Below are 115,343 nucleotides of genomic sequence, written 5' to 3' on the forward strand. Positions count from 1 at the left end.
AGCTTCCGTTTTTATGTGAAGGGGGTCAGCATCCGCCAGAATGGCAAGCTGAAATTGATAGCCAGTAAAGGGGTCAGCTTAGTCCAGTCTATCCATCGTGAAGCGTGAGACGGTTTACATACCTCTAAATCTCCCTTCAAAGGGAGACTTTTTAATCCTTCTTGAATTCACCATCCTTATTATTCATAAACAAAATCTTTTTGGTTACAAATTAGTTGCGAAGCTTCTTGGTGGAAGAAACAGTTGCCTTGAAAGAAAGTTGAAGGAAGAAAAAGCGACCAAGCCCAATACAAAAGGGCGCGGAACTCAACTTAACGGATTGGGGTACTGGTATACCTTGGAACGATAAGAGAGCCCACGCCCGGGTCGTGAGCAATCTGCCTATCCTCTCGTTCCTAAAATTACCAGTTTTCAATCCGAGAATCAAAGCGAAAGCTTCTAATGTTTTGCTCTTAGAAGAGTCGCAAATTTAGTTTGCAATTAAAATCTAACAAAGATTTTTAGTTGCAAAATTCAAATATAAACAAAAGTAAACATATTTACACATAAATGTTCACTTTTTTACACAAATCATTTTAGAAATTTACATACATGAGCAAGAAAAGTGTACATAGAGGGGATATTTTAAAAAATGCTATTAAAAATAGTGGAATTGCCGTTAAAGTGGCAGCCAATAAAGCTGGTTATTCAAGATCTTCTTATTATAAGCATATTGAACAGGCAAATCTATCTCTTCATATACTAATTCAATATGGAAAAAATTTAGAAATTGATTTTTCGAAAGATATTCCTGGAATTAATAGTATTGATTATACCGAAGCAGGAAGACCCACCACCCTTAAAGAGGCTCTTAAACAAATTGATGTACTAAAAGAAAAATATTACTTATTACTAGAGAAATATAATAAACTTTTAGAAATAAAGAATTAAAGATTTAAGTTATAACCTGTTTCTGTCGGGGCTACGTTATACAAATCTTTATATAAAAAAGCTAACACCAATAATACAAAAACCCAGAGAAAGAAAACTATAATGCAACACCCCATTTAAATACCGAGGGATTGAATGAATTTATGGTAACTGTTTACTTGCAGAATGAATAAGCTGTTTAATTTAATTGCTTTTGATAAAAGGGCTGGGGATAAGAAGAAGTAATATATTTACTTATCCGTCCTTGTTAATTCGAATCTCTTAAAATCTGAATTTAGAAAATCAAATTTTTTCTCAAATAGGTTTGCTATTTTGTTACTGGCTGTGGCAAATATTATTTGTCGGGATTCATTAATTACTATACTTCTTAGGTAATCTAGAAATGACAGAATATTTAAATCGTCGGTATATGTAACGGGGTCATCAAAAATAATAACATTGGGTCCCTTAGCAAGCTTTTTGTTTAAAGCTAAAAATATTGAAAGTGCAAGTGCACTTCTTTGGCCTGTACTAATCTGAGATATTGGCACTTCTGTATCAGTACCTTTTTTATAAAGTACTATTTTATTTGAACCAAACGATAGCCTAGAGAATTCCTTTGGAGAGTGAATGCTTGTAAATATTTCGCTTATTTCATTCTCATTTTTCTTAAAGAAACTACCAAGAACTTTTTCTTCACTATCCTCAACAAGAATTTCATTCAGGATTTTTAAAGCTGATTTTGCCCTTTCCTTTTTAGGTAGCAAATTTTCAATTTTCACTTCAGCTTCTTTAATTAGTTTATTTGCAAGGTTTAACTGTTCAAACTTAACTTTTTGTTCTTTAAAGCTTTCAAAAGTTTTATTCAAGCGTTCTAAGCTATGTCTTATCTCAATAATAAAATCTTCAAAAGAAAAATCTATATAGGTCTTAAGTTTTGAAAAGTAGTCACAATAAGATTGATATTCTCTTATTTCAAAATCAATTTCTTCAATATATCTCTCACTATTATATTTATCATTCAATAATTCTTGGGTTTGACCTTCAAGCTTAGCTAATTGTTCTTTTTCTATTTCGATTTTCTTCCTATCATTATCAATATTTTTCTCTATTTCATTTTTTAAAGTTTCATAGCCTGACTTGTTTTCTGCTTTAAATATTAAGTCACTATACTTGGATGTTATACTATCTTTAAGCCTTAGAAAATCATCTAAATCATAACCTCCTAACTTTAGGTCTAAAGATAGGCTCTTTAGTTCATCCAATTTAGTTTTTGACTCATCAAGTTGAGATGATTCATTATTCAACAGGATTTTTATTTCTGATAATTTAGTCTCCAACTCATCTTCGATATAATAACTTTTGAGCAGTTCTTCGTAGTCTTTTAATTGATTTAGCTTGCGAGTTATTTTAGATATCTCATCTTCAAGTTGACTTATATTTTTATTGAATATTTCAATACTTTTTGCACTTTCTTTATCTTCGTATTTTGTTTGCACCTTAGCCTTGAGTTCTTCTTTAGTATGTGGTGTTTCACATAGAGGACAAGCATCTATTTCTTCTTTAGCTTCAACATATTCTCGTCCATAGTATTTAATATCTACCATTAGAGATTTTATTTTGTCTAAAGCATTCTTTAAAACCTTAAGTTGTTTTCGACTTCGCTCTAATTCTGCATTCTTTGAAATTAAAATTTCATTCTGACTTTTACGTAACTCTTTTATAGTAAAATAGCTAGAGTTAATATCAGTAATTTCAAGTGCTGCAATCTCAGCTAAAAATTTTTCTGTTTTGGTAAGTGTCCTTTCTAATGTTTTTATTTCTTCATCTATTGTCTCAATTCTAAAAGATTTGGCATCACTAAAATAGTGAAGAGCATTATTGATGAGTTTTAAATCACCTTCCTTGTCAATAATACTATTCTGGTGAACTTTTATTTTATCATTAAATCCTTTTTTTTTAATTGCTTGATTCTGCAATTCATATTTAAGAGTCTCAAGATTAGATAGTTTTTTTAAAGCATCAGATTCTTTGACTACCTTTGAGTGTACAATAGAGCTAAGAAGAGAATAAGCGGTACTGTAATCTTCCTCGAATTTCTTTGTTTCATCATCTAAAGTTTTAGGAAGAAATCCAGACCATTTTAAATCTTTGGCTTCGGTTAAATATTTTTGAAATATTGCATCTGGATCAGAAATTTTTTTAAGCCTTTCCTTTTGTTTATTCGCTTCATCCTTGAGTTCTTCCTCACGCAAAATATTGTTATTGAACTTATCTAGCTCTTTTGAAATTCTATCTCTAAAACCAATAATCCTATCTCTTATTGCTCCGAATTCTGTACCTAATGCAATGGCCGTAAGATATGAAGTTAGCTCATTACTACTAGCATTATTAGAAAGATGATAAGCGCTATCACTATTATAAAAATTGTATCTATTGAAACTGTGATGTAAGGTATTGAATCTTTGTTTAGTATAGGAAGTATTATACCAATAGTAATTTCTAGCCTTAAATTTTGGGATAGAATTGACATAGGAATCGGGCTGTTCATCTAAATTTACACCGTACTTCGCCTTTATAGCTCCTGGTGGAGGGAAATTATTCTCATTTCTAACGTTATTTCCGGTTATCACCAATTCAATTGCTTCCATTAAGGATGTCTTTCCGACACCATTAGGACCAGTAATCAAATTCACTTTGCCAAAATCAAAATTTCGTTTTTCAGGAAAATCTCGATAATCATCATTTAAACCTAATGATAATACTTCATCCAAAATAAAATCTTGCGTCTCGTCCGGTTTGGAATCTATTGGCTGTAGCTCTTCTACTTTCTTAGATTTATTATCCAGATAACGAGGTACAGCATCAGTATAATTTTCATTACTGAATACTTCCTGTAAATCAGCTTCTATTAATTGAGCTTTCCATTTTTCAACTACATTTTCTTCAGCAACAGAAGTTGCCTTTTCGTAATTTAGATAATCCTTTAATTCATTTAATGTAAATACAAATTTTCTAGCATAAGTTTCATCTTTTTCTATATCCCTTTTTATTTCAATAGGCAGCTTATCTCTAAGAAAAATTAGATAATAATTCCATTGAAGATTTCCTTCTGAATTAAAATAGTCTTTTGACAAATATTTCTCTTGAAAATCATTCAGATTAATATCTTGGTTTTCGTAATCAATATCAAAGACATATTTTGCAATCATATTATCTTTATATCTCTGACTTAGATATAACTGCATTCCATTTTCACTATTGCTTGTTATAGTGAAATCTGATGGAAGTATTTCTTGAATGTTTTCTGTTGTCATTCTTTAGTTATTGATGTAAGGTTGGTCTTTTCTGCTGATGTATATTTTGGAACATCAGTAGCTTCATTAGCATAGTTATTTGCAATCATATTTGGTTTATACCATACTACAATTCTCTTATTGCCTAAATCCTCTGCAGGAAACAATTTTGTGAGGTTATGCAAAATTTGTTGCGCATCAGCTTTTGATTTATGGCCTATAAATGCAACAGTTGCAATTTGATTATCATTACTAACCAAATTATATTTATAATTCATCCCATTTTTGTTTAAGAACATAACTTCTGTACAATTATTCTTAAAAGATGCTATGATGTCAGGAAATAAATCTGGCCTTTTCAATACATTAAGATTTAGATCTTCAACTTTTCCAATTTGTGAAGTACGATAATCTTTACCCTCTACGTCAAAAGTTACTGTATATCTTTTTATAGACTCGCTGTCCTCTAATAGAAAACTTTTGAGCCTATTCACTGTATGCCAATTTGAACCAGGTTTAAGCTTTGAAAGTTCACCAGTTGTTAGCGCAATTAAGCGTTCTTTATCTAAAATATTTACATCTTCACTTTTCAAATTGGAACTTTGTATTTGTATACTATCTATAAAATCCTGAAAACCATCACTGGTATTAGATGATGGCACAAAAGTTTCCAATTCTTGATCATAAGTGTAAATTTCCTCTAACTCTGGCCCTCTTCTTCGATTAGCTGGCAATGGTGTCAGTCCTACCGATGGTTTACGTAGTCTCAAATAAAAGAATTCAACCTCTGGAGTAAAATAAAAATTGTGCCTACTTGGTTTCGTATATACGTAATAAAGGCCTTTCTTATGATTATCATCAATTCGTTTTTCCTCTATATAACTATCATTAACAATATGCTCAGTGGTAATTGAAATATTTGATTTACAATATTGTGTGAAAAAATTTGGAAAGCCAGACGCACTACCTTCAGAGCTCCAGTTTAAAGAAATCACGTCTTTATTGGATCGCTCCAAAATGTTACGTCTAAAATTTCGGAATACACTGTGGCTTGGTTGCGGATTCATTTGTATACTAAGAATTATAAATGGTCTTGTATCCCAAAACCCTGCTGCATTCGGAAAAATTTCTGCACCATTAAAAACCATTGCATCTGAACAAATTACAGTTGCTAGATTTATAGAATCCTCAGAATTACGAAGTATATATAAATGTTCTCCTGGAATCATTTTTTGTTGTTCCAAATTATCATTCCAAACACCCATATGTTGAGTTTTAAACTGAATTAAAACTATCAATCTTTCTTGTCCATCTGAATTATTGGCTTTGAAAATATAAACGCAAGGGTCTAACAAGACACCACCTGGCGCATTATCAATATCGTCATTATATATTACCTCTATATTATTAATGCCATTATAGTTTTCCTGAAATCCAGCAACTTCTGCTGGTGTTATAGATTCACATCCTAGAACCCATAATTTATTTGTACTAGGAAGTCTATTGGCGTCATCTAAAATATGCCTAACACTAGCCCAAGGGCAGGAATATTCAGGGGTTATAACCAAAGAGGAATTATTAGCTTTTGCTATGGATAAAAAGCTATTGAATTTTACGCTTTCAACTTGACTATCTTGATTACCAAAAAAATTATCATCGAAATGAAATATGCCCTTATTCTGTAACATTGAAATACTATACAAATTAGTATCACGCCTTAATATTTCTAAATCAATAGAGTAGTGTTCAAGTATTTGGTCAATAAACGTGTAAATCATTAATTCTATAGCATTTCAAAATATATTAACTTTAGCAATACCATTCCTAATGTCTTTTCATTGAGAGAAGTCGGTCTAGTAAATAATAGGGAAACAAAACTGTATAAATAGGTATTTCAAATATAAAAAATTAACAAGTAAATCATTAATTTTTTATGAAATAACCCTTTCATTGGTTAAGAGTGCCAACATATCCATCGACTCTTCCTCTACCCAAGAGTCGTTTTTGATTATGTCATTAATAGTTATTTGTTGAGGTTCGGACAAATCATCTCTGTTAAGCCCAGAAAAATCTTTTTTACGCCACTACTATTTTGATGGGTCGAATCAACGGGTAAATCACCGTCTCCTGAAACACGCGTACACCGTGGTGATTTTGGCTTAGATTGGAGATGAAGCGATTTTCGGTTGACAATTGTAATTAGATAATTGGATTTTGCCTAAAGCTTATAGCTTATTTATGTTGCAAATTTTTTATATTTGGTATTCTCCCCTTTGCCCTCCGTAGCTTTATGTGTAGGAGGGATGAAAATGTACGCTGTTACGGTTTTCCGTAATAGAGATATTTATGCTTTATTTATATTTGAATTTATAATAATCTTGTTGCTCACTTGTGCTAATATGCCTACTAGGCATGTTGTTTATAGAGATGTTGGAACAAGCTGAATAAAAACAAATGACAGAACAACAAGAATCATTTTTAAGTAATACAACAGCAATTATTTCCTTAATAATTGGAGGATTGGGATTTATATCTGCGATTGGAACTTTAATATTTACAACAAGAAATAATAATCGGAATTACAAATTACAAGACGATAAAAATGAACGAGAAAAATCAAAAGCTTATAATCGAGTTTTAGGTAATTTTTTGAAAGTTTACCATTCTTATATCAAGCACAAACATTTGCTTAACGAAAATGGAATTGAAAATATTCCTGATTCCGCACTTGAACAGATTATTGAGAAAATTGATAACTTCGAACACGAAATAAAAAAATTCAGAATTGTAATAGATAATGAATCAGAAATAATCCCTGAATTGACAATTCAATTACACGAAATAATGGATTTGTTAGGTCGATTTGAGATAATGTCCGAACAGTTTAAAAATAATGCCCTCGATTTAAATTTACAAAAGAATAAGTTAGTTCTTAAAAGAGCTTTTGTTTTTTCAATTAAGGATTTATTAGACGATTATTTTGAGGACTTAATAAATGATCTCTCAAAAAAAGCCGAAATTTCCAACGAATTTAAAGACCATCTTGCGGAATTTAATTCCGACGAAACAATTGGAAGGAATATAAAATTACAACAAAAACTAACGGAGAGAATGTTAGTTTCTTTATCAAAACAATTAGGTAGAGAAGTAACAATTAAAGAACTATTTAACTGATAAAACCAGTGGCCAACAAAGATTTGAGTTGATAAACAATTCTTTTAAGTTCAATTTAAACACAAATTTCTAAAAATTGGGCCCACACAACTTTTGCAATAGCAATGCCAGAGACATTTAAAACTGTTTAATTCCTTATATTTAAAATCCTCCCCCATTATATCTCTCGACTCACGATTTTAAAAAGAATTTATTAAAAAATATTTTCCCAATAGTATAACCTAGCCACGCATGAACAGCATAATAATTAGGAAAATGTATTTTAATATGCAGAAAAAATTTCAATAACTAAGGAATCTTTAATTATAATACCAGTTATTGTATAAATATATATTATATAATATATATTTAGATTCATTTAAAAGCAATTAATTATGGCACTTATAACTTCAGCTATGCTTAGTACATTAGCAATGTCCTTGGCGAGTAAAGGTCTTGAAAACCTTGCAGAAAATACAGGAAAATCGATATCCCAAGGAGCAATAGACTGGGCAAAATCTTTATTTTACAAAGATGGAGAACCCAAAAAAGCTCTAAAGGAGCTTCAAGAAAATCCTTCAGATGAGAGGAAACTTGAAATAGTAAAATCTATTTTGGAAAATTCTATTGAAGCAAATTCTGCAAACTTAAATCATTTTAAAGAAATTATTTCAAGACTGCCCAAATCCGATATTAATATAGAGGGTAGTAAAAATGTAAATATGGGTAATGTTGATACTAATGGCGGTGATTTTAGAATAGGGGATAATTATGGGGGGTAATACCAATGCTGGTGCTGTAAATACTAATGGTGGCTCATTTCAAGTAGGGGACACTTACAATATTCAAATCCAAGGCCTTGAATTGTTGCTACAAGACTATAAAGCGCAATTCCAGGATATAAAATCGCTAATTGATGAGTTTAAGCCAGAGACTGCATTAAAACAATTGAGAAATCTCTTGTCAAGGATTCCAGATAAACTAAAGGATAATCCAGAAATAAAAAGTAAAATTCTTTTTTTAAGAGCGACTTGTAAAAGAGAATTGCAACAATTTGATATCCAAGAAACCGCAAAAGAATTTGTTCAAGCATATATATTAAATTCTTCCGACAATGAATTAAAAGAGAAAGCTGGAATAGAATATTTGAATCTGCAAGAAACACAAAAAGCGGATATAATAGCTCAAGAAATTCTTAAAGAAGATGAATTTAATATTGTGGCTTGGTTAGTAAGACTCCATAATGCTAATGATTTAAGAAAAGCTATAGACGAAACGCCACAAACTGTCAAGGATGAATATGTTTTTAAAATTAATGTCGCAAATTATATTTTGCGAAAACATGCGTTGGGGGTAGAAGTGGGAATCGATAATTTTCCCTTTAAAATTGAATACGATAAATATGATAAAGTAACGTTTTCAAATCGACAATTATGGGCGATTACAATGGATTTAATTATCAGTGAAATTTTTGGTGATTACCCAATTCGTTTTCTTGCCGGCAAGGAAAATCCAGTCATATCACATCCTTTAGTGAAAAAACTTATGCCATTACTTGAGAAGTATGTTAAAACTTTAGAAAACACCGAACTTTCAAAGGCAATTTGGCATCATCAATACTTTTATTATTATTTCGATTTTTTTCTAAAGAAAGACAGATCTCGATTACATAATTTGAAGAATTTATATACTTCAATTCCCAAAGAAAATTGGTTCTACACATTAACCTACGTACAAGCATTAGTTGTAAATTCTGAATTTGAAATTGCATTATCAAGTTTGATTGAATATGAAGATTCACAAGAAGTGGTCAGCGAGTTTCATCTTGTCAAAGCAGCGATTCTGTTTTTCTTGAGAAAGACCGATGAAATTCGAGGAGTGTTTAACGATTATCTTGTTAATATTGAAATTATTGATGAGAAAAATGGATTCAATATTTTGAATTCTTTTTTTAATGTTTTACATAAGTCAATAGATTTAGAATTTTTCTTAGAGGATATAGAAAAGGTAAAATCCAAATACTTTAAATCAGAAAATCTCAAAAGGATTTTTTTAATAAGCTGCGAAACAAGGTATTTGGAAGTTTCAGAGGAGCGAGAGAAAATAATAGTGAAGGAATTGAAAGAACTTGAACGTGCTGATGATTTAGACCAAAACTATAAAAGCTTAATAGCTGAATCATACCAGTCTATTGGTCATATAAATCAGGCAATAGAATATTTATCAGGATTTGTAGATAAAGACAAACCTTCACAAGAATTAGTGATGTACGCTTCTATCTTATACAGGAGTTTGTTGAGTAATGAGAAAGCGGGAGAAGGCAAGTATTCTGAATTGTTGGGTATACTTAAAAATTTAAGAACAAATCTTCAGTATGTTGATGAAGAATTGTTGCGTATAGAGCATACATTGTATTCATTTACAAATAATTGGGGCGAGGTTAAAAACATTGGGAAACTACTTAAAGAAATAGACCCTGCAAATGAAGAATACCTTATAGCCTATATCAATACGCTTGAAAATTTAGAATCCTATGATGAAATAAAAAATGAAGTTAGCTTATTTCCTAATAATTTTAATGATGAAACGATTGCATTGGCTCTTGCGGTAATTTTACTTCGAAACGATATTGAGATTGATTATGCTTTTACTATCCTGTACAACTTAGCATTAAGTAAATCCAATATTCAAGCAAGAAAGGAATATTTTGGTCTCTCTATAAAATATAGCGATAGGTTTTTTGAAAAATATGACAAGGTAGAAGTCGGCGTATGGGTGAGGTATAGGGTTAATAATGAGGATTTAGATGAGGTTTTTGTTGATTCCAATGAGGGTTTTAAAGGTAGGTTTATCGATAAAAAAGTAGGTGATAAATTTACTGATACAAATGCTTTGGACATGTCTATTCACTCAGTAGAGGTTGTAGAGATCTATAATGATGCACTCAAATTACTTAGGAATATACAGGAAGAAATTAAGAACCCACTTAATCAATTGGGTTTTAAAATGATGGAATTTCCATCGGATAAAGATGGTTTAAAAGACTTTCTTATTAAGAACTTCGGGGTCAGAGGTACAGAAGAACAAGAATACAAAGAAAAAGGACTTCAAGACTATTATAACTCCCGTATTGGTTTTTCTGAAGTTTCTAAAATGGTGTTTAATGGCAACCTTGTTAACGCTTATTTGTATCTAACAGGTCACAATACAGCAAAGTTTACAACTCTACCATTATTAGCAACTAATCCTATAAACACTGCCGCGAATGAAGTGTACGGGTTGGATGTGACTACAGTAATTTTATTTTATCAACTTGCCAAAAAATTAAATTTCCAATTTCAACGTAAATTCACTATCTCTCATTACACAAAAAAAATCTTCTCAATTGGATTAAAGGAAGCCGCAAGCTCACCAGAAGACGGTCTCACAGCTCAGATTACTTTAAAAGGAGTTAATGTCTTTCCAATGCCTGATAAATATTCTAAAATTAGTTTTTATAAAGAAATTTTAGAGTGGATCGATGAAAATTGTTCCATTGATAAAGTAGAAGAAAAACTTGACATTGCATTTAGGTTAAAACAAGAGGGTAAAGAAAGTGATACAATGTTTAGCTACCTTGTAGATAATATGTTTTTGGCCAGTAGAAAGGACTTTAGGCTAATTACAAGCGATTCGTCCTTATATCTTTTAAAAAAAGAAAACGCTACGCAAATCAATCAATGGTTACTTAGTCCAGAAAAATATTTAAACGTTTATCACAGGGATAATTGCAGTACTGAATTTTATAGTTTTTTATTGCAAAATAATTATTCTGGTATTGGTATAAGCTTAGATGTTTTAAAAAACGAATTTTTTCAATTGCTCGTAGGAAAAGACAATTATTATATAATGGCTTTACACAACTTGCAATACTCACTACATAATAATAAATTCTGCATTCCGATTTGTGCAAAATTTTTAAAGGTTATTTATCTTACATCTGCGATTACCACAGAAAACAAAAATAGATATGCTTTAGATGTTATTAGAAATTTTATGTTTGGTATGGGGGAAAATGAAATCAATTTGCTTGGAGGTATTCTATTTTCGGAATTTAAATTAATGGGAGTATATCTTACCGAAGTGATGAATCTTTACAAAACGGTTGTTGAGTTGTATCATAAGTAAATTTTGATCCTTAATTGCAATAATCATTCTCTTATTAAGATATAGGGGTGCAAAAAACGGGCATAGTATACCACCCACAGCGGATTAATGTGAGCATAGCGCGGCGGGTGAAAGTGAACCACCTGGAGCGGGTGAAAGTGAACCACTAAAAATCGATTCTATTTGTAACGCTTTAAATATCTTTTTAAAAAAAGATATTATGGCCAACAAGCAAATAGATATGCGAAAAATAAAACAGGTTTTCAAACTTTACAGTGAGGGCGTCAGTAAGCGTAAAATAAGCCTTCAGCTAGGATTATCACGCAATACCATCACTAAATATATCGATTTCTTTAATCGGTACCATCTGACAAGCTATGAAGTGTCCGCGATGACACTCGAGGAACTGAACAGGCTCCTTAAGACCGACCAAAAGGGCAAGAGCCAACAGCTCTTGACCCTAGAGAAGTACTTTCCCTCCTTTGACAAGGAACTGCGCAAAACGGGCGTGACCAAGGAACTGCTCTGGCAAGAATACTTTGCCAAGCACCCAGATGGCTACAGGCTTTCCCAGTTCAGGTATTGGTACAGGGAATGGGTAAAGGAAGTATCCCCGGTCATGCACTTCACACATAAGGCCGGCGATAAACTTTTCATTGATTTTACGGGCAAGAAGCTTTCCATTGTAGATCGCTATACGGGGGAGATACAGGAACTGGAGGTCTTTGTCTGCGTACTGGGCAGTAGCCAATACACGTATGTTGAGGCCTGTGAGAGCTAAAAGAAAGAGGACTTCATAGGCTGTGTGGAAAACGCTCTCTGGTTCTATGGCGGCGTACCACAGGCCCTGGTGCCCGATAACCTAAGGGCGGCGGTCACCAAGAGCAGCCGTTATGAGCCCAAGGTAAACGAGACCTTTGTAGATTTTGCCGAGCACTATGAAACGGCGGTACTTCCCACCAGGGCCTACAGGCCCAGGGACAAGGCCATCGTTGAGAACGCAGTGCGCATAATATACACCCGTGTCTTTGCGCCATTGCGTAACCAGACCTTCCATACCAAGGCCGCCCTGAACAAGGCCATACTGGAGCTTCTAAAAATCCATAACAGTACATCTTTTAGGGGACGTGAATATTCCCGCCATTCGTTATTCGAAGAGATTGAAAAGCACCAGCTCAGGCCCTTGCCCGCCCAGCGCTATGAGATCAAACGCTACGCCAATGCGACGGTCCATAAAAATAGCCATATTTATTTTAGCAAGGACAAGCACTATTATAGCCTGCCCTATCAGCATATAGGCAAGCGCGTAAAAGTGGTCTACTCAGATAGCGAAATAGAGATCTACTGCCAGCACGAACTGCTTACGGTCCATCCAAGGGCAAGACAGAAATATGGATACAGCACAATAAAGGAACATATGCCCTCCCACCACCGCTTTATCAGCGAGTGGAGCAGTGAAAAGTTCATTGCCTGGGCGTCGCAGATAGGTGTCCACTGCAAGTTGCTGATCATCCATATACTGGAAAAGAAACAACATCCCGAGCAATCCTATAAATCGTGCCTGGGCATATTGCACCTCACCAAAAAGGTAGGCAATACCCGGCTGGACAATGCCTGTAAGCGCGCCCTGGATTATGGCGCGTACAATTATAACATCATAGAGCGTATCCTTAAAAATGGATGGGACACCCTAGATGAGGGCACCGAGGAACAGACCAATATCCCGCACCATGATAACATCAGGGGGAGCCATTATTATAAATAAATTAAAACCAAAAAACTATGAACACACAGACATTGGAACACATGAAACAGTTAAGGCTATACGGTATGCACAGGGCCTTTGACAGCAGTCTTTCGCCACAGAGCATAACCTATACCGGAGATGAACTCGTAGCATATCTCATCCAAAGTGAATGGGATGACCGCCAAAACCGAAAAATAGAGCGGATGACAAAGGCCGCACGCTTTAGGTACAGTGCGGTAATGGAGGCCATAGATTTTGACGCCTCGAGAGCACTGGACAAAAACCAGATACAGCGCTTTGCGAGCTGTGATTTTATACGGCAAAAACAGAACATACTTATTACGGGAAGTACCGGTGCCGGAAAAAGCTATATGGCATCGGCCATTGGGCACCAGGCCTGTTCATTGGGATTTAAGGTTATGTACTACAATACCAACAAACTCTTTACCATGCTCAAGACATCAAAAGCAGATGGGTCTTATTTAAAGCAGATCAATAAACTGGAAAAACAGGATCTCCTCATTTTGGATGACTTTGGCCTTAATGCCCTGGATGCCCTGAACAGACATTCCTTTATGGAAATCATTGAGGACCGACATGGTGAGCACAGTATAATTATAGCCTCCCAATTACCAGTGGAAGCCTGGCATGAAATCATAGGGGAACAGACCATTGCAGATGCCATTTTGGACCGTCTTGTACATAATGCGCACAGAATAGATATCAAAGGGGAATCGATGCGCAAAAAAATGAAAAATAAATATTAAATTTAACCACAAATGAATCGATTTTGAGCACTTACTTTGCTATGCTCACTTTCATCCGCCGCAAGTGGCTCACTTTGTCCGCCCTATCCAATAGGGGTACAAAATAAAAGTAGTTTATTTTCTAAAACTAGCGCTTACCTTGCCAGATTGGAAGTTAAAGGGAAATAATGTAGCGGATATAAACAAGTTGGGCTTAATTTAAAAATCTTTTCGAATTAATGAAAAATACAAAAAGATATGACTTATCAGATAGGTTAATTCACTTTTTTAGAGAGGTTGATACTCATAGTAAAGATTATGTTATTTTTCCTGAAAACTGGGGATTCGATCATATAGCAGAAGACAATGTATATAATCCCTTCTTTTTATTAAGAGCTGCAATAAGACATAATAAAATTTTTGCAACTTGGTCAATAAGAAATAATAATCGGACTATTTATGGAAATAGGCCTGCAATTTGTTTTACTGAAATGCCATTGGCTGCTTTTCTGGAAACTTCATCTAAAAGAGAAAAGCAAGGACAAGCTATTAGTTCTTATGGTTTATCCTTTCTAAAATCAGAATTATATAAAATTGGGGCTAGACCTGTAATTTATGGGTTGAGCACTAACGAACTGAACATTTATAAAACAAAAAAAGGTGAAAGAATGATTGATCAATCTGTTTTACCAATGATTGAACAGTATAGATATGTAACATATAATCCATCATCATTCAAAAAAATCGATTGGACACACGAAAGAGAATGGAGATACCCATATAATAAAAGTTTAATAGATTTTGAGAAAGAGTTGGAGGAATATGGAATCGTCTCAGAAGTTGAAGATTTTCCAGGATTAGAAATATTAGAAGAAGGGATTTCAGATATTGGAGTTATAGTTAAAACGGAAATGGAAGCCAAATTAATTTTATGCGATATTTTAGTAATATTTGACAGAAATGGTCATTCGCCATTTAAATTCATTTTTTATACAGAACAAATTGAAAAAATCAAATCAATTTTAGAGCCTAGCCAAGAAAGAAAAGAGATAATTAAGAGTACAATTGATTTGTCTGTTTACATAAATCCAGATGAAGAAAGGGACAATAAAATTTACAAACTTTTTACTTTATTGGTAAAAGAAGTTGAAAACAATTACCAAGAAATTGAACGAGGCGAATTTGGGGGTTGTTGGTTATGGATTTACGATAGTCTTAGTGATTTATCAAGAGCGCTAATTAATAAGGAAAGAATTGAAATAAATAGGGAAGGAAAATACCTTTGTTTCCCCTATGAATTCTCAGATTCTCGTAGTCTATTTCAAAGAGAAGATATGACTAAAGAATTAGCCAAAAAAGTTAAAAATACATTTGGTGTTGATTGTGGATACTATTCAGTTTTGAATTCTGATGATTATAATGATGTGCCTTTTTATTGCAGTCAGGATTATGAAAAATATGAAGACAGGCTAATTAACAAACTAAAAAACTAAGCCCACAACACCCGTAACCCCTGCACACATCCTTAATTTTTAAAAACCGAACAAATATAACCCGCTTTGTGAGGCTTTGTTTTTTGGGTAACTTCTACAAATGAAATAGATAGCGGTTGTATTTATTAAAAAACTTTATATTTGGTATTCTCCCCAATTTAAAAACCCACTCTTATGGTTTTCCGTAATGGGTGGGTTTGTTTTTGTTTTATATTTGGAAACTACACAAAGAAAAAATTTTATAACTTATGATTGACCAGCTCGATTGGAGGTATAAACCTAATAAAGTTGGGAGTATAAATAAGTTGGCAAACATATTTAACTGACAGAAACGTTTCTTTAGGTATAACAAAATTAAATTATGAGCAACTCTTTTTTTATTATGACTGATGAGGAGGTTGATAAAATTATCAATAAAATAAAGTCACACATTCACGACGATAATAACGGATATTGTAGGGTTGGCTGGGCAATGAAGAAGGTGCTTGGTAAAGACATAGTTTATGGAGATAAAGAACAAGTTTTAAAGAAAGTAAGGATAACAGCATTAATCACCCAATCAGGTGAGTATAAAGCCGATCCTTCAATAAAGGAATATACTGATTGGGACATAAAGCCAAATGCTGATTTCATTAAATCTCAACTTGAGATAAAACTTGCGAAATCTAACTTGAAAGCAAACAAATTGAATTTTAAAAATTCTCGGCTTAACAATAGAGCAACAGTGATTAATGTAATTGTGGGATTGTTAAATTTTATTCTGCTTTTTTATCAATTATTTTTCAATGATTGACTTTAGCAGAATTAAATACGTTAGCCAACAAGGGTAACCGTTGCACAATCCCTAATTTAAAAAAAAAAGATCCGTATAAGCCGCTTTACGCAGCTTTCTTTTTTGGGTATCTTCTAAAAATGAGATAGATAGCGGTTCTATTAATCAAAAACCTTTATATTTGGTATTCTCCCCGGTTTTTTTCAATTATCAATGAACAATTAGCATGAACAATTATCAATGAACAATTGGAAATTGGATTGTTAGATTTTAGCTTAAGGTGTATTGCGTATTTAGTTGTAAAGATTATTCTATTTAGTATTCTCTCAAATTAAAAATACTATCTTTTATATTATCTGTAAAAACTCTTTTTCAATAGCTTTACTAACTCTTTTTGGTATATCCAAATTTGTGGTAATATCTTTCCAATCAACTATTATAGCTTGAACCTCATTGATAATGCCTTTGGGGTTTTTTATGGCATGTGTTTCAACAATGGTCATTATATCTGCCAAGGCAATGTTGTTTCGTTTATTGTTTATAGACAATGCTCTGGCAATATTTGTGTAATTGAGATTGATGTTTAAAGGATATGTTAGGTCATAAGCCGGAGCCAAATTCCAGGAATCTGTATTTTTATTATATATAAAACTGTGGTTTTTTAAGTGATCGTCAATATTCGCAAATACGATATTGAACACCATTCTTTTAAACAGTTCTTGAATGTCCTTATAGGGCACTTGAAGATCCAACGCCAGTTTGAAGATGTTTTCGTAACTAGCATTTTCAGGTTTTTTAAAATCCCATCCCGTTAGGCCGGAAGCCGTTAAAACGTGTTGTTTCTCTCCATATTGTCTATCATAACGCAGGGTTGCGAAATGCTTGTTTTCTATCAATTTTGAAGGCATCATTTGGATTCCAGCCTTTTGTGCCATCAAATAGTAGGCGTATTCTATTTTTTCTTTATTGTACTCTTTTTCGTCTTCCCCATTGAGACAGAGTTTTACCAAATAATGATTGTAATCATTGCTATATTCCATATCGCCAGGAATAATAGCTCCAGTTTTTTTATCTTCCGAAATTAGGATTTTAGGTCTGGCTCCCCCGGCAGAGGTACCAATTTTAAAAATGTTCAACAGGGCAAGATCACTCAATTCTTTTCCTGCAGTTTCATTTTTTAAATCCAACACTTTATTTAATATTTGAACTATTTCGGTTATATCTATGGTTGTTGATTTTGGTATTTCAGCCACCGGGCGATATTCTAAAGCTCCCATTCCTCTATTAGAAACATAGGTTAATTGTTCCAAGGGAGTGATTTTTTGAAACTCCTTATTCTTAGCTTCAAACCATTCCTTGAAAATAATATTACCAAACATATCAGGTAGGGAATCTGCAATCATAGGAGGGAGGCCTCGAAACGTTTCGCCTTCAAAATTTGTGAACAGCTGAACCGGTTTTATACGTTTGAAGATATATGGAAAAATATTTGTGTATTGATTGGACTCCAAGAAGTCTGGATTGTACTGAAAATAGGAAGTCCGTTTGTCTACATCATAGCCCATTTTGCCTATTTCCAGCCCGAACAAAATGACTTCTATGAGATTATTTTTAGCCATTCTTAATATAATGAGTTTATATCATTAGTGTTTTCCAAGTCTTTTAATGCTTGATATAATTTTTCTAACAAATTGAAATGATTGGCAATTTTAAGCACTGTATCTAGGGTTGCATTTTTACCATTTTCAAATTTCTGAATGGTATAGCGCGAGAGGCCTAGTTCTTGTGCAAGGTCTTCCTGGGATATTTTGTATCTCTGTCTTTGCTGTTTACAAAGCTCACCGAGCTGTACTTTTACTTCCCGAATTGTAACTGCGTCAATCATTATATGGTTTATTATAATACACAAATATAATAAAAAACTAATAAATGTTTATTATAATAAACACTTTACTTTATTGTTAATATATTAAGGTTTGGCAAAAAATGAAATATTTGCCAAATATTAATAGCATTGGGGTGCAAAAGTTGGCAGATACTATTTTATAAACAATTTTAACTTATCCTGTTTTATTTTTAGATAATTCTTGTTTTTGTAGTACACTCCTGAGATTACCGATATCATCACTAATTCTCTTTTCAAGAACCCTAGCATAAACCTGTGTAGTGGATAACTTAGAGTGGCCTAAAAGTTTTGAGACGGTTTCGATAGGCACGCCATTGCTTAGTGTAACCGTGGTGGCGAATGTATGCCGGGCACAATGAAAAGAAAGGCTTTTGTTTATTTTTAATTGTACCATAATCTCTTTTAAATAGGAATTAAGCTTTTGATTTGAAAATACTGGTAAGAGTCTATCTTGTGATTTCATTTCGTTTTTATATTTTTCGATAATCTGTTCTGCTATACTTAAGATTGGAATTTTTACTGTTTGGTCGGTTTTTTGGCGAGAGGTGTAGATCCAATCATTTCCGTCAATACCTTTCACGATATTGGCTTTCTTTAGGTTTTTTACATCTATGTAAGATAGGCCAGTGTAACAGGCAAAGATGAATATATCCCTGGTTTTGTTTAAATAACTCTTTTCTGAATGGAATTTTAAAATTTTCTCTATTTCAGGCTGAGTTAAGAAGTGGCGCTCCGTTTTGATGAATTTTAGGGAGAATTTTGCGAATGGGTCGCGCTCAATCCATTCTAATCTCAGCGCTAGATTAAGGAGTTTTTTTAGTCTTTCCAGATGCTTCATTACACCGTTATTGGTCAAGGGTCTTGATTGTAATTGAGCTACATTTTTTCTAAGGAAATTTTCAAAATCAATGATAAAGGCATAGTTGAGGTGTTCCAGATAAATGTCTTCGGTTTTACGTTCGATCTGGAGGAATCTCTTTATGTATGTTTCGGTAGTGAAATAGTTTTTTAAAGTCCCATGTTTTAATACGGATTTCATATTTAAGTTATGATACGCGCTCAACTGGAGTAAGGTTTTATTAATATCATCTTCGCCTAGATAACGAGCTTTAACCGATAGGGGTGTGATTAGTTTTTTTTCTTTTAGAAGCTCACGATAGGCTTCATTGATATCAACATAAACTTGGTCTAAGTACTTATTGATTTGGAAAGCTTCAATACTTGAGCCTTTTAATCTTGATTTTGTTTCATCCCACAGGGTAGTGGTAAATTTTCGTTTTAGGCTGAAGAGGGTTCTTTTGCCATTTGTAGTTATTCGAACGTACAAAGGTGATTTTCCTTTGGATTCTTTTTCGAATCTTGGTAAGAACATTACCGAAAAGGTAACCGAATTTCTCATGATATTTCCGTTTTCAAGTTGAACAAATGTTTGAAAACGAAGGTCAAATCAGGGCTTCCGCATTTTTAGGTTTTAAAAAAAGGGTAACCGATTAGGTATCATTTATAATGATTTTATATCAAAATTAAGCATTTTCTCTTATGGCCTAAAAAAGATAAAACCCTGTAAATCATAGGATTTACAGGGTTTTGGTGTCAATTGGTTTTGACTTGGTCGGGATGACAAGATTTGAACTTGCGACCCCACGCCCCCCAGACGTGTACGCTACCAGGCTGCGCTACATCCCGATTGATGTTTTTAATAGTGCTTTTCGATTAAGCACAACTGGTAATTTTATTTCGAGAACCTTCAAGTAGCGCAGTTTATACTGAGCCTGTCGAAGTGCTACATCCCGATTGATGTTTTTAATAGTGCTTTTCGATTAAGCACAACTGGTAATTCAAGATTAAATTTTGAAGGGCAAAAATAATCAATTAATCAGGTTTGGCAAATTCATTTTAATCAAATACTATTATATTTTCAAAAGCAATTTGCAGTTTTTAATCAGTATTAATAATACTTTAAGGGTCAAGCTTTTTGCGATTGTGTAATTTTGAATAAAGTCCAAGACATTATGAAAGCAAAATCAGCCTTCAGTAAAGAATACAATTTAATTTGTGTAGGAGGTGGCATAATGAGCGCCACTCTAGCGCTTATGCTTAAACTAATTGATTCTTCTCAAAAAATTTTAATTTTAGAGCGGCTAGAAGATGTTGCACTCGAAAGCTCAGCGGCCTGGAATAACGCTGGCACCGGTCACTCTGCATTTTGCGAACTCAACTATTCTCCCCAGCAAAAGAATGGAAATATAGATGTTTCAAAAGCAATTCAAATATGTACACAATTTGAACAATCAAAACAGTTTTGGGCATATCTGGTAGAAAATAATTTCATTGAAAACGCGAAAGAATTTATTCACCCTGTACCGCACCACAGTTTTGTTAAAGGCGAAGAAAATGTAGCGTTTTTACGAAAGCGATATTCCGAAATGAAAAAACATATAATGTTTCAGGAAATGCAGTTTTCCGAAGACCCAGAAACACTCGCCAAATGGTTTCCAATTATAATGGCCGATAGAGTAGATTCCGAAAGCGTTGCTGCCACTAGAATGGAATTGGGAACTGAAATTAATTTTGAGAAACTTACACATTTAATTTTTAAAATTCTTGAAGAGAAATTCGATACTCCAGTTTATACAAATTTTGAAGTTGAAGACATTGACCCAACAGACGGTGTAGACTGGTTGGTAGAAATAAAAAATCTTGAAACTAAAGAGAAAATAAATTGCGATGCCGAGCACGTTTTTATTGGAGCCGGTGGTGGCGCACTCTCCCTGTTACAAAAAGTAGAGATCCACGAAAAGGATGGTTATGGAGGTTTCCCTGTAAGCGGTCAATGGCTTATTTGTAACAATAGAGAAACAATAGAACAACATCACGCCAAAGTTTATGGAAAAGCGGGCGTTGATGCACCACCCATGAGTGTGCCTCATTTAGACACTCGTTATATTGATGGAAAACGCGAGCTCTTGTTTGGACCATTTGCGGGGTTTAGCACTAAATTTTTAAAGGAAGGTTCGTATTTAGATCTTTTTAAAAGTATAAAATGGGACAATATACCTGCTATGTGGGGTGTGTTTTGGCACAATATTCCGCTAACCACATATTTGGTGAAGCAAATACGAATGACTCATGAAGACCGAATGAATGAATTGCGCAAATTTGTGAAGAATGCCAAAAGCGAAGATTGGGATTTAAGAATTGCGGGACAACGCGTTCAAATTATTAAAAGAGATGAAGAGGAAGGTGGTACTTTAGAATTTGGCACCGAAGTTGTTCACAGCAAAAAGGGAAGAATTACTGCGTTACTCGGCGCGTCTCCGGGAGCCTCTACTGCGGTTCATATTATGATTGGTTTACTTCATGATGCTTTTCCAGAAAAAGCAAAGACTAAAACGTGGCAGCAAAAATTTTCTGAAATGATTCCGTTTTGGAATAAAGAAATTGAAGACAACCCCTTTGAATTTGAAAAAGTGCGAAAAAAATGCGCGCACTTATTACAAATAAATTAGCTTAATAATTAATATTAATGACTTGATTATAAATCTTCATAACTTTTAGAATGGCATTCTTTTGAAAGTTGCTATTTTTGCAATTCGAAAAAACTATTGAAAATTATATCATGAGCGAAACTATTGAAAGAATAAAGTGCCTTATTATTGGCTCAGGACCAGCAGGATATACTGCTGCTATTTACGCTGCACGTGCAGATTTAAAACCTGTTGTGTACACGGGAATGGAACCCGGAGGACAATTAACGACTACTACCGAGGTGGACAATTTTCCAGGCTACCCCGACGGAATTGACGGCCCAACAATGATGGTACAGTTGCAGCAACAAGCCGAACGTTTTGGAACAGAAGTGCGTATTGGTATGGTTACCAACGTTGAGTTTAGCGATGTAGTTGGCGGAATCCATAAAATTACCGTTGATAATAGTACAACCCTAGAAGCAGAAACTGTTATTATTTCTACTGGAGCCACAGCAAAATACCTAGGTATTCCCAGCGAGCAAAAATTACGCGGAGGTGGCGTATCTGCTTGTGCAGTTTGCGACGGTTTCTTCTACAAAGGACAAGACGTAGCAATTGTTGGGGCAGGAGATACTGCTGCAGAAGAAGCTACATATCTTTCAAATATTTGTAACAAAGTTACAATGCTTGTACGTAAAGATTATATGCGCGCTTCAAAAGCAATGCAGCACCGTGTAAATAATACCAAAAATTTGGAAGTGCTTTACAATACAGAAGTGGATGAGGTTATTGGTGATACGGTAGTTGAAGGGCTAAGAATGGTAAACAATCAAACAGGTGAAAAAAAAGAGATTGAAATAACAGGTTTGTTTATTGCAATTGGTCACAAACCAAATACTGATATTTTCAAAGGTCAGTTAGATATGGATGAAACGGGTTACGTAATTACCCAAGGTAAATCTACAAAAACCAATAAACCCGGTATATTTGCGAGCGGCGACGTTCAAGATAAAGAATATCGTCAAGCGGTTACGGCAGCGGGAACCGGTTGTATGGCAGCGTTGGATGCCGAACGTTATTTGGCTACTATTGAAACCGAAGTTACTGCGTAACCAACCATAAATTATTAAAAAAAGCCGCTGATGAAGCGGCTTTTTCTGTTAACAATAAATTGGTTATAGTTTCGTAAACGTCAACAATTCAATATCGCCATCGCCGCCACTAATGTCTGAAAGTTCAATTTTCACATTGCTTACAGAAACAATTTCCCAATCATCATTAATTTCATCGAAAGGAGTCATTTCACTAAACTGAAGCACCAACTCTTCACTACTGGAAGAATTGTCGTAAGCCCATGTTCCGTTTTCAGTAAAAAGATCGGTTTGCGCGATTACAGTACCGTCTTGGTTAAAAGTGAATTCAATACTTTCAAAAGCAGAAGTATGGTCTGATTCGCCTTCAATTAATTTACTTATCATCCAATCACCTTGTGGCAATACGGTTTTTATATCTTCAAATTCGGTTGTGTTTGCATTTCCCGAATCGTCGTCAGAACTGCATGATGCAAATACAACTATTGCTAATAATACTAGTATTCTTTTCATAATATTTTTTATTTTTTTTGTTTGCCTTAAAGATGAAATATTAATAAAGAAAACCTCTTAAAATTATTATAAATGGCAAAAGACCTAACAGAGTTTTAGGAAACTGTTAAGCCTTTTTAGCATTTTGAGAGCTATTTCAAAAAATAAGAATGTCGATAGCTTTACATTTTGTTTACACTCCCAGAGCTGCTTTTATTTGAATTTACCGATGTGGGGTTGCCATAGTAGTTAATTTCGCCTCCACTGCTCGCATTGGTTTCTAAAGTTTCTTTCACATTGACAGTTACTTCTGCTCCGCTGGAAGCTTCGGCTTTACAATTTACAATCAAAAGATTTTTAGCATTTATTTCGCTTCCGCTGGAGGCGTCTGCATTTAAGGAAGTTGCTTTTCCTAAAATTTCCAAATCTGAACCGCTGCTGCTTTTTGCTGTTAAATCCTGTGCAAAAACTTCAACTTTTAATTCTGAGCCACTGCTGCTTCTAAGCCTTAAATTCTGACTTTTTATAACTGAATTTCCAATAACTTCAGCACCGCTGCTGGCTTCAATATTGGTTAGTTCAGTATAAGTAACGTGTACTTTTTTCGATTTTGATCGGCCAATGTTTTGCGAGGTTTTTATGTGCAGTTTGCCATCTTCAATATCGGTTTCAATATACTGTAATAGGTTTTCATCAGCTTCTACTACAATTTTGTTTTCAGCTCCTTGGGTTAGGTAGACTTCCAAACCCGTACTTCCACGCACTTCGGTAAAATCTGCCGTTACTTCGCGTTCTTCGGTAACAACGTTTCCGTTGCCATTTTCTCCTATATTAAAATTACATGCAGTAAGCAATAGTGTCACGCCTATTGCGAAAATAAAACTTGTTGCTTTCATATTCTTTGTTTTGGTTATTAGTTTAAGGAAAAATAAATTATTCTTTTACTAGTAAATTATTGATGTTTTAGTTTTCAAAACCAGCATTTACTTTTTCTTCCCACGTATTTTCCTGAATAGTCTGAATGCTATCGGTACTTTTTTCGGGGTTTAATGCTTCCAAAGAGTCTGTTTTTTCAGTGGATTTTATTATTTCTTTGCAATCCAAACACGCTACTTCGTTTTTTAAAATTCTGAAGTAATGCGCCTGATTGTCCCAATCGTTTAATTTTTTAAAATTTGAATTGTAACTGTAATATGAAGTTGTGTTTTCTTCGGAATAAACAACAGTTCCCACAGGTACATAAATTGTTACTTCAATTTGCTGATCGCGGTATTTATTTGACGTATCTGTAATGAAAAACCCGTCGAGTATTAAATTATTATTATCATAATTATAGCTGTATTCAATAGCTTCAGCGCGTTTTTTAGCATCGAGATTGTTGTTTCCTTCAGCAGCTTTTTCAATAACAATTTTGCCTATAGAATCTTTCGTAGATTTAACAAGGAGCGATATATTAGTTGAATAAATAACTCTTTTGTCGTCTTTGTTGTATTTTAATTCTAAACCACCATCTCGTCTCACGTCGTAGCTAAACTGCTTGTCGGCACGCATATTAATGTGTAACGTATCTCCGGTGCGAACGGCTAGGGTTTGTTCTTCAATATAATTTCCGTCGTATGCTTGTTCAGTAGCTTGTTTTATACCTAAAACGGCCAAGCCAATAACCGATAATGCCCAAACCACAATTAGTAATATTTTTACTGTGGGGCTCATTGATTTAAGGTTACTAATTAAGAGTTTTAAGCCTAGAATAAATAATGCGAAAAACGGTATTCCAATAGCGAAAAGGCCTAATAGGGCTAATAGCCAAATAGGAACATTTGTAACATCAACCATTGCAAAATTATCTACAATTGTATTATTACCCCAAAAATCGATGGAGCCGAAGGTGAAAAACCCTACTACCAATCCAATTATTGTTGAAAGTGAAACTATAATTATAAGTACGCCAATAAATTTTGCAAACACCATAAATAGTGTTTTAATTACGTTTCCCAAGCCGTCAAAAAAACTTGAAGTTCCAGATTTAACATCTTTTTCGAATTTGTTGTAATCTGCGTTTTTTACTTTATCTGCCACCGTGTTGAAACCTTCCTTAAATTTTCGTTCAATGTTCGAAATATTTATGGGTTCCCCCGTCATTTTCAGCTTATCTGAAGTTGTAAGTGCTGGAGGAACCAGCACCCACAATATAATATATACCAAAATAGGCGATCCGAATCCAGCAAATACCAGAAGTATCCAAATAAGTCGAACCCAGATAGCATCGATACCAAAATAGTGTCCTAATCCAGACGATACCCCAGAGATGTACTTGTTATCAACATCTCTAAAAAGCTGTTTGTGTCTTGCATTTCCGCGCGATTTTGCGTAGGTTTTTGAAGTAGGCGGAACATCCTCAAAAATTTCGTCGTCAACTTCGTAATCTTCGGGCTGGCCCATAACTGCAATAACTTGGTCTAGCGTTATAAGTGTAACCACTTGCGTTGGGCTTTCAATCTTTTCGGAAAAAAGTTCGGCAATACGCGCTTCAATATCCTGCATTATTTCTTCGCTTCCGTGGGCGCCTTTAAGCGATTTTCGAATGGCGTCCAGATAGCGCGAAAGTTTTCCAAAGGCATCTTCGTCTATATGAAATGAAGTGCCTGCCAAATTTATGTTTACTGTCTTGTTCATTTTGTATTTTTTTCGCTGGTTACAATGGTTACGGCCTGTTGCAATTCGTTCCAGGTACCGTTCAATTCTGTTAAAAATAGTCTGCCCTTTTCGGTAAGTTCATAATACTTGCGTGGTGGTCCGCCGGTAGATTCTTCCCAACGGTAAGAAAGCAATCCCGCATTTTTTAGCCTTGTGAGCAGCGGGTAAATGGTGCCTTCCACGACAAGCATTTTTGCGTCTTTAAGCGTTTCAAGAATGTCTGACGTGTATGCCTCACCATCTTTTAAAACGGAAAGGATGCAGAACTCTAAAACTCCTTTTCGCATCTGTGCTTTTGTGTTTTCGATTTTCATTTGTCTTAAATTGTTTTTTTAACGATCAAATAGAAGTAGCTTGTTGTCTTTCTTTTATTAAAGAATTTGGCATTAACGCATTTCATAATTTTTCGTTTACTTGTTTTTTGAACTTTTGTTCGTTATTAATGATGAATGAATAAGGCGCCAAACCGTTGGATTCTATACATTGTTGATGATTCAATGCACTAACAGTTTCCTGTTCCGTAGGCATACTTGCGCCAATAAACTGTAAAATGGCAGCCAATAAATAACTAATTAATGTGCTCATTTTCAACTGGGTTTTTAAGGTTGGTTTTTATAAAAGGTATGCAAAATGGGTATTGGTACAATTGGCCACGCGATGCGTGAATGGAAGCATTAATTACCGCGTAAAGTTCAAAAATAAACAAGACTAGAAACAGTAAAATAGCTATTCCAAACAACAGCATATATCCAGAGAGATTTTTAATAGTACCAAATGTAAATTCTCCCCCATTGCGATCGATGGTTTCAATAAGTGAAATAAAATCGGTTGCAAAAATGATTATGAATGGCAGACAGATTAATCCAATTAAAATAGTGTATACCAATGTGCTCAACTGAAAATTGATCGCTTGTTTGCCATGCTCATCTACAAATACTTTATTTTTATTGAAAGTCCATATTAAGAGCGGAGCAATAAAATTGGCAAAAGGGAAAAAGTATTTTAAAAAAGTTGACAAGTGTATAAACGTACTTGTGTTTTTTTGATTTTCCGCCTCCTTGGCAGACATTTGTGACGTTGTAGTTTCCATTGCTTGATAATTTCTTATGCAAATATATGTCTAAAAGACAGTAGTATGTTACGCATAGTACTATAATTAACATAAATTTAACAAATAGGAAGTCATCTATTTATTGAATATCTTCGTAAAATATTTAGACAAAAATGAAACTGAGCCCAAGTAAAATCAACACTTTTTTATTATTTAAATTACCTTCGGCATACTTTACTGGAGTACGGTTGAAAGCTATTTCGGAAACTGAGTGCACAAGCACTGTGAAGCATCGTTGGATAAATCAAAACCCGTTTAACTCGATGTTTTGGGCAGTACAAGGAATGGCAGCAGAATTAAGTACCGGTGCCTTGGTAATGGCGAAAATTAAGGAAAGAGATATAAATATTTCCATGCTAGTAGCTAATAATAAAGGTAGTTTCACGAAAAAAGCCAAAGGAAGAATATTTTTTAATTGTGCAGATGGTGCGTTGGTAGATAAAGCTATAGAAAGTGCAATTGCAACTGGTGAAGGTCAAACCGTTTGGATGAAAGCTGAGGGTAGAGATTCTACTGGCGAAATAGTTTCAAAGTTTGAGTTTGAATGGACACTAAAAAAACGATAATTTTAAAACCATTATCTATAAGGGGTTTCGAGGAAATCCGTGGGTTTAACAAACCTTTAACACCTTGAAACTGGTAACTCATGTGCTTATTACCCAATTAATCGTTATATTTAAATCGTAATAAATAAAAAAGATTGCCTATTGTACAAAGCTACTTCACTTTTAACTAATTAAATCTAAAATAGCTATGGCAAGAGCGATGTTTGATTACACCAAAGCTGTACTTGCAAAAGTAAGTTTTGATGTTAATCTCTTCTGTAAAGAATTAAAAAAAGCGTTAACCAGATTGCTTCCCTATGAAATAGAAGAACTAAAACTCTGGGTAGATTCTCTTATAAAACAGAATCCACAACTAAACCAATGTCTCATTTTATTAAACACATAAAAAAATCCCTCTGAGAAATCAGGGGGATTTTTTAGTTAATCGGTTTTTGTTTTAAATTTTTTTATTGATAGTTTTCACTAATTACTTTTTAGTAGGGCTGATTATTTTTACATCCTGAAAGGCAATAGCACCACGAATTACTCCCGAAATTGAATCGTGAAGCGCATTAATAATCTGCATTTTCAACTCACTTTTGCTGTAAATTAGGCTTACTTCGCGCGCGGGCGAGGGTTCTTTAAAGTATTTAAGATTTTTTTTGAATGCCGAATCAACATCTAAAGTGTGCAAATAGGGAAGCAGCGTCATTCCCAGGCCTTCGTTTGCTAACTTTACTAGCGTTTCAAAACTTCCACTTTCCAGTTGAAACTTTTCACTAGTAACATTCTTAGTCGCTTTACAAAGATTTATAATTCCATCGCGAAAGCAGTGGCCGTCTTCTAATAATAAAATGTCATCAATATCTAAATCGCCCACTTCCAATTTATCTTTTAACGCCAAGCGATGATTTTCTGGAATATAGCCCACGAAAGGTTCGTAATACAAAGGTCTTTCTTTTATCTTATCCTGCCCCAGTGGCGTTGCTGCAATGGCGGCGTCTAAATATCCTTCGTTAATTTTTACAATTATTTCATCGGTATTTAATTCTTCTATTTTTAAATTTACTTTGGGATATCTATTTGCAAAACTCTTCAAAAACATTGGTAGTAGCGTTGGCATAATCGTGGGAATAATTCCCAACTTAAACGCACCACCAATAAATCCCTTTTCTTGATCTACAACATCTTGCATACGCTCCGACTCATTGACAATATTACGCGCCTGTTCCACAATTTTTTCCCCAACACTTGTAAGCTCAATAGGCTTTTTAGTTCTGTCAAAAATTTGAATTTCCAATTCGTCTTCCAGTTTTTGAATTTGCATGCTGAGCGTAGGCTGAGTAACAAAAGTTTTTTCAGCAGCCTTTGTAAAATTTTGATGCTCGGCAACGGCCAAAACATATTTAAGTTGGGTGATTGTCATTGTAAATTATATTTATGTAAAAATATATATTTAATCAGAATAATCTATTTGGTAATTTAAAGTAAACCGCGCGCTTTTATTTCCAAATACTTATTAATTGTACTTACTGTAAGATCTTCGGGTGCGGTTAATATTGTTTGAATGCCGCGTTGTTGCAACTCGCGAACCATCACCTTTTTGTCGAACTCAAATTGATTTGCGATTGTTTGATCTACAATGTTGGAAATGTTTTTAGCTTCTAAAGAAGTCAAACTTTTCAATTCAGTATTTTCAAAAAAAATGACTACCAAAACATGCTTTTTAGCGATGGCAAGCAAGTAAGGCAACTGCCGGTGAAGTGCTGAAATATGTTCAAAATTTGTATAAAGCATCAACAAACTTCGATGCGTAATTCTTCGATTTACCAAAGATTGCAAAACGCCATAATCTGCATCTAAAAACTTGGTATCTATGTTATACAGTGCTTCGAGAATATTATTTAAATATGTTTTTTTTGCTTGTGCTGGCAAAAAGTGTCCAGATTTATTTGAGAAATCTACCAACCCCACTTTATCGTTTTTCTTTAAAGCAATGTTTGAAAATGCCAGCGAACTATTTAACGCATAGTCTAATAATTTCAAGCCATTAAAAGGCATTTTCATTACGCGACTCGTATCTATAATAGAATAAATAGGCTGCATTTTTTCGTCCTGATATTGATTTACCATCAATTGTCCGCGCTTTCCAGTTGCTTTCCAGTTTACGGTGCGTACATCGTCTCCAGCAACATAGTCCTTTATTTGTTCAAATTCCATTGTGTGGCCAATGCGTCTTATTTTTTTCAAACCAATATGCGAAAGTCGATTGTCTGTGGCCAAAAAATCGTACTTTTTCATTTGAATAAACGATGGGTAAACCTTCACCATTTGCTCTTTGTTGAAAGTATATCGTTTTCGCACCAACCCAATTGCCGAAGTAACATAACAATTCAAATTTCCAAAAATGTATTCGCCACGTTCAACTGGCCGCACTTCGTACTGAAACGTGTTTTTGTTTTTTCCGACGATAGAAATAACTTTAAAAAAATCTCGCTTCTGAAATTGAACGGGCAATTCGTCAATAATTCCAACATCAATTTGAAACGGATATTTATTTATTAGCAGAACCGAAACAATATTATTGTCGCTGTTTGAAAATTTTTCGGGTAAAATACGTTCGCCTTCCAAACTATTTTTACTGAAAACCATCATTATTTCCAATAAAATAAAAACGGCAAATATTAAAACTAAAATCCACGTAACCCCAAATAACCACTGCCACCAATACGAAAACAGAAACAGCACAGCAAGTCCTGCCATTACGTAAAAAAAGCGCGGGGTTAAATAGAACGATTTTAGAAATTTAATCACTTATCGGGGTATTTCAATGGATTGGCTAATAATATCGATTACCGTTTCGGGCGTCATTCCTTCCATTTCGCGTTCTGGTGAAAGGATTAATCTATGGCGAAGCACGGGGGCCAAGGTTTTTTTAACGTCGTCTGGCGTAACAAAATCGCGACCGTTAATGGCGGCGTACGCTTTTGAAGCATTCATAATTGCGAGGGATGCCCGTGGCGAACCGCCCAAAAATAAATGTGGATGGTTTCGGGTTTTATCTACTAATTGCGCGATGTATGTAAATATTTTTTCTTCAATTAAAACTTCCTGCACTTGCGCGCGGAATGTTCGTAATGTTTCGGGCGATAAAACACCTTCAATTGCATTTTCGGCATTTTTATTTTTGCGTTCGTGATGCGTTTTTAGAATGTTAATTTCATCTTCCAAAGAAGGATAACCCACTTTTATTTTGAAAAGAAATCGGTCTAATTGCGCTTCTGGCAAGGCGTATGTTCCTTCCTGTTCTACTGGATTTTGCGTGGCTAAAACAATAAACGGATATTCCATTATATGGCGTTCGCCGTCCATTGTAATTTGTCGTTCTTCCATTACTTCAAAAAGTGCGGCTTGGGTTTTGGCAGGGGCTCTGTTAATTTCATCAATTAAAATTACATTCGAAAAAATGGGCCCTTTTTTAAATTCAAATTCCGAAGTTTTCATATTTAAAACTGAAGTTCCTAATACGTCACTTGGCATTAAATCAGGCGTAAACTGAATTCTGCTAAAATCTGTTTTCAACGTTTTTGCAAAAAGTTTAGCGGTAATGGTTTTTGCAATTCCCGGCACCCCTTCAATAAGCACGTGGCCGTTTGTTAATAGACCTACAATTAACAGTTCAATAAAATCTTCCTGCCCAATTATTATTTTGGAAAGTTGGGTTTTTATATTGTTAACTGCCTCCTTCAATTCCTCTAACGGAATGCGGTTGTTAAAGTGTAAATCGTTGTTGTATTCTTCAGGATTTTCCATCGGTTTTCTTTTTAAATTCTTTAATTTCTTGATAGAGTTTCAGCAATTCGTCTTGGCTCGTGTTGCTTTTATTTTGCAATTGTTCTATAAATGTAAACAGCTTTAAAGTTTCCTCGCGAGTGTTTCCGCTGCGTTCGGCAACTGTTTTATAAAATCGTTTGTTTACCTTTTCGGTTGGCACTCGCAAACGGGTTCGAATAAATTCCATGAAAAGTGCAATCTGTTTTTCGGCAACTAATTTATATTCTTTTTTGTCTAAATACATGCCTGCAATGGTGCGTGTATATTCGTAGGTTTTGTTTGTTAACGGTTGCACGATCGGGATGCTGCGTTGTTTCCGTCTTCCTTCAAAAATGATAAAAAGCAACACGCCAAGTAGCACAAAATAATAAGCCCATTTAAAGTATTTGTTATTCAATAAAACCCGCAAGGGTGAAATATCAATGCGTTTGCCGGTTTTGTAATAATTGTCCCAATAAATTATTTCGTCATTGTTTAAATATGAAAAAATTTGGGCGGTATGCGTTGCATTTTCTTCAGAAAGAATAAAGAAGTTTGAAAAAACTTCGGGTTGTAAATGCAGTAAAAACTGCCCTTTTCCCATCGGAGCTTTTATAAAGTTTACGTGCGGCTCCTTAATTTTTAACGAATTTATGAAACCTCCCGACACACCTAAAACCGTTTGTGAAAGTGTATCTATTTCAGAAAAATAGCGAACCGGAAAATTTTTTTTAATGTGAAATGGTTTTTGCGAAGCATACCTTTTGTTTACCAATTTTACCAAAGGCTCGGTGCCAATTTTTTCGACGTTAACCTCGGTTTCTATTTTTAAATTTAGTGTATCGAGTAACTTTTCACCCAAATAATTTGCCGAAATAAACACCGTGTTTCCCGCTTCGGCCCAGTGCATTAACGAATCTAGCTCTACCTTGTCGAAACCTATGTGGTTATTGATAAAAAGATAGGTGCCGTGCAAATTGTTTTGTTGCAAAGTTTCAAAAGGCGGGGCATCTTTTTCAACAAATTTTTCGTCGAAAGCATCTTGCAACAAATCGTGCAAAACATAGGTGCCTAACGGAATTTTATCTTCTTTACTATAACTGGGAAACCAGTTTACAGGCTGCGGTTTGGTGGCTTCAGCATACACCAAACCTGCCAGCACGAGCAGGAAAACAAAGAGAAATATTTTTTGCGTTTTAGTCAATGTTTTTGGGCATTTGGTTTTCTAATGAAACGAAAGCTTTTTGTGCTTTTAGATAATCTTCTTCGGTTACTGCGAAATTGCCGTACCAAATATAATCGTACAAAGTGGTAACTTTTCGAAAGCCTAGATTGATTTCTTCGGAAGTTATTTCAGTAAAATATTCGCTATTCGTTTTATCGAATTCGTAATTTATAAGTTCGGCGTCGGTTAATTTTTTCAGAATTAGCAAATAGTAGTAGCGTACGGCGAGCCTGTAATCTTTCTTTGCCAAAGCCTTTTCTATTAATTTTTTAATGTTTTTGCTTTTTATTATTTCTTCTTCCTCTGAAAAGAAAACGCCGGGTTTTTCTTTCGATTTAAAAAATGTAGCTCCCGGATTCAATTTGTAAAACAGCCAAATAGCGAAAACCAACATGGCGAAAACGATAAGATAGGGGAACATATGCACTAAAAACGAAATAAATCCTCCTGCTTCAAAATCGCCGAACAACCAATGCCAGAATTTTAACCACAGTTGCCAAACCCACGTTTTAAATTGCGTCCACCAATTTTCGGTAACTGGATGTTCTGTATAATCGAACGCTTTTTCGCTTTTATATTTTTTAATAGTTTCACTGCTAAAAATTGGCGGAATTAGGTTTTTGGTTTTATCGTACTGTACTTCCTTTTCTATTTTTTCGGCAATGCAGTCTTGCAATACAGGTGTGGCATAACTGAAAACAGCACACAACAAAAAGAGCAAAATGAAAACCGATTTACGCATATTTTTTAATCGTTTTTCCCCAGGGAATCAATGGCTTCAATGGTTCCAGAAAAGTTCTTTTTTTCATTTAAATTGAAATAAATAAAGGCCGAACAAATTACGATAATTGTATAAAGCAGATATTGAAAAATCATTCCAATGGTAGATAGCAAAAGATAAACTCCGTCAAACATAGACGAAGGATCGGCAGAAATTTCTTGACTTCCCGTAAAGGCTTTTATGAAAAAATAAATGTATTGCGGCACCTGAAATACAATATTAATAATATAGTAAAGAAGGCCGGTTACAAAAAGCGTTGCAAAGGTTGCCCACCATTCGCCTCTAATTAAATTGAAACAATAACTTATTGAATCTGCAACATCTTTGTTTTCAAAAACCACAACAGCAAAGGCAATTGAAAGCGCAACACCCAAATAAATTCCGGGAATTACGCAAAACATGGCACCGACAAAAACTATGATTGCAACGAGAAAACTGGTACCAATTAATTTCCAAAAATCATTTTTTACGCCTTGTATAACTTCATCTCTATTTACTACACCGCCGTTTTTTATATACGATTTTATAAAATGAAGTACCACGCCGTTCAGCAAGGCATAATAAACAACCCCCGCCAGCATTAAAACCAAAAAGGACAGGATTATATTTGTTGAAAAATCTTCAAATGCGCCAACGGTTTCAATCATTCCCATTCCGCCTACAAATGATTGCAAATAAAAGATGAAACCAACTAGCATAATAAGCAGCGCAGGGCCTGCGATTTTAATAATTAATTCAAAAAGCAATTTCCAGTTTAAGCGTATAAATTTGAAAATGTCTGTTAGTATGCTTCCAAGTTCGCGTTGTTTTTTAAAATTTATTGTTTCGTTCATTATATATAGATTCGGTGAGGTTTTGTTGTTTGGTGTGTTTTATACGCTTTCGGTTGCGTCAATATTTAAGTTTTTTGAAGTTTCCTTTTCAGTTTTAATGGGTATAAAACGTAGTAATAAATAATTAGAAATAACGAACTTGCAATTATTAAAATGGCTAACCAATCGGGCATTTCGGTATGACGGGTAACAAATCCTTCTAAAAATCCTGCGATAATAAAAAATGGAATGGTGCTTAGCAGAATTTTAAGTCCGTCTTTTGCGCCGCGAACAAAAGATTGCAAACGCGTGTAAGTACCCGGAAACAGTATGCTATTGCCCAAAACAAGTCCGGCGCAAGCTGCAATTATAATTACTGAAATTTCAATTGTTCCGTGAATCCAAATGGTGCGTGCAGATTCCCACAGCAATCCTTTTTCGTAAAAGAAATACTGAAAAGAGCCAAGCATGATGGCATTGCGCATAATAATGTAAATTGTTCCGAGGCTTAAAAACAACCCATAAACAAAGGCGTACAGTGCAACTTTAATATTATTGATTGTAATTCCGAGAAACATATTTAACGCGCCCATTTCTTTGTAAACGGCCATTGGGTCGCCTTTATCAATATTGGCCAAAGTCATATTTACGTAGCCGTCGCCCAAAATAAGTCGAACAAAACTTCCGTCCGTTGCTGCAGAATATGCGCCAATTACCGAAAAAAGTAAAAAAACAATCAAAGCAATAAGCAGCTGTTTATGATATTGCGAAAAGAATAGTGGAAATTCCTGTGTATAAAAAGTAATAAATCTAGTTCGGGACTCGCGTTTGGTTTTATATATTTTTTGATGCGCTAAAATGGAAAGCCCATTTAGGTATTTTAAAGTATTACTATTGGGGTAGAAAGTTCGGGCATAGCTAAGGTGGTCAGTAACTTCTATGTAAAGTGTGCTTAGTTCGTCGGGATTCATTTGAATATTATTCCGAAGAACCCTTTCAAACTTTAACCATTTATCCTTATTTTGCTTCGCAAAAGCGGCTTCGCGCATATTGTGCAGTACTTTTGCTCAAAGAAACATATTTAATGGATAATTTTCAAATAGAAACTGCCCAAAATGTTAACATTCTTCAAAACGTTGCAGGCGTTGGCGATCGTATTCTGGCTTATCTGCTGGATAGTTTAATTATGGGTTTTTATGTTTTTGTTATTATATTAATTTTTACAAATGTTAATTTGTCTGACGATTATTTTATGATTGTTGGACTAACTATTGGATTGCCGTTATTTTTATACCATTTGTTGTGGGAAATGCTTTGGAATGGACGAAGTCCCGGAAAAGCATTAATGAATTTGCGGGTGGTAAAAACAGACGGTTCTAAACCTGCGTTCTCTAATTATTTATTGCGCTGGTTATTGCGAATTATTGACATTACCGCTACCAGTGGCGGGTTAGCAGTGGTTACTATTCTTTTAAACGGGAAAGGGCAACGCTTGGGCGATATGGCTGCTGTTACTACGGTTATCACTGAAAAGCAACAAATTAATTTTTCGGAAATATTACTAACCACTCTTCCAGAAAATTACGAGCCAACCTATCAACAGGTAACCGTTTTTAGTGATGCTGAAATACAAACTATTAAAAATATTTTTACCGAAGCACAACAAAACAGAAACCATAAAGTAATACTTAAACTGGCTGTAAAAGCGGCAGCGGTAATGGACGTAAAACTTGAAGAAACCCCCGTAAAGTTTATAGATACAATAATTAAAGATTATAACTATTTTACACAAAACATGTGAAACTAATATTACTAATAGATATTTTAGGAACCATTGCGTTCGCCATTTCGGGTGTGTTAACTGCACTCAATAAACGATTGGATCCCTTCGGCATTTTAATAATTGCCTTTGTAGCCGCAATTGGTGGTGGAACCCTGCGCGATATTTTGATAGGTGCAAATGTAGCGTGGATGCGCGATTTAACTTATGTGTACGTTATTTTTGGTTCTACCGTTTTTGCTGTCGTTTTCAGAAAAAGATTGGGGTACATACGCCGTTCCCTATTTTTGTTTGATACAATAGGAATAACTTTCTATACAATTGTAGGTGTAGAAAAGGGGATTGCGGCAGGTTTTCATCCTATTATTTGCATTGCCCTAGGAACGATAACAGCTTGTTTTGGCGGTGTAATTCGCGATATACTTTGTAATGAAATTCCCATTGTTTTTAGAAAAGAAATTTATGCCACCGCCTGCATTTTAGGCGCTTCAGCGTACTTTTTACTTTTGAAAACTCCAATGCCATTAGATTTTATAGTTATAATTTCTGGCTCCGTCGTCTTTATAGTTCGTTTGCTGGCAGTTTATTTTAATCTCTCGTTGCCAACAATTTATAGGAAGGATGAGTTATAATTTAAAAATCGTAGACCATTAATATATAAACAGTTATTTAAACTAGTCCGAAAATCTTCAAGAGATTAGTATTGATTTCTTCTAATTTTTCTTTGTCGACAGCTCCGAGTAACTCAAGAGCCATTTCCTTGTCTAACGTAGCTATTTTAGATAATCGAATAAGCGATTCTCTCTTTAAACCATTAAGATTATTTGGTTGAATTTCTACATCGGTAGATTCTTTCCATTTTAATTGAGTTGAAACAAAAGCTACTGTCATATCTAAAAGCTGAAACTGCCAAAATTATTGCCGGACGGTTTTTGCTGCCTGAAAGATCAGTAAAGGGAAAAGATATAAGAACAATATCGCTTTTTTCATTTATACACTGCTTTCAAATCATGCACAGTATATAAATCCTCTTCATCTTTTAAAAAACTGTAGGTTTTAGAATTTGAAGCTAAAGATGCAATTCCTTTCTGCAAAATATCTTCTTCATATTTTTTTGCTACAAAATCAGCGAACAAAAGTACTTCACTAATTTGTTCCATTTAAAATATATTTTATAATAAATATAACCAATTATAAGCACTAAAAAATTGGGGATTAAAAGTTTATCGTTTCTTTATTCCAAAACCTTCGCACTAATATAAATATTGTTCAACGGCCAATCGCCGTCATCGGCTTTCTCTTTTGAAATTTCTTCTACCACATCCATTCCTTTGGTTACTTTTCCGAAGATGGTGTATTTTCCATTTAAATGTGTGGTTGAAGATTTTGGACCGAGGAAGATAAAAAATTCATACGGAGCCGTTCTGTTATCTGGGTTTTCGCGGTATTCTTTTGCGCCCGAAACCGTTCCATATTCGTGATTTCGCCCAGGGATTATTTCCGCAGGCAGCAAGTATTCTTTCCCAAGTTCTGCGCGCTTTTTTTGAGTTGATGTAAGATCGCTATTGCCAGCTTGAATTATAAAATTAGGGACCACACGGTGAAAAAACGTTTCGTCAAAATAGTGCTGCTTCACTAAATAGATAAAATTTGCGCGGTGTAGTGGTGTGTCTTCAAAAAGTTCAATTTCAATATCGCCAAATCGGGTCGTGATTAAAACCTTGGTTTCAGGGTTTTTATTTCCGTATTCGGTTAAAAATGAAACTACATTTTCATTGGTTATTTTCGGAAATTCTGCTACTTCGCCTGTTTCAACTTCAGCTTTTGGCTCAATTTCTTTTTCGTCCGGATAACTTACGGGTTCAGTTGCAATTTCGTTGTTTATTTCGGAAGCCTTTTTCTTATCTTCACAACTTCCAAAGAACAACACAATTCCGAAACAATAAATAAATAATTTTCTCATAAATGGATTTTCGCGATTTTGAAAAACGGATTGTAAAAGTAACAAAAATGGAACTTCCCGGCGAAACGGTTCAATTTAAAATGGCACCGATGGAACGTTTGGAAGAAATGAAAAGAGTTGCAAAAAACATAAACACGGCAAAGCGAGCGGGAGTAATGTCGCTTTTTTATCCTTCGGAAGATTTTGAAACGCGTCTAATTTTAATTCTTCGGAAAACGTATAAAGGCGTCCATTCTGCGCAAGTAGGTTTTCCAGGCGGAAAGCTAGAGCTTGAAGACGAAAATATACAGGATGCTGCCCTTCGCGAAACCGAAGAAGAAGTTGGCGTTCCCCGAAATAATATTGCAGTACTTAAAAAACTGACCGAAATTTACATTCCACCCAGCAATTTTTTTGTGCAACCTTTTTTAGGAATTACTACCGAACAACCCAAATTTGTGCCACAAGAAGAGGAGGTGGAGGCCTTAATTGAAGTTACGTTACAAGATTTTATGAATGATGTAAATGTAACTTCACAAATTATAACTACCTCTTACGCAGCCAATCTTGAGGTTCCTGCCTTTTCGCTTAATGGACACATTGTATGGAGAGCTACGGCAATGATGTTAAATGAAGTGCGCGAAATGCTTAAAATGGTACTGTAACAGCATATTTTAGTATATTTGTGAAGTCAAAATTTGAAATGCAATATTGAAAAGGTTGCATAACCAATCAACAATCGGATTACTACTACAGAAAACTGACCACTAAAGAATGAGTCTCTTTAAAAAAAACCCATTTGGACATTCCCTTTTTCTAAAACTATGGCTTATTCGAATAGCTGGTGTTTTAACCCATAGGCGATTTAAAGGGTTTAACGACTTGCAAATTCACGGGAGTGAAATTATTAAGACTCTTCCCGAGAGCAATGTGCTATTTGTGAGCAACCATCAAACCTATTTTGCCGATGTTGCGGCTATGTTGCACGTATTTAATGCAAGTTTGAGCGGCAGAAATGATAGCATAAAAAACGTTGGTTATTTATGGCGACCAAAATTAAATATCTATTTTGTTGCGGCTAAAGAAACAATGAAATCTGGGTTGCTGCCCAAAATTTTGGCCTATGCGGGTTCTATAAGTATTGAACGCACTTGGCGCGAAAAAGGAAAGGCAGTGAACAAGCAGGTAAAAATGAGCGATGTTAGCAATATAACAAAAGCATTAAATGACGGTTGGGTTATTACCTTTCCTCAAGGTACTACAAAGCCTTGGAAGCCCATTAGACGAGGAACAGCGCATATTATTAAAAAGAATAAACCCGTTGTTGTGCCAATAGTAATTGATGGCTTTAGAAGATCGTTTGACAAAAAGGGAATACGCATTAAAAAGCGCGGTATTCTTCAAACAATGGAAATAAAGCAGCCATTAGAAATAGATTATGAAAATGATTCGATGGAAAAAATTGTTGAGCAATTAGAATATGCCATTGAGCAACATCCTTCCTTTTTAAAAGTTATTCCTTCTTCAGTTTTAAAGAGCGAAGAAGAGTTAAACAAAAAACGACAATGGCGTTATTAAAAGTTTAAAAAAGCTAAATGGACTTTCAACAGGTTTAATAGCATTAAATTTTAAAATTACGGACAACTGCCACTTACCACTGAATACTGCCCGCTAATCTAAATTTCTATTTTCTCTAATTCTTTATAATTTTTATGAAGTCTTCTAAGTAATATACCGTAAACAATACGGTAAAACAGAAGTACTAATGCAATCATTACAATGCCAAAGAGAATTTGAATTGCAAAAAACATATTCATAAATCTTTCTTGAGAAATATTAACCACTCCAAAATCTTCCCTCATATATTGAAATACTAAATCTTGGTTTAAATAATAGTAAATATTAATGCCTATAATTAATACTACCGAAGCGGTAACATTATAAATAACAAAATACTTTACAGTTCTTCGTACGCGTATAATATTATGCATTAATCCTTTTATGGTGTCTGTTGTTGAAACTTTACGGTAGTTTTTGTAGAAGAGAAAAATGAAGCCTGCAAATACTGTATAGTTCACTATATTAACTATTAGCAAAACGTCGTGTAATCCTATATCATCAGTGAATTTAGTGCTGGATTCTGGAACGAGTAGCGCGAGAAAAGTCCAAAAAATTATTTCGGCAATACTAATATAAAAAATCCACTTTACGATGGAAGAGGACTTCTTCAGCAACATACTGTAAATATCTTTATATGATAGTCTGGGCAGCTCCTGTTCGGTGCTTTGCCATTTTTTCTTTAATAAATCTAATTGATCCATAGTGAGTTACGGATTTAAAATAGTTCGTAATTTTTCCTTTATCCTGTTCATTTTTACACGAGCATTTACTTCGGTAATACCTAAGGTTTCAGAAATTTCTCTATAATTTTTATCTTCTAAATACAGGAAAACAAGGGCTTTGTCAATATCATTTAAGTCTTTAACCGCGCTGTACATAAGTTTCAATTGTTGCTCAGCAGTATCGTCATAAGGAACCGAGGAAATTTTAAAGCTAACACCTTCATAATCCTGTGTTTTAATTGTGCGTTTAGATTTTCGGTACAGCGTTATAGCAGTATTTAATGCTACGCGGTACATCCAAGTACTAAATTTAGAATCGCCCCTAAATTTGGGAAATGCACGCCAAAGTTGAATGGTTATTTCCTGAAACAGGTCGTTGTGGGCGTCCTGGTCATTGGTGTATAACCTACAGATTTTATGTACAATGTTTTGGTTCTCCTCTAATTGGGTTACAAAACTATGTTCCAGTTCTTTATTCAATGGTTTTAGTGTTGCTAAATAGTTAGTATTTACTTAGGCTACTTTGTTACAAAAATCCTAAAAAATACCCTAACTAAAACTAGTTATGAGTAACTTTATAGAAAATTAAAACAGTATGAATATTCCTGAAACTGGCCGGCCACGAATAGTAGTTGTAGGTGGCGGATTTGCTGGTATTTCTTTCATAAAAAAACTGCGAAAATCAAAAGTTCAAATTGTACTTTTTGACAGGCATAATTACCATACTTTCCAACCTTTACTGTATCAAGTTTCCACGGCGGGGCTTGAGCCAGATTCCATTGCATATCCGCTTCGGAAGGTTTTCAGAGATACTATCGATTTTCACTTCAGAATGGCGGAAGTTGAAAATATAAATACCCAAAACAATACAATTTCTACGTCTATTGGCAATTTGCATTTCGATTATTTGGTTATTGCCACAGGTACGCGCACTAACTACTTCGGAAATGAAAATATAGCCGAAAACAGTATGCCAATGAAGACAGTGCCGCAAGCGCTGAACATTCGGAGTTTAATGCTTCAAAATATTGAAAAAGCAGACATAACAATCGATGAAAGAGAAAGAAAACGCTTGCTGAATTTTGTAATTGCTGGTGCCGGCCCCACGGGCGTAGAATTAGCCGGAGCATTGGCAGAATTTAGAAAAGGAATTCTCGAGCACGATTATCCCGAACTCGATGAAGATGAAATGTTTGTCCATCTAATTGAAGGACAAAACAGAGTATTGCCACCCATGAGTGAAAAGGTTTCAAAAAAGGCTCATAAGTTTCTCGAGAAGTTAGGCGTGCAAGTACATTTAGAAACATTTATAAGCGATTACGATGGTAAAACAGTTACCACAAAAGATGGTAAAAATTTTGAAACTGCTACTTTCATTTGGGCCGCTGGCGTTACGGGCGCACCTATTAAAGGAATAAATGGTGAAGCACTTGTGGAAAGGGCAAACCGCTATCGCGTAGATGAATTTAATAAAATAATAGGTTTTAAAAACATTTATGCTTTGGGGGATATTGCATTAATGGAAAGTAAAGATTACCCTAAAGGACATCCGCAAGTTGCACAACCAGCCATCCAACAAGGGAGAACATTGGGCGATAATTTTAAAAAAATGTTTAAAGGTGCTCCCCTGGAACCTTTTGAATATTTGGATAAAGGAACCATGGCTACTGTAGGTAGAAATAAAGCTGTTGTTGATATAGGCAAGCTGCACTTTGGCGGTGCTATTGCCTGGTTTTTATGGATGTTTGTCCATCTGTGGTTTTTGGTAGGTTTTAGAAATAGAGTTGTAACATTTTTTAATTGGACCTATAGTTACATTAATTACGACCGTGCCGCGCGATTAATTATTCGTCCATTTAAAAAAGGTTAAGAATTTATATAAAACCCTAAAAATAGCTATTGTACTTTTACTGGAAGTGGCTCGCCATGCGAAACCCAACCCCCGCCAATTTCATCAATATTAACGTCCAACGCGTCGGAAGTTTCAATTTTAGATAGGTTAACTTTTAGCGTTTCATAAGCGTCAATTCGCTTTAAATTTACATTCAATTCGTCATTGGTGTTTATGTCTACTAAGCGTACGTCCATTACTGTATTTACTGACGCTTCAACTATATTTTCACTAGAATTGGCATAAGCTGAAGGAAATATATCAAAATCTTTTATAACATTTATAGTTAGGCAAATTGCGATAATGGTTAAAACTGTTTTTGTGTAATTGTCTGTTTTCATAATAATAGAAAATTAGAAGTTTATAATTTGAAACGTTTGAAAGAAAAAAGAAAGAATGCTATTTTTTCAAATAAGTTACAAGTTCAATTTCTTCGGTTTTGCCGCGAAGTTTTTCTTTTCCCAATTCTTTTTTAGTTACTCCTTTGGGTAATTTATATGCAATATCTGCGAACGGTTTAGATGCCAAAATTTCCACATCAAGTTCGTTGCACATAGCTTGAATTCGTGAAGTTGTGTTTAAAACGTCGCCCGAAAAGGCAATGTCGCGTTTTATTTGTCCTATTTCGCCAACCATTACTGTCCCGTAATGCAGTCCAACTTTAAATTCGGGTACAACGCCGTATCGTTTTAGGTATTTAGGAGCTTTGTAAGCAATGATTTTTTTCATACTATAAAAACATTGCACTGCGTTTCCGTGTTTTAGGCCCCATTTCATTTTCCACGAAACAACTACTTCATCGCCAACATATTGATAAACTTCACCGCGCGTTTGTACAATTGCAGGGGCAATATGCCTAAAAAAATCTTTCAGAAAATTAAAATATTTTTCTTCTCCCAAGCGCTCGGCAATTCCGGTGGCATTTTTAATGTCTGCAAACATAAAAATACGGCGCTCGTGCTTGGGTCTAAAATATCTTCCTATTAAGTAATCAGGGAAAACGCCGGGACCATATTTATCGTTTACCATCAAAACTATAAGAGTGGTTAAAACAATAAATAGCCAAATAATATAATTCTTTATAAAGAGCCACGAGCCAAAGAAATACCGGGTTTCCCATAATACTTCCAGTGAATAAAATGGTATTCCTAATTCTTCACTTTTTATGTAAATAGCTCCAAACGAACCAACCAAAAAGGCTGTAATTGTGTATGCAATTATTAAATAGAGCAGCGCCCTCCAAAAAACCAAACGCCGAAGCCAGCGCTCCATTAGGTTTACCGTAACAATACCACCAATAAGCCCTGCGGAAATTGCAACAATTAAATTGGCCATTATTGCTGAAAAGAGATCGTAACTAGAACTCAGTACGCTATTGCTTTTTAAGGTGATAAATTCATAAAAAAACATCACATTCGAAATTAGCACCCAAGCTACCAAGATCCAAAACGCACGTCGGGTATAAAACCACAGTTGTCGTTTTGTGTACCTCTCAAAATGTGGTTTTATAGCCATTAACAGTTTTTGTATTTATCGTGAAGTCCAACGCCATTATTAATCATTGGAATGCTTTTTTCTAATCTGTTTTGTCGCGTTGCTTCGCGCTTTGCTTCGGCTATATATTCGGCATATTCGCGTTGTTTGCCGGGAGTAAGTTTTTGAAAATTAGCTTTTAAAGTTGCATCTTTTTCAAAAGCCTGTTTCAGTAGAGGGGGAATTGTAACTTCTTTTTTGCGAACGGGTTTCAACTCCTTTCCAGCTTTTGAATTGGCGATGGCTTCTTCAACGTATAGCAAAACAATTTTAGAATCTATTGCGTCTTTCGGCTCAATTCGCCATTGTCGGAGCGCTTTCGTAACGCCCTCTTGCGCGTTAACTAACTTTTTGTGCGGATCTTTTAAAAACACACCTTGATGAAACCAAAGCGCCATGTGGTTTTTAAATTCGGCCAATCCCACTACCAATTTACCGTTTAGTGTATAGGTTGGTTTGCCCCATTTTACTTCTTCTTTTAGCTCGGTTTGGCTAATAATTTCTCGAAGCTGTTTTAACTTTTCTTTCCATTGTGTCTGCTTTTCAATGAAAACATCCACTTTTTCTGAATCGGTCATTTGGCGTTTATTTTTTCCGAAGATACAATTTACTGAAATCTTTTATTGATAGAAAAACCTTAAAGTTTTACTACAATTGGGTATTCAAATTTTACAGTTCGGTTTGTTTTTTTCTGAAAAGAGTCACTGAAACTTCACCTTTGACCTGAAAATTAAATCAACCAACACATGAAAATTTTAGTCCATACTTTTTTACTCGCTATTTTTCCAAGCTTATTTTTTGCGCAAACCAATATTTCAGGAATGGTTTTAGACACTAAAGGAGTGCCAATTTATGGCGCAAATGTTTACTTGGAAGGTGCTTACGACGGAAGCACTTCAGATGAAAACGGAAAATTTTCTTTTGAAACTTCCGAAACCGGCGTACAAACCTTAGTTGTTTCGTATGTTTCTTTTGAGGCTACCAAGATTACCGAAGACATAGCGAAAATGCACGATCTTAAAATTCAACTTCGCGAAGATGTGAATTCTTTAGAAACCGTAACCATTTCCGCAGGTTCTTTTTCGGCGGGAGATAATAGCAAAATTTCAGTTTTAAAACCTTTGGATATTGTTACTACGGCAGGCACTTTGGGCGATTTTGTGGGTGCGCTGCAAACTCTGCCCGGAACTACAACTGTTGCCGAAGACGGGCGTCTTTTTGTTCGCGGTGGCGATGCAGACGAAACACAGATTTTTATAGACGGAATTCGCGTTTTTACGCCCTATTCGCCAACGACCAATAACGTGCCGGCGCGCGGACGTTACAGTCCGTTTTTGTTTGACGGCATTACGTTTTCAACCGGCGGATATTCTGCCGAATACGGACAGGCGCTTTCCTCAGTTTTACTTTTAAACACAATTGATGAGCCAGGCCAAGAAAAAACAGATATTGCGCTAATGACTGTTGGTGGCAGTCTGGGGCATACCGAAAAGTGGAAAAAAAGTTCATTAAGCGTGAATGCCGCATATATAAATTTGGCTCCTTATTTCGTCCTTTTTCCAGATAGAAACGATTGGAAAAAACCTTTTGAAACGGCTTCCGGCGAAGCAGTTTTCCGTCAGCGAATAGGGGATGGGTTGCTGAAAATATACGGCGCTTTTGATACTTCGGACTTTGAACTTACACAGGAAGATATTAATAATCCCGAGGGAGCGCAATTTAAACTCAATAACAAAAACTTTTACACCAACGCCAGTTACACCAAAATGTTAAACAACAATTGGACAATTTTTGGCGGGGGAAGTTACACGCTCGGAAACACTAAAATTGGCATCGATGAAGCAGCGATTAAAGATGTTGAAAATTCTGCCCACTTAAAATTGAAATTGAAAAAACGTTTTAATAATCGTTTCATTTTAAATTTTGGCGCGGAACAATTTATTACCGATTTCGATGAAAATTACAACGATCCCGATTTTGCAGCGATGCTTGGTTTTTACAATAATATTTCGGCAGCTTTTACTGAAGCTGATATTATATTTTCACGAAAACTCGCGTTAAAACTGGGTGTTCGTGGCGAATACAGCGAACTGTTTAAAGAATTTACGGTTTCGCCGCGGGTTTCTTTCGCGTACAAAACTGGAAAAAACAGTCAGCTTTCTTTGGCTTACGGCGATTTCTTTCAGCAGCCGGATAGCGATGTGTTGAAATTCACAAATAAATTGGAAGCGCAGCAAACGCAACATTATATAATGAATTATCAATACTCAGCAAACAACAGAATTTTTCGCGCTGAAGTTTATAGAAAACAGTACAATAACCTTGTAACTTACAACGACGAATTTCCAAATGTAAATAGCAATTTTCAGAATAATGGCGATGGGTACGCACAAGGTTTAGACTTGTTTTGGCGCGACAATAAAACTTTGAAAAACATTGATTATTGGGTAAGCTATTCCTATTTAGATACCGAGCGGAAATACAAAAACTATCCTGTGGAAGCTACGCCCAGTTTTGCAAATACACACAATCTGTCAGTAGTTGCAAAATACTGGATTAACGATTGGAAAAGCCAAATAGGTTTCAGCTACCAATACGGCAGCGGACGAACATACACAGATTTGAACACTCCCGGATTTCTTCAAAATAAAACAAAAAGCTACAATAATGTGAGTTTAAATTGGGCGTATTTGCTGTCGCAACAACAAATACTTTACGTGTCTGTAAACAATGTTTTCGCCACCAGAAACGTGAATGGATACCAATACGCAAACACCGCAGATGCAAACGGAAACTTTGCGAGAAGGGAGTTGCTTCCTGCGGCAGATCAATTCTTTTTTGTTGGCTTTTTCTGGACAATTAGCGACGACGGAAAAGATAATCAATTGGATAATTTATAAAATTCACAATTCATCTGTAAAATTCAACAGTTCGGTTTATCAATTTTTTATAACTGAGGGTTTTAAAGGAAATTTGAACTCAATATTAACTATTAAAACAAAAACGAATGTTAGGTATACTTTTAAGAAAACAGAAAAAAGTAAAAACATTAAACGTTTTACTTTTCATAAGCGCACTTCTTTTAATAGGAGGAATTATTATGATTCTTCTTTAAAAAACTAAACTAATAACCAACAAATTAAATTTAAAAATCATGCAAAATGTAATTACTTACCTCACCATCTTTTTAACAGCCTTAGTGATGCAGGCACAAACTGATTCAGCAGTTAATACTGAATCCGCACCCACCAAATATCAACAAGGAATGCAAAAGGCTTTTCAGCTTTGGCAGGAAAATAAATCTTGGGAAGCCGCCAATGTGTTTGAACGCATTGCCGTAGCAGAAACCGATAATTGGTTGCCGCCGTATTACGTAGCGCAGATAAACGTTATTAACAGTTTTACCGAAAAAGACGGCACTAAATTGAAAGCACAATTAGACAAAGCTCAAAACTTTATAAACGATGCCACGGCGATTTCAAAAGACAACCCAGATTTGTTGGTTTTACAAGCGCAATTGTACACGGCCTGGATAGTTTACGACGGGCAACAATACGGAATGACCTATTCTGCAAAAGCTTCAGAACTTTACAGTAAAGCACTTGCGCTGGCGCCAGATAATCCGCGTATAATTTTGGCAAAGGCCGAGTGGGATATGGGCGGTGCAAAATATTTTGGCCAGTCTCTTGAGCCATATTGTAAAGACATTCAACGGGCAATAGATCTTTTTGCTACCTTTAAACCGGCAGGTGAATTTTACCCAAGTTACGGGGAAGAACGTGCCAAGCAAATTAAAGCAAAAAGCTGCAATTAAAAATCTTGCTGCGAGGATACAAAATGAAAATATTTTTTGTCTCTTCGCAGTAAAATAATAAAATATTTCAATGCGAATTTTAAAGGATTTTCTCAAAGCATTTTCGGTTGGATCGCTTGTATTTATTATACTTGGCGTAATTCAGTACGCCAATGGATACGAGTTTACAAGCGTTAGAGAACTACTCATAATGTTTCTTTACAACCAGTTGTATGCTGTTGTTCTTTATATGGCAAATGCATATTATTTTGGGTTTTTGCTAGAAAAATTTCCGAATCAAGTTTTTAAAACGAAGAATCTTTTAAAAGGAATTGTCGGTGGAATTTTCGTCACACTTTTAGGTATATTTTTTATTCGCATAATCACCGAAGTACTTATTGAAGGAAGAAGTTTTTCAGAATTTCTTGCTGCTGAAAAGGTTGCGTATTATTACATTTCGTTTATTATTTCGGTTGTAGTTACCGCTGCATTTTACACGTATTATTATTATCGAAACAAGCAGCAATCTATTGTAACAGCACAAAAAATTATTGCCGGAACTGCTTCGGCAAAGTTTGATGCACTAAAAAATCAATTGGATCCGCATTTTCTTTTCAACAGTTTAAATGTGCTTACCAGTTTGATTGAAGAAAATCCCGAAGCCGCAACGCGTTTCACAACTTCACTTTCAAAAGTATATCGCTATGTTTTGGAACAAAAAAGCAAGGAGCTGGTAACGTTGGAAGAGGAACTGAATTTCGCCAAACTTTATATGTCGCTTTTGGCAGTTCGGTTTGAAGATAGTATCGTTTTCACAATGCCTGAAAAATTAGAGAATCCGCAAGCGAAAGTGGTTCCGTTATCGCTTCAGTTATTGTTGGAAAACGCTGTAAAACACAATCAAGTTATGCCATCGAAAAAGCTTTACATAACTATTTCGGAAGAAAATGGCAGCTTAATTGTCACCAATAACAGGCAACCAAAGCAGGTTTTAAAGGAGAGTACTGGCGTTGGTTTGCGCAACATTCGCGATAGGTATTCGCTTTTAACCGAACGTCCTGTTGCTATTAAAAATACCCAAAGGGAGTTTCGTATTTCAATTCCAATTTTGGGAGAAAACATTAAAATTATGAACACATCACAAACATTTATTTCAGAAAAAAAATACAGACTTGCCAAAAAACGGGTTGAAAAACTAAAGGGTTTTTATTTGCACTTGACCATATATCTACTATTTGTACCAGTTTTTATTTACTTAAATTATATTTCCAGAGCAGGATTTCCGTGGGCTATTTTCCCAATTGTGGGGTGGGGCATGGGCGTTACAGGTCATGCTGCCGAAACGTTTGATTACAATCCGTTCTTCGGAAAAAATTGGGAAGAACGTAAAATCCGCGAATTAATGGATAAAGACGAATAAATTACAGTTCGCACTAATAAATATACAGTTGGGTAGCTTCATTTTTTTTAACCATTCAATCTTGAGTATTTTTATACTGTAATTAAAACAACACCAATTATGGAAATTGAAGAGAAGGATAATAAGTATTACAGAGCCAAAAAACGGGTGGCAGAGATAAAAAAATTCTACACCAGTCTTATGTTTTACGTTGTGTTTATCTGCGCTTTGGCAGGTTTAAATTATTACGTAAACGAACTGCGCAACCCTTGGTTTTTATGGGCCGCTTTTGGATGGGGAATTGGTATTTTCTTTCAAGCCGTGAAAGCCTTTAAATGGACGCCTTTTGTTAATAAAAACTGGGAAGAGAGAAAAATGAAGCAGTTTATGGAAGAGGAAGAAAAAGCCAATAAAAACAACTGGGAATAAGATGGAAAATCTTGTAGATATAAAATTGAAAAATGCTCGAAACAGAGTAGAAGCACTCAAAGGTTTTTACAATCATTTGATGTTTTACAGTATTGTAAATATTTTTTTATTTATAGTTCGTGGAAACATATTGCAGTTTTTTCAGAATCAGGTTACAGATAAAAATTTTATAGATTGGGTAGATTGGAATATTTTAATAGTCCCCATATTTTGGGGAATTGGCTTACTCTTTCACGCCGCAAAAGTCTTTCAATATAAATTGAAGTTTATTAAAAACTGGGAAGAAAAACAATTGAAAAATTTTTTAAAAGAAGATTAAAAACAAACTATAAAAATGGAAACGCAAAAAAGTTTGGCATATTTAAGAGCGAAGAAAAAAGTAGAAACACTAAAGGAATTTTACAGTCATTTGGTAGTTTTTATTCTTATTAATACAGGAATTATCCTCGTTTCTGCAAATGTTTTTAACGCGCAAGAAATAGACTTTAAACAATGGAGTAATTACGTAACCCTCTTTTTTTGGGGGATTGGATTGGTCTTTCACGCTTTGTATGTTTTGTACGTAATGAAGTTTAAAAATAATTTTTTAACTAAGTGGGAAGAGAAGAAAATAAAACAATTTTTGGAGGAAGAACAACCTTGAAAATAAATTCCAAAAAAATAAATATCAAATTTTTCGAAATAACGAATTAACAACCAAATGAACGTATTAATCATTGAAGACGAAAAGCCTTCCGCACGTTACCTTCAGCGTATGTTAGAAAAACAGGAAGTAACTGTAAGCCAAATGTTGCACAGCGTTGGCGAAGCGGTGGAATGGTTTCATAATAACGAACACCCCGATTTAATTTTTCTCGACATCCAGTTAAGCGATGGTCTTTCTTTCGAAATTTTTGATGCCGTTGAAGTAAACAGCGCCATTATTTTCACCACTGCATTTGATGAATACGCGTTACAGGCATTTAAACTAAATAGCATCGATTATTTACTGAAACCTATAGATGAAGAAGAATTGCAAACCGCCGTTGAAAAATACAAAACCTTTAAACCCAACCCTAAAAATGTTCAATTAAATTTTGAGGACATAAAAAAACTACTTGTAAATCCTGTTGAACGCGAGTATAAAAAGAGGTTTACAACCAAAATTGGTCAGCACATTAAAATGATTTCGGTAGATGAAATTGAGTGTTTTTATTCCGAAAATAAAGGAACGTATGCACACACCATTGATGGCCGTGATTATCTTTTGGAAACGACTTTGGAGCAATTGGAAAACGAACTTTCACCCGAAACTTTTTTCAGAATAAGTCGCAAATTCTATATAAACATCAATTCAATAAAAGATATAATTTCATATACAAACTCTCGGCTTCAACTGAAACTGAACAGTTATAAAGAGCAGGAAGTAATTGTTGCCCGCGAACGCGTGAAGGACTTTAAACTGTGGTTAGAATAAGCTAATCTTCATTATTAAATCTGTCTATTCTATTTTCCTGAAAAGACGAAGGTAAAAGTTTGGGAATAAATTTCACTAAAAGTGGTAAAAGCACGGTCCCGCCGGGAAGTAGGAAAATAGTAAGCGATGGAATTGTTTTGCAAACATCCAGCAATTGTTCTTTCACTTTCGATTTTTCTTCCGCGGTTAAATCGCGAACCGTTGAGTGTCCTAATAGCACAACCAATTCGCCACTTTCTTCCAGTTCGCGCGCCAAACGATCTTTATTTCGAATAATTAAAAGCTTCACTGTTGAAGCAGATTGCTTGTAAAATTGTTTTACTGGATGCGAATATTCAAAGAGCAGTATCTTTTCGGTATATTTTTGTGAAAATGAAATTAGCGCCAAAAGGCTGCTTTGCAATTCTTTTTTTGAGAGATTGAGTGTAACCAATAATTGTTGCAAAAACTGGTGCTCCACTTCGTCCATCTTCAAATCTTCATAAACGGTGAGGCAACACAAATCCAACAAATAGTTTTTTTCTAAAGAATCTTCGTTACTTTTTAAATAGTTTAAACTGTCTAAAAAGGTAGCCACTCCGCCATCAGTTTCGTCAATAATATATTCGGAAGAAGTTTCAAAAAGTTCAATTAAAAGCTTGTCGTATTTGGTTTTAACGCTTTTCGACTTTAAAGTGTAAAAACAACCGGTAAGTGCTGCAGTTTCCAGTTGCTTGTAATAATTTTTAGCAGAAGTTGGATCTAAAAGCCACTGTTTATAGGCTAAGACATCTAAGTATAGCAGCGAATAAGTTAAAAGCGAAACTGTGTTTTTCTTCAACAAAGTGTTTGCCTCCTGCAATCTTGTGGACAGAATATGTTCCAACACATTTGATGGACTTTGTGCAAGTGAAAACTTTTTAAAAAAACTAGCCCTCCTTTTTTCAAGATGTTCGTAGAATAATATAATGCTATTTATTGCCTCATTATTGGTTGCAGATTTATTTTTTTCGTAAAATTGATAGAATAACGCGTGAAAAAGATTTATTTTGGTGAGTTCCTCCTTGGTAAGTTTTAAATTGCCAAGCGATTTCTTTGGCAAAGCGGAAACCGAAACCCCATAAATAAAACCTGTTTCCTTTAGTGCTGTATAAAATGTTTGTTCGTTTTTAAAAGGCACGAGAAGGTCTTTCTTATCGAAAAGATTTAGAAATTTTAAAATCCAATCAGGTGCAGACGGGTTCATCGTTTTAAATTTTCACTATTTTAGAGCGGTCAAAGCTAATGTTTTTCGCATTAACAAAAGATTAACGCAACCTTAAAAACTATGCACTTACATTTAAACGTAAGTAATAGCATACAAGTAAAAATAAATAATATAAACCAACAAAAAAGATGAAAAAATCAAAACTTTTAGCAACAATCGGTGGATTGGGCGTAGCCGCTTTATCGGTATTTTTAATATCCGCAGATCATATTGATGCGCCTGCAGTTGCGGGAACTACGGCAGACATTACCGACTTTTATGCTTTTGAAGGAGAGAGCTCAAATAATTTTGTTTTTGTTGCCAACGTTCAAGGTTTGTTGCTTCCCGGACAACCTACCGATCAAGCCGAATTTGATGAAACCGTACTTTTGGAATTTAATATAGACGTAGATAACGATTTAAAGGAAGATTTGGTGATTCAAGCAATTAAGCGAGGCGATTCTATGTATTTCTTTGGTCCTTCGGCACCCGCAATGCAAGGCTTGGAAAGTACTATTGCAACTTCTACACGAAGAAGCGTTCAAATTTCTACCAAAGACGATGTACAAATTGCCGAGCAAGACGGAATGAAATTCTTCGCCGGACCGCGTGACGATCCTTTTTTCTTCGATTTTAACAAGTATAATGAAGTGTTAGCAGGAACAGCTACTAGTTTTGATGATCCTGGTACCGACACATTTGCCGGTACAAATGTTTTAAGTGTGGTTGTAGAGTTTCCAAAATCTATGCTACCTGCAGGAACGGCTGGTGTAAATCCTTTTGCCCCAACAACACCTATGTATAACGTGTGGGTTGAAGCCAAAAGAAAACAATAAAAATTGCTAACCATAAAAATTATAATAAGATGAAAACATATAAATATATAACCCTTTTTGCTGTATTTACCGCATCCTTACTATTTGTGCAATGTTCAGGTGAAGACGACAAAGTAATAACACAAGAAACCTGTACTGACGGAATTTTAAATGGCGATGAAACCGAAATAGATTGCGGGGGAACAGCTTGTGAACCCTGCGGGCAAACACTCGATTTTAGTGGAACTTATGTTCAAGAAGACCAAATGGGTCGTCCGGGAATAAATACCGTTTTTGGAACAGAAGGCTTTAAAGATGCGTTTAATGTAACGGTTCCTTCACAGATGCAAGCCGAATTTCAAACTAAATTTGAAACTAAATTATTGGCCTTGAACCCTGCTTATACCAGCAATGCACTGGGGTTAAATGCAGAGGTTTTTACAACAGTACTTTCTAATGATGTACTTTGGTTAGCGCAATCTGGAATTACTACCTATTTTAATGGAACAGAGGTTTTAACGGGAAGAGCATTAAGCGATGATGTAATTGATGTATCGTTACTTTTAATTTTTGGAGGTGCAGACGGAACTGAAAACCCTGGTTTAACCAGTGATGGCGTACCAACAAACGATGTTGCTTTTTCAAATAGCTTTCCATATTTGGCAGAACCTTTTTAGAAAGTTTAATTAAAATTCAGAAAAGAGAGCCGTTTTGGTTCTCTTTTTTGGTTTAACAAAAACGTTAACCAGCTTAAAACAATATATTTTGTTATGAAAAAACTTTTTGCAATAGCTGTTGCAGTGGTTCTTTTTGGATGCCAGGAAAAGGCTGAAAAAATTACAGACAGTAATGACTACAACCAATATTTAAGCACCAAAAACACGCCTTCAAAAGATGCCATTGAAACGCAGTTTGAATTTTGGCAGAAACGCTTCAACAATGATTCTACGCATTTAATGGAAATGAGCCGTCTGTCTGGAATACACGCAGCGCTTTTTGGGAGTACGGGCGATATTTCAGAATTGAAAGCTTCAGAGGCGTTGATTAAAAAATCACTAACTACTTCAGCTAGGAATAAGGACACTTATTTGCGAAGTTTGGCGCACAATTATATTTCGCAGCATCGTTTTAAGGAAGCGCAGGTTTTGTTGGATAGCGCATATACCTATCCCGACAATAGAAGAGAAACTGAAATGATGCTTTTTGACGTGGCGATGGAACTGGGCAATTACCAAAGTGCCGATACGCTCTTGGGAAAAATAAAAGACACTAAGGATTTCAATTACCTTATTCGCTTGGCAAAATGGAGCGATCATAATGGCAATCTTGATGCTGCCATTAAATATTTAGAACAAGCTCAGCAAATAGCAGAGGAGCGCAACAATAAAGATTTTAAACTATGGATTTACAGTAATATCGGCGACTTTTATGGACACGCTGGTAGACTTAAAGATTCGTATAATAGCTATTTAAAAACCTTAGCATTGGAGCCCGATAACCATTATGTAAAAAAACAAATAGCTTGGATAATTTATTCTTTTGAAAAAAATACTGAAGAAGCAAACCGCATTTTAGATTCAGTAATGGTGAATCATAAAGCGCCGGATTATCATTTATTAAAAGCCGAAATGGCAAATTTTGAAGGAAATACTTCCGAAGTAAAAAAGCAAAGAAATCTGTTTCTAAAAGCAGCTAAAAATCCAAATTACGGAGGAATGTACAATACGTATTTAATAAATGCATATACCGAAACAGCCCCAGAAAAAGCCTTGAAATTAGCCGAATCCGAAGTTAATAATCGCGCTACGCCCGAAACATATCAATTGTTAGCCTATGCTCAGTTGAAAGTAGGACAAAAAGAAGCGGCCTTAAAAACCATTGAAAATTACGTTGAAGGAAAAACGTCTGAGCCAAAGGCGCTTTTTCACGCTGCATTAATATACAAAGCAAACGGAATGACAGAAAAAGTAGCAGCATTAAAAGAAGAACTGCTGGAAGCAAGCTATGAGTTGGGACCAGTGACAACGAGAGAAATTATAAAACTCTAGTTTAATTAAAACCCTATTGCACTTTATTACGTAAGTATTATAGAGGTTGGTTATCTACCACGAAATTGGTAGATTTTACAAAACCAGATAATCTGGTTTTAGAGTTTTTTTGTTAGTTAAAGCGTTCGCAATTTGCGGGCGCTTTTTCATTTAAAGCCTATTTGAAAGTTTGGTCACTTGAAATAGTAGTTGGAAGAGGTACTTATCGAGTCAAAAAAAACCTACACGCAAATACGTATAGGTTTTTAATTCAATTTACTAATTCATTTAAATAGTTATCATTCCTAAAGTATATAGTTGAGATAAGGTTGGTGTTTCACTTCCGCCTTCGGGCTCTAATGTTATACCAAACGCTTCGGGGTCTGGAAAGTTTACAAATTTATAAATTCCTTCACCTATTTTGTTGTCGGCATCAATTAAACCTACACTCGTAGGAGTTAGTGGTTCCATTTTAAGCGACCAAACTTGGTAAACTTTTCCGCGCGGCGGCGTAGGTAAACCTTTGACGTCTATATAGGCCACGTTTTCTTTTTTATTCAAAAATACTTTTGCAAATGCATCGGGAGCGACGGCTTGATTTCCTGGTAGTGTATAAGCTTGGTAATCTTTAGAGCGTAAAACCTCGAGCACTTCCGCGTTTTCGGCAAGTTGATTTTCTGCTTTTGATTTTTCTTCGCGTAAGGTATTATTTTCAATGGTGGTTACTTTAAGCGATTTGTTTAAATCGTTGGTTTGTTTCAACATCCACATAATTCCGCCCATAAATAGTATTGCCGCAGCCCAGCCGGTTATTGCAGGCCAGTTTATCGCTCTAACTTTTGTACTTCCGGTATTTCCTGTTTTTCTAATTCTTTCTAAAATATACGACCAAGTCATGGCTTGTACGGGCGGGGCAACAGCTTCGGCCAAATGCAGTAACGACTTCTCTATAAGTTCTAACTCCCGTTTTACTTCTGGGAATTGGTTAACAGCCTTTTCTATTTCTAATGCCTCGTCCTCCGGCAAGGCGCCGCAGACGTACATTTCTAATTTTCCTGATGCTATTATTTCTTCGGGGTTCATAATATTTTATCCTAAGACTAGTACCCGTAATTCATTAATACAGGTTCTGTTTTTTGTTTTTATAGTTCCTAAAGGTATATCCAGTGTTTTTGAAGCTTCAACTTGTGTATAGCCCTTAAAATACAAGAGATCTATAATTTTTATACAAGTGGGTTTTAGCGCGTCAACAAACTTCTTTAAACCAATGGAGTTTGTAAATTTGTTTAAACTATCAGAGGATGATAATATATCTACGAAGTTTGACGTACTAAGGTTTTTTCTAGTGTTTTTAAATGCTTTTGAACGTGTTTCATCAATAGCTGTATTGCGCGCTATATTGAGCAACCACGTAAAAAAACGACCTTTATTTACATTATATGAACTTGCATTATTCCACACTTTTATAAATACATCTTGCAATAATTCTTCTGCAGTTTCTTCATCTAAAACGATGCTATAGATTATGCCGTAAATGGCTTCGCTGTACATTGTGTATAATTGGGAGAAAGCTTTTTCACTTCCGTTTTGCATCTCTTTAATGAGATCATTGGGTTGTTCCATAGAACCGTTTATTTTTTGTGAAGTAAATGTACCGAAATATTTAATTAAACATGGAAACAGAATAAAATTGTTTTTTTTACAAGTAAACTATGTTAAATATCTTTGGAATTTTAATAAAATGTTGTGATAAAATTAATTTTTAATAGCTTTACCATTCTTAACTACCCTTAAACTTATATTAATCTAAACCGAAACAACAAATGAAGAAAATTACCTGGAGTTTATTCCTGGCAATGATGCTCGTATCTACGGGCACTTTGGTTGCGCAAAATTATTCAGAAGCGATCAACCAACAATTAAGTCATTACTTAGAGCAAAATGAATTATTGCCGCAAGACGTACAATGGCAAGTAACGAGTGAAAGCCTTAGCAGTACTAGTGGTATTCAGCACGTTTATTACAGACAATTATTTAATGGAATTGAAATTTATGGAACTGAATCTAGTATCCATTTAATGTCTAACGGAAATGTAATTTCAAAAGACAGTAGGTTCATTAAAAACACTTCAGAAAAATTAACAGGATCCAGCACTCCAGCACTTACGGCTATTCAAGCTGTGCAAGCTGCTGCGGGATCATTAAACTATTCTATTTCTGAATCAATTTCAATTTTAAAAGGCGCAAAAGGCGTGGACAGAGAAACGTTGTTGAGTGATGGCGGTATTTCCTTAAGCCCCATTCCAGCAAAATTGATGTATGCTATAACCGAAACAAACGAATTGGTTTTAACTTGGGATATTTCAATTCAAGAAAAAAGCCAGCAAGATTGGTGGAGTTTAAGAGTTGATGCCAATACTGGAGCAATTGTAAACCGCGCGAACTGGATGGTAAGCTGTGCAATTCATCACGATCATAGCAACCACGTGAAAGAGATGAACTTTAACTCAAACTTATTCGACATTCCTAATTACAATGCGGTTGTTTCGGAAGCTCCAGCTGCTTGTACCGAGTGTTACGAGGTTTTTGCCTTGCCACTTGAAAGCCCATATTATGGAGCACGTACTATTGAAGTGCAACCTGCAAACGCTACTGCTTCTCCCTTTGGTTGGCACGATACCGATGGTGTTGCCGGTGCAGAACATACTACAACTCGCGGAAATAATGTAAACGCTTATGAAGATGGAAACAACCCAGGTTATCAACCAGATGCTGGTGCAAACTTAGAGTTTACGGGATATCCTTTTTCTCAAATTTACACCAATGCGAATCAATATGAAGATGCGGCAATTACAAACCTATTTTATATGAATAATGTTTTTCACGACATTATGTATCAATATGGTTTTGATGAAATAAGCGGAAACTTCCAAGAAAACAATTATGGTAATGGAGGTCAAGGTAGCGATTCTGTAAATGCTGAAGCACAAGACGGATCTGGTACATGTAACGCGAACTTTGGAACACCACCAGATGGAGGGAATCCAACCATGCAGATGTACATTTGCAGCGATAAAGATGGCGATTTTGACAATCTTGTAATAATGCACGAATATGGTCATGGTGTTTCAAACCGTTTAACTGGTGGTCCTGGAGCCTCTGGATGTTTACAAAACGCAGAGCAAATGGGTGAAGGCTGGAGTGATTTCTTCGGAGCTTTATTAACCATTGAGCCTGGCGATGCAGGCACCGATTCTAGAGCTGTAGGTACCTACTTATTTGGCCAAGGCCAAGGAGGTGGAGGTATTCGCGATTATCCGTACAGTACAGATATGGGGATAAATCCACAAACGTATGATTATATTAAAACAGCGGCAGTGCCTCACGGAGTAGGTTCTGTTTGGGCTCAAATGCTATGGGAAGTTACCTGGGCATTAATAGATGAGCACGGCTTTAATCCTGATGTATATACTGTTACTGGAGATGTTAACCAAGATGCTGGTAATATTCAAGCACTGGTATTGGTTACTGAAGGTATGAAACTTCAGCCTTGTAGCCCTGGTTTTATAGATGGTCGTGATGCAATTATGGCTGCCGATCAAGCAATTTACGGAGGTGCAAACATCTGCTTACTTTGGGATGCTTTTGCAAAAAGAGGATTAGGTTATAGTGCAAGTCAAGGATCTTCAGGAAGTAGAAGCGACGGAACACAAGCTTTTGATACTCCTTCGCAAACTGCTACTTTATCTGTTTTAGAAGAAGTATGTGCTTCTTCACCTGTGTTAACCGATTTAGGTGGTGGAACTCCTAGCGGAGGGACTTACAGCGGGGTTGGAGTAACTGATAACGGAAACGGATCTACGTTTACATTTGATCCAGCAGCAGCTGGCGTTGGTGTTCACACTATTACTTATGATGTGCCATCTGGACCTTGTTCAATAGCTTCTAGTGCTACAGATACAATTGAGGTTTTAGCGGTGCCTAATGGACCAACTACTACGGGAGTTACAGATTTCTGTGTGGGCGAGCCAGTAACGGTAACAGCAACGTTAAACGACCCTAACAACGTAATAAGATGGTTTGATGCTTTAACTGGTGGTAACTTCTTATTTGAGGGTACTTCATACACATTTACTCCTACGGGAACAATAGATGTCTATGCCCAAGAAAGTGCACCTGGACCATTGTCACAATTAGTTGTTTCAGAAATTAATTTAGAAACTCCAGATAGATTTGAGATTCAAAATGTGGGTGTGGCAACAGACTACACAGGTTATCGAGTAGCGGTTAGCGATACGCCTTATGGCGATATAAATTCGGTAAACAGTATTGTTCAAACACTTAGCAATATGGGTCCAGATTCAGTAGTGGATTGGAACGATGATGGCGGAACTGGCTACTGGGGTAATAACTTATTCTGGGATGATGGAGGAACTGGTTGGATTTTAATAATTGATCCAAGTGGAAACGTTGTAGATTCTGTATTCTGGAATTTTAGCGCTGCAGAAATTGCAGGATTTAACGTAACCATCGCAGGTTTTAATATTACCGCTGCCGATCTTGATTGGACTGGCGTTGGCGCACCATTAAACTCAGATTGTTCTTCAGGTTCATTCAGAAGAGTTGGCGATTTAAACACAGCTGCCGATTGGTCTGGAACTTGTGAACCAGCAGATTTTGGAACTCCTAATAGCGATATTAATTTAGGAACTCCGGGTTGTGCAGGCGAAAGAACGCTTACTGAGGTTATTGCAGAAACCGAAGATCCAGTAATTACGTGTCCTGCAGATCTTGAAGTTGAAGTTCCGCAAGGCTCTCAGTTTACATTGCCAGATTATACAGGCGATGCAACGGCAACAGATAACTGTCCAGATCCAGCGATTACACAAAGTCCTGCCCCAGGTACTATGGTTGGTGTAGGTGTAACTACAATTACAATGACAGCAACAGACGGAGCTGGCAATACAGACGATTGTACCTTTACAGTTACTGTGGATGAGGTTTTAGGTCTTGGCGACAATGAATTTTACAATAACATTCTATTGTATCCAAACCCAACATCGGGTCAACTTACATTGCTTAATAAAACTACTACACAACTTACAAATGCAATTATTACAGATGTAAAAGGTAGAGTTATTAAAACAATCGATTTAAGTGAAACAGGAGTTGAAACCAATTTCTCTTTAGAAAGCCTTGCAACTGGAATGTATTTTATTAAAATTAATGCAGCAGACACAAGCATTGTTAAGCGTATTGTAAAACAATAATTAGCAATATTTATATTTTAAAAAACCCGCGTCAATTTATTTGACGCGGGTTTTTTCATAACCCGCTTTTCAATAACTTTGGCAAATGAAAAAAATAGTAGTCTTTGCCGGAAGTAACAGTAGCAAATCCATCAATCATAAATTAGTGAGTTTTGCGTCCTCCAAAATTACTGGACATACGGTTGAATTAATTAAATTAACAGATTATGACCTACCGATGTTTAGCGAAGATTTGGAACGTGAAAGAGGTTATTCTACAGATTTAAAATTGCTTTATAATAAAATAAAAGAAGCCGATGCATTGGTGATTTCGGTAAACGAACACAACAGAATGGTGTCGGCATATTTTAAAAATACTTTAGATTGGCTTTCACGCTTAGATCGAAAATTCCTAGATGGAAAGAATGTATTGTTAATGAGCACGTCCAACGGAAAACGTGGCGCTGCTTCGGCATTAGAATACGCTAAAAATATACTTCCGCGATTTGGTGCTATTATTCTTGAAAGTTTTAGTATTCCTTCATTTTCTGAAAATTTTTCCGAAGAATCACAAGTAATAACAAACGAAGTGTTGCTTCTAGGGTTTAACGATGTACTTCAAAATTTTGCACACCAAATACAACAATAATGCGTACTATAAAGAAACTTTCTTTTTCTTTAAATGAAGTCAATAAAACTCGCTTATTGCACTGGGCACAACAGTTTGAGGAGGTAGTTTGGTTAGACAGCAACAATTATTCACAAAAACATGAAACCTATCAAGCTCTTTTGGCGGTAGATGCTTTTACTGCGCTAAAAACAGATGTTTACGACGCTTTCAGTAAATTAAAAGAATATCAAACTACTACCGCAGATTGGATTTTTGGATACCTTACGTACGATCTAAAAAACGATGTAGAAAAACTTCATTCCAACAATTTTGATGGCTTAAATTTTCCGGATTTGTATTTTTTTCAACCTAAAAAAATCTTCCTTTTTTCTGAAAATAGTGTCGAACTTCATTATTTAAACATGGTTGCCGATGAAATAGAAGAAGATTGGGCTTCGATCTCTAAATCGTTGCAAAAACGCGGTACCGATAAAAACTTAAATCCCGTAAAAATTAATATTCGCACTACTAAAGATAACTACATACGTAAAGTAGAAGAAGTGCTGGAACATATTAAACGCGGCGATATCTACGAAGCAAACGTCTGCCAGGAATTTTATGCCGAAGACGCTGAAATTAAACCATTGCAAACGTTTCTTCAACTTAATAAAATTTCAAAACCACCCTTTTCGGTTTTTCTAAAATTGAATAACTTTTTTGCGCTTTCAGCTTCTCCCGAGCGCTACATTAAAAGATCGGGAAACACCGTAATTTCCCAACCAATTAAGGGTACAGCAAAACGTATAGAAAACGAAATTGAAGATTCAAAAATAGCACAACAACTGGCCAAAGACCCAAAAGAACGCAGCGAAAATATTATGATTACCGATTTGGTACGCAACGACCTGGCTCGCATTGCAGAAAAGGGCAGCGTTACCGTTGATGAACTTTGTGCAATTTATACTTTTAAGCAAGTGCATCAAATGATTTCAACTGTTAGTTGCACCGTTCCACAAGATTTTTCGAGTGTTGAGGTTTTAAGAAATACCTACCCAATGGGCAGTATGACGGGTGCACCCAAAATTTCAGCAATGCAGATTATTGAAGAAATAGAAGACGCCAAACGCGGACTTTATAGCGGCGCAATCGGCTATTTTTCGCCTACGGGAGATTTCGATTTTAATGTGGTTATCAGAAGTATTCTCTACAATGCATCAAAAAAATACGTCAGTTTTTCCGTTGGTAGCGCTATCACTAGTAATTCTGTTCCCGAAAAGGAATACGAAGAATGCTTGCTTAAAGCCAAGGCAATGCGGCAAGTTTTAAACCATACTTTATAAGCCATTAAACTCATAAACTCATTTATTAGCTTTTAAGCTTATAAATATATATTATTAGCTTAAACGCTTATAAATATGTATATTTGAATAAATTTATTGTAAATGAATTATTCAGTTATATCGGGCGATATTGTATCGTCAACAAGTTTAAGCATTCCGGACCAGAAATTTGTTGAGGAGAAATTAAAAATTTTAATTAGTGATTTAAAACATGAGTTTAATGTTTACGGTCGCATTATTAAAGGCGATTATTTAGAATGTGTCGTCCCCAATGCCACAGAAGGCTTGCAGGTAGCGCTGGCTATTAAAAGTTTTGTAAAAGCGATTTATATAGACGCTAAAAAATATACAAAAGAAGACAACCGCGTAAAACAATTCAAAATTCACGGAATTCGGCTTGCAATAGGGTATGGGCAACTAAGCCGATACAATCCCGAAGAAGGTGTGATAGACGGTGAGGCAATTTATCTGTCTGGGCGAGAAATTAGTGGCGAATCAACCTACAATAAAGAACGTATTGTTATAAAAAACACCTTATTTTTTGCATCAAAGAATGAAGATTTAAATAAAAATTTTCAAACTTTACTCGCGCTATTAGACGTTTTGTTCAGTAAAGCTACGGCACGGCAATGCGAAGTATTATATTTAAAATTGATGAATAATCAAGAAGATGAAATAGCAAAACAACTCAATATTGGGCAATCTGCCGTAAATCAACATTCCACAAGTGTTGGCTGGAACGCCATTGATGAAGCCGTAAATTATTTTAAAATGGTAATTTCAAAATAGAAACAATGAAATTAGAAGAATTATTACTGCTTCAATTTATTGCACATCTGTGTTTAGACTACTTTTTTCAAACAGATAAACTTGCAGTACAAAAAAATACAATTGGTTTTAAAAGTCCATTTCTCTATTGGCACGCATTGGCGTGTTTTGCGTTGGCGTGGTTATTTTCGTTGCAAATAGATTTTGTTTTGGCTGCTGCAATTATCGCTTTCACTCACTTTTTATTAGATGGTTTTAAGCGGCATCTCTGCAATAGCCGCTATTTTGGTCGGTATGCCTATTTTATTGACCAAGCTATTCATTTGGCAATTATTACCCTGATTGTGTTTTTATTTAATAGATGGAACGGTATAAATCCATCGATAGATGTATCCCTTAATTTTAAATATTTATTGATAATTACAGGATATCTTGTTTGCCTAAAACCAGCAAATATTTTTATAAAAGAAGTCTTTAAAGCCACCGAAATACAAGTTAGTAGCGATAACGAAATGCCCAATGCCGGAAAAGTAATAGGCGTTTTAGAACGAATTTTAACGCTCACTTTTATCATCGTTTCACAATATTCGGCAGTTGGATTTTTAATTGCCGCCAAATCTATTTTGCGTTACGGAAATAACGAAACTTTAAAAACGGAATACGTGCTTATCGGCACGATGCTCAGCTTCGGAATTGCCGTTATTGCTGGAATAATTATTAATTTCTTTTAAATTTAAATCAATTTGCTCGCTCATTTCAAAAAAAATATTGACGCTAATTTTTCATTTTTAATTGGAAAAAAACTACTCATAGCCTGTAGCGGTGGACTGGACAGTGTGGTTTTAACACATTTAATTAAGCAATTAAACTTTGAGATTGCTTTGGCCCACTGTAATTTTTCACTCCGAGGAAAGGAAAGCGATGGCGATGAAATGTTTGTAATTGATTTGGCAAAAAAACTGGAAGTTCCAGTTTTCGCCGAAACTTTCGCCACTAAAAAATTTGCAAAAGAACACAAAATCTCGACGCAAATGGCAGCCCGCGATCTGCGCTATAACTGGTTCGCAGAGATTTTAAAAAATTTTAAATACCATTATTTATTGACCGCCCATCATTTAGACGACGATTTGGAGACCTTTTTTATCAACCTTTCTCGTGGCACGGGTATAAATGGACTTACTGGAATTCCGAAGGAAAACAAGAAAATTATTCGTCCGTTGCTCAATTTTTCACGCGAAGATATTCTGAAATATGCCAAAGCCAACAACTTGAAATGGCGCGAAGATAGTAGCAACAAAAAAGCAGATTATCTCAGAAACAGATTGCGATTGGACGTTTTACCACAGTTTAAAAAAACAAGCGATTCGGTTCTTGAAAATTTTCAAAAAACCCAACGCCACTTACAATCTACACACAATCTCGTTGAAGATTATATAGCCTTAATTTATAATTTGGTTGTATCTGAAGGAGCAAATTCATATAAAATAAATATTGAAAAATTAAAGGAATTGCCCCATTCCGATGCCTTGCTTTACGAACTGTTAAACGGTTTTGGCTTTACTGAATGGGATGACGTTTCACATTTGCTCAACGCGCAAACTGGTAAGCAGGTTTTTTCAAAAACGCACCGACTTCTTAAAAATAGAGATGAATTGGTGCTGACGGAAATATCAGATAAAAACACATCCGAAGAATTTTTGGTTTCAAAAGAAGGAACAACTTCACCCATAAATTTAAATATTGAAGTAGCTAAATCCATTGGCGAAACCGAAAAGAACCTAATTTACGTTGCTTCCGAAAAATTAAAATTTCCTTTAAAACTTAGAAAATGGAGGAGTGGCGATAGTTTTCAACCTTTCGGAATGCAGGGAAAAAAGAAACTGAGCAAATTTTTTAAAGATGAAAAATTATCATTAATTGAAAAAGAAAAAATTTGGCTGCTTTTAAGCGGTGATGCTATCGTTTGGATAATTGGTTTGCGAATGGATGACCGTTTTCAGGTAACGGAAAAAACAAAAGAAATTTTAAAAATAACAGTACCAAACCTATAAAAAAGCAAGAATCCCAGCCAAAAAGGCTGAGATTCTTTAACAAACCTAACTTAGTAAACTTTAAGTGCACTAATAATATTTTCTATCCCCACAAAAAATATTGATTAGTACATTATCCACTAATTCTATGGTTCAAATATAAGTCAGGTGTTTAATTTGTGCTATACGTACTAACACGTATTTTTATTGATCAATATCATTTATAGTTCAAAACATTCATAGTAACTTTCACTTTATGAAATTACCATCAAAAATTGCCGTTTTAACTAGTGGCGGAGATGCCCCCGGGATGAACGCGGCCATTCGTGCAGTTGTTAGGGCTTGTGCGTATAACAACCTACAATGTGTGGGTGTTTACCGCGGTTTTCAGGGTTTAATTGAAGCCGATTTTAAAGAACTCGGTCCACGTTCGGTGAAGAATTTAATTAATCGGGGTGGCACGTTTTTAAAATCTGCCCGCTCCCAAGATTTTAGAACCGACGAAGGCAGAAAAAAGGCGTTTAATAATCTTAAAAAGGAGAATATCGATGCTTTGATAGTTATTGGTGGTGACGGTACTTTTGCAGGAGCCTCGGTATTTATGAACGAATTTAATTTTCCAGTTGTCGGTATTCCCGGTACAATTGATAACGACATAAATGGAACAGATTATACCATTGGTTACGACACTGCTTTAAATACTGTGGTAGAAGCAATTGATAAAATAAGAGACACTGCAAATTCACACAACCGCTTGTTTTTGGTAGAAGTTATGGGTCGCGATGCTGGCGATATTGCCCTAAACGCTGGCATTGGAGCAGGAGCAGAGGAAATTTTAATACCTGAACAAAACAGGGGGCGCGAACGCCTGTTAGAATCTTTAAGCAGAAGTAAAAAATCAGGTAAAACTTCGAGTATTGTGGTTGTTTCGGAAGGAGATCAAATAGGAAAAAACATTTTCGGCCTTGCAAAATATATTGAAGAAAATTTAACCGAATACGAAGTAAGAGTCACGGTACTGGGACACATTCAACGTGGTGGATCGCCCAGTTGTTACGATAGGGTGCTTGCCAGTCGTTTGGGCGTTGGTGCAGTTGACGCACTTTTGCGCGGAGAAACAAATGTAATGATTGGCATAATTCATAACAGAGTAACCTCAGTGTCTTTTTTAGATGCAATAAAAGGCAATAATGAAATTGACGAAGATTTAATACGGGTGGCAGATATAATTTCAATTTAACCTTTTTTAGAGGAAATTTAAATTCCACTTGTAATAATTAAAAAAATAACGAGATTAAGAAAAACATATGATAAAAATAGGAATTAATGGCTTTGGCCGAGTTGGGCGTTTAGCCTTTAGAGTGGCAGCAACACGAAAAGATATAGAAGTAGTTGCCGTAAACGATTTACTGGATGTTGATCATCTAGCATATTTATTAAAATACGATTCTGTACACGGACGATTTCCCGGGAAGGTAGAAGTGAAAGATGGTATTTTAACGGTAGACGGCACTGAGATCCGCGTAACTTCAGAAAAAAATCCTGAAAATTTAAAATGGGACGAAGTTGGAGCCTCAGTTATAATTGATTGCACTGGTGTATTTAAAGAAGTAGAATCGGCTTCGGCACACTTAAAAGCGGGGGCCAAAAAAGTAATAATTTCGGCGCCTTCAAAAACGGCTCCCATGTTTGTAATGGGCGTTAATCATAAAGATGTAAAAGCAAGTGATACAATAATTTCAAACGCCTCTTGCACCACAAACTGTCTTGCGCCACTGGCAAAAATAATAAACGACGAATACGGAATTGTAGAAGGATTAATGACTACGGTACACGCCGTAACCTCTTCGCAATCTACTGTAGATCGGCCTTCAAAGAAAAATTACAGAATTGGCAGAAGTGCGTTAAGTAATATTATTCCAACTAGTACGGGGGCCGCTATTGCAGTAACCAAGGTTATTCCGGAGTTGGAAGGAAAATTAACAGGCATGGCTTTTCGAGTGCCTACTACAAATGTTTCCGTTGTAGATTTAACCGTTCGCACTAACAAAGCTACTACTTACGAAGAAATAAAAACCCTTTTTAAAAACGCAGCTCAAAATGAGTACAAGGGCATTGTAAACTATACCGAAGACGAAGTAGTTTCACAAGATTTTGTTTCAGACCCGTATATTTGCACCTTTGACGCCAACTCTGGCATTGCGCTTAACGATAATTTCTTTAAGTTAGTGGCTTGGTACGATAACGAATATGGCTATTCCGCAAAGCTTGTAGATTTGGCCGTTCACATTGCAACTATATAAATTATGACCCTAATTACCGACGGCGGTTCTACAAAATGCGACTGGGTTTTGCTGGACGATTCTGGCAAAGTGCTTTTTAAAACCACCACTTTAGGATTAAACCCCGCGGTTGTTCCCAAGGACGAATTAAGGCTTCGTATTCTTTCAAATGAAGTTTTAAAAAATGTTTTTCAACAAGTTGAAGTGCTTGATTTTTATGGGGCGGGTTGCGGCACTATTACGCCCCGAACTATTTTAGAGGAAGTTTTAGAAGAAGTATTTCCAAATGCAAAAGTGACAGCAGCCGAAGATTTATTGGCTGCGGTATATGCTGCCACAACCGCACCTGGAATTGTTTGTATTTTAGGTACTGGTAGCAACAGCTGCTATTTTGACGGCGATGAAATTCATGCTCCCATTCCATCTTTAGGCTATATTTTAATGGATGAAGCCAGTGGAAATTACTTCGGAAAGAGATTGATTCGCGATTATTTTTACCATCGCATGCCTTCAGAAATTGCTTCGGAATTTGAGAAGCATTTCAACTTGGAAGCAGATGAAATAAAAATGAATTTGTATAAAAAACTGAATCCAAATGCATATTTGGCGTCTTTTGCGCAATTCATTTTCACACAGAAGGAAATAAACCCATATTTTTACACGCTAATTAAAGAAGGTATTTCAAATTTTATTGAATGCCGCATTCTTTGTTTCGAAAAAGCACGCGAGGTCCCCGTACATTTTATTGGTTCTATCGCCCATTTTTCAGAAGAAATAATCAAGGAATGTTTTAATGAACACAATCTGGAGCTTGGAAATATTGTGCAAAGACCCATTGACGGGCTACTTAATTATTACAAAAGCAAAATTTCAAAAACGCAAATCTAAATTCGAAAATTAAAAATGTCTTTACCTTCTGTAAATCCAACAAAAACTGAAGCTTGGAAAGCACTTGAAAATCATTTTCAAAAAATAAAGACACGCCAAATGCAGTCTGTTTTTTCAGAAAATAGCAACCGGGCGGAGCGTTTTAAAATTGAATGGCAGGATTTTTATTTAGATTATTCTAAAAATAGAATTGACACCGAAACCATTTCACTTTTACTAAATCTCGCCGAAGAAGTAAAGCTGAAAGAAGCCATCCAACAACAATTTACGGGGGCTAAAATAAACAAAACTGAAGACAGAGCGGTGCTTCACACTGCCTTGCGCGATTTTGAATCTATGAAACCTGAAGTGAAAAATACACTTCAAAAAATGCGGAATTTTTCCGAAGCAATAATTAGTGGCAATCACAGAGGTTTCACGGGAAAACCGATTACAGATGTTGTAAACATAGGCATAGGCGGAAGTCATTTAGGTCCCGAAATGGTAACTGAGGCGCTTCAGTTTTATAAAAATCATTTACAAATTCATTTTGTCGCCAATGTTGACGGCGATGCTGTTGCGGAAATCTTAAAAAAAGTAGATCCCGAAACGACCCTTTTTATAATTGTTTCTAAAAGTTTTACAACTCAAGAAACCTTGGTAAATGCAACCGTTATTCGAAATTGGTTTTTAGAAAAAGCATCGGAAAACGACGTTCAAAAACATTTTGTAGCCGTTTCGGCCAATATTTCTGAGGCAACTAATTTTGGTATTTCTGAAAATAATATTTTCCCAATGCAGGATTGGGTTGGCGGTAGGTTTTCACTGTGGAGCGCTGTTGGGCTTTCCATTTCTTGTGCCGTAGGTTTCAATAATTTTGAAGCAATGTTAAAAGGCGCTTTTGAAGCGGATAAACATTTTGAAAATGAAGAATTCGAAACTAATATTCCGGTAATTCTGGCGCTACTTTCGGTGTGGTATAATAACTTTTTTAACACAGAAACTGAAGCAGTTGTTACGTATTCGCAATACCTTCATAAGCTTGTTCCGTATTTACAGCAGGCTGTGATGGAAAGTAACGGTAAAAGTGTAGATAGAAATGGTGAGAAGATTAATTATGAAACTGGAACTATTGTTTGGGGAAGCGTAGGTACAAATGCGCAACACGCGTTTTTTCAGCTATTGCATCAAGGTACAAAATTAATACCGACAGATTTTATTGGTTTTTGCGAACCCTTGCACGGAAATATTGAAAACAACAATATTTTAATGGCGAATTTTTTCGCGCAAACGGAAGCTTTGTGGGAAGGAACGCATAATAAAACCGTGGAAAATTCCTTTAAATTTTTCGAAGGAAATAAACCCACTAACACACTTTTAATAAAGAAATTAACACCAAAGAACCTCGGGAGCCTAATTGCTTTTTACGAACACAAACTCTTTGTTCAAGGAATTGTTTGGAATATTTTCAGTTACGACCAATGGGGCGTTGAGTTAGGAAAAACCGTTGCCAAAGGCACTTTAAATGCCATAGAAAAACGGCAATTAGCACAGGTGGAAAATGCGTCTACAAAAAACCTTGTTTCAAAATTAATTGCGGAATAAAACAGTTTTCTCTATTTTAAATTGGTGATTATTTACAATTTCCCTTTGTCCATTTTTTAATTCCAGCACGCTCTGCTTCGCAGCTATTGCTGTAATTTTTATTGTTGCAGCCGCAAACCGGATCGTATAAATCTGGACATGCTATTTTGTAAGTTTTCGTGTTTTTTTCGTAACAATCCTTTCCTAAATCTTTTAACGGGATAGAGTCGGGTGCTTTTGGTTGCTCATAACCAATTGGTGGCTCGGGAGTTTGTGGAACTTCTACGGTTTCGGTTTGCTGTTTTTTGTCATTGCAGCCCGAATAACTGGATAGAATTATGCTCGTGGAGCACAGCACCAAACAGATAAATATTATTTGTTTTCGTTTCATAATGAAGTATTTATAAAAGAACTATCAAGTTACAAAAATTAGTATTTAGCTTTGTCGTAACTTGATAGTTTTAAGTTGAAATTTAACTGAATGTGGGTTAATCTACCTCCTTCTTGTTTTTAATATTCGAAATTCGAGATTGCTTTAATGATGTTTTTTTAATCATTTTTTGAGCCTCGGGAGATTCTTCGGCTGGTGCAATTGCTTCTGGCGGATCAGAAAGAGCCGAAACAATCCCGATGTAATCAAATTTTATCCCCGGGCTTTCTTTTACGCGTGGTAAAGAGATGTCTATTTGAAAGAAATATGCGGGTTGAATAAAATTTTTGCCGCCGTCATAATACGCTAAATACATGTCTTTAATCTTGAATCTAGCATCTTTTCCGTATTCTTTCATAAGTTGGCGTTGCATTGCTGCTTCAGCTTGCTTGGCACTAATTAGGGATGCTTTGCTTACAGTTTTACCTTTAGACTCTATTTCTTTCCAGCGTGATTTTACGCCAACAATTTCGCCATTATTGCCCACGTGAACAATAATTTTTGAACCTGCGCCGTATACTGGAACTCCGTTTAACATACGGCCATAAGTAATGGTGCGCAATACGTCCTTTACTGTTTCGGAACCCGCTGCAGAAGCCCGTAAGCCACCAGAGTGCATCATTTTTAATTCCTTTAAATTGGCTGGGGCAAGTCCAGTTTCTTTTAAAAACGATAGGGAGATGTCTTTTGCTTTTTCCTGATCGGGTAAACGCACGCTAGATTTTTCATAATAACCGTCCATTCCTTTACTAAAAGATAAGGTTCCTGATTTTAAATCCTGCTCGTAAAAAGCAGACGGATCTTTTTCACTGAAAGTTAAAACTTCTTTTATAGAAGATGGTACCAGTCCTCTGGCGGCTATACTTTTTGCCGCCACTTGTTGAAACTTTTTTACCTTTTCAGGATTTACCGCCGATGTAGCATACACATACATATCGCCTTTTTGATAGGTAATGAGGTTGGTATATGCCGTTGGTGTAAATGTGACGTCCGTGGTGGACGCGGTCTTTTTATTTACAAAAGATGACATTGCAAATATTGAAAACAATATTGTTCCAATTGTAAATAGCGATGTTTTATATGATTTTTTCATTGTATTGTTTTTAAAGATTTGTTATTAATATTGCCAGTAAGTGTACATTCCACCAGTTCCTGGAGCTGGATCGCTTGCATAGGAACCCAATCTATCGTTGGTGCAGCCTCTGCCTACAATTACGCTTGCTAATCCAGGGTAGGGATAATTGCTACCGTATTGCGGATCATAATAGGACGGATTAAAAATCCAAAAACGCTCTTCGTCAACGGCGTCGAACCAAGATTGCCAAACGGCACCATTGTTTTTAAGTTTCCCGGCATAATTGTTTGGTATTCCATTGTCTGAATGACTAAGTGTGTGAAAACCTACCAATTGGTGCAAACCGCCAAACATAGAATTGTAATCGCTCCACCAATTGCTTTTTTCGGGTCTTGAAGATACCGTGTAGCAAGATTCAATTATCATAAATTCTAGATCGTCACCCGAATTTCCGTATTGGGGTACCGTTCTAATATCAACGCCCAACCCCAAGCTTTGATTGGTTTGGATGTAATGATAATTTCCGTGACCAGCTACATAGGCTAAATCCATAGCATCAACATAATTTTGGTGCGAAGTTGTAAATTCAAAAGGCTCTGCCCAGAAATACTGATCGTATTTCCAACTGTGTGAACCTATGGTTTTTGGGCTTTGGAAATTCTTAATAAAATTCCATACATTTCTAACAAACCGGCTTTCGGCTTGATCTACATAACCGCCAATTTGGCGACTTCCTGAAAAGGAAATTGTGCTGAAAATTAAAACGAAACTAAAAGCTAGAATCCATTTTGAATTTTTTGAAAATTGGTTGAACATAATGTGTTTGTATTTAAGTTAATATTATTTATATGAAACAATCTAATGCTTCAACACCGGCAAATATAAAGAAGAATATTTTTTATAAAAGAAGTTAAAACACTGTTTATCAATAGGTTAAACCCTGTTTTTTCAAGAGGGATTTACCTGAAAAAACCTTAGGGAAATTCCCCTCTATTAAATTTAGTTACCGTACGAAATAAGGTTCTAAAAGCCTATTTGACAAAAAATTATTACCTTACTTAAATTAAGCTCCCCATACAACACAATAATTAATAAGCTATGCTTACAAAAGTATACGGAAGCGCAGTCTTTGGCGTGGAGGCCACAACCATAACGGTTGAAGTAAATGTAGATCTTGGTGTAGGGTACCATTTAGTTGGTTTGCCAGACAATGCCATTCGCGAAAGCAATTTTAGAATCGCCGCAGCACTGCAGAACAACGGCTACAAAATTCCGGGTAAAAAACTTATTTTAAATATGTCGCCCGCAGATCTTCGGAAAGAAGGCTCTGCTTACGACTTAACGCTAGCCATGGGCGTACTGATAGCAACTGAACAGATTGAAGAAAAAAACCCTCTTTCAGAATATATAATTATGGGCGAATTGTCTTTAGATGGAAACCTGCAGCCCATTCGCGGGGCATTGCCAATTTCATTAAAGGCAAAAGAAGAAGGCTTTAAAGGATTTATTCTTCCGAAACAAAACGCGAAAGAAGCTGCTATTGTTGAAGGAATTGAAGTGTTTGGAATTGAAAACATTCAAGAAGTGATTGATTTTTTCAATAAAGACATTCCACTCGAAAAAACCGAAGTGGATATGGAAGCCGAGTTTTACGACCACTTAGAGCATCCCGAATTTGACTTTGCCGACGTAAAAGGGCAGGAGTCTATTAAACGTTGTATGGAAATTGCAGCAGCTGGTGGACATAATATTATTTTGATAGGTCCGCCCGGTTCGGGAAAAACAATGCTTGCGAAACGATTGCCGAGTATTTTACCACCGATGACATTGCAGGAAAGCTTGGAAACTACCAAAATACACAGCGTTGCAGGACGAACAATGGAGAAAGGCGGTATTATGACTTCGCGCCCCTTCCGAAGCCCACACCATACTATTAGCGATGTAGCTTTGGTAGGCGGTGGACAATACCCGCAGCCGGGCGAAATTAGTTTGGCACACAATGGCGTTCTGTTTTTAGATGAATTGCCCGAGTTTAAACGCGGCGTGTTGGAAGTAATGCGACAACCCTTAGAAGATCGCGATGTAACAATTTCACGCGCTAAATTTACGGTTACCTATCCCTCAAGTTTTATGCTTGTTGCGAGCATGAACCCAAGTCCTGGTGGGTATTTTAACGATCCCGATGCGCCCGTAATGTCATCACCCGCAGAAATGCAAAGGTATTTAAGTAAAATCTCTGGACCGCTTTTAGATCGTATTGATATTCATATTGAAGTAACCCCAGTGCCTTTTGAAAAATTAAGTGACGAACGTCGCGGCGAATCGAGTATTGTTATTCGGGAACGCGTTACCAAAGCAAGAAAATTGCAATCTGAACGTTTTACGGAATTTGAAAATGTACACTACAATGCACAAATGGGCGTGAAGCAAATTCGAAAATTTTGTAAACTCGATGAAGCTTCGCTAGCTCTTTTAAAAACCGCAATGGAACGCTTAAACCTCTCTGCCCGCGCTTACGATAGAATTTTAAAAGTTGCTCGTACCATTGCAGATTTAGAAGGCGCTGAAAAATTAAATGGCAATCACATTTCTGAAGCTATTCAATATAGAAGTTTGGATAGGGATGGGTGGTTTGGATGATATTTATTTTTAAAATCAGGCTTAATTCATTTACAGTCATAAAATTACGTACTTATACGTAGTCAATATAGTTGTGTTTCGTAGTATCTTTGAAAGTACGAAATTTTCAATTTCTTACTTTAAATTCAACTAAAACTTAACTAACCCTTAACTTCAGTAACTATGAAAAGTTTAATACTAATTCTCTGCGTATTTTTTTCAATTCAACTTAGCTTTGCCCAAAACGATACTATTGTTTCTAACGATGATGTTATTTTAGTCGTGCCAACTCAAAGCGATACCATTTCCACAGGTAGTGAAGTTACTATGGAAATGGCAACTCAGTTTCTAGCTCATCATAATATGGCGAGAAATGAAGTGGGCGTTCCAGATTTAAAATGGAGCGCCAATTTAGCATCAATTGCTCAAAAACACGCCGATATGCTGGCTCAAGATCATTGTTCCTTCCGTCACAGCGGAAATAGCACTATCGGCGAAAACCTTTATGGCGGCGGCGGTACTGTTTTTACCGCTTTGGATGCGTCAAAATCGTGGTATAAAGAAAAAGACAACTATACTTACAGCAATTCTAAATATAACCATTACACACAAATGGTTTGGAAATCTACCACCGAAGTAGGCGTTGGCGTTGCACAGTGCGAAGATGGTTTCTATATTTTTGTTGCAAATTATGCTCCTGTAGGAAATATGTTGGGCAGTTACCCATATTAATATATAGTATTGGTAATGGGAGGCTAAGGTAACTTTAGCGTTTAAAATATAATAAATTGCTTCAAGCTCGTTTTAACTTATTTTTAAGATTTAAACCAACTGGCAATACTATCTTTAAAACCTTCATAAAAAATCAATTTAGTATGTTTAAAATTTCCATTAAAACCAGCGTCGTAGCTTTGGCTTTAACCTCGCTAATCGTTTTTTCTTGTAAAACAAATCAAGAAGCGAGTACGGACGATAGCGCCAAACTATCGGTTGAATTCGAAAAGTACGAGCTTGAAAACGGACTCGATGTAATTCTTCATCAAGACAAAAGCGACCCAATTGTTTCATTAGCTATACAATATGGCGTTGGGTCTAACCGTGAAAAAACGGGACGTACCGGCTTTGCGCACTTATTTGAGCACATGTTGTTTCAAGAATCTGAAAATGTGCCGCAAGACCAATTCTTCAAAACTATTCAAGATGCTGGCGGAACGCTAAATGGTGGAACTTGGAAAGATGGAACCATTTATTACGAAGTTGTTCCAAAAAACGCAATGGAAACCGTCATGTGGTTAGAGAGCGACCGAATGGGCTTTTTAATTAATACCGTTACCGAAGCTGCTTTTGAAAACCAACAAGAAGTGGTTCAAAATGAAAAACGCCAACGCGTAGATAATAATCCATATGGACACACAAGTTGGGTGATTGATAAAAATATATACCCCGAAGGCCATCCGTATAACTGGCAGGTTATTGGCGAATTAGAAGATTTGCAAAATGCAACCGTTGAAGATGTAAAGGAGTTTTACGACCGTTTTTACGGCCCCAATAACGCCACTTTGGTTTTAGCTGGAGATTTTGACACAGCCGAAGCCAAGCAAATGATTGAAAAATATTTCGGCGAAATTAAGCGCCGTCAAGAAGTTGAGCCGCTAAAACCACAACCAGTAACCCTTTCAGAAACCAAAAGACTTTATCACGAAGATAACTTCGCCACTGCACCGCAATTAAATATGGTTTGGCCAACTTTAGAACAATATACTAATGACGCGTATGCATTGGACTTTTTGGGCGAAATTCTTTCTCAAGGAAAAAAAGCACCTTTATACAAAGTATTGGTTAAAGAAAAAGATTTAACCGCACGCACAACTGCTTATAATAATTCAAGTGAATTGGCTGGAAGTTTCCGTATTTCAATCACTGCAAATAATGGCGTAGATTTAGATTCGGTAGAAAGTGGAATCAATGAAGCCTTTGCACTTTTTGAAAAAGAAGGTGTTACAGATCGCGATATTGAAAGAATTAAAGCAGGTTTGGAAACTCAATTTTACAACGGAATTAGCAGTGTTTTAGGAAAGTCGTTTCAACTAGCACAATATAATGTATTCACAAACGATCCCGGTTTTATAACTGAAGACATCGAAAATATTAAAAAGGTTACAAAAGAAGATGTTGTTCGCGTTTACAATAAATACATAAAAGATAAGCCGTATGTAATGACGAGTTTTGTTCCAAAAGGACAACTTGAGCTAATTGCAGAAAATTCTGAAAAAGCAAATGTAGTAGAAGAAGAAATTACCGAAAATGTTGTAAAAACGGTGGAGGAAGCCACTGCGGAAGTAGTAAAAACTCCATCGAGTTTTGACCGTTCTACAGCCCCATCACAAGGAACTTCGCCAGAACTTTCTATTCCTGAAATTTGGACTTCGGAGCTGGCAAACGGTTTAAAAGTTTCTGGTATTGAACAAAACGAAATTCCAACCGTAAACTTCAGTTTGGTTATTGAAGGCGGTCATTTGCTGGATGATATGAAAAAGAATGGTGTCGCCAATTTGATGAGCGATATTTTAATGGAAGGTACTGCCAATAAAACGCCGGAACAGTTGGAAGAAGAAATTGATCTTTTAGGTGCCAGCATTAGAATGTACACTACCGATGAATCTATCGTTATCCGTGGAAATACACTTACGCGTAACTTCGAAAAAACAATGGATTTAGTTACCGAAATTCTTTTGGAACCACGCTGGGACGAAGAGGAACTAGGTCGTATTAAAACAAAAACTATAAATCAAATTGAGCGATCAGATGCCAATCCAAATATAGTTGCAAATCGTGTTTATAGTAAAATTCTTTATGGCGATGACCATATTTTTAGTTACCCAACTGTTGGCACAGTTGAGTCGGTAAAGGCCATAACTATGAACGATTTAAAAGCGTTTTACTCGAAAAACTTTTCACCTTCGGTAAGTAACTTCCAAGTTGTTGGAAAGATTGGTAAAGATGCTGTTTTAAAAGATTTAAAAGGTTTGGAAGAACGTTGGGCTGCCAAGGAAGTGACTATTCCTGAATACCCGGTAGCTAACAATCGCGAAAAGGCTTCGCTTTATTTTGTAGATATTCCGAATGCAAAACAATCTGTAATAAATATTGGCTACATCGGGCTACCTAGAACGGACGCCGATTTCTATCCTGCCGAAGTAATGAACTATAAATTAGGCGGTTCTTTTTCGGGGAATGTTAATTTAATTCTCCGTGAAGAAAAAGGCTATACTTATGGTGCTCGTACAGGTTTCAGCGGAAGTAAAATTCCAGGAACGTTTACCGCTTCTTCAAGTGTTAGAACGAACACAACTGGAGAATCTGTAGCAATTTTTAGAGATGAAATTTCAAAATACAAAGATGGAATTTCACCTGAAGATTTAGAATTCACCAAAAACGCGCTTATAAAATCGAACGCGCGTCGTTTTGAAACACAAGGCTCACTTTTAAGGATGTTGCAGGAAATAAATGAATACGATCTTCCGGCAGATTACATTGAAAAAGAGGAAGCCACAGTACGCAATATGACGTTGGAACAACATAAAGGTCTTGCCAATAAATATTTAGATGCTTCTAAAATGGCCTATTTGGTTGTTGGCGATGCAGCTACCCAGTTTGAGCAATTTAAAGACATGGGCTTTGACGAAGTACAACTTCTCGATAAAAATGGAGAAGAAGTAAAACTTGAAGATGTAAAACTGTAAAAATTTCCAATAGGAATTATTCTGCCACGAATGCACTGATAATTGTATATCAATTAGTGTATTCGTGGTTTTTTTATTTCAGTATCTTTATAAAAATTCATCACTTTTATGAAAAAATTCTACTTACTTATCTTTTCGATAATGCTTATTATAAGCTGTAAAAACGAGCCGAACGAAAACGCTGAAACCGATAAAAAAGAGTCGATTTCCGGGCAGGAATTTTCCGAGCCATCATTTACACTGGCCGAAGCCAATAAACTAATCGAGCTGCCTCTGCATTGCGTGGGCACAGCATATCCGTACAAGCCCGGAGAAACTTTGGAGAGCAAAGCAGATTTGGTTGAACCAATTGCTGTACACCCAATTTTTTACGGCTGTTTTGATTGGCACAGTGCGGTTCATGGCTATTGGTCTATGGTGAGTTTGTTAAAACAATTCCCAGAAATGAATAAAGCGGCTGAAGTACGAAAGTTGCTCACCGAAAAAATCACTTCTGAAAATGTAGCAACCGAAGTGGCCTTTTTTGAAAAACCAATCAATAAATCTTTTGAAAGAACTTACGGCTGGGCTTGGCTTTTAAAACTCTCTGAAGAACTTCACAGTTGGAACGACCCGATGGCACAGCAATTAGCACAAAATTTAAGGCCATTGACAAATATAATCGTGCTTCGCTACAAACAATTTCTACCAAAACTCAATTACCCAATTCGCGTGGGAGAACATACCAACACCGCATTTGGACTAACATTTGCCTATGACTATGCAAAGACTATAGGCGATTTGGAATTGCAGCAGTTAATTGAAAAACGCGCTCGCGATTTTTATTTGGATGATAAAAATTGCCCCATAACGTGGGAACCTAGCGGTTACGATTTTCTCTCGCCTTGTTTGGAGGAAATTGATATTATGCGACGTGTTCTTCCTTCAGAAGAATTTTTAGCGTGGTTATCTGATTTTATGCCACAACTGGCAGATGATAATTACCATTTAAAAGTAGGGGAGGTAAGTGACAGAACCGATGGTAAACTTGTGCATTTAGACGGGTTAAATTTTTCTAGGGCTTGGGTGTTTTACGGCTTGGCTAAACAATTTTCACAATACAAACACCTTGAAAATTTAGCGAATGAACATCTGGCGTATTCCTATTCAAATCTTGTGGGCGATAGTTACGAAGGCGGTCATTGGCTTGGTAGTTTCGCTATTTATGCTTTAAATACGCTGCACGAAAAATAAATTAATGCGTGCGATTTTCCTTTACAAACTCTCTTCTAATTCCCTGTTGCAAAATTTCGGGAGTCAGGGTTTTGCTTTTTCCGTTTAATACTTTTAATGAACAAAACTGAATAATATTTAAAATATTAGAACCTGTTAATTCATATTTTTTGGAAATATCTTCCCAGTCTATTTCTTCTGAGATTTTTAATTGTTTGGGTAAATTTGTTTTCCAAATAGCTTCACGTTCGGTAGCCCCCGGCATTTCAAACATAATAATTGATTGAAACCGACGCGTAAATGATTCATCTACATTATCTCTAAAGTTTGAGGCAAGTATTATCAACCCTGGATGCGCTTCCACTCTTTGTAACAAATAAGAAACTTCTTGATTTGCGTATTTGTCGTGGGCGTCGCGAACATTGGTGCGTTTCCCAAAAATAGCATCGGCTTCGTCAAAAAATAAAATCCAGTCTTTATGTTGCGCTTTATTAAATAGATTTGAAAGATTTTTTTCTGTTTCACCTATATATTTTGAAACCACAGTTGAAAGATCAATTCTATAAACTGGCTTATTTGTGTACTTACCTAAAAGACTGGCAGTTAATGTTTTTCCCGTTCCCGGAGGACCGTGAAAAAGCACGCGATACCCAGCTTTCAATCTGTTTTTCATACCCCAATCATTGAATAATTGGTCGTTGAATTGCAACCACATTTCCAATTCACGAATCTGCTGTAATGTTTTTTGACTTAAAATGAGATCGTCCCATTGTAATTCGGTTTCTAATTTTTCTGCAGGAAAGGCAGTGCTCAATTTAGGAGCAGGCACCTCACCAGTTGTAATTTTGTAAATAATATCGGCCGAAAGAATTATTTTCCCACTCATAATCGGTTCGCCGAACGGTACATTTTCAAGATATAAAATATCTTTTTTACTGAATAAATGTTCTACTTTAAAGAAATCCATGCATTGCATTCTGCGTGTAAAATTTGTGCCGCCTAAAATAAATTGAACTGTTTCGCCGGTGGGAAGAATTCCGCGATGGTTTTGTCCTTTTACACCACCAAATTGAACAAAATCAGTTCCCTCTGGATATTCTTTTGAAATAGTATCGATAAAAAACGACGGATAAAACGAAGGGGCAACTGCTAATAGAAACACTACAATTTCAGTTTCAGATAATTTTTCCTCTTTCAGAAAAACACCAAGATTTGATTCCCCTAATTTTTTTAAATCCAGGGTAGGGGCTTTTGAGTCAAAATCGGCAGCGTTGTTTCTAATTCGCCATAAGATAAGTGATTCTAAATATTTGAAAATTTGCCGAAGTTCTATTTCTTTTGAATTTTTCATGAATTTCTTAGAGTTTCACTAATAGGTTACGTTTTATTAAAATTCTCGTGGTGCCTTCGTAGGGTGTAGTGTGTTAATATAATTTGCGATTGTTGTAGGCTGAAAATAGCTGATATAATTGATAACACCTTTTGTAAAACCCAAAAAGAACGCTATTCCTTTTTCGGGGTAAATCAATGCTTTTTCTTCCAAGTTTATAACTCCATAATAATAGCTGAGTTTGGTATTTGCTTTTGGAAGTTGTTGTAGCATATCTTCGACTTTTTCGGTGTTGGAAAAAGTTTTTACAAGGTCAATCTTTACAATTCGATTATCTGCAGCCCAAATTTTTAAGACAGTTTTATTTTTCGTTTCAATATTAATTTCCCAGTATGCTACCTCTACATTTTTTCGACCTAAGTGCGTGACAACTGCGTCTGCCTGTGATAATCCAAAATGTTTTAATACTGCCGATAGGTTGCAATTCTTCAGTGAAACCGGCAAAGTGAAGTTCTTTACTGTTTTGGTTGAAATTAGTTCTATACAATCAAGATTCTTCATAATTTCCAATTAATTATTTTTAGTTGTTAAAAGTCAGTATTACTATTGGATTAATTTTACTTTTCCCAAAAAGAAATAACCCATTACGTTACTAGTACCCACAATTCCAGCAATCTTTTCAGCATTTTTTCCTTCAGAATAATAATGATTTTTATAAATATCACTTTTGGTAGCATCATAGAACGGTCCTTCCACGCTTTTCCTTAGGGTATGGTCAGTTAAATTAAGATTGTTCCAAACTATTTTACTGAAATATTCTGGCATTCCTTCCCGCAATACTTTTCCGCCTTCTTTGTCATTTAAGCTTTCTCGATAAGTAATAGCATCTTTATGTTCCAGCGTGTGTATGTATTCATGAATTATAGTGGCGAAATTACTCCACATATATTTTCTATTTTTATCGTTGTTTGAACTTTTGTAACGTTGAAGAAAAACTTTTCCATCGTCTGCATAGCCAGGCCAACCAAGATGGGTGAGGACTAATTCCTTTCTATAAGCAGCGGAGAGCTCTTTAATAATTTCTTTTACAACAGTTGCTTCGGGTTCCCTATTTTGAATGGCATTATATTTCTTATTAATAGGTTCTACACGGTTACTTTGAATTATTTTTTGTACACGCCAATTTGCCCACGCCTTCTTAGTGGCGTCTTGTTCCTTTTTAGACTTTCCTTTTAATTTTGCTTTTTTTTCTTCCCAACCATCAAACAAATTGGTTCCAAAAACAAAATCTTTACCTTTTTTTAAGTTTCCGTAAACTTTGTCGGTTTCAATTTTTGAAACTTTGGCCAAAGCTTCTACATCTTTTTTATCGTGTAGATTACCTTTTTTGGAACGTAATGCTTTTTTGCCCTTTCCTAGATGGTTGTACTGGTTTATAACATATTTTTCGGTAAGCGCCTTAAGATCTTTTTTATAAGCTGCCATCTTTGTTTTATCGAAAATTGGATCCTTTCCAGTTTTCGGATCCTTCTTCACTTCTGTGCTCAATGCTTCTTTTACAGCAGCTTTCTCATCAGTTGTAATGGCTCTTGTTTTCGTATCTAAAGTAGGTTGATCTATTCCCGAAAAATTTGAATGCTCAGTTTTATGACCTATAAACTTTTGGTCAAGTTCATTCATTGTTATGGGGCCAACAATTCCATCTTGCTCCTTTTTAGGAAGTTTTTGTGCTTTTTGAAACGCAATTACCTGATCTTTAGTTTCACCTCCAAAATCGCCATCAACTCCATACTTCTTAAGTATAAATCCTGCGTCTGTCAACGCTTGCTGAATTATTCGAACATGGGCGCCTTTACTATTATTTGTTGTACTTACTAATTCATTTCCGTCCAATACTTCTTCCAAAAGCGCATCACCACCAAAACGCGGAGATACTAAATCCTTTTTCTGAATTCTTTTAAAATTGCTTTTTCTTTGCTGCAACGTATGTGTTAGTTCGTGCGCTAAAAGATGTTGCCCTTTTTTGGTACTTGGATTATATTTCCCCGAATTAAAGAAAATGTGATTATCAGTTGTAAATGCTTGAGCACCCAAAGCCTTATTCATTGCGGTAGCATTATTTCCTGTGTGAATTTTAACATCACTAAAATCAGCTCCAAAACTGGTTTCCATCCGTTTTTTAACAGGTTCATTTATAGGATTTCCGCCGCCTTCGCTATGTGCAATATTTTGCTCCATATTAATAGGAGCGGTTTTTTGCGGTTTAGAATTCTTCATTTGAAGTGCTTCTTTTTTTTCATCGATCGCTTTACGTTGCACTGGTTTTGCAGGAAAAAAAGTATCTGATTTACGCAGATTTTCCTGTGAATTGTTTACCACTCTATCTGCAACGGAGTCGGCTTCTCTTTCAAATTGATCATCACTTTTGCCAACAGAAAGTTTTGCTTGAATAAAAAATGCCGCATTTTTTCCAGCGTTTTGTTGAAGATTGGAGTTGCCAGTCTTTTTCGCATATTTCGCATTTTTGGTTGTTTTAAACATAACTATCTGTTTTTAATTCTTGTCCAATTTTTTGGTCTTTTCAAGAACATTCCGTTTTACTACTGCTTTTGTGCCACTAAGATTCTGGTTCACCTCCATATTTTGCAACTTCGTTTTAAGACCTACGGTATCACTTTCAGCTGTAATATTATTTTGAAATTTTGCCAATTCCTTTAGTTGATAAGCTTGAATTGTAACCAATGGTAGCGATGGCTTTAGTGTATCGGAACTGATATCTGGCGTCTTAACCTGCTTGTTTTCGTTGTACTCTTTTTCAATTGCTTTGTTGGCAAATTCGATGGCACCGTCAGTATTGCCCAACAATAGTTTTGATTTGCTTATTTGAAGAATATCTCTAGCTGATTCGGCTCTTTTTTCAAGTTTTTGGGTTAATGCTTCCAATTTTTGCTTTGCAATCGAATCATTAGGGTTTTCAATATAGTCTTCCTGTACTTTAGTCAACTCAAACTTATCTGCAGAAATTGAAATCTGTTGAATGCTTGGGTAACCAATCATCAAAAGCGAAATGACAAAAAAGATTAGAAGTTTTTTTATTTCTTCTTTTTTAATGATGTAATATACCAATGCTACGCTTAGAAGCAGGAATAAGAAAATTCCCAAAAACAGAAGTACAATTTCATAAAGAAATAAATTTTCAAATAAATTTTTCATAATAACGCTATTTAAACTGAAGGACTACCAATCCACAACAAGTATTTTTTTATACCACGGAAGCTTTATGATATGTATATTCCAAGGCAGTCTGTCCAATAATAAGTCCTGTGTTTTTCGTTGAATAAACAGGTTTTGTTTTTCTTCGGAAATAGTTAGTTTTCCTTCCCGTTGCAGAAATTCATTTTGAAGAATTTCCGTGCTGTTACTCTTTAATGCTGTCCAATGCTCTAGAACGGCTTCCAAGAGTTGTTTGCATGCAAGTTTTTGCTCTTTCGTTATAAATATTTGGCGGTTTACGGGCTGATAAATGGGAGCATTGCAAAGAAATTTTTCAAAAACCAACTCATATTCAGCAGGTTGTTCGCGTCCTGTTGCCAAATAATGCATGATATGAATGGCCTCGTCTATTTTTTCGGGTATTATGCGCTTTTCTATGAGCAGATCGAGTTTTTCAAAAAACATTTTTAGAAAAGGATGAAGTAGAATCAACCCAGCATTTTTTACCAAAATTCCCGAATTAATTAATTCGTTAATTTCTGATGAATCGACAGAATTTTTTAAATTTTCCGATTGAATAGTTTTTTCATCAGGACGCTTTTTTTCACTGTCGCGAACATCTGCAGATTCTGCTAAAGTTTGATTTTTGTTTTCAAATTTTTGAAAGTCTTTGTCGCTAATAGGAATTTTCTCTCCCAAAATTTCAATGGAAGTATTCAATAGTTTTTCCATAATTTCAGGTGATAGATTTTCAATATTGGCAAGAAATTCTTTTTTCCTTTTAAAAGCCATAAAGTGGAAAAGAGATTCCCAAAAGATGCTTCGGTATTTCTTCGGAATTTTAAGTTCTGTAGTTCTTCTGCTTGATACATCGTTTATTACAGAAACTAGCATTACTAGCTGCGTGTCATCAAATTGATACATCAATCTTATACGAACTTCACTCTTTTTTAATAGGGCTTTTAATTTTTTTGAAAATCCTTGGTGAGGTTTCAGCGTTGTAAAAAATTCACCACCAAAAACCGCTTTCTTTTCAAACCACCACGGTAAGATTCCGTATTCTAAAAAGTATAAAAAAGCTGCCAATTCATTATTTTCGGAAGTAGTTTTTATATACCCATCAGATTTTTCGTTTAATATATTTTTATCATTGATGATTTTTTTTAATTCGCTGATTATTAATTGCTTTAAATCTTGAAGTGAATCTGTTTCTTCAGCGTTAATTTCAATTGAAAGTTTGTCAAACCGAATAATATTTGATTTATTTTTTTGAATAGAATTGAAATATTCATCCATTTCAGGAAAGATTTCCTCTTTAAAAAAAGTACTTAAACCATCTTTCAATTGCATACCATGAGCTTGAGAAGGAGTATTTACCCCTATCTGAAGCTTGTTTATGATATTTTTTTGAGCAATCATTTGTTATTTAGTCTTTTAAGCTTATATTTACTATTCGATTCAGAGATGAATTACTGGGTTGTTTGCAGTTAGTGCTTCGTTCTTTTATAGTTTGTATTTTAGTTCTTTCGTTAGGTTTTATTCTTTCGATGTTCTATTTTTCATTCTTTAGTTCTTAGTTCTTTTATGTTAGACCCATAAGGGTATCATTCGGATTGTACAATTTTACCGACTGATACCCTTCTTTTTTTCGCTCCATTCCATTATCTCTTTCATAAGCTTATTGCATTTTCGCCACTTGGTGCGCCAAAATAGAAATCGGCGTCTTTTTTATATCTAGCCAATACGGGATCCAAATCTTTGGAATATCTCAGATTGGTTATATAAATAGAAAGTTTTGTAACCCCAGTTTCATTGTGAAGATATTTGCGAAGGTTTACAAATAGAACAATATCGTCGTGCGTATTTTTTCGGTTTCTTCTATGATGATCTAACATAAATTTATTCACCCAAACCCCATTTACCCAATCGCCATCTAACTTAAATTTTAGGTCTTTACCTTCTTGAGTGGCCTGCAAATCTCGTTTTATATTTTGCACAATGTTTAAAATTTCTTGTGGCAACATTTCGGAAGAAGTTATCATTCGGGTTAATCCAGCTTCCTCAATGTCTGGATTTGTAATTAAACGTTCTGTCAATTTGCTCCATTTTGCCCATTTATCGTCGTATTTTCCATAATCATCGTCTTTATTTACCGGAGCTATTTGTGCTTGCAATTTTTCGTAAAATGATTCGCGGTAGTTGCGCAAATCGCGGCAACGCATTGCATCTGGCCTAAACACTAAATTGTTTCGGAACATTCCATTATTACTATAAGTATAAATAGCATTGTTGTTTGCCATCGAAATTTCACGCAGGCGAATGGTAAATGTATCTTCTTTGGCGCGCGTTATTACCAAGCGTTTTTGGCTTTCGTTGAAGTCGAAAACCACTCCTTTATTAAATTTTTTGTTTAAAGCTTCGGTTACTGCGTGTATTCTTCTTAAGAAAATTTCAGTTAGCGGAATTGTAATTGTCGTAGTTCTATTTATTAGTAGTTCCCCGTTTATTTTGTATTCTATAACTTGCAAAACATAGTTTTGTGGCATGGGTTTGTTTCGGCTTTGCTTCCCTTTTAAACTTCGCGAAAGATTATTCATATACTTTAGCGAGCTTATCCAAGGATAGGTACATTCCATTAAGGAGCAGCAACCGTCATTAGCACCGTTATTCAGTTTTGTTGAAATACAGAAATCTGCCACCACTTGTTCCTTTTCTGAAACGATAATAAAAGTACCACCTTTAGGTACACCACCCCTATGCGCAGTGGAAGGGTTTTCTCTTAAAAAAGAAGTAAAAGCTTGTGAGTCACGTTTTAAATCGAAAACCAAACAATCAAAATCTAGCGCATTAGTTTTTTTAATATTATTGATGGTGTTGCGACTGTCTTGTGCGGGATGCCCTAAATGCCCTTCAATTCTGTAAAAATCATTACAATCTAATTCAAAATTTAACGGATTTTGAACCCAGCTATTTAGTGCTAGATTTTCTTTATGATAGCTTATGTTATATCGTTGTTTGTAGTTTTCGGTTTTATAAAAATCCCAAGCGGTTAGCATTCTATTGTCAACTTTAAAGTAAACGGGAATAGCTTTTTCGCCTAATTTTCCACAAGTTTTTGAAGGTGTAATTTCAAGTTTATTTCCGGTGGAAAGATTAAAATTATCTAAGATTATTTCCAATCGCTGCATTAAACTTTTCGCCATTTTTAAATACTTGGCGTATTCGTTGTTTGATGGCGAGTGATAAAAGTCGTGTCGTAATTCGGGATAAATAACTTCAGAAGAAAGCGTGCCGAGTAACAAATGTTTGGGAAATGCCTTAATATTTGGGCAGCATTCGGTTTTTAGTTTTAATAGAATTTCAGCCAATTCATTGTACGTGTCAGTAATGTCGCGAACCAAATCATACCGATATTGAATCATCCCATTGGTATTGAAATCTTCTAAATTCTCAGAAAGTTTACTTAATATATGATTGAGATCACTTGCGTTAATTTCTAAAATTTCAGAAAAACCTTGAAATAAATCTATAATTGCCGTTTCCAAAATAGGTTTTGCCGAATTTATTACAGTTTTATAAGCATCTGCAATTTTTGAATATGAACTCGAATTGCTATCATTTAAAATCAATTTTGGAACAGCTATCTGTGGTAAATTGGTATAAGCTTCATTAACATCGTGTTTTGTAAAAATACTGTCTTGGGGGTTTACGGTGTTAATAACATCATCACTGTCAATTAGCAAAACCCGAAGATTTTGAATATTTCGTTGCCCTTGATTATCGCAATTTGTAGTTGTGCATATATTCGGGTCTTTTGGGTAACATTCCAAATAAAGTACCACAACTTTATTCTCCAGCAACTCTTGATTGATAGGAAGATGACCTGCCTCAAGGTTAACCTTTTCTTGTGGAATTAACTCCCACAAATCAATAATTGTATTTTCGTTTCTGAAATGTTTATACTTCGCATCCTCGTCTTCGAAATCGCGAAAATGTGAATATTTTAATCGCTCCAATACAATGGAAGTATCTGAAGAATCTTTAATACTTTTTTGAAGTTTTAACAAGTCACCATCGGTTGTTACCCCACAACCTTGAGTAAGAGTTACTAGGTTTTTTTGATTGTTAACCGAAACTTTAAAACCACAAGCTAAGCCCACACCTACAAGGCATACGCGCGTAAGTCTGTCTTGGTCTTCAAAATATTCAATAAATTCATTCAGCTGCCCGGAGGTTAGTACTTGGTCGTCCACAAATGAACGGTACTGTGGAGTTATTTCCAATAATTTTGTGCTCATAACTTTGGTATTTTAAAGTTTCCCTAGGTTGGTCCTGCCTAGGATAATATCTTGTTGTTCTTGGTCATCATCGCAATCGTGCAGTTTGCCTTGGGTATAAATAGTGTGCAGCGTACTTATAATTTTGATGAGTCTTTTTAGTTTTAAATTAGGTTGCTTTTGCTCCATATCGGTTTTGGCAAACAACCAATCTTTGTATGCTTCTTCTAGCTCAACCATTTCATTTTCTTCACCTTGAGTATCGTAACTTTTTGGATAACCTATCCAACAAATTTTGGCGACAATGTGAGCAGGAAGTTCCTTTTGAATTAAATTTTCTAAAAATCTTCTGAAATCAACGTTGCTGTAACGCTCGGTCCACCCCGGTAAAACAATTGATACTCGAAAAGAATATGGGTCAATGCTTTCGCAACCTTCACAATTTTCTGTACAAATGGGGAGGAAAGTGTTTTCTGGCGCAGTGTTTTTAGTAACATCGGGACGCAGTAAAATATGCTCAACAACATACATCCCTTCGTTAAAATCGAGAGTGTTTACAAACTCAACGGTCTTGGTAATCGCTTTTTCGGCAGCCGATTTGCTCGAAAAACTTGAAAGTCTTCGAGCTATAACATGATCTTCGTCTTTTGAATCGGGAACATTCGGATTGGTAAGATTAAAATAAAACTTCCCAGCTTTGTTTTTCTTAATAATATAGTTTTCGGCAAATCGTCCGTAATTTTTTACATCTAAAACTTCTTTATAAAGCAACGCTACATTGTGGTAATGTTTGCTTGAAGAAGATAATATGGTTTTATTGTTATCGCGAATTCGAAATCGGTATTCAATAATACCATCTGAGTCAATTTCTTCAAAAATCTCTAAGGGGTCGTTGGAAAAATTTCTTCTTAAATAATTCGGGTTACCGCTTAGGAGCGCAATTCGTTTTTGAAATGCCGAAACATTCTGCGTATCCCACAAATCTTCGGTTTCTTGCTTATAATAATTAAAACTCAGCGGTCGCTCACCGCCAATTTTTCCGTATTGTTGCAGGAAACGTTCTTTGGTTTTAATAACAGCAGGGTCAGTATTACTTCCGTAAAGCTGTTTCATTAAAAAAGCATATTCACTAAAGTTTTCAGCAAAACGCGAGAGTAGGTGGTCGAGTATTTGGTTTCTTCTAGTTACTTTATCGTCGAGATTAGAAAATAAAAGGTCTGATATAGCCTCATCTGTGGTATAATTTTCTGAAACTAATTCTGAAAGATCTTTTACATTTTCAATAACTTGGGTAAAATAAGTTCTGTCAATTTCGCCGTTGATAGACAGTACATTTTTTACATTTTTAATATGTGCGAAATAACTTGCAAAAATTTGATCGAAGAATAACAAATACGCTTTTAGCTGTTTTACCTTGGCACGGTCTGCGGCGGAAGCAGTACTCTTTACGCCTAATTCACCCACGCCGTAAACTTCGGGAAAGTCGTTTTGGATAGTGCTGTATTCTTCAATACCGGAATAATTTCCAACCGGTAAGTCTAACGTTTTTTTCTGTGCTGCAACATCTTGAATATTTGTTGCTATTTCATCATAAATGGCTTTTAAATATTCTGAAACCGTGTCTTGGTTAATATTTAACGGCAGAAATCCTTTAAAATAACTAAAGGAGCTTTTATCGCAACGCTTAGGCTTTTTACCGGTTGGAACACATAGATTCCATATTTTCTTCGATTGTGGTTTTTCGTCACACTCATTAATGGTTATATCGCGAATAACGTCAACCCCTTTAATTTTCTGAATTAAATCTATTAAATCTGTCAACCGCACTTCTTTCCGAAGTTCTGTATTCTTTAATTCATCGTAATCTATAAACCCGTTATTTAACAAAGGACCGTTAAAAATTTCATCGGTTTTATAACCTTTATCGAGCATTTCTTTTAACGAATAGAAGCGGAGGGAAGGTGAAAGATATTCGTCTATGGTGTACAAAATTTCGGCGTGAACTTTTTCTTCGTCAGCTTCGGGTTTTAGCTCTACGATGGCACAAATAGCTATCGGGTAGTCTTCAACTTCTTCAATTTGCACAACATCTTCACAAAGATTTCTGTTTGCGTGATAAACTGTTCGCACCTCTTCTTTTATGCGTTTTATTTCTTTTTTTCTTTTAGCCGCGGTATTAAAAATTTCAATATCGAGCTCATCCAAATCAACCAAAACATCGTACAACCCATTTAAAATGAATTCTTTTTTATACTTTTCTTTGATTTTAAATGGTTTATAAGAAAGCTTGTTTTCTTTGCAATTGGCAAATACTTTTTTTTCGTGTTTTTTTAACCAAGCATTTTTTACGCCGTCGATATCTATAAATAATTTACGGTAATCTAAGGCTGTAACTGGTTTAATAGGTAATGCTTTTTCTGCAGTTAAAAACTGATCGTTTAAAAAATTAGGATTGTCCTCTTCAGCCAAAATATCTTCTAACGGTAGTGAAAGCCGAGCCCCCAAATCGGTAATTGCGTAACATAAAATCTCCAAAGTTGTTATACCCGGGTCGTGTGCGTTGTAATCGGTCCACAAGTCGCTTCCCAACGCCTCGATATATTCTATTCCTTTTTTCCGAAGAAAATCAAAATCTAGATCATCCAGACTTGCTGTGTTTTTTGCAATGGTGCTATATGTTTTTACGGAAGACATACAGTTGGGTTTTTAGGAGTTTGTGCATTGCATTTTGATTGTACTGAGCTTACAAAGTGTTTTTTGGCCGAAACCAAAATTGCTTTTGGGTTAGCAGGTATCACATTTGTTTTTTCGGTATATGGGTCGCTCTCAGAAGTTCGGTGTTTTACAACTACATCTTCTAAAAAGTCTATGTAGTGTTGATTTTCCAAATATGAAATAAGTTTATTTCGGTGAAATGACACTCCGAAATTGAGTGCCGACGTATCTGAAAATGCCCAAGGCGAAAGGTATTTTTTAATGTCTTCTTCGAGCTGCTTGGTATAAAAATTTTCGTCAAAACCAACATTAAATTTTACGCTAAGCGAAACCTCAACTTCTTCATAATCAGGATTTATAATTTCTGCCGAAACAAAAAATGTGTTTAATTCATTTATATAATCTCTAATTTCGTTTCGTTTTGCAGTGCTCAACCTGGGCTGAAAAACATCGAAAGCGTTATTGTTTTTAGTGTTTGGGATTACCACAATGGCAACATTTCCGGGTGCGTGGTAATCATCATTTTTTGTATGATTGAGACATTTTACTTTATATACTTCAGGGAATTTTTCGAGTATTAAATGCTCATAATCCCATAATGTAATGGCACGATCGCGATGACGAATTCGCTCGCTTACACGTCTGTAGTAACTTTCATCGCTTTCCTGTGGATGCCCGCCAAAAGAATTGTAGGGTTGGATCACTTTTTTTATTGAAGAGTCTCGTTCTGTGAGTTTGCTAATTGTATTCGACGGTAAACCGTTTTCTAAGTGTGAGAGATCGTTTTCTTTATTGTTAAAAGTTGCGGTGATAACTTGTGCGTGAATATTTATAAATCTGCAAACCGCATCAAAATGTTTGTTGCTTTTTGCTCGTAGCCAAACCATACCCGATGGTAGCAAAGTGTTATTACCTGTGGCTTCCCGAGGAATTGTAATAGTTACAATTCCGTTTTTTAAAAAATTATCGGTGGTATTGCCCAGCAAATATTCGCTTGAAAGTTCCATCCACGAATTGTTGGAGAGCACAGCCCACTTTATTTTTTCGTTGGCAGAAAAACTTTCTGTTAACGGATTTTCGGTGCCTTCCAATAACTGAAATAAAAGCTGTACCTGTTGAAGAGCTTCTGTATTTTCAAGGCCTATATAAAGTTCGCCACCTGCACAGTAAGTTGGCAATAATGTCTCTTCTGTTTGGGCTTGCCCAAATGGATGTTCGTGAAAAAGCTGTATTTTCTCAAGGTTTTCGGTAGCTGAATTTCCAAATTCTATTTCTTGGGAAGCTGAATAATCCAATACAATTTTTTCAATGATTGGAGTGTAGGGTTCATTTGGCAACACTGTGTCTTCTTCAGTGGAAAGTGCTAAAGCATAAACTTTTGGGAAAAGTGTATGTAAAAAAGATTGGTTTAAAGACAGTTTTATAGGGCCGTTTTTTCCAGTTGTATAGTTAGTATTTTCGAGCTTTAGATTGGTTTCAAATACATTCCCGTTTTTTGTAAATAGTGTAAACGCATTCTGTACGGTGGCGAGATTCTCATTATTTTCAACTGAGACTTTTGTTTTAAAATAATCGTTTCCGGTTACGTAAAGATTTGAACTATTTGTAGTTGGACTAAAATTTTTCCCAGCTGGTTTTGCATAGTTGTTAGTTCCTATATTAAAATTGTAATACAGAGTTTTAAAATATAGGTTGGGTGAAAGATTTATATTGTTATCGTCTCGGCGGTAAGCTATATAGTGGTCTTTAAAGTCGTTTGGCGTATTTAACCAAGAAGCGTTAATTGTAATTTCGTCCCATTTTTTGCCGAATGCTTCGGGATAATTGATGTAAAATGCCGAGCGTTCCATAGGTTGCGTTCCAAAAGGATAGAAAGGTTTGTTAGGAACGAGATTGCCAAAATCGTTTTTCAATTCTAAGTTTTCTGCTTCAGAAACAGATACTTTGATAATTGCTTTTTTTACTTTTTTCTGAAGTAATTCGGTGTATAATTGATACCCTTTCTCAAATTCGGGTTGTTTGGTTTTTAGTAAAAATCGAAATACTGGATGGTCGGTTTTAAAGTTTTCTTGATGAATATCTTTGTTATAGGGAACAATAGCCGCTTCGGTTTTATCAATTTTTAGGCTGAGCTGAATTTTTTTATTTCCTATTTCAGAAGTAAAACCATCTACAGATTCAGCAATTGTAAAAGGCCCCAGCCAGCCTTTTTCGCCAGTAGCATAAACTTCAATAGAATTTATTACTTCCGAAATATTAAAAACTTGAATCGATTTGTCAAGCTTAAAAATCAATTGGACAAGCCTTACGCCCTCTGCCAAATTTAGCGTTGGAGCCGCTATTGCGAAACCAATTTTTGGTGTGTCTAAGGGTGTATTGGGTTTAAAATGAGTAGGATATCCAAACGGCAACCAATTAGCATCAGTTTTAAATGGTTCGCCATTGCCATCAGATGAATTTACTACTGCTGCGGCAAACAAACCGTTATTTTCATTTGGATTTAAATTGTTTGTTTTTCTGTGATGATAAACACTCTTTAAAACCGTTACTTTAGCTTTATTGATTACTACTTCTTTATCAGTAGTATATTGAAGACGATTGCCTGTAGAGTCTTTTCCAGCTTCCAGTAGCGTGTGTTCATCTACTTTAGAATTTGTAATATTCTTGGCCAATTCAAAAATTAGATGAACACTATCGGCAACCGGAGCTTTTTTATTTATTTGAAGTATGCGGTTATAATAAAAATCGAGATGTCTTTTAGCAATGGAATTGAAGCGCTTTTTTGAAATTTCCATCAGTTGTAGGAAGCAAACAAAAAGTGCCAAATGCGGTGAAAGACTGTTAGAAGTTTCTGCCTCTGCTAGGAATTGTTTAATCTTTTCTTTTTCAACAAAAAAAGACTCCCAATTTCCCGAAGGAGTAGTTGCATTGTCGATGTTAAAATAATTCACTTCATTGGCAAAATTATATGCAAATTCCATCCATTCTTCTACTGAAAAATCGTTTAAATTGAGATTTTCAGGAAGTATATTGCTAATAGTCCTTTGGGTTTGTTCGGTACCCATTTGGTTAATTAAGAATTTATTTTCACAGTCTTTTGCCATAATTTTTAAGCTTCTGTCCCTTCGTTTTTATAAAATGGAAATACCATATTTGCTCGCGAATTTGTAATTCGGACTATGTATTCAATCTTTATTAGAATTTCGCCGTTTAATTCATTAGTTGTATCTAACGTTATGCTTTGAGTGTCAATTCTTGGTTCGTAATAGAGAATTGAGGTTTCTATTAACTCCTTTATATATGTTTTGAGCGTAACATCTAGGGGTTGGAATAATAACTCTTCCAAATTGCAGCCGTAGTCTGGTCTCATAATCCGTTCGCCCAAGCGTGTAGACAAAAGGATTTCCAAACTTTTATTGATGTCTGCAATACCTGCAGTTGTTACCAACTGGTTTGTTTTTTTATCAAAATGCGGTGGGAAACTCCAACCTTCACCTAAAAATGTATCTGTATTCATATTTTTTAGTGTTTTTCCTATTCTTATTTAATATGCTACCAAGTAATAACTCATAACTCACCATTCCGTCATCCACCAATTAGTACTGTAGGTTCACCCATAACAATACTGCCGCCATGGGCTGTACTATCACCCATTCGGGCTGCGGGCATTCCGCCAATTAAAACTGTAGATGAACCAACTATAATGGTATCTGGCGGTCCTGCACAAGTGGCCATGTCGCCAACTTTTGCTGCGGGAAATCCACCTATAAGTACTGTGGGTTCTCCCGGCGGTAAAATGGGTCCGCCCACGTGCGGACTCCCATTTGGGTTAACCATTGGGCAAACGTGCATATCGTTTATTCTCGCTGCTGGTGGCATATTTTTTATATTTAATTTATAACCTAATTTATTTGAACCAAAGACCCTTTTATTACGGCGATTGCGCTAGTTGAAACTTCTGCACCTGCACTACCTTCGGCTTTAAATTGGGCATTGGCTTTCACATTAATATTCATAGCTTCAATATTGCAATCGCCCGTTGCTTTTATGTTGAATTCGTTGCCGCTTTCCAAAGCAATTCCATTATCGTCCATGGTTATAATATTGTTGTTGTCATCTTCAATTTTAATTACACCGGCATCTTCATCGATAATTACCTTTTTACCGCCGGGAGTTTCAATTGTGACCGACTTTTTTTCATCATTAAAAAGCAATTTCATTTCGCTCCGTGTAACAAATCCTTTTTCGTTATTTTCGTCGGAAGCGGTAATAGGTGCTGGCTTTGCGCTGCTGTGAAGCATACCGAGAATTACTGCGTGATTTGGGTCATCATTGATAAAACCTACAATAACTTCATCTCCAATTTCGGGACGAAAAAAGGAACCGCGATTTTCTCCTGCGTCTAAAGTTGCTATTCGCGTCCAAATGCCTTGTTCGTCTTGGTTAATAATGGGTATTTTCACTAAAATTCTATCCTCTCCATCGGGGTCTGCTTCCAATTGCGAAACCACCCCAACTTGCAATCCACTTACGGCCGGGATAATACCTGAAGCAGGTAATTCTGAAATATCGTAGGTTTCGCTAAACCATTTCGGGTTTATTCCAAATTCGGCATCTACAGTCCAATTTCCATCAACAATTTCGTGACGCACGGCATTGATAAAAACTTTTCCATTAAAGCGATCGCCAACGCCTTCTAATTTTATCATAGTTCCTGGTTTGGCATTTGCAATTCCTTGAAATTTAATTCTGCCTCGTGTTTTTGAAAGTTGCTGAAATAAATTTTTTGAATCGCTCCATTGCTGAAGTTGTGCTGAATTATAACTTCCACCGTGCTTTAATTCAAGATTTTCGAGATCCATTACGTCAGCTAATTCGGAAACTGAAATATTTCCGTTTAAAGAAAAATTTGGATTGGCAGCCGGAGCTTCTACAATTTCCTGTTCTGATGGATTCCATCCAAAAGCAGTGATAGTATTAAATTGATTTCGAGCGTCCATTTCGGCGTCAAAGTCTAGTAGGGTAGCGCCAAAGGCAACTGTTTCAATTTCATCTTGAGAAAGATCGGGTTTGGCAATGGTAATTTTTCCGTCATCAACCAAACAAATTTGCCCATTAAATTGTGCGCGGGTCATTATAAAATCCCAGTCGGAAGTTCGGTATTGTACAATTTCTTTATTGGCAAAACTTGTAGCTGCAACATCGCTTTGCAAATTGTATTTTGATATAATTTCTTCAATTATATCACTGTCTGTACTTTCGTAATAGTAATTGCTCTTTCTGCCAATGGTCATTTTAACCGCTTGGTCTCTACATTCAACAATTAACACTGAATTGTTTTCCCGAATTTTAATACTGTGTTTAATTATTATGCCTTTAAAAATTGTTTCATTTTCGTTGTGATATCCTGCTTTAATTTCAATTTCTTTTCCTGGAATAAGTAAGTCTTCATTGCTCAATTCGAAATTTTGTGAAGCTGCTTCACCATCAAAAAACACAAGTTGTGCAAAGGGAATTCGGTTTATTTCTTTTTCCACCGAAATATTCTTAACTTGATACACTGCCGATAGTTCAACGCCTTCAATCAATATTGTAAAGGTTACCAAATCGGCACTGCGTGGGGTGTTTATGGTTCTGCTGTTATTCATTTATGACACTTTTTCTATGGGTGGAAATATAATTTCTTGTCCGGGCTTCAACCTTCTAAAATTCACTAAATTATTGACGGCTGCCACTTGTAAATAATATTTTGAATCGCCGTAAATTTTAAAAGTCATTAACGGAAGGGTATCTCCTTCTTTTACCATTCGAACATGGGTTAAATCTGGCGAATTATTGTTTTCCCGCGCAACGCGTAAATTATCTTCTACTATACCTTTAAAACTAGCTGTAACTACGGCTCGTAATGGCACACCTTCGGAAGAGAAAAGTTTGTATTCAATAGACATTTCGGCCAAAACACCCTTAAAAAGTAAAGTTCCCCAACCAATCATTAAATAATTGGGTTTGTGTTCGTCGCCGTTATAATCGAATACTATTCTTTTAAATTTTTCAATTTCATCTATAATTCCATCGCCTAGAGTGTTTTTCTTCCCGTCTATAACACCCGTTCTATCAAAAAGGAACTGCAAGTCTAAATCTTCGGGTAGGGAGCGTAAATATTTGGGTTGGGTGGCACTGGTACCTTGGCCCTGTGCTTCGGTGTATTCTACCTTATATTTAAACGTGTATTTTTCTGGATTTAAAAGCGATGTAAATTCACCACTATCTACTTTTTCGGTAAACTTATCGTCTTTAAAAGCAATTATTTTCAGCTTTGTTAATTCGCCTTTCATTATCGTTCTTTTTTTCTAGATTCAATTCGCATTACTTCTTCTACACAAGATTTTAAAATGGTTTCCGCTTTCTTTCCTTTTTGTTCAGCGAAAGAGACATTGGATTGTTCGGTTCCATTTACATTTATCTTTATATGGAGTTCTTTTATTTCTATAGGCATATCATACAAGTGTAAAATAGTTATAGGCTAATTCTATAGTTTCAATCATTACTTTGCTTTCTTCAGCATTAAGTTCAGCGACATTCCATTTTACCGGGTATGCGTGAACTACATTCCAAGTTACAAGTGGTTCGTGTTTTTCATTCAGTAACATTACCGTTAGGTCTATGGGTTGAAAATCAAAACTTTCAATGGCATTTTGGCACCATTTTATTAAGTAAGAATCGGTTACCATTCCACGTTTTAAAACTAGGTTTGGAAATTTCGACCTCACAGGTAGCTTGTGTTTAAACCGATTTTCACCGCCTTCGGCGAACTCAACAGTTTCGATATCTACAGATAAACCCATTACAGATTGAAAATGTACGTCTTTGTCCTGACTGGAAATTCCATTGAATTCCACCTTAAAATGAAAACTTACCGGAGGGTATTCTGCGCCCATTAATCACCGTTTTGAATAGAAAGTCCTTCGTGGGCAATTTCTAAGGTTTCAATAGCGGTTTCGTTGCCATCGCCTTTTAAGTCGGTGGATTGCACTTTAATAGGAAAAGCATTTTTTACCTTCCATACAATCACTGGTTCGTGCTCTTCATTTAATAAAGAAATTGTAATGTCCCGACGTTCAATAGTGTTTAAACTCACTGTGTTCCACCATTGGTAAAACTCATTGTCGTTTTCAAACGAACCTCGTTTTAGCGTTATATTGCTGTATTTCTGCATGCCCGGCATTTTTATCTTGCTGAATTCTGGGCTAGCACCACTGCGGTACTCTATCAATTCGGTTTCTACGTCGAGTCCGCTAACTTCGGTAAAACCTATATTTGTTCCTCCCCATTCTACAGAGAAATGAAACTTTACTAAAGGATATGTATTGGCCATTTTGGTATGTTTTAAATGAAACTCTTTATTTTCCCGAAAGAGAGTTTTTGAGTTTCGGATTATTATTTTCTTAAGTGAATATTTATTTAAGCTTAAGCTTCCTGCATTTTATGTGAAAATTTCAGAACAATGAATTCGGCGGGGCGTACGGCTGCCATTCCTATTTCAATATTCATTATCCCGTTTAAAATATCGTCGGCAGTCATTGTTTGTCCTAAACCAACGCGTACGTAAAACGCTTGTTCGGGTTTGGCTCCGGCCAACGCTCCTGCACGCCATTGTAGGGTTAAGAAATTTTCAATCATGGCACGTACTTTTACCCAAGTGTTTGCATCGTTGGGTTCAAAGACAAATTGTGCCGATGCTTTTTCAACAGATTCTTCAACCATATTAAAAAAGCGACGCACCGGAATGTATTTCCATTCGTTGTCGTTTCCAGCAAGCGTTCGCGCTCCCCAAACCAAAATGCCTTTCCCCGCAAAAGAACGGATGGCATTTATTGATTTTCCTGAAGTATGAATATTTAAATCTTGCTGTGCTTCGTGAGTTATTTTTATAGATGGTTCTACAGCTGCACTTACCGATACATTGGCTGGAGCTTTCCAAACACCTCTGTTACCATCTACCCGTGCATAAATACCTGCCATAGCGCTACTTGGTGGAAGTGTTACGTATTGCTTTTCTAAGGTAGCTTTTATGGAATTGTACAGAATTAGGTTAAAGTCTGAATCGCCACTATCTGCTAATTCGTCTAGTTTTTTAGTGTCATATACTCCAGTTGAGGTTGTGTTGGTTTCGTCTGTAACACTATGTGCTAGAGTTACATCTGCATCTGAATAGGCATAACTGTAAACCGATTTTAAAAACGGATGATAGGCTGCACCGTATTTTAGTAAATCAACACCATTGCCTAAAGTAGACGAACTTCGAATATTGGCGCTGTTGTCTGCAAACGCGTCTATTATTACAAAACGGTCTTTCAGCTTTTGCGCTTGCATTAAAGCTTTATTGATGAGCGAATAGTAGCTGTCTGCCGTTGAAACCGCCATTGCATCTGGAAATACGTACAAGGTAGGTTCATCAAATTTTTCTAGTTCGTCTAAACCTCCTACTAAAGAAGGCTGACTCACACTGCCTCCGCTATAATCGCCAACCGAACAAATATAGCAAGGTCCGCCACCGTTGTCAAAATACATTCGCATGGCATAATACATTACAAACGGACTATTACTAGACATACTTACACTTAGCTTTTGGTCTAAAAGTTTAATTGGTGGGCCGCTGTCAATGGTGTCGTCAATGGTTACTGTAATAGCCGTTTCATTTTCGGCTTTGCCAAAATAGGTTTCGTATTCCAAAAGCGAAACAATACGCTTAGGTTTGTTTCTTACGGAAGTATCACTAATTTCTGTGTAGCCTATAAAGGCTGGAATTGCTGTTTCCACTTGTGCCACTGATGGAGGAAATTTTGATATTTCCTCTATATAGACCCCGGGTGTTTTGTACGTAGTTGCCATAGTTGTTGTTATTGATTAATATATATTTCTGAAATTGTCTTAATTATATTTCCACCGCCATCTTTTTCGAAAATGAGCTGCGAAGGTGTTGCCGAAGGCCGCTCTTGGCCCCCGAAACTATATCCGATGATGCCATTTTTCGCCAGTGGAAGCTCGGTTGGATCTGATGAATGAAGCAAGTTGCTGTTTGCTGCATTTCGATAGTTCCAAATAGTTTTTCGGTTTTTAATTTGAAGTTTAAAGGTTTTGGGGTTTGCGGGAATGGTGCCACTTACATTTAAGATGTTACGGGCATTACCATCAAAAGGAAGAGTGTCGTCTCCGCTCATTTCTAATGAAATTATTCCGAAGAGACCTATTTTTTCTTTTTCTGAAAGTGCTTTGCTAATTTCGGTATAACTTGTTTCATTTATAGTGAAATTTGAAATGGGTAGGGTAGTGGTTTCTAAGTCTATATAATTGAATGAAACGCCTTCTGAAACGGGTTTTTTGTTCGAGAAAAAATAAGGTATTTCCGGTTTAGAATTCACTGTTGAATAATTTTCAAAAAGTGAATCTTTCACATAAATTAAAAAAGTAAAGACCGTAGTTTGTGATAGGTTTACATAAGGTTTGTATGTGCCAGAGTTTGGAGCAGTTTCTTCTGCTTTTGCATAAATAGTAAATCCGGTGGGTACTGTTTTAAAAACTATTCTATTTCCGGTAAAGATTTCTTGTGTTTCTTGTGAAGGTGTTATTCTTAAGAAATCTTCAAATGTGTATTTGGTTAGTTGCTTATCTTTTAATCCTAAATTACTATCAAACGCCACAGAACCATCGTCTAAAAAATAGTGATGATATACGTTTAGATTAAACAGAACCCGATATGTACTCGTAAAACTCATGAGGTTGTATTTTTTAAGGTTCCAGAAATTTGGGTAATTGGTCTGCCTTTCTCCAACACAGATGAACTTTCAATTTTTACAACACTAATTTTATAGACAACTGCGGGTAGGGCTTTTCCGCCTAAGGAGCCCCAGATATGGTTTAGTTGTTCAAAAGTGGGAGTGTATAGTTCAGCGAGAAACTTAAATTCCTTAATATTCGCCAAAGCTGGTACTGCCGGATTTAAAGGAGTGTTTATCTGAGTAAATATTTTTTTAGATTGAAAAAACTCTATTATATACGATATGTTGGTAAGAGAGCTTGTATAGGTGCTTCTATTGGCCGAAAAGAGTGCGAATATATTTAGATGTACGGCTGGGTTTTTGTAAACCGTCTCACCATTTTTAATCTTAAAATTGGGATTGTTTTTAAGAGCTGTTTCTTCTTCAATATTTAAGAGTGAAAGCACCACTTTATTATTCATGGTATTTATGTCTGGATCGTCATATTTTGAAATGTTATCCAGAACCACAAGATTGCTATCTGTAGTTTTAAGTTCCAAATATTTGGAAACTTCGTCTTTTAATATTTCAAGGGTTTCGTAAATCATTAAAGAGAAATCAGGGTGCCTTATTTTCAAAAATATAAAAATATATAATTGTAAACTACTACTCAACAGTATTTTACCTAATTTAATATCGGTTTTTTACAATTTTGTCACGGGGAAAAGCCTATTTGATTTGTAAGTGAAGTCTGATACCAATTAGGGATTTTTCCTAAATATCCTTTTTTAAAAGCACTGCTTAATTTGTTTTTCTTACTTTAGTTTCCAATTAACCAAAACATAAAATTATGTCAAAACCAACAAATTGTATTTCTGTGGCCGAAGCAAGGCAATTACAAGATAACTGGGTAGCCACACGGGCTATAGATATTGAGCAATCAATGGGTTCAGTAGATGCGCGTGAGTTTTTATTTAGCGTAGCCGAACTTGAACAATTTTTAAATTATGTAAAGGCTGGATCAGGCAGTTTAAACCCAGGAATACGTATCTATTTTGCTGCGTATGATAACGACACCACAGATAAAGCAACGGTTTTTTTGGCGCCTACCACGGGCGTTAATGCAGGAGCCGCCAACGATTATAGTTTAGAACCGCTTAATAAAGGTATAAACGGTTGGCCTCCTAGAAATTATTAGCAATTGGATATTTACGATTTTTTTCGCTTTACGCTCCCCATATTTTCGGCAGAGCTAATAGCAGCCATAGTAGGTACTTACTATTTAAAAAGGACTACCCCTAAATTTAAAAATGTGAAATATTTCGTGTTTTTTTTATGGGTAACCGTCTTTGTTGAATTTATAGGTTCCTATTCTCCAATGGCTTATTTTTCAGATTTTGCATTTTTACCTATTATTAAGGGCACTAATTTTCAAAATAATTATTGGTGGTACAATCTTTATTCCCTCTTTAGTTTTTCTTTTTTTGTGCTATACTTTACCTCTTTTATAAAAAGTAAAAATTTAAAAAATATCTTTTTAATTGCAGTGGTGTCCTTCGTATGTCTTTCTATAGGCATGTATATTTATACAGATAGCTTCTTTAAAACAACCTCACAATTTGTGAGTATAACAGGTACGTTATTGGTGTTTTTTAGTGTTGTGTTTTTTTATTTTGAACTGCTGAGAAGCGATATGTTATTGCAATTAAAAAGATTTCTTCCTTTTTACTTTTCGGTTGGTGTTCTCGTCTTTCATTTGTGCGTAACTCCTATCGAAATTTTTTCACAATATTTTAATCTAGAGGATGGAAATGATTTATTTGTTAAATTGCACATTTATGTACTGTTGTTTGCAAATATATTTATGTACTCAACCTTTACCCTTGGTTTTATAGTATGCTCAAAAAAGAAGAAATCCTCTTATTAATATACTTTATAACAATAATCTTCTTATTGGTTGTGTTTGTTGTCATATTTTTTATGGCCTTTCAACGCAGAAAAAATAAATTCTTAAAAGAACGATACCAAGCAGAACAACGCTACCAACGCGAACTCGCCGATTCACAGATAGAAATACAGGAACAAACCCTTAAAAACATAGCGTGGGAACTCCACGATAATGTGGGGCAGTTGCTTTCTGTAGCCAATATTCAGTTAAATGTAATAATGAATGCCGCTCCTACAAGTCTTCATGGGCAAATGCAGGAAACAAAGGAATTGCTTCAAGATGTGGTACAAGAAATTCGCTCGCTCTCTAAGGTGCTCAATAGCGATGTAATACTCAAAAACGGGCTTATAGCCTCGTTACAGGTAGAATTAGATCGATTTAATCGATTGGGCTACTTAGATGCATCCTTAAAAATAACCGGCGATATTATTCCAATAAACAGTGCGAGCGAGATAATTATTTTTAGAATTTTACAAGAATTTCTCTCAAACGTACTCAAACACGCGAGAGCTTCAAAATTATTCGTACATTTAGATTATAAAGATATATCCCTCAATATCTTAGCGAAGGATGACGGGGTGGGTTTTAACACCTCCCTAAAAACCGATAGCTCTGGCATGGAAACAATGAAAAGCCGTGCGCAACTCATAGATGCAAAATATTCAATTAAATCTGAAATAGGAAAAGGCACTCAATTAATTTTAGGGTACCCGTATAAAGGAAATCAATGAAGCCAGACCAAAAAAATACTGTTGTAATAGTTGACGATCACTCCCTCTTTGCGCGCTCGTTAGCAAAGCTAATTAACTCCTTTACTAATTTTAGCGTGCTCTTTATTGCCAGAAATGGCATGGAGTTGCAAACCGAAATAGCGAAACGAAAAACCTTGCCCGAAATAATTCTCCTCGATATCAATATGCCCGTAATGGACGGTTTTGAAACTGCCGAATGGCTTGGCTCCCATCATCCCGAAATTAAAATTCTCGCCCTTTCCATGGAAGACGACGAACAAACAATATTAAAAATGCTGCGTAAAGGGGTAAAAGGTTATTTGCTGAAAGATATTCATCCAGAAATTTTGAATGAAGCCCTTGTTGAACTACAACAAAAAGGATATTACCACTCCGAAAAAGTAGCCGAAACACTCCTGCATTCACTAACGCCCGATGAGGAAGGAAGGATGATGGATTTTAAAGAAAACGAACTTACTTTTATGAAATTGGCATGCTCAGAAATGACATATAAAGAAATTGCCGACGTAATGGCCCTGAGCCCGAAAACCATCGATGGTTATCGTCAAGATCTTTTTAAGCGACTTAACATAAAAAATAGGGTAGGACTGGTTATTTTCGCCTTGAAAAAGAATTTAATAAAAATTTAATTACACGCGTTCCAAACGGCGTCATTTGGAGTGGGCGCTTCAAATTTAATTTCTTCTTTCTGCACCGGGTGAATTAACCGTAGATTTTTAGCGTGTAGATGAATGCTTCCGTCAGGATTGCTTCGGTCTGAACCATATTTTAAATCGCCCTTAATTGCACAACCAATTGCTGCAAGCTGCGACCTTATTTGGTGGTGTCTTCCTGTTTCCAACACTATTTCCAGTAAATAATAATTGTCTAATTTTTTCAGAAGTTTATAGTGAAGTATCGCTTTTTTGCTGTCCGGCACTTCCTTTAAGTGCGCGTATGACTTGTTTTGTTTCGGATTCCTTTTTAAAAAATGAATTAAGGAATCTTCGGTTTTTGGCGGCGCATTTTTTACTACTGCCCAATATATTTTCTCGGTTTCTCTTTCAGAAAACATTTTATTTAAACGCCCCAAAGCTTTTGAAGTTCTTGCAAAAACAACAATGCCACTCGTGGGGCGATCCAATCTGTGAACCACTCCCAAATATACCGCCCCGGGCTTATTGTACTTTTCGGCTATGTATTCTTTTACAACTTCAGACAGCGGAGTGTCACCCGTTTTATCGCCCTGCACAATGTCGCCCGGACGCTTGTTAACCACTATTAAATGGTTGTCTTCAAACAAAACTTGAAGATTGTCTTTGGTGCTATGGGTTTTTTGATTGATGAGTGTTTGAATTTAGAAGTTTGTTAGTCGGTGAGTTCAAAAGTTTAAAATCCTAAAAAAAACAAAGTTGATTTGTTGAATATTAAATTTTTATTTGGAATTTGATGCTAGTAATTTGAAATTTCCTTTTTAATATTGTTCGGTATCATTCGGAAAATCGCCGCTTTTTACATCGGCGCTGTATTGGCTAAATGCGTTTTTCATATCGGTGTATAAATCTAAGTAGCGTCTTAAAAATCTTGGGTTAAATTCGTGTGTCATACCTAGCATATCGTGCGTTACTAGCACTTGGCCATCAACGCCATTGCCGGCACCAATACCAATTACCGGAATGTTTATTTTTTCAGCTACTTTTTGAGCAAGTTTGGCAGGCACTTTTTCCAGTACTAAGGCAAAACAACCAGTTTTTTCCAGTAAAATGGCGTCATCAATAAGCTTGTCGGCTTCTGCTTCCTCCTTTGCACGAACGGTATAGGTTCCAAATTTATAAATAGATTGCGGAGTCAACCCCAAGTGACCCATCACTGGAATTCCGGCGTTTAAAATTCGTTTAATCGATTCCTTTACTTCCTTTCCACCTTCTAATTTTACAGCGTGTCCGCCACTTTCTTTCATAATTCTAATAGCAGAACGCAACGCTTCTTTTGGATCGCTTTGATAGCTTCCGAAAGGCAAATCAACAACCACCAAACTGCGTTCAATGGCGCGCACCACAGAAGCGGCGTGATAGATCATCTGGTCCAGTGTAATGGGCAAGGTAGTTTCGTGTCCAGCCATTACGTTTGAAGCCGAGTCGCCAACCAATATTACGTCTATGCCGGCGCTATCCACAATTTTTGCCATGGTGAAATCGTATGCAGTTAACATCGAAATTTTTTCACCCTTCTTCTTCATATCCACCAATGTTTTGGTAGTAATGCGCTTGTATTCTTTTTTAGCTGTGCTCATAATTTAAATAAAATTGACGGTAAAAGTAAGAATTTACGATTTTAGATTGCCGATTTTGGAGCTTAAAATAACTTTTCGAAAATTACGGTACATTTCAAATGTGAGGGAATGAACTGTTTAAATACCTTCAAATTACAATTGCGAATTAGGTGGTTTTAGCAATCACTAATGTTTACTTGAACTGCCAACCCGCCTTCACTGGTTTCTTTGTATTTAGAGGTCATATCTTTCGCGGTTTCCCACATGGTAGCAATAACTTTGTCTAAGGGTACTTTGGCTTTGCTAGGATCGCTGTGAAGTGCCATTTCGCAAGCATTGATGGCCTTAATTGCACCCATAGCGTTACGCTCTATACACGGAATTTGCACCAAACCGGCAATGGGGTCGCAAGTAAGCCCTAGGTGATGTTCCATGGCTATTTCGCTTGCCATTAAACATTGATCGGGAGTTCCCCCCATGAGCTCACATAGCGCGCCAGCTGCCATAGACGACGAAACGCCTATTTCGGCTTGGCAACCGCCCATTGCGGCAGATATAGTAGCGCCTTTTTTAAAGATACTGCCTATTTCGCCTGCGGTGAGTAAAAACTTGCGAACGTCTTCAAAATTGGCATCGTGGTTTTCTATCACCATATAATACAGCATTACTGCAGGAATTACACCAGCACTGCCATTGGTGGGAGCAGTAACTACTCGCCCAAGCGAAGCATTTACCTCGTTTACCGCCAAAGCAAAGCACGAAACCCATTTTAAGATTTGGCGAAAATGAACTTCGGTGTTGCGTATTGCTTCTATCCATTCCTCAGCATTATCGTATTTAAGGTCGCCAATAAGGTTTTTGTTCATATTAAAAGCGCGTCGGGTAACGTTTAACCCCCCCGGCAAAATGCCTTCGGTATGGGTGCCAACGTACATGGAATCTAACATTACATCCCATATTTTTTTTAGGCCATCGTTTATTTCGGCCTCGCTTCTAAGCGATTTTTCATTTTCGAGTACTATTTCTGAAATACTCTTATTCTCCGCTTTGCAATAGACCGAGAGTTCTGCTGCGTTTTGAATAGGAAACGGAAACTTAGCAAATTTTTCCTGCTTAATTTTTTTTCTTTTCCGCTCCTCTTTCACCGTAAAGCCACCGCCAATTGAGTAAAACGACGAAGCTTTTTTAGTGCCATCTTTTAAAGTAGCCGTAAAAGTCATGCCGTTGGGGTGGAACTCAAGAAATTTTCGATTGAAAATGATGTTTTCCTTTGGAACAAAAGGCACATCTAACTCATTGTTTAGTTTCAGTTTGTTTTCAGAAGTAATAAAATCAATTTCTTTTTCAATATTTTCAATAGGAAATGTTACAGGGTCAAAACCCGTTAACCCCAGCATAACGGCAATGTCTGTAGCATGGCCTTTTCCTGTAAGCGATAGCGACCCGTACAAATCTGCTTTAATTGCTACTACCTTATCAAATTGATTTTTTTCTTTCAACTCGCCTATCCAACGCAATGCTGCGCGCCAAGGTCCTAAAGTATGCGAACTTGATGGCCCCACGCCAATCGATAACATATCAAAAACACTAATACTTTCCATTCAAATTTGTTTTAAAACAAAGATAGCATCTTATTTAATACAGAATTCATTTTATGGAACAAGAAGCAAAAATGCGATTGAAACTACCTTCTTCTATTGGGCAACAACGGCGGCGGCGCTCCCGTAAACGGATTCCAACGTCCAATACTTTTGGCCTCCATTCCCGCAGCGCGCATTACAGCACGGTCGCCGTAACGGTCGCGCATCTTGTCCATAGCGTGGTAGAGATTGATTATTTTTTCGTTATCGTCAAATAAATCTATCTGAAATCCACCTTCCACCAAATGGCTAAACCGTACGCCCACCATTCGCACCAAAAGCCGGCGTTGGTATAGTTTTTTAAAAAGTTCCATCACTACCGGAATAATTTTATGGTCTGCGGAGCTATACGGTATTTTTTGCTGCATAGTATACGTTTGAAAATCTGAATACCGAATTTTAAATGTTACGCAGGCAGTGAGTTTGTTGCCGCGTCGTAGTTGAAAAACCAAATTTTCTGCCATCGCAATTATAATGCCTTCCAGTTTTTTTACATCGGTGGTATCGCGGTCAAAGCTGCGCTCGGTAGAAATAGATTTGCGTTCGGTATATTGTTGTACCGGCGTATTATCTATGCCGTTTGCTTTCTGCCAAATGGTCTGTCCATTTTTTCCGAAAACTTTCGTCATCATTTCCACAGGCATTTCCTGTATGGTTTTTATCTGTTTTATACCCAGATCGCACAAAGCACGGTAGGTAACTTCGCCTACCATGGGTATTTTATTGACAGCCAAAGGCGAAAGAAATGGTTTTTCGGTTCCTTTTACAATATGAATTTGATTGTTGGGCTTTGCTTCACCAGTGGCTATTTTTGAAACGGTTTTGTTTATGGAAAGCCCAAAAGAAATAGGCAGTCCAGTTTCTTTTATAATGCGCTGCCGCAATTCGGAAGCTAATTTTTCGCAACCAAAAAACTTGTCCATTCCCGTTAAATCGATATAAAATTCATCTACGGAAGCTTTTTCGTAAAGCGGCACACTTTCTTTAATTACATCGGTTACGTTTTCTGAAAACTTGCTGTAGGTGCCAGCATCGCCGCGAACTACAATTGCTTCGGGGCATAACTGTCTGGCCAGCTTCATTGGCATTGCAGAATGAATCCCAAAAGTGCGCGCTTCATAACTACACGAAGCCACCACGCCGCGATCGCTCGTGCCGCCAATCAATACAGGTTTTCCTATTAACTTACTATCCAGCAAGCGCTCACAGGACACAAAAAATGTGTCCAAATCCATGTGTACTATGTTTCTTTTCTCGTTCATGCCTATTCCCGCCCTTCGACTACCGCTCAGGATAAACTACGGCGGAAATCTCTTAATTGTTACTATTATGTCCTATAGCGAAGCGGTCTTACGTCCTACCGTCTTAAGTCTTTACAATGCAGCGGTCATACGTCCTTTTTCAGCAGCATATCGCGGATCTTGAATTATCGCCAATCGCTCCATCTTTATAACCTCAATATTTATACAATCAAACACCTCTGTTACTTTTCCGGTAATACTGTAAACCCCTTTCCCGCGGAAGCGATATTTATTAGCCACCGGCGGAAAATGCACCGTATCTACAAATTCGCCATCGCGATCTATAAAGTTCCCGAAATACATATAATCGCCTCGGGAAGTTCGGGTTCTTTTGGTGGTTATTAAATACCCTTCAATAGTCACTATTTTTCCTATAAATTGTGAAAGCTGTGTTGCCCGTAATTTATTTTCCGAAGGATTCATGAGCAATTCAAACGGACTGCAGAGCGAAAATCCCAACAGTTCCAGTTCGTCAAAAGCGTCTTCCAGCGCGGTGTGCGGCAGGGAAGGGGTTTTGTAATTAACCTTTTTTTGTTTAAAAAGTGTGTACACATTTTCTTCAAAACTCACTTTGTTAATTTTCATATAAGCTTCCCAAAGCAGTTCGCGTTTGTTTCTGCCAGTGAAGCGAAAAGCATTTATTTTTATAAGAATTGTAACCTGCTCCATCCCGATGGAAACGCGTTCCAAAAAATCGTCCAAGCTTTCAAAAGCACCATTTTTGTCGCGTTCAACAATTGTCTTCTCAATGCATTTAGATTCCAAAGATTGCAAAAACCCGAACCCGATATAAATATCCTTTCCGTCAATAATAGTTTCGCCATAACTGCGGTTTATGCAGGGCTGCAAAATATTTCCGCCGTGCATTCGCGCTTCGTGCACATAAAGTTCTACACTGTAAAAACCGCCGCCGTTGTTGAGCGTGGCCACCATATATTCCAACGGAAAGTAAGCTTTCAGAAAAAGACTTTGGTAGCTCTCCACAGCATACGAAGCGGAATGTCCTTTCGCAAAAGCATAGCCGGCAAAACTTTCAATCTGCCGCCAAACATCTGCAGTAAATGTTTCATTTTTACCTGAATTTTTACAATTGTTGAAAAACTGATCTTTTACCTTTTGAAACTCTTCCCGCGATCGGAATTTGCCACTCATTCCTCTTCGCAACATATCTGCTTCGCCCAAATCGAGGCCGCCAAAATGGTGCGCCACTTTTATTACATCTTCCTGATACACCATTACGCCGTACGTTTCGGGCATAATATTCAGCAAAACGGGATGTGCTTCTTTTCTTTTTTCGGGGAAACGGTACCGCAAAATATATTCGCGCATCATGCCGCTTTTTGCAACGCCCGGCCGTATTACCGAGCTGGCCGCCACCAAACCCAAATAATCATCTACTTGCAGCTTGCGAAGCAGCATCCGCATGGCGGGGGATTCTACATAAAAACAGCCAATTGCCTGCGCATTGCGCAATAGTGTTTTTATTTTTTCATCCTTTTTAAAACGTTTTATATCGTGAATGTCCAAATCGGGTATTTCAGGGTGATTGTGTTTTACAATTGCTACAGCGTCTTTTATTTTTCCGAGCCCGCGCTGACTTAAAATATCGAATTTATAAAGTCCAATATCTTCGGCAATTACCATGTCAAACTGTGCGGTAGCATAGCCTTTGGGCGGCATAAAAGTGGCGGTGTAGTAATAAATGGGTTTTTCTGAAATTAAAATCCCACCAGCGTGAATGCCCAAATAATTTGGAAATCCTTGAATGTATTGACTGTACATAATTACCAATTGCGACAATTTGTCCAGCGTTTTAAAATTGCAGTCTTGGGTAGAAAGTTTATCGATTTCTTCCTTTGGCAGCCCAAAAACCTTCCCCAATTCGCGAACCGATGCTTTAAATTTAAAAGTGTTGTAAACGGCTATAAGTGTTGTATTTTTAAATGTTTTAAAAATAAAGTCGGTAATATCGTCGCGGTCCTGCCACGAAAAATCAATATCAAAGTCGGGTGGATTCTTTCGGTAGAGATTTATAAATCGCTCAAAATAAAGGTCTAGCTCTACCGGATCTACATCTGTAATTCGCAACAAATAAGCAATAATACTGTTGGCCCCGCTGCCGCGACCCACGTAAAAGTAGCCTTTGCTGCGAGCGTATTTTAAAATTTTCCAATTGATTAAAAAGTACGAAACAAACCCTTTTTCTTTTATAATGCCCAGCTCTTTTTCTATTCGTACCATTACGCGTTCGCCCGGGCGCTTGTAGCGGTAGTGGATTCCCGCATAAGCCAATTTCTTCAACAATCTGAAATCTAAATCTTCATTGGCGGTATACGATTTTTGGTTGCAAGTGGTTTCTTTTGAAAAATCAAAAGAAATGTGGCAGCGGTTTAAAAGCGTTTCAGTGTTTTTAATTAGTTGCGGGAATTCTTCAAAACATTTCTTTAGTTTTTCTTCCGAAATAAATACGTCGTTTTCGCTGCCTTGTTCCGAAGTTGGCAATTTGCTAAGCAACATATTATTGTCTATGGCACGCAGCAATCTATGTGTGTTAAAACCTTTTTTATTTTTGAAAGTAACGGTCTGTAAAACCACCAATTTGTGCTGCTTATTTTTCCAAGGCGAAAACTTTAAACGGTTAATATCGTCTATTTTTACGCCGAGAAATTCATTTTCTAAAAGTGTTTCTCCTTCAAAGGAAGCAAATGGATAAATTATAAATGTATGCGGAAGTTGTTTCGCTTTCGTGGGAATTTCAGCATTTTTGGCACCTTCGCGTTGATGGAGAAATTCAGATAAATATTCGTTTATATTCTGAAACCCGTCATTGTTTTCTGCTAACATTACAAACTGTTGTTGGGCACCTTTTCTGAAATCTACGCCCAAGATTGGTTTCACATTATATTGGGATGCAATACGCACAAATTCCAAACAAGCCGAAGTAGAATTGACGTCTGTGAGCGCCATGGAAGTTACGCCATTTTCTTGCCCCAAACGCAATAAATCGCTGATTTTCAAGGTGCCGTAACGCAGGCTGTAATAGCTGTGACAATTTAAAAACATCTATATTGGATTTATTCCAAAATTATGGAATTAATCCAACACGGAAAAATATTTCTGAATAAAATATTCCCAATTTTATAAAATGTGTTTTTGAAATTCGGAAGTTTATTTTATGCTTTTAAATGTTTTAATAAACCTAATATATCGTCAAGCAAAACCGTTAAAAAAATTTGCTTCGAACTGGTAAACAGGAAAAATATGTGGAAATAAAAAGCTTAATTTTTAACAGGCACACGCTTAAAAGTAAACGTTCCATTTGCATCAATTACTTTATAAACCCCAAACGGCGCATCTTCTCTCACTACTAAAAAACTTTCATCGTTTTCTAATTGATCGAGGTAGGTCTCGTTTTCGGAGAGGTACGAGAATAAAATTCGGAACAGGTTTACGTTTGTCTTTAGTTTAGTGTCAAATTCGGGGACTTCATTATTGGGCCATCGTATGGCGAGAGTGGCGGCAAAAATTGAGTTTACAAGCGTGGAATCTTTCACTTTTTGTTTGAGCTCTCCCGTGTAATTAAAACCCACATAACCTCCGTGATCTGCAACAATAACAATCAATGCCTGCGGATCGTTTTTGGTAATTAAAGTAACCATTTGGCGTAACCACACATTTGCTTTTTCAAGATTTTCAATATAATTTTCTCTTTCTTTTTCTTTCCCATCAGAATCGCTTTTTTGAACTGGAATATGGCCAGGCAATATTTTTTCAACAAAATAAAAATTAGATTCGTTTTTATTCTCCGTAATGGCTTTTTTCATTTCGGCTACAACATCTACGTTTATATCGAATCCACGCGATAAAAAGGAGAGATCTTTATATGAAATAGAACTGTAATCGTACCCCAATACGGGCCGATTTACAATAATATAAGGCGACTCAATTAACAGCGAGGTTTTGTATCCATTTTTGTTAAAAACCGATACTGCAGCATTGTTGCCAGCAATACTTTTTCGCAGCCCATAAGCTTCCTTCGAGCTGGGTTTTGGGTTTTTGTAATAGTGATGCGTCATAGCAAACATCGAACTGTTTGAAGTAACCGTGTTAGAATAATTGCTTCGGAAATTGGGATAAATCTTGAAATTATGTTCGGTTAAAAAATCTTCAAAAGCACTATTATCCATCGCATAGGGCGCTTCTTTTAATGTGCTCGCATTGGCGTATCCATCGGGTTGAATAATATACACATTTGGTTTTTTCTTAAAATTAGCTTCCATAATAGTATCGGGAAGTTGTTTCCATTCGGTAGAAAAATTTAAGTTGTTGGCAACGTAAAAACCCAATTGAAAGGCCACAATCAATGCTAGTAGATATTGCAATAAAACCATTTTCTTTAAATGCTTTTTAAGTAAAAAAGCAAGTCCGAATACAAGAACGATAACCAAGAGAATTATCTTTTTTTTGGGTCCCAAAATGCTAAAAGTAAGCAAAGACGCAAACCCCACTGCATTTGAAATAGTTAGTAACAGCCTATAATTTTTAGCCACAAAAGGTATTTTTTTTGAAGAAATTTTCAAGCAAATATTAACCGCTACCGGTACCAAAAGAAAGAACCCTATAAAAAAGAAGAGTTGCGTTAACGAATCTACTAAGGTAAAATTAGAATAGTAATTGTAAAGAAAAGGATAGAGGCCAGTTGCCAGACCAACAACAACGGGATGCCTCGTACTTAAGCGTTTTGTCATTTCATTTAATTAATACGGAAGTAAAGCTACTAATAAAATTCTGCAACTTGCATTCTGCCATCCTGTCATAATCGTTCTGCTGGCACAATCATTGACTTATAGAACTCGAAAATAAGAATACAACAATAAACTATAAACAACAAACAATAATATTATGAGTAAAATAATTGGAATCGACTTAGGTACAACCAACTCCTGCGTTGCCGTGATGGAAGGTAGCGAGCCAACGGTTATTCCTAATGCCGAAGGAAAAAGAACAACGCCTTCAGTAATTGCATTTGTGGAAGGTGGCGAAATTAAAGTAGGTGACCCTGCAAAACGTCAGGCTGTTACAAACCCTACAAAAACCATCAGCTCTATTAAGAGATTTATGGGAAACAAATTTTCAGAATCTAAAGTAGAGACTGAATATTCATCATATAAAGTGGTAAAAGGCGATAATGATACTGCCCGTGTAGATATTGATGGTCGTTTATATACACCACAGGAATTGAGCGCCATGATTCTTCAGAAAATGAAGAAAACCGCCGAAGATTATTTAGGACAAGACGTGAGCCGTGCGGTAATTACCGTTCCTGCATATTTTAACGACAGTCAGCGTCACGCAACTAAAGAAGCAGGCGAAATTGCCGGTCTTAAAGTAGAACGAATTATTAACGAACCAACCGCAGCAGCACTTGCTTACGGTCTTGATAAAAAAGGTACCGACCAAAAAGTGGTGGTATTCGACTTTGGTGGTGGTACGCACGACGTTAGTATCCTTGAATTGGGAGATGGCGTTTTTGAAGTACTTTCTACAGACGGTGATACGCACTTGGGTGGTGACGATGTGGACCAGAAAATTATTAACTGGTTGGCAGATGAGTTTAAAGCCGAAGAAGATTTTGATCTTCGCAACGACCCAATGGCACTGCAACGTTTAAAAGAGGCTGCCGAAAAAGCAAAAATTGAGCTTTCTTCTTCAACGCAAACCGAAATTAACTTGCCTTATGTAACGGCTACAGCTAGCGGCCCAAAACACTTGGTTAAAACCTTAACCCGTGCAAAATTTGAGCAACTAATTGACGATTTGGTAAAAAGAACAATGAAGCCTTGCGAAACCGCAATGAAAGCTGCAGGTTTAACAAAAAGCGATATAGACGAAGTAATTCTTGTAGGTGGTTCTACACGTATTCCTGCAGTTCAGGAAGCTGTTGAAAAATTCTTCGGAAAAAAACCACATAAAGGTGTAAACCCAGACGAGGTAGTTGCCGTAGGTGCTGCAATTCAAGGTGGTGTTTTAACTGGAGATGTAAAAGATGTACTTCTTTTAGACGTAACCCCACTTTCTTTAGGTATTGAAACAATGGGTGGTGTAATGACTAAATTAATTGAAGCTAACACTACAATTCCAACTAAGAAAAGCCAAGTATTCTCTACTGCAGCAGACAATCAACCAAGTGTTGAAATTCACGTATTGCAAGGTGAGCGCCCAATGGCAAACGACAACAAGACAATTGGTCGTTTCCACTTAGACGGAATTCCACCAGCACAAAGAGGTGTGCCACAAATTGAAGTAACGTTTGATATTGATGCCAACGGTATCATTAAAGTAAGCGCTACAGATAAGGCTACTAACAAATCGCAAGACATCCGTATTGAAGCTTCTTCTGGTTTAACCGAAGATGAAATTAAAAAGATGAAAGCAGATGCGGAAGCAAATGCCGAAAGCGATAAAGCTGCTAAAGAAAAAGTAGATAAATTAAACGAAGCAGATGGAATGATCTTCCAAACTGAAAAGCAACTTAGCGAATTTGGCGATAAATTATCAGACGATAAAAAGAAACCAATTGAAGAAGCTTTGGAAGAACTTAAAAAAGCTTACGAGTCTAAAGATGTTGAAACCATTCAACCCGCTTTAGATAAGATAAACGAAGCTTGGAAAACCGCTTCTGAAGAAATGTACAAAGCCCAAGCAGAACAGCAAGGCGCCCCAACCGGTGATGCCGGAGCAGGAGCAGAGCAGGGAAGCACAGGCGGCGGCGCAGAAAATAGCGACGTTGAAGATGTAGATTTTGAAGAGGTGAAGTAAGCAGGACGTTGGTTTTGCGCAGCATAGCCTTACGTATCGCTTATACAAGCAAAATTACTATAGCTTAATGCAAAAACCGCAACTTGAAAAGGGTTGCGGTTTTTTTATTTATAATGGTTTATAGTTCTATCTAATTTTTCAACAGCCTTCCTTTGGAAATAATTTTTCCAGCGTTGCTAACGGTATAAATATAGACACCGGGAGAAAGATTTTCGGCTATTGACAATTGGAAATTGCTCACGGGTATATTCAATTTTTGTTTAAAAATGCTACGCCCTTGCAGGTCTATAAAATCAATTTGATCAAATTGTACATTCGTGGGAGCCGTGAAATTTACAAAATGCCCAGCAGGATTTGGATATACCGCAATCGATACAAGTTGCTGATTTCCTATGGCCAATAAACCACCTAATTCTACGGCACCAATATCTGCATGTCCATCCACCACAGGAATGGACGGATCTGCCGCATCAACAGCATCTGAGGTTGCAGTAGGATAACAAAATAGGGGATTAGTAGGGTCTAAAGATTCCAATTCAGGGTTAGAAAATATATTGTAATACACATCAGAATCTATTCCGTTATTATTGGTAGTGGCAATTACGCCAACTCCGGCTGGAAGGTTATTGTTTCCAATTCCCATTGCATTGTTATAAAATAGATTGTAAGCTACAAATTGCGGCTGGGGGTCGC

Annotated in this window: 103 protein-coding genes and 1 tRNA gene (1 of these 104 running past the window's edge); 46 read left to right on the top strand and 58 right to left on the bottom strand. The window is 36.1% G+C overall.

Annotated elements, in window-relative coordinates; all coding sequences use genetic code 11:
- Nucleotides 1-591 precede the first annotated feature (591 nt).
- The gene (locus tag K8089_RS04435) at nucleotides 592-930 is read left to right on the top strand and encodes a hypothetical protein (protein WP_237602078.1); all 339 of its coding nucleotides are present in this window, start codon (nucleotides 592-594) and stop codon (nucleotides 928-930) included.
- Nucleotides 931-1,160: 230 nt separating this feature from the next.
- Here the strand turns inward: K8089_RS04435 and K8089_RS04440 are convergent, their stop codons facing one another.
- Together K8089_RS04440 and K8089_RS04445 are read right to left on the bottom strand one after the other, a co-directional pair.
- On the bottom strand, nucleotides 1,161-4,226 hold the full coding sequence (locus K8089_RS04440) for an AAA family ATPase (RefSeq protein WP_237602079.1): 3,066 nt from the start codon (nucleotides 4,224-4,226) through the stop codon (nucleotides 1,161-1,163).
- Nucleotides 4,223-5,983 (bottom strand): hypothetical protein, encoded by a 1,761-nt coding sequence (locus tag K8089_RS04445; protein WP_237602080.1) that lies wholly within the window; start codon nucleotides 5,981-5,983, stop codon nucleotides 4,223-4,225. Before K8089_RS04445 ends, K8089_RS04440 begins: the two co-directional genes overlap by 4 nt.
- A 676-nt stretch (nucleotides 5,984-6,659) precedes the next feature.
- Between K8089_RS04445 and K8089_RS04450 the strand changes: the two genes are divergently transcribed.
- The 8 genes from K8089_RS04450 (at nucleotide 6,660) to K8089_RS04485 (ending at nucleotide 16,283) form a co-directional block, all read left to right on the top strand.
- On the top strand, nucleotides 6,660-7,379 hold the full coding sequence (locus K8089_RS04450; protein ID WP_237602081.1) for a hypothetical protein: 720 nt from the start codon (nucleotides 6,660-6,662) through the stop codon (nucleotides 7,377-7,379).
- A gap of 374 nt (nucleotides 7,380-7,753) precedes the next feature.
- Nucleotides 7,754-8,140 (top strand): hypothetical protein, encoded by a 387-nt coding sequence (locus K8089_RS04455; RefSeq protein WP_237602082.1) that lies wholly within the window; start codon nucleotides 7,754-7,756, stop codon nucleotides 8,138-8,140.
- Nucleotides 8,130-11,525, top strand: coding sequence for a hypothetical protein (locus tag K8089_RS04460; RefSeq protein ID WP_237602083.1), 3,396 nt, complete (start codon nucleotides 8,130-8,132; stop codon nucleotides 11,523-11,525). Before K8089_RS04455 ends, K8089_RS04460 begins: the two co-directional genes overlap by 11 nt.
- Before the next feature lie 199 nt (nucleotides 11,526-11,724).
- Nucleotides 11,725-12,285, top strand: coding sequence for a helix-turn-helix domain-containing protein (locus K8089_RS04465; protein WP_237602084.1), 561 nt, complete (start codon nucleotides 11,725-11,727; stop codon nucleotides 12,283-12,285).
- 24 nt (nucleotides 12,286-12,309) lie between these two features.
- Nucleotides 12,310-13,269, top strand: coding sequence for a Mu transposase domain-containing protein (locus K8089_RS04470; RefSeq protein WP_237602085.1), 960 nt, complete (start codon nucleotides 12,310-12,312; stop codon nucleotides 13,267-13,269).
- 17 nt (nucleotides 13,270-13,286) lie between these two features.
- On the top strand, nucleotides 13,287-14,018 hold the full coding sequence (gene istB / locus K8089_RS04475; protein ID WP_237602086.1) for an IS21-like element helper ATPase IstB: 732 nt from the start codon (nucleotides 13,287-13,289) through the stop codon (nucleotides 14,016-14,018).
- Nucleotides 14,019-14,236: 218 nt separating this feature from the next.
- Nucleotides 14,237-15,490, top strand: a complete 1,254-nt coding sequence (locus tag K8089_RS04480) for a DUF4427 domain-containing protein (RefSeq protein WP_237602087.1) — start codon at nucleotides 14,237-14,239, stop codon at nucleotides 15,488-15,490.
- 361 nt (nucleotides 15,491-15,851) lie between these two features.
- Nucleotides 15,852-16,283 carry a hypothetical protein gene (locus K8089_RS04485; RefSeq protein WP_237602088.1) on the top strand — a complete coding sequence of 144 codons (432 nt, stop codon included), beginning with the start codon at nucleotides 15,852-15,854 and terminating at the stop codon, nucleotides 16,281-16,283.
- Nucleotides 16,284-16,609: 326 nt separating this feature from the next.
- Here the strand turns inward: K8089_RS04485 and K8089_RS04490 are convergent, their stop codons facing one another.
- From K8089_RS04490 to K8089_RS04505, 4 genes are all read right to left on the bottom strand, one after another.
- Complete coding sequence (locus K8089_RS04490) at nucleotides 16,610-17,881, bottom strand: type II toxin-antitoxin system HipA family toxin (protein WP_237602089.1); 1,272 nt, start codon at nucleotides 17,879-17,881, stop codon at nucleotides 16,610-16,612.
- Nucleotides 17,882-17,883: 2 nt separating this feature from the next.
- Nucleotides 17,884-18,147 (bottom strand): helix-turn-helix domain-containing protein, encoded by a 264-nt coding sequence (locus tag K8089_RS04495; protein WP_237602090.1) that lies wholly within the window; start codon nucleotides 18,145-18,147, stop codon nucleotides 17,884-17,886.
- Between the two features lie 175 nt (nucleotides 18,148-18,322).
- A complete protein-coding gene (locus K8089_RS04500; protein ID WP_237602091.1) occupies nucleotides 18,323-19,567 on the bottom strand; it encodes a site-specific integrase in 1,245 nt (414 codons plus the stop codon).
- Between the two features lie 210 nt (nucleotides 19,568-19,777).
- Nucleotides 19,778-19,854 (bottom strand) — tRNA-Pro (locus tag K8089_RS04505).
- Between the two features lie 305 nt (nucleotides 19,855-20,159).
- Between K8089_RS04505 and mqo the strand changes: the two genes are divergently transcribed.
- Entirely contained in the window at nucleotides 20,160-21,677 is a 1,518-nt protein-coding gene (gene mqo / locus K8089_RS04510; protein ID WP_338149236.1) for a malate dehydrogenase (quinone), read from the top strand.
- A 110-nt stretch (nucleotides 21,678-21,787) separates the two neighbouring features.
- Nucleotides 21,788-22,750, top strand: coding sequence for a thioredoxin-disulfide reductase (gene trxB / locus K8089_RS04515; RefSeq protein WP_237602093.1), 963 nt, complete (start codon nucleotides 21,788-21,790; stop codon nucleotides 22,748-22,750).
- 63 nt (nucleotides 22,751-22,813) lie between these two features.
- Here trxB and K8089_RS04520 read toward each other — a convergent pair whose 3' ends face one another.
- The 6 genes from K8089_RS04520 to K8089_RS04545 all read right to left on the bottom strand — a co-directional run bounded on the left by K8089_RS04520 (nucleotide 22,814) and on the right by K8089_RS04545 (nucleotide 27,008).
- Nucleotides 22,814-23,242: a hypothetical protein gene (locus K8089_RS04520; protein ID WP_237602094.1), complete on the bottom strand. Its 429-nt coding sequence runs from the start codon at nucleotides 23,240-23,242 to the stop codon at nucleotides 22,814-22,816.
- Between the two features lie 161 nt (nucleotides 23,243-23,403).
- Nucleotides 23,404-24,117 (bottom strand): head GIN domain-containing protein, encoded by a 714-nt coding sequence (locus K8089_RS04525; protein ID WP_237602095.1) that lies wholly within the window; start codon nucleotides 24,115-24,117, stop codon nucleotides 23,404-23,406.
- 67 nt (nucleotides 24,118-24,184) lie between these two features.
- Complete coding sequence (locus K8089_RS04530) at nucleotides 24,185-25,897, bottom strand: PspC domain-containing protein (protein WP_237602096.1); 1,713 nt, start codon at nucleotides 25,895-25,897, stop codon at nucleotides 24,185-24,187.
- The gene (locus K8089_RS04535) at nucleotides 25,894-26,232 is read right to left on the bottom strand and encodes a PadR family transcriptional regulator (protein ID WP_237602097.1); all 339 of its coding nucleotides are present in this window, start codon (nucleotides 26,230-26,232) and stop codon (nucleotides 25,894-25,896) included. The genes K8089_RS04530 and K8089_RS04535 overlap by 4 nt, the downstream gene beginning before the upstream one ends.
- A gap of 82 nt (nucleotides 26,233-26,314) precedes the next feature.
- Entirely contained in the window at nucleotides 26,315-26,503 is a 189-nt protein-coding gene (locus K8089_RS04540; RefSeq protein WP_237602098.1) for a hypothetical protein, read from the bottom strand.
- The gene (locus tag K8089_RS04545; protein WP_237602099.1) at nucleotides 26,487-27,008 is read right to left on the bottom strand and encodes a DUF4870 domain-containing protein; all 522 of its coding nucleotides are present in this window, start codon (nucleotides 27,006-27,008) and stop codon (nucleotides 26,487-26,489) included. Before K8089_RS04545 ends, K8089_RS04540 begins: the two co-directional genes overlap by 17 nt.
- 134 nt (nucleotides 27,009-27,142) lie before the next feature.
- Between K8089_RS04545 and K8089_RS04550 the strand changes: the two genes are divergently transcribed.
- A complete protein-coding gene (locus tag K8089_RS04550; RefSeq protein WP_237602100.1) occupies nucleotides 27,143-27,595 on the top strand; it encodes a DUF4442 domain-containing protein in 453 nt (150 codons plus the stop codon).
- Between the two features lie 187 nt (nucleotides 27,596-27,782).
- On the top strand, nucleotides 27,783-27,980 hold the full coding sequence (locus K8089_RS04555) for a hypothetical protein (protein WP_237602101.1): 198 nt from the start codon (nucleotides 27,783-27,785) through the stop codon (nucleotides 27,978-27,980).
- A gap of 81 nt (nucleotides 27,981-28,061) precedes the next feature.
- Here the strand turns inward: K8089_RS04555 and K8089_RS04560 are convergent, their stop codons facing one another.
- From K8089_RS04560 to K8089_RS04590, 7 genes are all read right to left on the bottom strand, one after another.
- Nucleotides 28,062-29,000 carry a LysR family transcriptional regulator gene (locus tag K8089_RS04560; RefSeq protein ID WP_237602102.1) on the bottom strand — a complete coding sequence of 313 codons (939 nt, stop codon included), beginning with the start codon at nucleotides 28,998-29,000 and terminating at the stop codon, nucleotides 28,062-28,064.
- A 56-nt stretch (nucleotides 29,001-29,056) separates the two neighbouring features.
- On the bottom strand, nucleotides 29,057-30,388 hold the full coding sequence (locus tag K8089_RS04565; RefSeq protein ID WP_237602103.1) for a DUF58 domain-containing protein: 1,332 nt from the start codon (nucleotides 30,386-30,388) through the stop codon (nucleotides 29,057-29,059).
- Nucleotides 30,389-31,387: an AAA family ATPase gene (locus K8089_RS04570; RefSeq protein WP_237602104.1), complete on the bottom strand. Its 999-nt coding sequence runs from the start codon at nucleotides 31,385-31,387 to the stop codon at nucleotides 30,389-30,391.
- A complete protein-coding gene (locus K8089_RS04575) occupies nucleotides 31,374-32,591 on the bottom strand; it encodes a DUF4350 domain-containing protein (protein WP_237602105.1) in 1,218 nt (405 codons plus the stop codon). The genes K8089_RS04570 and K8089_RS04575 overlap by 14 nt, the downstream gene beginning before the upstream one ends.
- Nucleotides 32,584-33,354: a DUF4129 domain-containing protein gene (locus tag K8089_RS04580; protein WP_237602106.1), complete on the bottom strand. Its 771-nt coding sequence runs from the start codon at nucleotides 33,352-33,354 to the stop codon at nucleotides 32,584-32,586. The genes K8089_RS04575 and K8089_RS04580 overlap by 8 nt, the downstream gene beginning before the upstream one ends.
- 5 nt (nucleotides 33,355-33,359) lie before the next feature.
- Nucleotides 33,360-34,226 (bottom strand): hypothetical protein, encoded by an 867-nt coding sequence (locus K8089_RS04585; RefSeq protein ID WP_237602107.1) that lies wholly within the window; start codon nucleotides 34,224-34,226, stop codon nucleotides 33,360-33,362.
- Between the two features lie 65 nt (nucleotides 34,227-34,291).
- Nucleotides 34,292-35,254 carry a stage II sporulation protein M gene (locus K8089_RS04590; RefSeq protein WP_237602108.1) on the bottom strand — a complete coding sequence of 321 codons (963 nt, stop codon included), beginning with the start codon at nucleotides 35,252-35,254 and terminating at the stop codon, nucleotides 34,292-34,294.
- A 35-nt stretch (nucleotides 35,255-35,289) separates the two neighbouring features.
- Here K8089_RS04590 and K8089_RS04595 point away from each other — a divergent pair, with 35 nt between their 5' ends.
- Both K8089_RS04595 and K8089_RS04600 read left to right on the top strand, forming a co-directional pair.
- Nucleotides 35,290-36,006 (top strand): RDD family protein, encoded by a 717-nt coding sequence (locus K8089_RS04595; protein WP_237602109.1) that lies wholly within the window; start codon nucleotides 35,290-35,292, stop codon nucleotides 36,004-36,006.
- Complete coding sequence (locus tag K8089_RS04600) at nucleotides 36,003-36,617, top strand: trimeric intracellular cation channel family protein (RefSeq protein ID WP_237602110.1); 615 nt, start codon at nucleotides 36,003-36,005, stop codon at nucleotides 36,615-36,617. Before K8089_RS04595 ends, K8089_RS04600 begins: the two co-directional genes overlap by 4 nt.
- A gap of 37 nt (nucleotides 36,618-36,654) precedes the next feature.
- On the opposite strand, the gene K8089_RS04605 is transcribed toward K8089_RS04600, so the two are convergent.
- The 3 genes from K8089_RS04605 to K8089_RS04615 all read right to left on the bottom strand — a co-directional run bounded on the left by K8089_RS04605 (nucleotide 36,655) and on the right by K8089_RS04615 (nucleotide 37,948).
- Nucleotides 36,655-36,876 carry a type II toxin-antitoxin system PemK/MazF family toxin gene (locus K8089_RS04605; RefSeq protein WP_237602111.1) on the bottom strand — a complete coding sequence of 74 codons (222 nt, stop codon included), beginning with the start codon at nucleotides 36,874-36,876 and terminating at the stop codon, nucleotides 36,655-36,657.
- A 95-nt stretch (nucleotides 36,877-36,971) separates the two neighbouring features.
- Nucleotides 36,972-37,145 (bottom strand): hypothetical protein, encoded by a 174-nt coding sequence (locus tag K8089_RS04610; RefSeq protein WP_237602112.1) that lies wholly within the window; start codon nucleotides 37,143-37,145, stop codon nucleotides 36,972-36,974.
- A 74-nt stretch (nucleotides 37,146-37,219) separates the two neighbouring features.
- Nucleotides 37,220-37,948 (bottom strand): peptidylprolyl isomerase, encoded by a 729-nt coding sequence (locus tag K8089_RS04615; RefSeq protein ID WP_237602113.1) that lies wholly within the window; start codon nucleotides 37,946-37,948, stop codon nucleotides 37,220-37,222.
- 2 nt (nucleotides 37,949-37,950) lie between these two features.
- Here K8089_RS04615 and K8089_RS04620 point away from each other — a divergent pair, with 2 nt between their 5' ends.
- Together K8089_RS04620 and K8089_RS04625 are read left to right on the top strand one after the other, a co-directional pair.
- Nucleotides 37,951-38,592, top strand: a complete 642-nt coding sequence (locus K8089_RS04620) for an NUDIX hydrolase (protein ID WP_237602114.1) — start codon at nucleotides 37,951-37,953, stop codon at nucleotides 38,590-38,592.
- Nucleotides 38,593-38,701: 109 nt separating this feature from the next.
- On the top strand, nucleotides 38,702-39,505 hold the full coding sequence (locus K8089_RS04625) for a lysophospholipid acyltransferase family protein (RefSeq protein WP_237602115.1): 804 nt from the start codon (nucleotides 38,702-38,704) through the stop codon (nucleotides 39,503-39,505).
- Nucleotides 39,506-39,603: 98 nt separating this feature from the next.
- Here the strand turns inward: K8089_RS04625 and K8089_RS04630 are convergent, their stop codons facing one another.
- Both K8089_RS04630 and K8089_RS04635 read right to left on the bottom strand, forming a co-directional pair.
- The gene (locus K8089_RS04630) at nucleotides 39,604-40,248 is read right to left on the bottom strand and encodes a hypothetical protein (RefSeq protein WP_237602116.1); all 645 of its coding nucleotides are present in this window, start codon (nucleotides 40,246-40,248) and stop codon (nucleotides 39,604-39,606) included.
- A 6-nt stretch (nucleotides 40,249-40,254) separates the two neighbouring features.
- Nucleotides 40,255-40,749, bottom strand: a complete 495-nt coding sequence (locus tag K8089_RS04635; protein ID WP_237602117.1) for an RNA polymerase sigma factor — start codon at nucleotides 40,747-40,749, stop codon at nucleotides 40,255-40,257.
- 115 nt (nucleotides 40,750-40,864) lie between these two features.
- On the opposite strand from K8089_RS04635, the gene K8089_RS04640 reads away from it, so the two are divergent.
- Nucleotides 40,865-42,139, top strand: coding sequence for an NAD(P)/FAD-dependent oxidoreductase (locus tag K8089_RS04640; RefSeq protein ID WP_237602118.1), 1,275 nt, complete (start codon nucleotides 40,865-40,867; stop codon nucleotides 42,137-42,139).
- Between the two features lie 26 nt (nucleotides 42,140-42,165).
- On the opposite strand, the gene K8089_RS04645 is transcribed toward K8089_RS04640, so the two are convergent.
- Genes K8089_RS04645 through K8089_RS04655 form a run of 3 tightly spaced genes read right to left on the bottom strand, consistent with a single transcriptional unit; the run spans nucleotide 42,166 to nucleotide 44,271 of the window.
- Nucleotides 42,166-42,501, bottom strand: a complete 336-nt coding sequence (locus K8089_RS04645) for a hypothetical protein (protein ID WP_237602119.1) — start codon at nucleotides 42,499-42,501, stop codon at nucleotides 42,166-42,168.
- Nucleotides 42,502-42,559: 58 nt separating this feature from the next.
- On the bottom strand, nucleotides 42,560-43,675 hold the full coding sequence (locus K8089_RS04650) for an adenylate/guanylate cyclase domain-containing protein (protein WP_237602120.1): 1,116 nt from the start codon (nucleotides 43,673-43,675) through the stop codon (nucleotides 42,560-42,562).
- On the bottom strand, nucleotides 43,675-44,271 hold the full coding sequence (locus K8089_RS04655; RefSeq protein ID WP_237602121.1) for a YdeI/OmpD-associated family protein: 597 nt from the start codon (nucleotides 44,269-44,271) through the stop codon (nucleotides 43,675-43,677). The genes K8089_RS04650 and K8089_RS04655 overlap by 1 nt, the downstream gene beginning before the upstream one ends.
- A gap of 168 nt (nucleotides 44,272-44,439) precedes the next feature.
- On the opposite strand from K8089_RS04655, the gene K8089_RS04660 reads away from it, so the two are divergent.
- The 7 genes from K8089_RS04660 to K8089_RS04690 all read left to right on the top strand — a co-directional run bounded on the left by K8089_RS04660 (nucleotide 44,440) and on the right by K8089_RS04690 (nucleotide 50,770).
- Nucleotides 44,440-46,593: a TonB-dependent receptor gene (locus K8089_RS04660; protein ID WP_237602122.1), complete on the top strand. Its 2,154-nt coding sequence runs from the start codon at nucleotides 44,440-44,442 to the stop codon at nucleotides 46,591-46,593.
- Between the two features lie 254 nt (nucleotides 46,594-46,847).
- A complete protein-coding gene (locus tag K8089_RS04665) occupies nucleotides 46,848-47,507 on the top strand; it encodes a hypothetical protein (RefSeq protein WP_237602123.1) in 660 nt (219 codons plus the stop codon).
- A 70-nt stretch (nucleotides 47,508-47,577) separates the two neighbouring features.
- Nucleotides 47,578-48,906 carry a 2TM domain-containing protein gene (locus tag K8089_RS04670; RefSeq protein ID WP_237602124.1) on the top strand — a complete coding sequence of 443 codons (1,329 nt, stop codon included), beginning with the start codon at nucleotides 47,578-47,580 and terminating at the stop codon, nucleotides 48,904-48,906.
- A 99-nt stretch (nucleotides 48,907-49,005) separates the two neighbouring features.
- Entirely contained in the window at nucleotides 49,006-49,314 is a 309-nt protein-coding gene (locus K8089_RS04675) for a 2TM domain-containing protein (protein ID WP_237602125.1), read from the top strand.
- A 1-nt stretch (nucleotide 49,315) separates the two neighbouring features.
- Nucleotides 49,316-49,633: a 2TM domain-containing protein gene (locus K8089_RS04680; RefSeq protein WP_237602126.1), complete on the top strand. Its 318-nt coding sequence runs from the start codon at nucleotides 49,316-49,318 to the stop codon at nucleotides 49,631-49,633.
- Between the two features lie 15 nt (nucleotides 49,634-49,648).
- Nucleotides 49,649-49,957 carry a 2TM domain-containing protein gene (locus tag K8089_RS04685; RefSeq protein WP_237602127.1) on the top strand — a complete coding sequence of 103 codons (309 nt, stop codon included), beginning with the start codon at nucleotides 49,649-49,651 and terminating at the stop codon, nucleotides 49,955-49,957.
- A 57-nt stretch (nucleotides 49,958-50,014) separates the two neighbouring features.
- Entirely contained in the window at nucleotides 50,015-50,770 is a 756-nt protein-coding gene (locus K8089_RS04690) for a LytR/AlgR family response regulator transcription factor (RefSeq protein ID WP_237602128.1), read from the top strand.
- A 1-nt stretch (nucleotide 50,771) separates the two neighbouring features.
- On the opposite strand, the gene K8089_RS04695 is transcribed toward K8089_RS04690, so the two are convergent.
- Nucleotides 50,772-51,995, bottom strand: coding sequence for an LETM1-related biofilm-associated protein (locus K8089_RS04695; RefSeq protein WP_237602129.1), 1,224 nt, complete (start codon nucleotides 51,993-51,995; stop codon nucleotides 50,772-50,774).
- Nucleotides 51,996-52,144: 149 nt separating this feature from the next.
- On the opposite strand from K8089_RS04695, the gene K8089_RS04700 reads away from it, so the two are divergent.
- The 3 genes from K8089_RS04700 to K8089_RS04710 all read left to right on the top strand — a co-directional run bounded on the left by K8089_RS04700 (nucleotide 52,145) and on the right by K8089_RS04710 (nucleotide 54,858).
- Nucleotides 52,145-52,831: a DUF4331 family protein gene (locus K8089_RS04700; protein ID WP_237602130.1), complete on the top strand. Its 687-nt coding sequence runs from the start codon at nucleotides 52,145-52,147 to the stop codon at nucleotides 52,829-52,831.
- Nucleotides 52,832-52,860: 29 nt separating this feature from the next.
- Nucleotides 52,861-53,487 carry a DUF4331 family protein gene (locus tag K8089_RS04705; RefSeq protein WP_237602131.1) on the top strand — a complete coding sequence of 209 codons (627 nt, stop codon included), beginning with the start codon at nucleotides 52,861-52,863 and terminating at the stop codon, nucleotides 53,485-53,487.
- Between the two features lie 93 nt (nucleotides 53,488-53,580).
- Entirely contained in the window at nucleotides 53,581-54,858 is a 1,278-nt protein-coding gene (locus K8089_RS04710; protein WP_237602132.1) for a tetratricopeptide repeat protein, read from the top strand.
- Between the two features lie 267 nt (nucleotides 54,859-55,125).
- On the opposite strand, the gene K8089_RS04715 is transcribed toward K8089_RS04710, so the two are convergent.
- Nucleotides 55,126-55,920, bottom strand: a complete 795-nt coding sequence (locus K8089_RS04715) for an anti-sigma factor (protein WP_237602133.1) — start codon at nucleotides 55,918-55,920, stop codon at nucleotides 55,126-55,128.
- Nucleotides 55,921-55,926: 6 nt separating this feature from the next.
- On the bottom strand, nucleotides 55,927-56,460 hold the full coding sequence (locus tag K8089_RS04720; protein ID WP_237602134.1) for an RNA polymerase sigma factor: 534 nt from the start codon (nucleotides 56,458-56,460) through the stop codon (nucleotides 55,927-55,929).
- A 200-nt stretch (nucleotides 56,461-56,660) separates the two neighbouring features.
- Here K8089_RS04720 and K8089_RS04725 point away from each other — a divergent pair, with 200 nt between their 5' ends.
- From K8089_RS04725 to pgi, 10 genes are all read left to right on the top strand, one after another.
- Nucleotides 56,661-60,107, top strand: coding sequence for a M36 family metallopeptidase (locus K8089_RS04725; RefSeq protein WP_237602135.1), 3,447 nt, complete (start codon nucleotides 56,661-56,663; stop codon nucleotides 60,105-60,107).
- Nucleotides 60,108-60,192: 85 nt separating this feature from the next.
- Nucleotides 60,193-60,735, top strand: a complete 543-nt coding sequence (locus K8089_RS04730; protein WP_237602136.1) for an NADPH-dependent FMN reductase — start codon at nucleotides 60,193-60,195, stop codon at nucleotides 60,733-60,735.
- Complete coding sequence (gene pabB / locus K8089_RS04735) at nucleotides 60,735-62,036, top strand: aminodeoxychorismate synthase component I (protein ID WP_237602137.1); 1,302 nt, start codon at nucleotides 60,735-60,737, stop codon at nucleotides 62,034-62,036. Before K8089_RS04730 ends, pabB begins: the two co-directional genes overlap by 1 nt.
- A 102-nt stretch (nucleotides 62,037-62,138) precedes the next feature.
- Nucleotides 62,139-62,825 (top strand): SatD family protein, encoded by a 687-nt coding sequence (locus tag K8089_RS04740; protein ID WP_237602138.1) that lies wholly within the window; start codon nucleotides 62,139-62,141, stop codon nucleotides 62,823-62,825.
- Nucleotides 62,826-62,830: 5 nt separating this feature from the next.
- Complete coding sequence (locus K8089_RS04745) at nucleotides 62,831-63,535, top strand: DUF3307 domain-containing protein (RefSeq protein WP_237602139.1); 705 nt, start codon at nucleotides 62,831-62,833, stop codon at nucleotides 63,533-63,535.
- A gap of 12 nt (nucleotides 63,536-63,547) precedes the next feature.
- Nucleotides 63,548-64,855 (top strand): tRNA lysidine(34) synthetase TilS, encoded by a 1,308-nt coding sequence (gene tilS / locus K8089_RS04750; RefSeq protein ID WP_237602140.1) that lies wholly within the window; start codon nucleotides 63,548-63,550, stop codon nucleotides 64,853-64,855.
- A gap of 235 nt (nucleotides 64,856-65,090) precedes the next feature.
- Nucleotides 65,091-66,074 (top strand): 6-phosphofructokinase, encoded by a 984-nt coding sequence (gene pfkA, locus K8089_RS04755; RefSeq protein ID WP_237602141.1) that lies wholly within the window; start codon nucleotides 65,091-65,093, stop codon nucleotides 66,072-66,074.
- 67 nt (nucleotides 66,075-66,141) lie between these two features.
- Nucleotides 66,142-67,137 carry a type I glyceraldehyde-3-phosphate dehydrogenase gene (gene gap, locus K8089_RS04760; RefSeq protein WP_237602142.1) on the top strand — a complete coding sequence of 332 codons (996 nt, stop codon included), beginning with the start codon at nucleotides 66,142-66,144 and terminating at the stop codon, nucleotides 67,135-67,137.
- Between the two features lie 3 nt (nucleotides 67,138-67,140).
- Nucleotides 67,141-68,004, top strand: a complete 864-nt coding sequence (locus K8089_RS04765) for an N-acetylglucosamine kinase (RefSeq protein WP_237602143.1) — start codon at nucleotides 67,141-67,143, stop codon at nucleotides 68,002-68,004.
- 15 nt (nucleotides 68,005-68,019) lie between these two features.
- Nucleotides 68,020-69,588, top strand: coding sequence for a glucose-6-phosphate isomerase (gene pgi, locus K8089_RS04770; protein ID WP_237602144.1), 1,569 nt, complete (start codon nucleotides 68,020-68,022; stop codon nucleotides 69,586-69,588).
- 28 nt (nucleotides 69,589-69,616) lie between these two features.
- Here pgi and K8089_RS04775 read toward each other — a convergent pair whose 3' ends face one another.
- The 3 genes from K8089_RS04775 to K8089_RS04785 form a co-directional block, all read right to left on the bottom strand.
- Nucleotides 69,617-69,958, bottom strand: a complete 342-nt coding sequence (locus K8089_RS04775; RefSeq protein ID WP_237602145.1) for a Kazal-type serine protease inhibitor family protein — start codon at nucleotides 69,956-69,958, stop codon at nucleotides 69,617-69,619.
- A 97-nt stretch (nucleotides 69,959-70,055) separates the two neighbouring features.
- Entirely contained in the window at nucleotides 70,056-71,090 is a 1,035-nt protein-coding gene (locus K8089_RS04780) for a hypothetical protein (protein WP_237602146.1), read from the bottom strand.
- Nucleotides 71,091-71,114: 24 nt separating this feature from the next.
- Nucleotides 71,115-71,888, bottom strand: coding sequence for a DUF6345 domain-containing protein (locus tag K8089_RS04785; RefSeq protein WP_237602147.1), 774 nt, complete (start codon nucleotides 71,886-71,888; stop codon nucleotides 71,115-71,117).
- A 282-nt stretch (nucleotides 71,889-72,170) separates the two neighbouring features.
- On the opposite strand from K8089_RS04785, the gene K8089_RS04790 reads away from it, so the two are divergent.
- The 4 genes from K8089_RS04790 (at nucleotide 72,171) to K8089_RS04805 (ending at nucleotide 78,667) form a co-directional block, all read left to right on the top strand.
- Nucleotides 72,171-73,712 carry a YifB family Mg chelatase-like AAA ATPase gene (locus K8089_RS04790; protein WP_237602148.1) on the top strand — a complete coding sequence of 514 codons (1,542 nt, stop codon included), beginning with the start codon at nucleotides 72,171-72,173 and terminating at the stop codon, nucleotides 73,710-73,712.
- A 162-nt stretch (nucleotides 73,713-73,874) separates the two neighbouring features.
- The gene (locus K8089_RS04795; protein WP_237602149.1) at nucleotides 73,875-74,423 is read left to right on the top strand and encodes a CAP domain-containing protein; all 549 of its coding nucleotides are present in this window, start codon (nucleotides 73,875-73,877) and stop codon (nucleotides 74,421-74,423) included.
- A 143-nt stretch (nucleotides 74,424-74,566) separates the two neighbouring features.
- Nucleotides 74,567-77,434 (top strand): M16 family metallopeptidase, encoded by a 2,868-nt coding sequence (locus K8089_RS04800; protein WP_237602150.1) that lies wholly within the window; start codon nucleotides 74,567-74,569, stop codon nucleotides 77,432-77,434.
- A 108-nt stretch (nucleotides 77,435-77,542) separates the two neighbouring features.
- Nucleotides 77,543-78,667, top strand: a complete 1,125-nt coding sequence (locus K8089_RS04805) for a DUF2891 domain-containing protein (protein WP_237602151.1) — start codon at nucleotides 77,543-77,545, stop codon at nucleotides 78,665-78,667.
- Between the two features lies 1 nt (nucleotide 78,668).
- Here the strand turns inward: K8089_RS04805 and K8089_RS04810 are convergent, their stop codons facing one another.
- The 18 genes from K8089_RS04810 to K8089_RS04895 all read right to left on the bottom strand — a co-directional run bounded on the left by K8089_RS04810 (nucleotide 78,669) and on the right by K8089_RS04895 (nucleotide 100,547).
- The gene (locus K8089_RS04810; RefSeq protein ID WP_237602152.1) at nucleotides 78,669-79,997 is read right to left on the bottom strand and encodes an ATP-binding protein; all 1,329 of its coding nucleotides are present in this window, start codon (nucleotides 79,995-79,997) and stop codon (nucleotides 78,669-78,671) included.
- A 36-nt stretch (nucleotides 79,998-80,033) separates the two neighbouring features.
- Nucleotides 80,034-80,537, bottom strand: a complete 504-nt coding sequence (locus K8089_RS04815; RefSeq protein ID WP_237602153.1) for a hypothetical protein — start codon at nucleotides 80,535-80,537, stop codon at nucleotides 80,034-80,036.
- Between the two features lie 42 nt (nucleotides 80,538-80,579).
- Complete coding sequence (locus K8089_RS04820) at nucleotides 80,580-82,517, bottom strand: eCIS core domain-containing protein (RefSeq protein ID WP_237602154.1); 1,938 nt, start codon at nucleotides 82,515-82,517, stop codon at nucleotides 80,580-80,582.
- 12 nt (nucleotides 82,518-82,529) lie between these two features.
- Nucleotides 82,530-83,189 (bottom strand): hypothetical protein, encoded by a 660-nt coding sequence (locus K8089_RS04825; protein WP_237602155.1) that lies wholly within the window; start codon nucleotides 83,187-83,189, stop codon nucleotides 82,530-82,532.
- A 24-nt stretch (nucleotides 83,190-83,213) separates the two neighbouring features.
- Entirely contained in the window at nucleotides 83,214-84,608 is a 1,395-nt protein-coding gene (locus K8089_RS04830; protein WP_237602156.1) for a contractile injection system tape measure protein, read from the bottom strand.
- A 251-nt stretch (nucleotides 84,609-84,859) separates the two neighbouring features.
- On the bottom strand, nucleotides 84,860-87,487 hold the full coding sequence (locus K8089_RS04835) for a hypothetical protein (protein ID WP_237602157.1): 2,628 nt from the start codon (nucleotides 87,485-87,487) through the stop codon (nucleotides 84,860-84,862).
- Between the two features lie 12 nt (nucleotides 87,488-87,499).
- The gene (locus tag K8089_RS04840; protein WP_237602158.1) at nucleotides 87,500-90,160 is read right to left on the bottom strand and encodes a YegP family protein; all 2,661 of its coding nucleotides are present in this window, start codon (nucleotides 90,158-90,160) and stop codon (nucleotides 87,500-87,502) included.
- Complete coding sequence (locus K8089_RS04845) at nucleotides 90,148-93,285, bottom strand: baseplate J/gp47 family protein (protein WP_237602159.1); 3,138 nt, start codon at nucleotides 93,283-93,285, stop codon at nucleotides 90,148-90,150. The genes K8089_RS04840 and K8089_RS04845 overlap by 13 nt, the downstream gene beginning before the upstream one ends.
- Nucleotides 93,286-93,290: 5 nt before the next feature.
- The gene (locus K8089_RS04850; protein ID WP_237602160.1) at nucleotides 93,291-93,698 is read right to left on the bottom strand and encodes a GPW/gp25 family protein; all 408 of its coding nucleotides are present in this window, start codon (nucleotides 93,696-93,698) and stop codon (nucleotides 93,291-93,293) included.
- Nucleotides 93,699-93,766: 68 nt separating this feature from the next.
- A complete protein-coding gene (locus K8089_RS04855) occupies nucleotides 93,767-94,060 on the bottom strand; it encodes a PAAR domain-containing protein (protein WP_237602161.1) in 294 nt (97 codons plus the stop codon).
- A 23-nt stretch (nucleotides 94,061-94,083) separates the two neighbouring features.
- Nucleotides 94,084-95,829 carry a type VI secretion system tip protein VgrG gene (gene vgrG, locus K8089_RS04860; RefSeq protein ID WP_237602162.1) on the bottom strand — a complete coding sequence of 582 codons (1,746 nt, stop codon included), beginning with the start codon at nucleotides 95,827-95,829 and terminating at the stop codon, nucleotides 94,084-94,086.
- Nucleotides 95,830-96,516, bottom strand: a complete 687-nt coding sequence (locus K8089_RS04865) for a CIS tube protein (protein ID WP_237602163.1) — start codon at nucleotides 96,514-96,516, stop codon at nucleotides 95,830-95,832.
- A complete protein-coding gene (locus K8089_RS04870; protein WP_237602164.1) occupies nucleotides 96,516-96,677 on the bottom strand; it encodes a DUF5908 family protein in 162 nt (53 codons plus the stop codon). Before K8089_RS04870 ends, K8089_RS04865 begins: the two co-directional genes overlap by 1 nt.
- Nucleotide 96,678: 1 nt before the next feature.
- Complete coding sequence (locus tag K8089_RS04875; protein WP_237602165.1) at nucleotides 96,679-97,119, bottom strand: phage tail protein; 441 nt, start codon at nucleotides 97,117-97,119, stop codon at nucleotides 96,679-96,681.
- Nucleotides 97,119-97,556 (bottom strand): phage tail protein, encoded by a 438-nt coding sequence (locus K8089_RS04880; RefSeq protein ID WP_237602166.1) that lies wholly within the window; start codon nucleotides 97,554-97,556, stop codon nucleotides 97,119-97,121. The genes K8089_RS04875 and K8089_RS04880 overlap by 1 nt, the downstream gene beginning before the upstream one ends.
- 92 nt (nucleotides 97,557-97,648) lie before the next feature.
- Nucleotides 97,649-99,073, bottom strand: coding sequence for a phage tail sheath family protein (locus K8089_RS04885; protein WP_237602167.1), 1,425 nt, complete (start codon nucleotides 99,071-99,073; stop codon nucleotides 97,649-97,651).
- A gap of 8 nt (nucleotides 99,074-99,081) precedes the next feature.
- Entirely contained in the window at nucleotides 99,082-99,957 is an 876-nt protein-coding gene (locus K8089_RS04890; protein WP_237602168.1) for a hypothetical protein, read from the bottom strand.
- Nucleotides 99,954-100,547 (bottom strand): DUF4255 domain-containing protein, encoded by a 594-nt coding sequence (locus K8089_RS04895; RefSeq protein ID WP_237602169.1) that lies wholly within the window; start codon nucleotides 100,545-100,547, stop codon nucleotides 99,954-99,956. Before K8089_RS04895 ends, K8089_RS04890 begins: the two co-directional genes overlap by 4 nt.
- Nucleotides 100,548-100,789: 242 nt before the next feature.
- Between K8089_RS04895 and K8089_RS04900 the strand changes: the two genes are divergently transcribed.
- The 3 genes from K8089_RS04900 (at nucleotide 100,790) to K8089_RS04910 (ending at nucleotide 103,268) form a co-directional block, all read left to right on the top strand.
- The gene (locus tag K8089_RS04900; protein ID WP_237602170.1) at nucleotides 100,790-101,137 is read left to right on the top strand and encodes a hypothetical protein; all 348 of its coding nucleotides are present in this window, start codon (nucleotides 100,790-100,792) and stop codon (nucleotides 101,135-101,137) included.
- Nucleotides 101,138-101,835: 698 nt separating this feature from the next.
- The gene (locus K8089_RS04905; protein ID WP_237602171.1) at nucleotides 101,836-102,618 is read left to right on the top strand and encodes a sensor histidine kinase; all 783 of its coding nucleotides are present in this window, start codon (nucleotides 101,836-101,838) and stop codon (nucleotides 102,616-102,618) included.
- Entirely contained in the window at nucleotides 102,615-103,268 is a 654-nt protein-coding gene (locus K8089_RS04910) for a response regulator transcription factor (protein WP_237602172.1), read from the top strand. The genes K8089_RS04905 and K8089_RS04910 overlap by 4 nt, the downstream gene beginning before the upstream one ends.
- Here the strand turns inward: K8089_RS04910 and K8089_RS04915 are convergent.
- The 6 genes from K8089_RS04915 to K8089_RS04940 all read right to left on the bottom strand — a co-directional run bounded on the left by K8089_RS04915 (nucleotide 103,265) and on the right by K8089_RS04940 (nucleotide 112,579).
- Entirely contained in the window at nucleotides 103,265-103,963 is a 699-nt protein-coding gene (locus K8089_RS04915; RefSeq protein WP_237602216.1) for an RluA family pseudouridine synthase, read from the bottom strand. The genes K8089_RS04910 and K8089_RS04915 overlap by 4 nt on opposite strands.
- A 129-nt stretch (nucleotides 103,964-104,092) precedes the next feature.
- Nucleotides 104,093-104,911, bottom strand: coding sequence for a 3-methyl-2-oxobutanoate hydroxymethyltransferase (gene panB / locus K8089_RS04920; protein ID WP_237602173.1), 819 nt, complete (start codon nucleotides 104,909-104,911; stop codon nucleotides 104,093-104,095).
- 155 nt (nucleotides 104,912-105,066) lie between these two features.
- Nucleotides 105,067-106,491: an L-serine ammonia-lyase gene (locus K8089_RS04925; protein WP_237602174.1), complete on the bottom strand. Its 1,425-nt coding sequence runs from the start codon at nucleotides 106,489-106,491 to the stop codon at nucleotides 105,067-105,069.
- Nucleotides 106,492-106,574: 83 nt separating this feature from the next.
- Nucleotides 106,575-107,792 (bottom strand): DNA polymerase IV, encoded by a 1,218-nt coding sequence (dinB, locus tag K8089_RS04930; RefSeq protein ID WP_237602175.1) that lies wholly within the window; start codon nucleotides 107,790-107,792, stop codon nucleotides 106,575-106,577.
- Nucleotides 107,793-107,903: 111 nt separating this feature from the next.
- A complete protein-coding gene (locus tag K8089_RS04935) occupies nucleotides 107,904-110,894 on the bottom strand; it encodes a DNA polymerase III subunit alpha (RefSeq protein WP_237602176.1) in 2,991 nt (996 codons plus the stop codon).
- 215 nt (nucleotides 110,895-111,109) lie between these two features.
- Nucleotides 111,110-112,579: an alkaline phosphatase family protein gene (locus K8089_RS04940; protein ID WP_237602177.1), complete on the bottom strand. Its 1,470-nt coding sequence runs from the start codon at nucleotides 112,577-112,579 to the stop codon at nucleotides 111,110-111,112.
- Between the two features lie 154 nt (nucleotides 112,580-112,733).
- Between K8089_RS04940 and dnaK the strand changes: the two genes are divergently transcribed.
- Nucleotides 112,734-114,650, top strand: coding sequence for a molecular chaperone DnaK (gene dnaK, locus K8089_RS04945; protein ID WP_237602178.1), 1,917 nt, complete (start codon nucleotides 112,734-112,736; stop codon nucleotides 114,648-114,650).
- A gap of 130 nt (nucleotides 114,651-114,780) precedes the next feature.
- Here the strand turns inward: dnaK and K8089_RS04950 are convergent, their stop codons facing one another.
- On the bottom strand, nucleotides 114,781-115,343 hold the 3' end of the coding sequence (locus K8089_RS04950; protein ID WP_237602179.1) for a right-handed parallel beta-helix repeat-containing protein. The gene runs 1,147 nt beyond the window's last position; only the last 563 of its 1,710 coding nucleotides appear in the window; the start codon falls outside the window, past its right edge; its stop codon occupies nucleotides 114,781-114,783.

It is taken from the genome of Aequorivita vitellina (assembly GCF_022008365.1).
Classification (GTDB): Bacteria; Bacteroidota; Bacteroidia; order Flavobacteriales; family Flavobacteriaceae; genus Aequorivita; species Aequorivita vitellina.

Coding starts and splice junctions, on each gene's coding strand:
- K8089_RS04435 (WP_237602078.1), top strand. CDS start 592: ATGAGCAAGAAAAGTGTACATAGAGGGGATATTTTAAAAAATGCTATT.
- K8089_RS04440 (WP_237602079.1), bottom strand. CDS start 4,226: ATGACAACAGAAAACATTCAAGAAATACTTCCATCAGATTTCACTATA.
- K8089_RS04445 (WP_237602080.1), bottom strand. CDS start 5,983: ATGATTTACACGTTTATTGACCAAATACTTGAACACTACTCTATTGAT.
- K8089_RS04450 (WP_237602081.1), top strand. CDS start 6,660: ATGACAGAACAACAAGAATCATTTTTAAGTAATACAACAGCAATTATT.
- K8089_RS04455 (WP_237602082.1), top strand. CDS start 7,754: ATGGCACTTATAACTTCAGCTATGCTTAGTACATTAGCAATGTCCTTG.
- K8089_RS04460 (WP_237602083.1), top strand. CDS start 8,130: ATGGGGGGTAATACCAATGCTGGTGCTGTAAATACTAATGGTGGCTCA.
- K8089_RS04465 (WP_237602084.1), top strand. CDS start 11,725: ATGGCCAACAAGCAAATAGATATGCGAAAAATAAAACAGGTTTTCAAA.
- istB (WP_237602086.1), top strand. CDS start 13,287: ATGAACACACAGACATTGGAACACATGAAACAGTTAAGGCTATACGGT.
- K8089_RS04480 (WP_237602087.1), top strand. CDS start 14,237: ATGAAAAATACAAAAAGATATGACTTATCAGATAGGTTAATTCACTTT.
- K8089_RS04485 (WP_237602088.1), top strand. CDS start 15,852: ATGAGCAACTCTTTTTTTATTATGACTGATGAGGAGGTTGATAAAATT.
- K8089_RS04490 (WP_237602089.1), bottom strand. CDS start 17,881: ATGGCTAAAAATAATCTCATAGAAGTCATTTTGTTCGGGCTGGAAATA.
- K8089_RS04495 (WP_237602090.1), bottom strand. CDS start 18,147: ATGATTGACGCAGTTACAATTCGGGAAGTAAAAGTACAGCTCGGTGAG.
- K8089_RS04500 (WP_237602091.1), bottom strand. CDS start 19,567: ATGAGAAATTCGGTTACCTTTTCGGTAATGTTCTTACCAAGATTCGAA.
- trxB (WP_237602093.1), top strand. CDS start 21,788: ATGAGCGAAACTATTGAAAGAATAAAGTGCCTTATTATTGGCTCAGGA.
- K8089_RS04520 (WP_237602094.1), bottom strand. CDS start 23,242: ATGAAAAGAATACTAGTATTATTAGCAATAGTTGTATTTGCATCATGC.
- K8089_RS04525 (WP_237602095.1), bottom strand. CDS start 24,117: ATGAAAGCAACAAGTTTTATTTTCGCAATAGGCGTGACACTATTGCTT.
- K8089_RS04530 (WP_237602096.1), bottom strand. CDS start 25,897: ATGAACAAGACAGTAAACATAAATTTGGCAGGCACTTCATTTCATATA.
- K8089_RS04535 (WP_237602097.1), bottom strand. CDS start 26,232: ATGAAAATCGAAAACACAAAAGCACAGATGCGAAAAGGAGTTTTAGAG.
- K8089_RS04540 (WP_237602098.1), bottom strand. CDS start 26,503: ATGAGCACATTAATTAGTTATTTATTGGCTGCCATTTTACAGTTTATT.
- K8089_RS04545 (WP_237602099.1), bottom strand. CDS start 27,008: ATGGAAACTACAACGTCACAAATGTCTGCCAAGGAGGCGGAAAATCAA.
- K8089_RS04550 (WP_237602100.1), top strand. CDS start 27,143: ATGAAACTGAGCCCAAGTAAAATCAACACTTTTTTATTATTTAAATTA.
- K8089_RS04555 (WP_237602101.1), top strand. CDS start 27,783: ATGGCAAGAGCGATGTTTGATTACACCAAAGCTGTACTTGCAAAAGTA.
- K8089_RS04560 (WP_237602102.1), bottom strand. CDS start 29,000: ATGACAATCACCCAACTTAAATATGTTTTGGCCGTTGCCGAGCATCAA.
- K8089_RS04570 (WP_237602104.1), bottom strand. CDS start 31,387: ATGGAAAATCCTGAAGAATACAACAACGATTTACACTTTAACAACCGC.
- K8089_RS04580 (WP_237602106.1), bottom strand. CDS start 33,354: ATGCGTAAATCGGTTTTCATTTTGCTCTTTTTGTTGTGTGCTGTTTTC.
- K8089_RS04585 (WP_237602107.1), bottom strand. CDS start 34,226: ATGAACGAAACAATAAATTTTAAAAAACAACGCGAACTTGGAAGCATA.
- K8089_RS04590 (WP_237602108.1), bottom strand. CDS start 35,254: ATGCGCGAAGCCGCTTTTGCGAAGCAAAATAAGGATAAATGGTTAAAG.
- K8089_RS04595 (WP_237602109.1), top strand. CDS start 35,290: ATGGATAATTTTCAAATAGAAACTGCCCAAAATGTTAACATTCTTCAA.
- K8089_RS04605 (WP_237602111.1), bottom strand. CDS start 36,876: ATGACAGTAGCTTTTGTTTCAACTCAATTAAAATGGAAAGAATCTACC.
- K8089_RS04610 (WP_237602112.1), bottom strand. CDS start 37,145: ATGGAACAAATTAGTGAAGTACTTTTGTTCGCTGATTTTGTAGCAAAA.
- K8089_RS04615 (WP_237602113.1), bottom strand. CDS start 37,948: ATGAGAAAATTATTTATTTATTGTTTCGGAATTGTGTTGTTCTTTGGA.
- K8089_RS04620 (WP_237602114.1), top strand. CDS start 37,951: ATGGATTTTCGCGATTTTGAAAAACGGATTGTAAAAGTAACAAAAATG.
- K8089_RS04625 (WP_237602115.1), top strand. CDS start 38,702: ATGAGTCTCTTTAAAAAAAACCCATTTGGACATTCCCTTTTTCTAAAA.
- K8089_RS04630 (WP_237602116.1), bottom strand. CDS start 40,248: ATGGATCAATTAGATTTATTAAAGAAAAAATGGCAAAGCACCGAACAG.
- K8089_RS04640 (WP_237602118.1), top strand. CDS start 40,865: ATGAATATTCCTGAAACTGGCCGGCCACGAATAGTAGTTGTAGGTGGC.
- K8089_RS04645 (WP_237602119.1), bottom strand. CDS start 42,501: ATGAAAACAGACAATTACACAAAAACAGTTTTAACCATTATCGCAATT.
- K8089_RS04650 (WP_237602120.1), bottom strand. CDS start 43,675: ATGGCTATAAAACCACATTTTGAGAGGTACACAAAACGACAACTGTGG.
- K8089_RS04655 (WP_237602121.1), bottom strand. CDS start 44,271: ATGACCGATTCAGAAAAAGTGGATGTTTTCATTGAAAAGCAGACACAA.
- K8089_RS04660 (WP_237602122.1), top strand. CDS start 44,440: ATGAAAATTTTAGTCCATACTTTTTTACTCGCTATTTTTCCAAGCTTA.
- K8089_RS04665 (WP_237602123.1), top strand. CDS start 46,848: ATGCAAAATGTAATTACTTACCTCACCATCTTTTTAACAGCCTTAGTG.
- K8089_RS04670 (WP_237602124.1), top strand. CDS start 47,578: ATGCGAATTTTAAAGGATTTTCTCAAAGCATTTTCGGTTGGATCGCTT.
- K8089_RS04675 (WP_237602125.1), top strand. CDS start 49,006: ATGGAAATTGAAGAGAAGGATAATAAGTATTACAGAGCCAAAAAACGG.
- K8089_RS04680 (WP_237602126.1), top strand. CDS start 49,316: ATGGAAAATCTTGTAGATATAAAATTGAAAAATGCTCGAAACAGAGTA.
- K8089_RS04685 (WP_237602127.1), top strand. CDS start 49,649: ATGGAAACGCAAAAAAGTTTGGCATATTTAAGAGCGAAGAAAAAAGTA.
- K8089_RS04690 (WP_237602128.1), top strand. CDS start 50,015: ATGAACGTATTAATCATTGAAGACGAAAAGCCTTCCGCACGTTACCTT.
- K8089_RS04695 (WP_237602129.1), bottom strand. CDS start 51,995: ATGAACCCGTCTGCACCTGATTGGATTTTAAAATTTCTAAATCTTTTC.
- K8089_RS04700 (WP_237602130.1), top strand. CDS start 52,145: ATGAAAAAATCAAAACTTTTAGCAACAATCGGTGGATTGGGCGTAGCC.
- K8089_RS04705 (WP_237602131.1), top strand. CDS start 52,861: ATGAAAACATATAAATATATAACCCTTTTTGCTGTATTTACCGCATCC.
- K8089_RS04710 (WP_237602132.1), top strand. CDS start 53,581: ATGAAAAAACTTTTTGCAATAGCTGTTGCAGTGGTTCTTTTTGGATGC.
- K8089_RS04715 (WP_237602133.1), bottom strand. CDS start 55,920: ATGAACCCCGAAGAAATAATAGCATCAGGAAAATTAGAAATGTACGTC.
- K8089_RS04720 (WP_237602134.1), bottom strand. CDS start 56,460: ATGGAACAACCCAATGATCTCATTAAAGAGATGCAAAACGGAAGTGAA.
- K8089_RS04725 (WP_237602135.1), top strand. CDS start 56,661: ATGAAGAAAATTACCTGGAGTTTATTCCTGGCAATGATGCTCGTATCT.
- K8089_RS04730 (WP_237602136.1), top strand. CDS start 60,193: ATGAAAAAAATAGTAGTCTTTGCCGGAAGTAACAGTAGCAAATCCATC.
- pabB (WP_237602137.1), top strand. CDS start 60,735: ATGCGTACTATAAAGAAACTTTCTTTTTCTTTAAATGAAGTCAATAAA.
- K8089_RS04740 (WP_237602138.1), top strand. CDS start 62,139: ATGAATTATTCAGTTATATCGGGCGATATTGTATCGTCAACAAGTTTA.
- K8089_RS04745 (WP_237602139.1), top strand. CDS start 62,831: ATGAAATTAGAAGAATTATTACTGCTTCAATTTATTGCACATCTGTGT.
- pfkA (WP_237602141.1), top strand. CDS start 65,091: ATGAAATTACCATCAAAAATTGCCGTTTTAACTAGTGGCGGAGATGCC.
- gap (WP_237602142.1), top strand. CDS start 66,142: ATGATAAAAATAGGAATTAATGGCTTTGGCCGAGTTGGGCGTTTAGCC.
- K8089_RS04765 (WP_237602143.1), top strand. CDS start 67,141: ATGACCCTAATTACCGACGGCGGTTCTACAAAATGCGACTGGGTTTTG.
- pgi (WP_237602144.1), top strand. CDS start 68,020: ATGTCTTTACCTTCTGTAAATCCAACAAAAACTGAAGCTTGGAAAGCA.
- K8089_RS04775 (WP_237602145.1), bottom strand. CDS start 69,958: ATGAAACGAAAACAAATAATATTTATCTGTTTGGTGCTGTGCTCCACG.
- K8089_RS04780 (WP_237602146.1), bottom strand. CDS start 71,090: ATGAAAAAATCATATAAAACATCGCTATTTACAATTGGAACAATATTG.
- K8089_RS04785 (WP_237602147.1), bottom strand. CDS start 71,888: ATGTTCAACCAATTTTCAAAAAATTCAAAATGGATTCTAGCTTTTAGT.
- K8089_RS04790 (WP_237602148.1), top strand. CDS start 72,171: ATGCTTACAAAAGTATACGGAAGCGCAGTCTTTGGCGTGGAGGCCACA.
- K8089_RS04795 (WP_237602149.1), top strand. CDS start 73,875: ATGAAAAGTTTAATACTAATTCTCTGCGTATTTTTTTCAATTCAACTT.
- K8089_RS04800 (WP_237602150.1), top strand. CDS start 74,567: ATGTTTAAAATTTCCATTAAAACCAGCGTCGTAGCTTTGGCTTTAACC.
- K8089_RS04805 (WP_237602151.1), top strand. CDS start 77,543: ATGAAAAAATTCTACTTACTTATCTTTTCGATAATGCTTATTATAAGC.
- K8089_RS04810 (WP_237602152.1), bottom strand. CDS start 79,997: ATGAAAAATTCAAAAGAAATAGAACTTCGGCAAATTTTCAAATATTTA.
- K8089_RS04815 (WP_237602153.1), bottom strand. CDS start 80,537: ATGAAGAATCTTGATTGTATAGAACTAATTTCAACCAAAACAGTAAAG.
- K8089_RS04820 (WP_237602154.1), bottom strand. CDS start 82,517: ATGTTTAAAACAACCAAAAATGCGAAATATGCGAAAAAGACTGGCAAC.
- K8089_RS04825 (WP_237602155.1), bottom strand. CDS start 83,189: ATGAAAAATTTATTTGAAAATTTATTTCTTTATGAAATTGTACTTCTG.
- K8089_RS04830 (WP_237602156.1), bottom strand. CDS start 84,608: ATGATTGCTCAAAAAAATATCATAAACAAGCTTCAGATAGGGGTAAAT.
- K8089_RS04835 (WP_237602157.1), bottom strand. CDS start 87,487: ATGAGCACAAAATTATTGGAAATAACTCCACAGTACCGTTCATTTGTG.
- K8089_RS04840 (WP_237602158.1), bottom strand. CDS start 90,160: ATGTCTTCCGTAAAAACATATAGCACCATTGCAAAAAACACAGCAAGT.
- K8089_RS04845 (WP_237602159.1), bottom strand. CDS start 93,285: ATGGCAAAAGACTGTGAAAATAAATTCTTAATTAACCAAATGGGTACC.
- K8089_RS04850 (WP_237602160.1), bottom strand. CDS start 93,698: ATGAATACAGATACATTTTTAGGTGAAGGTTGGAGTTTCCCACCGCAT.
- K8089_RS04855 (WP_237602161.1), bottom strand. CDS start 94,060: ATGCCACCAGCAGCGAGAATAAACGATATGCACGTTTGCCCAATGGTT.
- vgrG (WP_237602162.1), bottom strand. CDS start 95,829: ATGAATAACAGCAGAACCATAAACACCCCACGCAGTGCCGATTTGGTA.
- K8089_RS04865 (WP_237602163.1), bottom strand. CDS start 96,516: ATGAAAGGCGAATTAACAAAGCTGAAAATAATTGCTTTTAAAGACGAT.
- K8089_RS04870 (WP_237602164.1), bottom strand. CDS start 96,677: ATGCCTATAGAAATAAAAGAACTCCATATAAAGATAAATGTAAATGGA.
- K8089_RS04875 (WP_237602165.1), bottom strand. CDS start 97,119: ATGGGCGCAGAATACCCTCCGGTAAGTTTTCATTTTAAGGTGGAATTC.
- K8089_RS04880 (WP_237602166.1), bottom strand. CDS start 97,556: ATGGCCAATACATATCCTTTAGTAAAGTTTCATTTCTCTGTAGAATGG.
- K8089_RS04885 (WP_237602167.1), bottom strand. CDS start 99,073: ATGGCAACTACGTACAAAACACCCGGGGTCTATATAGAGGAAATATCA.
- K8089_RS04890 (WP_237602168.1), bottom strand. CDS start 99,957: ATGAGTTTTACGAGTACATATCGGGTTCTGTTTAATCTAAACGTATAT.
- K8089_RS04895 (WP_237602169.1), bottom strand. CDS start 100,547: ATGATTTACGAAACCCTTGAAATATTAAAAGACGAAGTTTCCAAATAT.
- K8089_RS04900 (WP_237602170.1), top strand. CDS start 100,790: ATGTCAAAACCAACAAATTGTATTTCTGTGGCCGAAGCAAGGCAATTA.
- K8089_RS04905 (WP_237602171.1), top strand. CDS start 101,836: ATGCTCAAAAAAGAAGAAATCCTCTTATTAATATACTTTATAACAATA.
- K8089_RS04910 (WP_237602172.1), top strand. CDS start 102,615: ATGAAGCCAGACCAAAAAAATACTGTTGTAATAGTTGACGATCACTCC.
- panB (WP_237602173.1), bottom strand. CDS start 104,911: ATGAGCACAGCTAAAAAAGAATACAAGCGCATTACTACCAAAACATTG.
- K8089_RS04925 (WP_237602174.1), bottom strand. CDS start 106,491: ATGGAAAGTATTAGTGTTTTTGATATGTTATCGATTGGCGTGGGGCCA.
- dinB (WP_237602175.1), bottom strand. CDS start 107,792: ATGAACGAGAAAAGAAACATAGTACACATGGATTTGGACACATTTTTT.
- K8089_RS04935 (WP_237602176.1), bottom strand. CDS start 110,894: ATGTTTTTAAATTGTCACAGCTATTACAGCCTGCGTTACGGCACCTTG.
- K8089_RS04940 (WP_237602177.1), bottom strand. CDS start 112,579: ATGACAAAACGCTTAAGTACGAGGCATCCCGTTGTTGTTGGTCTGGCA.
- dnaK (WP_237602178.1), top strand. CDS start 112,734: ATGAGTAAAATAATTGGAATCGACTTAGGTACAACCAACTCCTGCGTT.